This window comes from Microcoleus vaginatus FACHB-2002 (genome assembly GCF_040004035.1).
Classification (GTDB): Bacteria; Cyanobacteriota; Cyanobacteriia; order Cyanobacteriales; family Microcoleaceae; genus Microcoleus; species Microcoleus vaginatus_C.
On sequence record NZ_JAMPLN010000003.1, the window covers coordinates 1 to 115343 of the forward strand.

General features: G+C 47.2%; 76 protein-coding genes, 1 tRNA gene, 1 other RNA gene, 4 pseudogenes and 1 CRISPR repeat array (1 of these 83 running past the window's edge). Of the genes and pseudogenes, 39 read left to right on the forward strand and 43 right to left on the reverse strand.

Translation table 11 applies throughout. The features are described from left to right. Nucleotides 1-283 precede the first annotated feature (283 nt). A pseudogene (locus tag NDI35_RS03060) lies at nt 284-475 on the forward strand (transposase); the annotation flags it as partial. 20 nt (nt 476-495) lie between these two features. Here NDI35_RS03060 and NDI35_RS03065 read toward each other — a convergent pair. The 9 genes and pseudogenes from NDI35_RS03065 to NDI35_RS03105 form a co-directional block, all read right to left on the reverse strand. Next, a pseudogene (locus tag NDI35_RS03065) lies at nt 496-1714 on the reverse strand (ISAs1 family transposase). Nucleotides 1715-1958: 244 nt separating this feature from the next. Beyond that, nucleotides 1959-2288: pseudogene (locus tag NDI35_RS03070) on the reverse strand (transposase); the annotation flags it as partial. 153 nt (nt 2289-2441) lie between these two features. Continuing rightward, nucleotides 2442-4637 carry a sensor domain-containing diguanylate cyclase gene (locus NDI35_RS03075; protein ID WP_445311452.1) on the reverse strand — a complete coding sequence of 732 codons (2196 nt, stop codon included), beginning with the start codon at nt 4635-4637 and terminating at the stop codon, nt 2442-2444. Next, nucleotides 4634-5242 carry a hypothetical protein gene (locus NDI35_RS03080; protein WP_006634168.1) on the reverse strand — a complete coding sequence of 203 codons (609 nt, stop codon included), beginning with the start codon at nt 5240-5242 and terminating at the stop codon, nt 4634-4636. The genes NDI35_RS03075 and NDI35_RS03080 overlap by 4 nt, the downstream gene beginning before the upstream one ends. Further along, a complete protein-coding gene (locus NDI35_RS03085) occupies nt 5239-5616 on the reverse strand; it encodes a response regulator (protein ID WP_333039645.1) in 378 nt (125 codons plus the stop codon). Before NDI35_RS03085 ends, NDI35_RS03080 begins: the two co-directional genes overlap by 4 nt. Nucleotides 5617-5852: 236 nt before the next feature. Further along, nucleotides 5853-6383 (reverse strand): tetratricopeptide repeat protein, encoded by a 531-nt coding sequence (locus NDI35_RS03090; protein WP_445311453.1) that lies wholly within the window; start codon nt 6381-6383, stop codon nt 5853-5855. A 272-nt stretch (nt 6384-6655) separates the two neighbouring features. Then, complete coding sequence (gene rplT / locus NDI35_RS03095; RefSeq protein WP_190658174.1) at nt 6656-7012, reverse strand: 50S ribosomal protein L20; 357 nt, start codon at nt 7010-7012, stop codon at nt 6656-6658. Nucleotides 7013-7031: 19 nt separating this feature from the next. Further along, a complete protein-coding gene (gene rpmI / locus NDI35_RS03100; RefSeq protein ID WP_006634164.1) occupies nt 7032-7229 on the reverse strand; it encodes a 50S ribosomal protein L35 in 198 nt (65 codons plus the stop codon). A gap of 186 nt (nt 7230-7415) precedes the next feature. After that, nucleotides 7416-7838: a hypothetical protein gene (locus tag NDI35_RS03105; protein ID WP_445311454.1), complete on the reverse strand. Its 423-nt coding sequence runs from the start codon at nt 7836-7838 to the stop codon at nt 7416-7418. 417 nt (nt 7839-8255) lie between these two features. Here NDI35_RS03105 and NDI35_RS03110 point away from each other — a divergent pair, with 417 nt between their 5' ends. Further along, nucleotides 8256-8633 (forward strand): transposase, encoded by a 378-nt coding sequence (locus tag NDI35_RS03110; protein ID WP_445311455.1) that lies wholly within the window; start codon nt 8256-8258, stop codon nt 8631-8633. 46 nt (nt 8634-8679) lie between these two features. Beyond that, complete coding sequence (locus NDI35_RS03115) at nt 8680-9222, forward strand: transposase (RefSeq protein ID WP_445311456.1); 543 nt, start codon at nt 8680-8682, stop codon at nt 9220-9222. 407 nt (nt 9223-9629) lie between these two features. Here the strand turns inward: NDI35_RS03115 and NDI35_RS03120 are convergent, their stop codons facing one another. From NDI35_RS03120 to NDI35_RS03135, 4 genes are all read right to left on the reverse strand, one after another. Beyond that, nucleotides 9630-9980, reverse strand: a complete 351-nt coding sequence (locus NDI35_RS03120) for a hypothetical protein (RefSeq protein ID WP_445311457.1) — start codon at nt 9978-9980, stop codon at nt 9630-9632. 42 nt (nt 9981-10022) lie between these two features. Further along, nucleotides 10023-10301, reverse strand: a complete 279-nt coding sequence (locus tag NDI35_RS03125; RefSeq protein ID WP_445311458.1) for a hypothetical protein — start codon at nt 10299-10301, stop codon at nt 10023-10025. 439 nt (nt 10302-10740) lie between these two features. After that, nucleotides 10741-10928, reverse strand: a non-coding RNA gene (ssrS, locus tag NDI35_RS03130) — 6S RNA. 50 nt (nt 10929-10978) lie between these two features. Further along, on the reverse strand, nt 10979-12241 hold the full coding sequence (locus tag NDI35_RS03135) for a 5-(carboxyamino)imidazole ribonucleotide synthase (protein ID WP_445311648.1): 1263 nt from the start codon (nt 12239-12241) through the stop codon (nt 10979-10981). A gap of 338 nt (nt 12242-12579) precedes the next feature. Here NDI35_RS03135 and purD point away from each other — a divergent pair, with 338 nt between their 5' ends. Together purD and NDI35_RS03145 are read left to right on the forward strand one after the other, a co-directional pair. Beyond that, on the forward strand, nt 12580-13860 hold the full coding sequence (gene purD / locus NDI35_RS03140; RefSeq protein WP_445311459.1) for a phosphoribosylamine--glycine ligase: 1281 nt from the start codon (nt 12580-12582) through the stop codon (nt 13858-13860). A 170-nt stretch (nt 13861-14030) separates the two neighbouring features. Continuing rightward, nucleotides 14031-16196, forward strand: a complete 2166-nt coding sequence (locus NDI35_RS03145; protein WP_445311460.1) for an ATP-binding protein — start codon at nt 14031-14033, stop codon at nt 16194-16196. Nucleotides 16197-16316: 120 nt separating this feature from the next. Here NDI35_RS03145 and NDI35_RS03150 read toward each other — a convergent pair whose 3' ends face one another. Then, nucleotides 16317-17672 (reverse strand): O-antigen ligase family protein, encoded by a 1356-nt coding sequence (locus tag NDI35_RS03150; RefSeq protein WP_445311461.1) that lies wholly within the window; start codon nt 17670-17672, stop codon nt 16317-16319. A 34-nt stretch (nt 17673-17706) separates the two neighbouring features. Here NDI35_RS03150 and NDI35_RS03155 point away from each other — a divergent pair, with 34 nt between their 5' ends. Both NDI35_RS03155 and NDI35_RS03160 read left to right on the forward strand, forming a co-directional pair. Next, nucleotides 17707-19137 (forward strand): SLBB domain-containing protein, encoded by a 1431-nt coding sequence (locus tag NDI35_RS03155; protein WP_445311462.1) that lies wholly within the window; start codon nt 17707-17709, stop codon nt 19135-19137. Nucleotides 19138-19158: 21 nt separating this feature from the next. Next, nucleotides 19159-21390: a GumC family protein gene (locus tag NDI35_RS03160; protein ID WP_445311463.1), complete on the forward strand. Its 2232-nt coding sequence runs from the start codon at nt 19159-19161 to the stop codon at nt 21388-21390. A gap of 255 nt (nt 21391-21645) precedes the next feature. Here the strand turns inward: NDI35_RS03160 and NDI35_RS03165 are convergent, their stop codons facing one another. Next, nucleotides 21646-22545, reverse strand: coding sequence for a S1 RNA-binding domain-containing protein (locus tag NDI35_RS03165; protein ID WP_445311464.1), 900 nt, complete (start codon nt 22543-22545; stop codon nt 21646-21648). Between the two features lie 99 nt (nt 22546-22644). After that, nucleotides 22645-23391 carry a dienelactone hydrolase family protein gene (locus tag NDI35_RS03170; protein ID WP_445311465.1) on the reverse strand — a complete coding sequence of 249 codons (747 nt, stop codon included), beginning with the start codon at nt 23389-23391 and terminating at the stop codon, nt 22645-22647. 690 nt (nt 23392-24081) lie between these two features. Between NDI35_RS03170 and NDI35_RS29610 the strand changes: the two are divergent. Then, nucleotides 24082-24189: pseudogene (locus NDI35_RS29610) on the forward strand (CRISPR-associated endonuclease Cas2); the annotation flags it as partial. A 251-nt stretch (nt 24190-24440) separates the two neighbouring features. Beyond that, nucleotides 24441-27706: direct repeats of the CRISPR family, unit length 37 nt; unit sequence GCCGGAAAATACCTAAAACCCTATCAGGGATTGAAAC. 78 nt (nt 27707-27784) lie between these two features. Here NDI35_RS29610 and NDI35_RS03175 read toward each other — a convergent pair. Both NDI35_RS03175 and NDI35_RS03180 read right to left on the reverse strand, forming a co-directional pair. After that, nucleotides 27785-28987, reverse strand: a complete 1203-nt coding sequence (locus NDI35_RS03175; protein ID WP_445311466.1) for a glycosyltransferase family 4 protein — start codon at nt 28985-28987, stop codon at nt 27785-27787. A 108-nt stretch (nt 28988-29095) separates the two neighbouring features. Next, a complete protein-coding gene (locus NDI35_RS03180; RefSeq protein WP_445311467.1) occupies nt 29096-31417 on the reverse strand; it encodes an IMS domain-containing protein in 2322 nt (773 codons plus the stop codon). 458 nt (nt 31418-31875) lie between these two features. Between NDI35_RS03180 and pdhA the strand changes: the two genes are divergently transcribed. Together pdhA and NDI35_RS03190 are read left to right on the forward strand one after the other, a co-directional pair. After that, nucleotides 31876-32913, forward strand: coding sequence for a pyruvate dehydrogenase (acetyl-transferring) E1 component subunit alpha (pdhA, locus tag NDI35_RS03185; RefSeq protein ID WP_445311468.1), 1038 nt, complete (start codon nt 31876-31878; stop codon nt 32911-32913). A gap of 294 nt (nt 32914-33207) precedes the next feature. Then, nucleotides 33208-33591, forward strand: coding sequence for a retroviral-like aspartic protease family protein (locus tag NDI35_RS03190; protein WP_445311469.1), 384 nt, complete (start codon nt 33208-33210; stop codon nt 33589-33591). Between the two features lie 422 nt (nt 33592-34013). On the opposite strand, the gene NDI35_RS03195 is transcribed toward NDI35_RS03190, so the two are convergent. From NDI35_RS03195 to NDI35_RS03210, 4 genes are all read right to left on the reverse strand, one after another. Continuing rightward, on the reverse strand, nt 34014-35282 hold the full coding sequence (locus tag NDI35_RS03195) for an RNA-guided endonuclease InsQ/TnpB family protein (protein ID WP_445311470.1): 1269 nt from the start codon (nt 35280-35282) through the stop codon (nt 34014-34016). A 10-nt stretch (nt 35283-35292) separates the two neighbouring features. Further along, entirely contained in the window at nt 35293-35670 is a 378-nt protein-coding gene (tnpA, locus tag NDI35_RS03200; RefSeq protein WP_445311471.1) for an IS200/IS605 family transposase, read from the reverse strand. Between the two features lie 79 nt (nt 35671-35749). Continuing rightward, complete coding sequence (locus tag NDI35_RS03205) at nt 35750-37468, reverse strand: hybrid sensor histidine kinase/response regulator (protein ID WP_445311472.1); 1719 nt, start codon at nt 37466-37468, stop codon at nt 35750-35752. Nucleotides 37469-37485: 17 nt separating this feature from the next. After that, a complete protein-coding gene (locus NDI35_RS03210) occupies nt 37486-37824 on the reverse strand; it encodes a transposase (RefSeq protein WP_445311473.1) in 339 nt (112 codons plus the stop codon). 254 nt (nt 37825-38078) lie between these two features. Here NDI35_RS03210 and NDI35_RS03215 point away from each other — a divergent pair, with 254 nt between their 5' ends. Beyond that, nucleotides 38079-39125, forward strand: coding sequence for a M42 family metallopeptidase (locus tag NDI35_RS03215; RefSeq protein WP_445311474.1), 1047 nt, complete (start codon nt 38079-38081; stop codon nt 39123-39125). 87 nt (nt 39126-39212) lie between these two features. Further along, nucleotides 39213-39285, forward strand: a tRNA-Glu gene (locus NDI35_RS03220). Nucleotides 39286-39398: 113 nt separating this feature from the next. On the opposite strand, the gene NDI35_RS03225 is transcribed toward NDI35_RS03220, so the two are convergent. Next, nucleotides 39399-39890: a helix-turn-helix transcriptional regulator gene (locus NDI35_RS03225; protein ID WP_445311475.1), complete on the reverse strand. Its 492-nt coding sequence runs from the start codon at nt 39888-39890 to the stop codon at nt 39399-39401. 222 nt (nt 39891-40112) lie between these two features. Between NDI35_RS03225 and NDI35_RS03230 the strand changes: the two genes are divergently transcribed. Together NDI35_RS03230 and NDI35_RS03235 are read left to right on the forward strand one after the other, a co-directional pair. Next, complete coding sequence (locus NDI35_RS03230) at nt 40113-40967, forward strand: hypothetical protein (protein ID WP_445311476.1); 855 nt, start codon at nt 40113-40115, stop codon at nt 40965-40967. Between the two features lie 63 nt (nt 40968-41030). Beyond that, nucleotides 41031-42476, forward strand: a complete 1446-nt coding sequence (locus tag NDI35_RS03235) for a hypothetical protein (RefSeq protein WP_445311477.1) — start codon at nt 41031-41033, stop codon at nt 42474-42476. 93 nt (nt 42477-42569) lie between these two features. On the opposite strand, the gene NDI35_RS03240 is transcribed toward NDI35_RS03235, so the two are convergent. The 6 genes from NDI35_RS03240 to NDI35_RS03265 form a co-directional block, all read right to left on the reverse strand. After that, nucleotides 42570-43718, reverse strand: coding sequence for a glycoside hydrolase family 1 protein (locus NDI35_RS03240; protein WP_445311478.1), 1149 nt, complete (start codon nt 43716-43718; stop codon nt 42570-42572). Nucleotides 43719-43842: 124 nt separating this feature from the next. Next, on the reverse strand, nt 43843-45726 hold the full coding sequence (locus NDI35_RS03245; RefSeq protein WP_445311479.1) for a glycoside hydrolase family 2 protein: 1884 nt from the start codon (nt 45724-45726) through the stop codon (nt 43843-43845). A gap of 199 nt (nt 45727-45925) precedes the next feature. Then, nucleotides 45926-46282 carry an STAS domain-containing protein gene (locus tag NDI35_RS03250; protein WP_445311480.1) on the reverse strand — a complete coding sequence of 119 codons (357 nt, stop codon included), beginning with the start codon at nt 46280-46282 and terminating at the stop codon, nt 45926-45928. A 104-nt stretch (nt 46283-46386) separates the two neighbouring features. Beyond that, nucleotides 46387-47634 (reverse strand): UDP-galactopyranose mutase, encoded by a 1248-nt coding sequence (glf, locus tag NDI35_RS03255; protein ID WP_445311481.1) that lies wholly within the window; start codon nt 47632-47634, stop codon nt 46387-46389. Nucleotides 47635-47763: 129 nt separating this feature from the next. Beyond that, the gene (locus NDI35_RS03260; RefSeq protein ID WP_445311482.1) at nt 47764-49065 is read right to left on the reverse strand and encodes a glycosyltransferase family 1 protein; all 1302 of its coding nucleotides are present in this window, start codon (nt 49063-49065) and stop codon (nt 47764-47766) included. Nucleotides 49066-49904: 839 nt separating this feature from the next. Beyond that, nucleotides 49905-50939: an aldo/keto reductase gene (locus tag NDI35_RS03265; protein ID WP_445311483.1), complete on the reverse strand. Its 1035-nt coding sequence runs from the start codon at nt 50937-50939 to the stop codon at nt 49905-49907. Between the two features lie 421 nt (nt 50940-51360). Here NDI35_RS03265 and NDI35_RS03270 point away from each other — a divergent pair, with 421 nt between their 5' ends. Continuing rightward, nucleotides 51361-51762 carry a CO2 hydration-associated protein CupS gene (locus NDI35_RS03270; RefSeq protein ID WP_333067889.1) on the forward strand — a complete coding sequence of 134 codons (402 nt, stop codon included), beginning with the start codon at nt 51361-51363 and terminating at the stop codon, nt 51760-51762. A 572-nt stretch (nt 51763-52334) separates the two neighbouring features. Here NDI35_RS03270 and NDI35_RS03275 read toward each other — a convergent pair. Then, complete coding sequence (locus NDI35_RS03275) at nt 52335-52958, reverse strand: Uma2 family endonuclease (RefSeq protein WP_445311484.1); 624 nt, start codon at nt 52956-52958, stop codon at nt 52335-52337. A gap of 144 nt (nt 52959-53102) precedes the next feature. Here NDI35_RS03275 and NDI35_RS03280 point away from each other — a divergent pair, with 144 nt between their 5' ends. From NDI35_RS03280 to NDI35_RS03290, 3 genes are all read left to right on the forward strand, one after another. Beyond that, entirely contained in the window at nt 53103-53672 is a 570-nt protein-coding gene (locus NDI35_RS03280; protein ID WP_445311485.1) for an HD domain-containing protein, read from the forward strand. Nucleotides 53673-53722: 50 nt separating this feature from the next. Next, nucleotides 53723-54856, forward strand: coding sequence for an ABC transporter ATP-binding protein (locus tag NDI35_RS03285; RefSeq protein WP_445311486.1), 1134 nt, complete (start codon nt 53723-53725; stop codon nt 54854-54856). 347 nt (nt 54857-55203) lie between these two features. Continuing rightward, nucleotides 55204-55608, forward strand: a complete 405-nt coding sequence (locus NDI35_RS03290; protein WP_333212650.1) for a hypothetical protein — start codon at nt 55204-55206, stop codon at nt 55606-55608. 63 nt (nt 55609-55671) lie between these two features. On the opposite strand, the gene NDI35_RS03295 is transcribed toward NDI35_RS03290, so the two are convergent. From NDI35_RS03295 to rbfA, 3 genes are all read right to left on the reverse strand, one after another. Beyond that, nucleotides 55672-55905, reverse strand: a complete 234-nt coding sequence (locus NDI35_RS03295) for a DUF4327 family protein (protein WP_333035426.1) — start codon at nt 55903-55905, stop codon at nt 55672-55674. A 362-nt stretch (nt 55906-56267) separates the two neighbouring features. Then, on the reverse strand, nt 56268-57905 hold the full coding sequence (locus NDI35_RS03300) for a glycoside hydrolase family 3 protein (protein WP_445311487.1): 1638 nt from the start codon (nt 57903-57905) through the stop codon (nt 56268-56270). An 83-nt stretch (nt 57906-57988) separates the two neighbouring features. Continuing rightward, complete coding sequence (rbfA, locus tag NDI35_RS03305) at nt 57989-58432, reverse strand: 30S ribosome-binding factor RbfA (RefSeq protein ID WP_333067905.1); 444 nt, start codon at nt 58430-58432, stop codon at nt 57989-57991. A 197-nt stretch (nt 58433-58629) separates the two neighbouring features. Here rbfA and NDI35_RS03310 point away from each other — a divergent pair, with 197 nt between their 5' ends. Together NDI35_RS03310 and sipA are read left to right on the forward strand one after the other, a co-directional pair. Beyond that, a complete protein-coding gene (locus NDI35_RS03310) occupies nt 58630-58833 on the forward strand; it encodes a hypothetical protein (protein WP_445311488.1) in 204 nt (67 codons plus the stop codon). A 150-nt stretch (nt 58834-58983) separates the two neighbouring features. Then, nucleotides 58984-59223, forward strand: coding sequence for a regulatory protein SipA (sipA, locus tag NDI35_RS03315; protein WP_333067909.1), 240 nt, complete (start codon nt 58984-58986; stop codon nt 59221-59223). A gap of 234 nt (nt 59224-59457) precedes the next feature. Here the strand turns inward: sipA and NDI35_RS03320 are convergent, their stop codons facing one another. After that, the gene (locus NDI35_RS03320) at nt 59458-62820 is read right to left on the reverse strand and encodes an EAL domain-containing protein (RefSeq protein ID WP_445311489.1); all 3363 of its coding nucleotides are present in this window, start codon (nt 62818-62820) and stop codon (nt 59458-59460) included. A gap of 531 nt (nt 62821-63351) precedes the next feature. Here NDI35_RS03320 and NDI35_RS03325 point away from each other — a divergent pair. Beyond that, nucleotides 63352-63792: a pentapeptide repeat-containing protein gene (locus tag NDI35_RS03325; RefSeq protein ID WP_445311490.1), complete on the forward strand. Its 441-nt coding sequence runs from the start codon at nt 63352-63354 to the stop codon at nt 63790-63792. A gap of 152 nt (nt 63793-63944) precedes the next feature. Here NDI35_RS03325 and crtH read toward each other — a convergent pair whose 3' ends face one another. Both crtH and NDI35_RS03335 read right to left on the reverse strand, forming a co-directional pair. Beyond that, nucleotides 63945-65489 (reverse strand): carotenoid isomerase, encoded by a 1545-nt coding sequence (gene crtH, locus NDI35_RS03330; RefSeq protein WP_445311491.1) that lies wholly within the window; start codon nt 65487-65489, stop codon nt 63945-63947. Further along, complete coding sequence (locus NDI35_RS03335) at nt 65489-65746, reverse strand: hypothetical protein (RefSeq protein WP_445311492.1); 258 nt, start codon at nt 65744-65746, stop codon at nt 65489-65491. The genes crtH and NDI35_RS03335 overlap by 1 nt, the downstream gene beginning before the upstream one ends. A gap of 224 nt (nt 65747-65970) precedes the next feature. Here NDI35_RS03335 and upp point away from each other — a divergent pair, with 224 nt between their 5' ends. From upp to NDI35_RS03350, 3 genes are all read left to right on the forward strand, one after another. Then, nucleotides 65971-66621: a uracil phosphoribosyltransferase gene (gene upp, locus NDI35_RS03340; RefSeq protein ID WP_445311493.1), complete on the forward strand. Its 651-nt coding sequence runs from the start codon at nt 65971-65973 to the stop codon at nt 66619-66621. A gap of 283 nt (nt 66622-66904) precedes the next feature. Beyond that, nucleotides 66905-67372: a TMEM165/GDT1 family protein gene (locus tag NDI35_RS03345; protein ID WP_333436568.1), complete on the forward strand. Its 468-nt coding sequence runs from the start codon at nt 66905-66907 to the stop codon at nt 67370-67372. Between the two features lie 59 nt (nt 67373-67431). After that, nucleotides 67432-67725, forward strand: a complete 294-nt coding sequence (locus NDI35_RS03350; protein ID WP_190658036.1) for a TMEM165/GDT1 family protein — start codon at nt 67432-67434, stop codon at nt 67723-67725. 443 nt (nt 67726-68168) lie between these two features. Here NDI35_RS03350 and NDI35_RS03355 read toward each other — a convergent pair whose 3' ends face one another. After that, on the reverse strand, nt 68169-68675 hold the full coding sequence (locus tag NDI35_RS03355) for a hypothetical protein (RefSeq protein ID WP_445311494.1): 507 nt from the start codon (nt 68673-68675) through the stop codon (nt 68169-68171). A 322-nt stretch (nt 68676-68997) separates the two neighbouring features. On the opposite strand from NDI35_RS03355, the gene NDI35_RS03360 reads away from it, so the two are divergent. Continuing rightward, nucleotides 68998-70257 carry an MDR family MFS transporter gene (locus NDI35_RS03360; protein ID WP_445311495.1) on the forward strand — a complete coding sequence of 420 codons (1260 nt, stop codon included), beginning with the start codon at nt 68998-69000 and terminating at the stop codon, nt 70255-70257. A gap of 174 nt (nt 70258-70431) precedes the next feature. On the opposite strand, the gene hisIE is transcribed toward NDI35_RS03360, so the two are convergent. Further along, nucleotides 70432-71082 (reverse strand): bifunctional phosphoribosyl-AMP cyclohydrolase/phosphoribosyl-ATP diphosphatase HisIE, encoded by a 651-nt coding sequence (gene hisIE / locus NDI35_RS03365; RefSeq protein WP_333226552.1) that lies wholly within the window; start codon nt 71080-71082, stop codon nt 70432-70434. 326 nt (nt 71083-71408) lie between these two features. Here hisIE and hemL point away from each other — a divergent pair, with 326 nt between their 5' ends. Further along, nucleotides 71409-72707: a glutamate-1-semialdehyde 2,1-aminomutase gene (gene hemL / locus NDI35_RS03370; RefSeq protein WP_333059735.1), complete on the forward strand. Its 1299-nt coding sequence runs from the start codon at nt 71409-71411 to the stop codon at nt 72705-72707. A gap of 237 nt (nt 72708-72944) precedes the next feature. Here the strand turns inward: hemL and NDI35_RS03375 are convergent, their stop codons facing one another. Together NDI35_RS03375 and NDI35_RS03380 are read right to left on the reverse strand one after the other, a co-directional pair. Continuing rightward, nucleotides 72945-73346 carry an ExbD/TolR family protein gene (locus NDI35_RS03375; protein ID WP_445311496.1) on the reverse strand — a complete coding sequence of 134 codons (402 nt, stop codon included), beginning with the start codon at nt 73344-73346 and terminating at the stop codon, nt 72945-72947. After that, entirely contained in the window at nt 73330-73989 is a 660-nt protein-coding gene (locus NDI35_RS03380) for a MotA/TolQ/ExbB proton channel family protein (protein ID WP_445311497.1), read from the reverse strand. Before NDI35_RS03380 ends, NDI35_RS03375 begins: the two co-directional genes overlap by 17 nt. Nucleotides 73990-74753: 764 nt before the next feature. Here NDI35_RS03380 and NDI35_RS03385 point away from each other — a divergent pair. From NDI35_RS03385 to NDI35_RS03395, 3 genes are all read left to right on the forward strand, one after another. Continuing rightward, a complete protein-coding gene (locus tag NDI35_RS03385) occupies nt 74754-76346 on the forward strand; it encodes an energy transducer TonB (protein WP_445311498.1) in 1593 nt (530 codons plus the stop codon). A 102-nt stretch (nt 76347-76448) separates the two neighbouring features. Beyond that, nucleotides 76449-77522, forward strand: coding sequence for an MORN repeat-containing protein (locus NDI35_RS03390; RefSeq protein WP_445311499.1), 1074 nt, complete (start codon nt 76449-76451; stop codon nt 77520-77522). A 629-nt stretch (nt 77523-78151) separates the two neighbouring features. Next, the gene (locus NDI35_RS03395; RefSeq protein WP_445311500.1) at nt 78152-80239 is read left to right on the forward strand and encodes an acylase; all 2088 of its coding nucleotides are present in this window, start codon (nt 78152-78154) and stop codon (nt 80237-80239) included. A gap of 207 nt (nt 80240-80446) precedes the next feature. Here the strand turns inward: NDI35_RS03395 and NDI35_RS03400 are convergent, their stop codons facing one another. The 3 genes from NDI35_RS03400 to NDI35_RS03410 all read right to left on the reverse strand — a co-directional run bounded on the left by NDI35_RS03400 (nt 80447) and on the right by NDI35_RS03410 (nt 86045). Continuing rightward, complete coding sequence (locus tag NDI35_RS03400; RefSeq protein WP_445311501.1) at nt 80447-81709, reverse strand: MFS transporter; 1263 nt, start codon at nt 81707-81709, stop codon at nt 80447-80449. A gap of 90 nt (nt 81710-81799) precedes the next feature. After that, the gene (locus NDI35_RS03405) at nt 81800-82945 is read right to left on the reverse strand and encodes a PepSY-associated TM helix domain-containing protein (protein WP_445311502.1); all 1146 of its coding nucleotides are present in this window, start codon (nt 82943-82945) and stop codon (nt 81800-81802) included. A gap of 307 nt (nt 82946-83252) precedes the next feature. Next, nucleotides 83253-86045 carry a TonB-dependent receptor domain-containing protein gene (locus tag NDI35_RS03410; protein ID WP_445311503.1) on the reverse strand — a complete coding sequence of 931 codons (2793 nt, stop codon included), beginning with the start codon at nt 86043-86045 and terminating at the stop codon, nt 83253-83255. Nucleotides 86046-86061: 16 nt separating this feature from the next. Here NDI35_RS03410 and NDI35_RS03415 point away from each other — a divergent pair, with 16 nt between their 5' ends. From NDI35_RS03415 to NDI35_RS03460, 10 genes are all read left to right on the forward strand, one after another. Continuing rightward, on the forward strand, nt 86062-86346 hold the full coding sequence (locus NDI35_RS03415; protein WP_445311504.1) for a hypothetical protein: 285 nt from the start codon (nt 86062-86064) through the stop codon (nt 86344-86346). A gap of 239 nt (nt 86347-86585) precedes the next feature. Then, complete coding sequence (locus NDI35_RS03420; RefSeq protein ID WP_445311505.1) at nt 86586-86750, forward strand: hypothetical protein; 165 nt, start codon at nt 86586-86588, stop codon at nt 86748-86750. Nucleotides 86751-86843: 93 nt separating this feature from the next. After that, a complete protein-coding gene (locus NDI35_RS03425) occupies nt 86844-95459 on the forward strand; it encodes a non-ribosomal peptide synthetase (protein ID WP_445311506.1) in 8616 nt (2871 codons plus the stop codon). A gap of 101 nt (nt 95460-95560) precedes the next feature. Continuing rightward, nucleotides 95561-98935, forward strand: coding sequence for a non-ribosomal peptide synthetase (locus NDI35_RS03430; RefSeq protein WP_445311507.1), 3375 nt, complete (start codon nt 95561-95563; stop codon nt 98933-98935). A gap of 34 nt (nt 98936-98969) precedes the next feature. After that, the gene (locus tag NDI35_RS03435) at nt 98970-103712 is read left to right on the forward strand and encodes a non-ribosomal peptide synthetase (RefSeq protein WP_445311508.1); all 4743 of its coding nucleotides are present in this window, start codon (nt 98970-98972) and stop codon (nt 103710-103712) included. Between the two features lies 1 nt (nt 103713). Next, complete coding sequence (locus NDI35_RS03440) at nt 103714-106986, forward strand: non-ribosomal peptide synthetase (protein ID WP_445311509.1); 3273 nt, start codon at nt 103714-103716, stop codon at nt 106984-106986. A 98-nt stretch (nt 106987-107084) separates the two neighbouring features. Then, nucleotides 107085-108773 (forward strand): pyridoxal-dependent aspartate 1-decarboxylase PanP, encoded by a 1689-nt coding sequence (panP, locus tag NDI35_RS03445; RefSeq protein WP_445311510.1) that lies wholly within the window; start codon nt 107085-107087, stop codon nt 108771-108773. Beyond that, nucleotides 108763-110310 carry a condensation domain-containing protein gene (locus NDI35_RS03450; protein WP_445311511.1) on the forward strand — a complete coding sequence of 516 codons (1548 nt, stop codon included), beginning with the start codon at nt 108763-108765 and terminating at the stop codon, nt 110308-110310. The genes panP and NDI35_RS03450 overlap by 11 nt, the downstream gene beginning before the upstream one ends. A gap of 61 nt (nt 110311-110371) precedes the next feature. Continuing rightward, nucleotides 110372-111421, forward strand: coding sequence for a TauD/TfdA family dioxygenase (locus NDI35_RS03455; protein ID WP_445311512.1), 1050 nt, complete (start codon nt 110372-110374; stop codon nt 111419-111421). Between the two features lie 22 nt (nt 111422-111443). After that, nucleotides 111444-115343, forward strand: the 5' portion of a protein-coding gene (locus NDI35_RS03460; RefSeq protein WP_445311513.1) for a non-ribosomal peptide synthetase. 624 nt of this gene lie beyond the right edge of the window; the window shows 3900 of its 4524 coding nt (coding positions 1-3900); its start codon is at nt 111444-111446; its stop codon lies beyond the right edge, outside the window.

Below are 115343 nucleotides of genomic sequence, written 5' to 3' on the forward strand. Positions count from 1 at the left end.
AAATCAAAAAATTATGGGCGACATAAGAAGAACCAAGTAGGTATAATATTTGACATCTCTACCGAAACATAAACCTATTCATATTCACTCATTTATGTATTATACATCGCTGAGGTTATTAAATTTTTATTCCTTAAGTCTTTTTTGACCTGAATCCTTAAGTAGGGCTTGCTGAAGCAGTGAGAAAAGTAAACAGTGTAGGGGTTTTCCGACCAAAAAAGTAGTAAGGGTGCAAGAAAAACAGGTATAATGGCTCAAAACCCGTGCATCACCATTTGCGAGCGTGTACCGAAAAGCTGAGCTTACCTCAAGCCCCCCATCCGACTTTGAACTCCCCTTTGAAGGAAGATTGTCAGAAGATGACCGTTGGGTAAAAATGGCCCAACTAATTCCTTGGTCGGAATTTGAATCAGATTATGCGGAAAACTTTCCAACCGAAATGGGAGCACCCGCCAAATCATTTAGGATGGCATTAGCAGGGTAAGAGCATCTCAATCATGCTTGACAAAAGGACTTGAGAATTTGCATCATATAGTCATTGTTCATCGCAGCCCGTTTGATTTTTTGTCGTAGGCTACGCTGGAGAGTTGTTTCTTGGTTGACCGCATTAAGGGCAATCCGTCTTACCAGAGCGAAGTTCTGAGGACTGTTTAACGAGCGAATCCGGGATTTATCTTCATTAAAAGTCACATCTAAACTCCAATGAACTTGGTTTTCAATGCTCCAATGTTGACGAATAGCACGACCATTTAGCTGGGCGTCTACTGGTAAAGAACTTAGGTAAAACTGTACCTCGTGCGTAGTTTTGTTCCACAGATGACGAACTCTTTCGACGATAACAATAGTGCGCAAGCCTGCCCATTGCTCTTGCTTGTAAAGTCCTCCGACTTTGGCAACTGATACCGCCCAGACTTTTCGAGTTTCGAGGCGATGATGTCCCTTTTCGGTTCGGGAATCATAACTCATTTCAATCCCCATGAATTCCTGAGTTTTTGCAGTCTCAAACCAGTCTTTAACTTGATTGTAAAGAGTGGGATGATTGCTTTTTAGTGCCACGACATAATCGGCTTTTTTCTGACGAATCAGTCGGACTATTTCTGTTTGAGTCCCCATCGCATCAATGGTGATAATCGCCCCGGCAATGTCGAGTAGTTCTAGTAGGGCTGGAATTGCTGTGATTTCATTGGAATGGTCTTCAACTTTGACTTGCCCGAGTACCAAACGCTGTGCGCTCGCCCAAGCTGTCACTAAATGTAAGTTTTTTAAACCTTTCTCTCGATCGTAAGAACCTCGCAAACTTTTGCCATCTATGGGGATAATTTCTTGGAAGACTGAACCCATAATTTGTTGCAACCATTGCGATAACTTTTCCTCTAAAACTTTCGGGTCTAGCTTTTCAAACACAAGGGCGGAATGTATCATCGCTGGGGATGCCATTGGGTAACTCTAAAAATTCTTCTAACCATTGCTGCTTGCTGAGTCCATAATTTTCGATGTCTTCCCAGCCCTGAGCTCCTGCGATCGTAGCTAATATGGTAATGACCAGAATGTCTTTAAGTAAATGTTGTTTGGTTCGATCTACTCTCGGGTCTGGTATGTCATCAAAATAAGTTGATAAGCAAGCTTGTAAGTGTTGCAGGGAGAGCGGTTGAAACCTGTCGGGTTTCGCTAATGATTTTGGCTCATTTACAACACGATCGAATCCTTTCTCCATTGATTTTTCCTCACCATTCGTGACACAGATGAAGCAGTATTATAGAACCCCTTTGACCTCTTTGAGGCTGCGAGTCGATCGCCCGTTATCTCTCGATCGCCCGTTGTCTGTCCATCGCTCGTTGTCTGTCCATCGTCAAAATATCTCAAATGGGTTCAAAAGAACCGGTGTTCACAGGATGTTCCTTTATATCTTGCCCTTTTTGTCAAGTACAATTTATACCAAATTAGATGAGCTTACCCTGCAAAATTGATGAGTCGAATGGTGCTTGACTGCTATAGCTGGTCATGCCTATAAAGTATTGTAAGTATGGGTTTTCTCGGATTTGTTCTATTGTTTCACGATCGCTGGTTCCTAACTTTTCTTTAATAATTAATGCTCCCAATGCCATCCGAAAAGATTTCGCTGGAGCTCCCATATCTACGGAAAAGTTTTGAGCATATTCTGCTTCAAATGCTGACCACGGAATTAGTTTCGCCATGATTACCCAACGATTATCTTCTAACAATTGCCCCTCAAAAGGCAAGTCAAAGTTGGATGGCGGGTTTGGGGTTGGGTCAACTTTTCGGTACATTACGAAAGTGATGTTGTACTAGGCTTTGGACAGATTTTAGCTCATAAGCTTGCACACGCGGAGCATTCAAACCAGTCAAAGTCTTTCTCTGTCCAGGTTTTAGGCTTTTTCGGCAAGCCCTAACTACTCGGAATCTACAAATATGGCAATTCGTCAAGCGCTGGTGGGAGAGGGTAAGTTAGTATTTGGCAAAGAAAAATCTACAGGAAGTATCGAAGTGCCTGTGCAATTCGGCTTGCCAGCAGCAGGATCGGGCTGGTAAAGTTGGATACGATCGCGCCCAAGTCGTTTAGCTTGATACAGGGCTTGGTCGGCTGCGGCAATCAGAATTTCGGCTCCCGATTCAGATCCAGGAACAATACTCGCTACGCCCAGGCTGAGAGTGACGTACTCGCTCACCTGAGAACCAGCGTGCGGAAGCTGCAAAGCTGCGATTGTGAGCTGTATGTGTTCGGCTACGATCACTGCGCCTTGAATCGAGGTATTTGGCAAAATAACGGCGAATTCTTCGCCTCCGTAGCGAGCTACTAAATCGGCGGGGCGATTGACTGCATTGGCGATCGCCCCGGCGACTTGTCGCAAACATTCGTCTCCGCCTTGATGCCCGTAAGTATCGTTGTAACTTTTAAAAGAATCAATATCGCACAGAATTAGGGACATGGGCGTTTGTTCCCGGACTTGTCTGCGCCACTCCATTTCTAAATACTGATCGAACCGTCGGCGGTTTGCTAGCTGCGTGAGTGCGTCCGAAGTAGCCAAGCGCTCTAACTTGAGGTTGGCTGCTTGCAACTGCTGGTAGAGTTCTGCTTGCTTGATGGCGATCGCCAACTGGGTGGCAAGAGAAGACAGCAGCTCTACTTCCAACTGCATCCACTGCCGGGGACTGCACTGGTGGGCCATCAGCAGCCCCCACAAATCGTCTCCTTGCACTAAAGGCACTACCAAATAAGCTCTCACCGCGAATTGTGCGAGCAAGTCAATTTGATATTGCGGCAAATCCGCGGCTAAAACATCGCCGATCGGTCGGATCGATCGATGTTGGTACGCTTCGAGATAGAACTGGTCAAAACAGAAATTTTCCAGGGTTTCCCCCAACATCGGCTGGCAGTTGGGAGCTACAGATTCCACTGTCACCGCCCCCGTCGCCGGGCCAGCGCAGAGACTGCCGGTACAGGGGTTAAAGCGCACGATCATCACTCGATCGGCCTGAAGGAACTGACGCACTTCTGTCACTGTCGTGCGGAGTACTTCGCCCAAATCCAGAGACTGGCGGATGTGCTGAGTAATCGTCGCCATCAGCAGTTCTCGTTCGTTCTGCTGCCGCAGCGCCTCTTCTGCCCGCTTGTACTCAGTGATATCTTGAGCGGTGCCGAAAATTTGTTTGGGGCAGCCGTCGGCTGTGCGGGCGAAAACTTGGTCGCGGCAGCGAAACCAGCGCCATTCGCCCGATCGATGTTTGAGGCGATATTCCAACTCCAAAATATGCCCGTCTTGGGTCGAGGGAAATTTTTGTTGGTGGGCTTTGAGCCTCGGCAAATCTTCTGGGTACACCAAACTGGAATACAAAGCAGTTTGCATCTGTAAAATTTCTTGGGGAGTGTAGCCCAGCAATTTAGAAGCTTGACCGTTGACGTAGACGTTGCGCTGTTCGGTCAAATCGTAGATGTAGAGCAAATAAGGCGCCGCGTCCGCAATCTGCTGGATGAAATGCTGACTCGATCGCAATTCTTCTTCCACCCGCTGACGCACTTGCACTTCTTCCAAAGCTTGATCCCGCATTGTGCGGTAAGCTTGGATGCGATGGGTGAGGTCGGTCACGTCTTGAATCACCAGCAGCGCGTAGAACGATGGGGAATTGATGCCCGGCCATATTGATGACGAAACTGAGGGTGCAGATTCCCTAGACAAAAAAGCACTTCTTGGTGAGCCGACTCCGACAGTACCGTCTGATTCCAACTCAAGAGTATGGAGAACCCAGTCTCTAATCTCCTGTTCTTCTATGCCAGCCTCTAGGGCCGGCACAGCAGTCACAGTAGTTTGCTGAATTCGTTGCTGGCCGTCTTGCCAAGTTGCCGGAATCAGGTGTTTGTGAATTTGAGAAGAAAAAATTGTTGGCGGGCCTCCTGCAAAGATTTGCTTGAAGCGAGTGGCGTACTTTAACTGACTCAGGTGAGGAAAATGGGTTGTGATCTTTGTTCCCAATATTTGGCTGCGGGGAATTTTAGTCCACTCTTCCAGACAAGTGTTCCAAAACAGCACCACAAAATCATCTTGCAGCAAGCAGGCGCCGACTGGTACGCTGTCGAGAACCCCAAACTTTTCCTTAATACTTTTGCTCTCCTCAATCATAGACCCCCGGCAAGTTGATTGATAGCAGTCAACAAGGTGTCAAAGGAATTAACATTGAAAATAAGAATGATATCTCCTTCAATGTGAAGCCTTTCAATCATAAAACTGGTCTGGGCTAATAAAACAACTGTATCAGTAGCTAAACCGCCAGATATCAGCAAATTAGCAATCGTCCCTTCGCTATAAGTGGGAATTGAGTAGTTCAGGCGCTGCTGAAGTACGTTGCTGATTGCACCCATGACCCCATTAATTACAATATTTCCCACTTCACTCAGCGTACCAATTTTGACTGAATCGAGATCGTGAGTTCCCACTTCTTCCCCTGTAAGCATTGTCACCAGCAGGGCAGCGCTGTTGGTGGGAAAGACTAGCTGGGCAATGCCTCCAAAGGAGCCTGTGAATTTGAGCTGGACAGCGGCGATTTGCTCGCCGTTGAGGTGCTGCTCTAACTCTTCTTCCACGTCGATGGGAGTCAGGATTTGAAGGTAGGGGATTTGCAAGCGAATCGGGGAGTCGATCATGTCGTTCAAAACCCCTGCGGCTTGACCGATCCCGATATTGACGAGTTCCTGCAAAGCATCGAGCTGTCGAGTGCTTAATTTCATTGGGTGCTCTCCTCGCTGACACTGAGAGCTTTTTTGATCCACCCAATCAGTTCATCTGAGTTGGGCATTTTGTGAATGACTGCCAGGGCTCCGAGTTCCATGCACTCGGAGCGGGTGCTTGCTTGGATGTCTGCGGTAATTACGATCACTGGAATTTTATATCCTCGATCGCGCATAGCTTGCAGGACTTCCCGACCTTCCATTTCTGGCATCAGCAGATCTAAGAGCATACAGTTTGGGGTTTTAGTGCCGAGCTGTTCTAGAGCTTCTGGGCCGCTCGATGCTTCCCAAGTCTCGTATCCTTCTGCTCGGAGAATTTTGCAGATTACCCTGCGAGTCAACCACGAATCTTCGACAACGAGAATTGATGTCACTACGTTCTCCTCCTTCTATTGTTAGGACTGACCGGTATTGCAGGTACTGCTTTTATCTTGACATTAATTTAAAGTGCTGGGACGGTGTGCGATCGAGCTTGACTGGGAATTCCTGTTCTTAAAAACTAACGCATTAATGTGTTGGATAGTTTAGTATCTGGGACTATGTGAAGAAAAAACCCGGTTTCTGAATGAAACCAGGTTTGCGGGATCTCTATTGCTCCTAACATGGGCGCTCAATTATAGATTACCAAACGCTTCCGGAGAGACTCTACTCGCTGTTTAGCCGTGGTATTGTCTGGATCGCAGGCGAGAGCTTGTTCGTACATTTCCAAGGCTTGAGCTGTTAATTTCTTGCGCTCGTAGGCGTGACCCAGATTATTTAGAGATGTAACGTATTCTGGCTGTAATTTCAGGGCTTCTTTATAGTGGCGGATTGCGATGTCGTACTGTTCTTGGCCAAAGTGTGCAAAACCGAGGGCGTTGTAAATAACAGCTTGATTTTCTTCGCCTTCCAAGTCTTTGGCTTTAAGGGCTTTTTGAAACAGTACGATCGCCTGCGAGTAAAGCTTCTTATCTAGATATATACTTCCTAATTCGTAGTATTCCTGTGCTGTTCCTTTTTCTACTGTCAGCTTATTTTCTAAGCGTTCCAGAGACATTTCCAGCTTGCGAGTTTTAAGAATCTGGCGCACCACAAACCAGGATGTGCTGCCGAGTATAGCAAGCAGGACTGACAGGTAAACAATGAGCAAATTACTATCCATGTTTTTCTTAAAATTAGGTAGGTCTGTGGAAGGTTTTATTTATTTTAAGGCGATAGCAATCTCTGACATTTGCCTCTGCAACTGTATAAAAAACAAGGAAATAGCGACCGACAGGCCCGATCGCGATTTCTGAAAAAGCAAGAGTCCAGAAGTAAGAACAAAGAAGGAAAGTTGCTCTCAACCTCCTAAATTCATCAGGAGTTTTCCTTCTTTGGCAGATAGTTAAATCTTTCTTACTTCTGCTTTCTGCCTTCTGAAAATCAAGCGAACTTTCAGCCTCCGGCTCGATTAGCCATTTCCACGACTTTACCGAATGTTGCGGGGTCAATGATTGCCATTTGTGCCAGCATTTTGCGGTTGATTTCGATGTTGGCTTTTTTCATGTTGCCGATCAGTCTGCTGTAGCTCGTGCCGTGCTGGCGCGATGCAGCATTGATCCGAGCAATCCACAGGCGGCGGAAATCGCGTTTGCGTTTTTTGCGATCGCGATAACCGTTACGCAGGGCCTGCATCACCCGTTGGTTAGCTGTGCGGAACTGTTTCGACTGTGCGCCTCGGAAACCCTTGGCTAATTTGAGAATTTTTTTGCGGCGCGCTCTAGCGACATTACCGCGTTTTACCCGTGTCATCTTTAATTTCCGTTAAACTTTACAAGTATGGAAGCATTAACCGCACGTTAGCATCGTTGGTCTCGTCGATGACGACCAGCTTAGATAGACGGCTTTTGCGAGCTGAACTTTTGTGCTGTAGCAAGTGGCTTTTGTAAGCTTTACGGCGCACAATTTTACCGCTGCCGGTCGCTCTAAAGCGCTTTGCGGCTGCTTTGCGAGTTTTGAGTTTTGGCATGAACTGGTGTTATTTGGACACAAGCTTATACCGTATCACGTTTGTGGTACTTTCTGCAAGGGAGATTTGCGGCTTGGGGGCGGCGCTGTATTTGGGGCAATATACAGGATGGGCGATCGGGTAATCTTACGGTTGTTTGCAGTTAACATCTGGTATAGAATGTTATAGCAATACTCCGGACAGTTTTTAAGGAGCCAAAGTACCATAAGACAAGACTGAAGGAAGATTAGGGTGATTTAAAATCAAATCCCGGTCTAAATCTAACTTATCAATAAAGGTAAAAAGTAGATGCTTATTGAATTCCAGCCGTTTATAAGAGGCCATAGAAAATACAAACGACTTGGCAGATGAATGACAACTAGAGAGTTCATGTTTAGCTAAGTTTAAGGCAATAAGACTGGCATTAAAATGAAAATCAAGCCGTGGTAAATGACGAGCTTGACAATCAGACAATCCCGTAAATTGCTTGGGATCACGAAAAATAAATTCGCTCTGGAAGCGAGCCTGATAATATGCAAGAATTTGCTCAGGTGGTAGGTGAATATCAGGGCTAAACAATAAAGCATTTTTGATTTTGCCGTTGGCTTCAACCTCAGAGATACAAACCAAACAAATTGGGCAATTTAAACAACAACTCCACACAAGCAATGTGTATAAGGAAACTCCCGGTTTTAGGTTTTTAACAAAATTAAGACGACTCAAATCATGGCAGTCAACCTTACCATCATATTTACGTGGAGCTCCCAGTTTCTTTTGTTCACCTGTATAGAAATAGCGCAGGTTAGCATTGGAGTTTAGACTAAGCAGGTCAAAAAGTGCGATCGCTGTGAGACTAGGGAACAGTTCTCAAGAACGGCAAAGGTCGCTGGCGACCAGCTATCAGACTCAACCATAAGATAAATACCAGGGACCGTTGACGTTCTCCGAGACTTGCAACAAGAGAAAAAACTGTCTGCGATAGTTTCAACAGACAGCATCAGGGGAGAAGATTGAGAATTCAGCTAAAAAATCTCAAATCTACCTGCCATGAAGTTAGAACAATTACAGGAATTTCGTCAACTAGCTTATGAATGTCTCGGCAAAGCAAAAGATGCCACCTTTGAACTAGCGGATGCGGTAATGACAACCCGCCACATCTCATGTTTAGGAGATTTAGCCCTCAATCCCTTATTTCGGCGTCAGTGGTCGAGTGTCTATGAAGCACTACAAGACGGTAGACTAGATCGAGAAAAATTGATGCAACTATACATCCAGCAGATGTCAGAGGTAGAACGTCCAGTATTAGCGATCGATCATACGGCATGGTTAAGACCCCATGCACGTACCCTCAAAGAACGCACCTATGAACATCAACCCACAGCCTTACCCCACGGTATACCTGTCGGCATTGGTCGCCTGATCTAGTACGATTGCCTGGATACCTGAAAGTATTGGCAGTTGGGCGCTTCCCTTGAGACATGAACGTATCACGAGTTGGGACAACCCGATAGGTTTTGGCGCTCAACAATTGGCACAAGTATGTCAGTATCTTCAGAATAGACCGATCGCTCTATTTGATAGTGAGTATGGGTGTGCACCTCTGATCGAAGCCACCGCTGCGATCGCTGCTGATAAACTAATGCGTATTCGCTCCAATCGTTGCTTGTGGTCAGCACCCCCAGCCTATAGTGGTAGAGGCAGACCCAAAATTCACGATCAACAGTTTAGATTCAACGAGCCTCAAAGCTGGTGGAAACCAGAACAAACTCTGGAATCTATTGAACCCAAACTGGGAAAAATTCGGTTAAAAAAATGGGATAACTTGCATTTTAGAGGTAGTCCCAAACATCCAATGACCTTGATTTTACTCGAACGTTTAGAAACTGTAACGGGTCGATTAAATAGTCAACCTTTGTGGTTAGTGTGGGTTGGTATCCAAATGCAATCTCTGGGTGAAATTTGGCAACTGTATCTGCGCCGCGAGAACCCTCGAACATTGGTGTCGGTTAGCTAAACAAACCTTACATTGGACTGTGCCGAAGTTGAGTACAAAGCGAACAGTGCGAACGATGGAGTGATTTGATGCCTTTACTAACCTGGCAATTATGGTTAGCTAAAGATGTCGTCACAGAAATTCGTCTCCCCTGGCAAAAATCTCTACCTGAATTGACTCCTGGAAGGGTTGTACAATCAATGCTTCCACTTTTAATCAGGATTGGAAGTCCTGCTGTTGTTCCCAAACGGCGAGGAAATTCAGATGGATGGCAAACAGGAAAACCGCGTACTCGAAGATGTCGCTATCCTGTGGTCAAAAAGGGTAAAGGTCGGTTCCAAAAATCACCAAAATCGATTATTTAACCTGGTCAGATCTCTCTAAATTCACCACAATTTCTACTCAGCGTTAGCTGAGTAAATTTGTGCTTAGTCTAAACTCCAGTTAGCATCACTTCTTAACTTGCCAATAAAGTCTAAATTTAAGTCCCGCACAGCATCCCAGAATTGAGATCGATAGTAATAGCCATCAGCCAGCAAATAACGTACAGAAGTTGGGCAGTAACAACGAGTATTCTTTAGATGTTGTGCATAGTCATCAACTCTTGTGATGTCAGGCGTTGAGCTTTGAGGCTCCGGTTTTTTGCGAGATTTCTTAGACCAGCAATTCTTCGGATTTTGTGGCAGTTTTTTTACAGGCGTTATGGGAGGACGTGACGGAGTTTGTTGTACGCTTAAGCTATAAGATAAACGAGTCTCAATTTCGACAATAGAAATCACAGAAAATTCCAACCCCTGTTCCGATTTACCAGCTACACCATTCTAAAAGTAAGCTTTACCGTCAGTTTTTTTGCCACTTTTTCTTAAAAAAGAACAATCAATAACAGCAATGACTGTGTGTTCAGGATTTAAGGCTTTTTCTAGGAAATAGTGATTTAATTGTGGAAAGTTAAATGTTTTGAGAAAGTGACGACGATAAGTTTTTTCACTCAAACAACTATAACGACTGAGATTCGTGAAGTTGATTTTGCCATAGCTCAGTAAAATAGTTGAGAATAAAGTGATTAAAAACTTCTTTTGGGGTTGACTAATCCCTGGCATTTGTTGTAAGATGGATAGTAAGTATTCAGCTCTAAATATGAGTAATTAAAGATCGTTCTTGCATATCTGTACGATGCGTTTACCCTGCAGTCTTAACGAATTCGTGTTTTTGGTTTGCATAACGCTCGTTACATGGGTCTTACCAAAACTCGTCTACAACAACGTATTGTGACTGCTGCTGCGCTGAATCTGTCAAGAATGTGGGCAAGATGGCGCAACATTCTGATTGGCTTGACGAGTGTCTCTCGTTTTTCTACTCTTTTTATCTCTGGCTCATCGTAGTTCTTTTTTCTGATAATAAGATGTTTGGTTTCACCCTTTTTTAATTCGCCAACAGTCTCAACGAATCGCACCTAAACTCCCAGTATGAGTAAAGGCGTTTACTCAAAAAAAATAGGCTAGCCATATTTCACAGCGCCTATCTCAATCCAAATTTTAATGGCTCCCCGCAACGCCGTCTTACCTCAGCTTTTGACCTGGTATTTTACCAGGTGGGCACCGTTGGCTCGGACTTAAAGTTTCTGGGTACAAGCCCAGTTTACTGCTGTCCAAACATCTTGATTCCCGAGAGTTAAGAGTTATAGATCAAAAAAACATTATTGGCAGTCACCAACGTCGCAGTAGAACCTTTATTTAATATATACCAACTAACCAGATTTTGGCAAGCTTTGAGCAATTTAACTTGCATACCAGATAGATTCAACGGTTTGAGCGATCGCCAGTGCTTGCGATCGCCCCTGAGCCACCAAGTCCGCGTCGAGCACAACTGTAACGTGACCGAGTTTGCGGCCGGGACGCGATACTTTCTTACCATACCAATGTACAAAAGCACCGCTAATTTGTGCCAGTTGTTGTCTTTTTGCTAAATAATCGGACTCGGCCGACTCGTAGCCGAGCAAATTTACCATGACAGCGCCTGCACATTTCAAAGCCGAATTGCCTAAAGGTAGTTGACAAACTGCGCGCAAATGCTGTGCAAATTGTGAAGTTTCACAGGCATCGATGGTAAAATGTCCCGAGTTGTGGGTGCGGGGTGCAATTTCATTGACTAACAGCTTATTATCGGCGGTTAAAAATAATTCAATGCCGAATACGCCGACAGCTTCTAAGCTGTTGAGGAGAGTACGGGCGATCGCACAAGCTTCAGTTTTGACATCTAAACTAATATCAGCGGGCGCAATCACCAGATGACAAACCTGATTTTGCTGCTGAGTTTCCACTATCGGATAAATCGCAATTTCGCCATTTGCCGATCGAGCCGCAATCACTGCCAATTCGCGATCGAACGGCACAAACTCTTCCACTAGCAAAGGCTGACCTTGGAGTTTAGCACGAATTGACTCCAAACTCCCCCGCTCCTTAACAATAAAAGTACCTTGGCCGTCATAACCGTGGCGGCGAACTTTGACGACAAAGGGAAAGTCTATCGATCCAGCATCCGAGTCTCCTTCCATCTGCACGCTGTCGGAAACAGAAATTGCCGGAAAGTCGATCGCCACCTCCTTAAACAATTCTGGAGGCAAATCCGCGCTGCAATCCCATTCCCAAAACCTCGGAGTTGGCAAACCCAAACCTTGTAAATAACAGCGCTGAACGTACTTATCCAACAAAGGAGAAAGCGACGACAAACTCGGCTGAAATAACACACCTTGCTGTTCTAGCGGCCGCAAACCATCTAAATCCACAAACTCATTTTCAAAAGTAATAACATCGCATCCAGCCGCCAATTGAGCCGTAGCCAAAACATCATCAACAGCAGCCAAAACAACACCAGCAGCAACAGAAACTGCCGGGTCAGTAGCATGGGGAGTTTGCACTACCAATTCAATACCTAGCGCCCTAGCAGCATCCCCCATCATCGAAGCTAGCTGGCCGCCGCCCACAACGCCCACCCGCTTAAATTTGGCAGACGAACTCGCAGCGGTTTGATTTGATTTCATGTGAGTAAAATTCCGCAAAGTCAACCTGCCTATATTATCGCTATTTGTCCCCGGATGAATTACAGTAATTGCAGAGTTAAAAGTCAAAAAATAGTTTTAATTGCAGGATTAAATCGAGGCAGAACCTAGAAAAATTGAGCGCCTAAAGTTTTTAATTATTGCACGCTCCCAGCCAGTGAGAAACAGGCGTCGAAGCCCACTCCTCCAGAAAAGTGCCACATCTAGCAATTCCCTAGCGCCAAGCATGGCATAATTGACAGCACTGCAAAAAGCAGATAGACAGATGCCAACACTGAAAATCAGACATTCAGGAAACAAAATTTATAGGTGAGGATACTGTGAAAGTTTTAGTTGTGGGAAACGGAGGTCGCGAACACGCGATCGCAAAAAAACTGCTAGAATCTACGCGGATTAAACAAGTATTCTGCGTACCGGGCAACGGCGGCACAGCTACCACCCCAGGCTGTCAAAATCTGTCGCTCAACATCGACGACTTCCAAGGCATCGAACGCTTTGTGATGGTCAACAACATCGGATTAGTCATCGTCGGCCCCGAATTGCCCCTATCGCTAGGCATCGCCGACTATTTCCAACAGAAAAAACTCATGATTTTCGGGCCAACCAAAGCCGGTGCCCAAATTGAATCCAGCAAATCCTGGGCCAAAGAATTGATGCTCCAAGCAGGCATCCCCACACCCAAAGCTGCCGTATTTACAGACGCAGAAGCAGCCAAAGCATACGTTCTGGAACAAGGAACCCCAATAGTCATCAAAGCAGACGGACTCGCATCAGGCAAAGGAGTCACCGTTGCCACCACCGTCAAAATGGCTCACAGCGCCATCAACACCATTTTCCGAGGCGAATTCGGCACCGACAACATCCGAGTCGTCGTCGAAGAATTCTTAACAGGTCAAGAAGTCTCGATTCTCGCCCTTACCGACGGCATCACAGTGGAACCCTTGCTGCCGGCCCAAGACCACAAAGCTATCGGCGAAGGCGACCAGGGAGCCAACACCGGCGGTATGGGAGCCTACGCCCCAGCGCCCATTGTCACCCCGGAACTCATGGAAAGGATTCAAGAAGAAATTCTCGAACCCACCCTCGCAGCACTGCAAAAACGCAAAATCGACTACCGGGGCGTACTCTACGCTGGTTTAATGATTACCCCGGACGGAGAACCCAAAGTCTTAGAATTCAACTGCCGTTTCGGAGACCCCGAAACTCAAGCGGTTTTGTCACTGCTGGAAACTCCTTTAGAAGATTTGGTGCTCGCCTGCTGTCAGCAGCGTCTCGGTGAATATTCTATTCGCTGGAAGTCGGGGGCCTCTGTTTGCGTAGTCTTGGCTTCTGGGGGCTATCCTGGAAGTTATCAAAAAGGCAAAGTTATTACAGGTATCGAGGAAGCTGAAGCCAAAGGAGCAGAAGTGTTTCACGCCGGCACCCAGTTGAAGCAGCAGCAGTTGGTGAGTGACGGCGGCCGGGTTTTGGGCGTCACTGCGACGGGAGAAACTTTGGAACAAGCTATCTCCAAAGCTTATGCAGCAGTTGATTGTATCCAATTTGAAGGGGTTTACTGCCGTCGGGACATCGGTCGCCGAGCTCTGGGCGATAAAAATTAGGAATTGCGACCTCGGCCGCCATCCGAAAGCCAAGCAATCTCAATGTAGAAATGTAACAATGAAGTTTGGTATCTCTGGGGTGGCGGTAGCGGACAAGTCGCATCAGAAAATTCGATCGGGAGCCAACTGAATTGATCTTGCTTTTAATATTGAACTGGTGAACAGGTGAAATGCTGGCCATACTAAACAAAATCGGAGAAATTATTGCCCGCTGGTGGTCGGATTTTACCCTCCAGACCCGCCTGATGGCCGCTGCTACCCTCGTAGTGTCGTTAATTATGAGCGGTCTGACATTCTGGGCCGTCAATACTATCCAGCAAGACGCCCGACTTAACGATACTCGCTACGGCCGCGACCTCGGCCTGCTGTTGGCGGCAAATGTGGCGCCGCTGATTGCCAAAAACGATCGCTCCGAAGTCGCCCGCTTTTCCCGCCAATTTTACAGCAGCACTTCTAGCGTCCGCTATATGCTTTATGCAGACGAAGCGGGGGATATTTTCCTGGGGATACCCTTTTCGGAATCGGAGGTGGAGACTTCCCTGACACTGCGCCGCCAGATCAAACTTCCCGATAATTTTCTCGCCGATATTGAGGCGAGAAATTTAACTTCTTTGCCTTTGGTGCGGCAGCATTTGACGCCGGATGGAGAAGTTACCGATGTATTTGTGCCGTTAATTCATGAAGACAAATATTTGGGGGTTTTGGCGATCGGCATTAACCCAAATCCGGCAGCAGTTATCTCTTCCAATCTTACTAGGGATGTTACTTTAGCAGTATTTGTCACAATTTGGGTGATGGTAATTTTGGGAGCTGTATTTAATGCCCTGACAATTACTCAGCCGATCAAACAATTAGTCTTCGGGGTCAAAAACATTGCCAGCGGTAATTTTAAGCAGCGAGTTGACCTGCCTTTAGGGGGAGAATTGGGCGAGTTGATCGGCAGTTTTAATGAAATGGCCCAGAAACTCGAAAGTTATGAAGAACAAAATATTGAAGAGCTGACAGCGGAAAAAGCTAAGTTAGAAACTTTGGTTTCAACGATTGCTGATGGCGCGCTTTTATTAGACGCAAATTTGCAGGTGATTTTAGTTAATCCGACGGGAATGCGGATTTTTGGATGGGAAGGCAAAAAGGCGATCGGAATAAATGTTCTGAACATTTTGCCTTCGGAAGTGCAGCAGGAGTTGGCTAGACCTTTGCACGAAATAGCTGCTGGCGATCGCGAAGGCGGTGAATTTCGCATCTCGATGAGCGAACCACTTAACCGTACAATTCGGATTGTTTTAACTACTGTGATTCTGCACAAAGCGCCCGGTGCCGAACCGCTATGCAGAAGCTGTATCCGCCATGAGGAAGATACCTGTACCGAGCCACAACGCCCGGTAGCTGTAGAGTGTACTTTCTACGAGCAAACCTCCAAGCATCAAGGTTCCGGAAATTACCGAGAAAGTCTCAAAGGCATTGCAATGACAGTGCAGGACATTACTCGTGAAGTAGAACTCAATGAGGCTAAAAGCAATTTTATCAGCAATGTTTCTCACGAATTGAGAACACCTTTATTTAATATCAAATCTTTTATTGAGACTCTCCACGAGTACGGAGAAGACCTTCTAGAAAGCGAGCGCAGGGAATTCCTAGAAATTGCCAACCGAGAAACCGATCGACTAACTCGTTTAGTTAACGACGTGTTAGACTTATCGCGACTGGAATCCTGCCGAGTTTATCACTTGGAGGCTGTTGACCTCCCGCAAGCTGTGGAACAAACCCTGCGGACTTATCAGTTAAATGCTAAGGATAAAGGCATTGAATTAGAGCAAGAAGTTGACCCGTATTTGCCGCCTGCTTTAGGTCATTACGATTTGTTACTGCAAGTATTTGCAAATTTAGTAGGAAATGCCTTAAAATTTACTCAGTCAGGCGGCAAGGTGGCCATTCGAGCGTATTTGCTAGAGCCGGAGGCGCCAACCCACAAAGACGGTCAATCCGTCAACCAAAACTTGTCACCGGATGCCAAGCATTTTCCGGTAGTGCGGATCGAAATTTCTGATACGGGAATTGGCATAGATCCTGAAGACCAACAAGCAATATTCGATCGCTTTTTCCGGGTAGAAAACCGAGTACACACTTTAGAAGGAACCGGATTAGGTCTTTCTATTGTCAGAAACATTATTGACAAGCACCACACTAAAATTAATTTAGTTAGCGAAGTTAATGTGGGTACGACTTTCTGGTTCGACTTGGCAGTTTATCAGCCGCAACAAACAGTAGAGATGGAAAATTCTTGGCCAGTGGAAGTAACTCTGGAGAGTGAAACAATTGCAAGTCATATTAAGTGAACCCACTTAATTAAACGTAAAACGCGATCGGTGTTAAACCCCCGACTTCTTTAAGAAGTTGGGGATATTCCTATTCTGTTTAAAGATTCTTTTAATAGGCCTGACCAAAGGCTGACATCATCAGTGTGGCTCATCCTTAGCTGTCCTATCTAAGCTCAATTTTACCGATAAAACTACATACCAACACCAATAAGTACCAACCCCCAATAATCCCCCCTCTGTCAAATTAGTCATCAGCAGAAATGTTAATAAATACAAAGGCAAACCTGACTCTGGAAAACTTCCTTTAACTAGGTAATTTATCCCTCTAAATATATTATTTAAAAATGACAAAATAAACAACAAGAATCCGGTCCAACCAAGTTGGCAAAGTATATCAAGAAAACCATTGTGAGAGTGGGGTGGGACAAAACCAGTTTTAGCTACTATAATTCCGTAAGCGGGGTTTTCCACGCCACGCCAAGGCTGCCAAAATCCTTGCATTCCATAACCAAATATGGGATTATTTTGATTAACTCTATCAATAATTAAAGGCCAAAAATCGGTTCTACCAGTTAAAGTCATATCTTTTTGCAAGCCATCCACAATAATAGCCTCTAAATTATTTAACACCAAAATACTTATACCTATGCTACCGACTAAAAATAAGATAAAGCAGACAAAAGCCCATTTTACAGGTAATCTTTTTAAGAGTGCTAAATAACTCCACAAACTGATTAATACCACTGTCAAAATCCGACTAGCACCGCTACAACCTTTTTGCAATCCTAATAAAGATATTAAAATAATAAATAATGATAAGTATCGATATTTACGATCCTTAAAAGCATATAAAATCCATAAAGAAGCTGTATTAGCCATTTGAAAAGAAAAAGGGTTTTTATGACCTAAAACTCCTGTCCAACAACCGTCCGGTGCTGCATTTGTTTTCACAAGTAGCCATAAAGCTAATAAACCAGTTAGCCATCTCAATAATCCATAAATTTCTAACCAGCTATACACTTTTCCTACATAAATAGAAACCAGTGTTACTCCCCAAATAGCAAAAATAGCCTTAAAAGTAATTTCAGGAGTTTGTGACCACAAGCCCGATAAAGTCATTATCAATAAAAACAAACCTAAAAAAATGTCTCCTGCTATCCATTTAATGGACATAGAAACTGTTTTTTGGGTAGTTTTAGTTAATCGGGGAAAAAGCATTAATATCATAGCCCCATAAATGGCAATTTGACCAATCATTGTTGGGGGTGTAGTTTCTAAGTTGTAGAAAACGTTAGGATGGAGTTTGGGAAAGGGCATGGCCATGATCCCTGAACCACCAGTGATGGTAAAAAAAAGTATCCCCACAAAAATCTTTTCTAATCTGGCCCCCAATTTCGGATGGCGTGCGGCTAAAATATAAATAGTCACAAAGACGATAACTGCTAAACAAAAAAGCATCAACGCAAACATCGGCACCCTTAAAATATCTTTCATGGCTTTACCTCTATCATCAAATTTGTTACTAACTATGAAATGGCTTACCCTTCATGCTTTAAAACTGCCACTGCTGGCGCTGGTACTCACTCTCTCGTACCCTCAAACCAACCTCGCTCAGTCCCCAGGCCCCGCAACAATAATTAATACTGACTACTATCTAGGCGGTGGAGACAATATTAGAATTGATATCTACGATCTGCCCCAGCTTAGTGGGGAGTATCAAATTCCCGCTGGGGGAGCTATTCAAATCCCTATTATTGGTAGTGTTCCCCTTCAAGGATTAACTTTAGAACAGGCAGCCCAAGTTATCACTAGAGCTTATGGTCGCGTTGTAAAAAGACCTTTAGTTACCATCAGCTTACAAGCTGCCCGCCCGCTTAATATTTGGTTATCGGGTGAAGTAAGCCGTCCCGGCTCCTACTCATTACCCCTAGCTAATGGAGGTGGCAACAGACCATCTGTTCAGTTTCCCACTCTTCCTCAAGCTTTAGAAAAAGCTGGGGGTATTCGAGCTAGCGCTGATATCCGACGAGTAATTGTGCGGCGTCGGCTCACGGCTAACAGAGAAATAACTATCACTTATAATCTATGGGATTATTTACAAACTGGTCAGACCAGCCAAGATATCACGTTGCGAGATGGAGATCAAATCTTGGTTCCTCCTCAAGAAACAATTAATTTAGCAGAAACAAATCAACTTAGTGAATCTACTTTTTCTATACCACCAGAGCAACCCCGTACTGTCTCAGTATTCGGAGAGGTGAAGCGTCCCGGTAGATATGTAGCGATTGGTGGTGATACCCAAAATGGTGAAAGAACTAACGGACAGCCGACAATTATTCGTGCTCTACAACTAGCTGGTGGAATCACATCAATCGCGGATATTCGCCAAATCCAACTCCAACGTTATACTAGAAGTGGCAAACAACAAGTTAGAACTATTAACCTCTGGCAATATTTGCAAGAACAAGATACCTCTCAAGATACTATACTACAAGAAGGGGATATCATATTTGTGCCGACAGCGACGGCGATCGACCCAGGAGAAGTTTCTGTTCTAGCTACTGCTAGCTTTGCTCCGGGGACTGTGCAAGTGAGTGTTATCGGAGAAGTCAATACTCCGGGTGGGCTCAAATTACCTCCTAATACTACCTTAAATCAAGCAATTATGAGTGCGGGGGGTTTCAGGCTAAGTCGCGCTAACTCTAGATCCGTGGAACTGATCAGGCTGAATCCTAATGGAACTATATCGCGATCGGAAGTAGCAATTAATCTGAATCAAGGAATCGATGCTCAAACCAACCCACTTATTCAAGATAATGACATAATTATAGTGGGACGATCAAGGACTGCTACCTTGGTAGACACCATTACCACTGTTCTCACACCAGTTAATAATATTATTGGTGGAATTCTCGTTCCCACCCGACTAATAGAGCTACTCAGACTCTTAGGAAATTAGGAATTTCATAAAATTACCCTTATGGATAAAAAGCTGTTTTCTTCCCTAAAGGATGATCTTAATGGTCACTATCTGTCCGCAGCCTCCCGTAACTACGTAGCTACTACCCCAGAAGGAGATGACCAAGTCCTTGATATGGGATGGGTAGTAGCTGTGGTCAAACGTCGCCTTCTGGTGATGGCTATAGTAGCTGCCAGCCTCGGTACTTTGACTGGTACTTTCGTGATCAGGGCTGCCAAAAAATCTATTACTGAGTATGAAGGAAAATTTACAGTTTTAGCAGAACCGCTGACGACTGACGATCGGCTATCAAAGCTCTTAGTCCAAGCTCAAACTAACAGTATAGGCATCACAGACTTGAACAGAATTAAGTCATCAGCGGAAGAAGGTTCCTCGGTGGATTATCAAAGTTTAACGCGGGTTTTAAAAAGCCCCGAAGTGCTAATACCATTAGTTAATAAATTGCAACAAAGATATCCAAATTTTGACTATAAAAATCTTAACAACCGCTTGACTATCCAACGTGTTACTTTCTTGCGAGATGGGAAGCAGGGGGGTACTAAACTCCTAGATATTAGCTACCGTGATCGAGACCCCAAGCGCATCAAATATGTGCTGGAAGAAACTGCAACATATTACCGACAATATATGAGCAAAGAGCGCTTAAGAGTTAGCCAACAAAGTATTGATTTTATCACTAGACAAATATCACCCCTCCAACAGAAAGTAGATAACTTGCAGCAAGAATTACAAACCTTAAGAATTAAGTATAACTTTAATCAACCAGAATTACGCAGCCGCAGCCTATCAGATCAGCTAGATAGTGTAACTAATCGTCGCCTAGAAGTGCAAGTACAACTAGCAGAAAGTAGGCAGCAATATGAAAACTACAAAAAAAGATCTTTAAATGGCGATAATCGTTGGATTATTGATATTAGCCCGAAGTCTTATGAAAGTTTAATTGGCAAAATAACTGAAATAGAGTCGCAATTAGCTTTAAGCTCTACTCAATTTTATGAAAATAGCCTTCCCATTCAATCTTTGCGGGAAAAGCAGCAAAGTTTGCGTGATTTAATGAAAAGAGAAGCTGATACTGTTCTGTTGCAGATGCAATCACAACTAAAACAGTTGGAAGCTCGCGAGCGAGTGATAACTAATAGCCAAAATTTACTGCAAGCAAAAATCACTCAAATGCCCCAAGCTCAACGTCGCTATGATGACCTACAATTACAACTAGAACTAGCTAAAGATACTCTCAAGCTGTTCATGGAAAAACAAAAAACTTTACAAATAGATGCTGGTCAAATTTATGACTCTTGGCAAATTATATCTAAACCACAGTTAGTCACAAACGAAAATGGTGATCTCCACCCAGTAACAGAAAAACAAACCCGTCGCCACCTAGCGATCGCGATAGTTATTAGCACTTTACTAGGCATTGCTGTAGGTTTCCTAGTAGAAGTTTTAAATACTGTTTTCCATACTCCAGAAGAAATTAAATCAGCAACTAAACGCCCTCTTTTGGGAGTCATTCCGATCGCCAAAGCGATGAAAATTAAATCTCGTAGAGGTGAAAGGGTTCCCCCTAAAATCACTAGCATAACTTCAAATACTAACGGTGCAAGCTTAAAACGAATAATAGTTTCAAATTCCCAAGATTTTCCTGTAATCGAGGCATTTCACTACTTATACACAAATATTCAATTATTAAATGCTGAACACCCAGTAAGTTCTTTAACCATCACTTCGACTCTTAAAGGTGAGGGTAAGTCAACTGTAGCACTTTATTTAGCTAAAACTGCTTCTGCTGTGGGTAAACGAGTATTATTAGTAGATGCTAATATGCGTTCTCCTCAACTCCATACATACCTTGGTTTATCAAATCTGAAAGGTTTAAGTAATACTTTAAGTTCTGATTTAAGCTTAAATGAGGCTATTCAGCGATTACCAGATGATGAGAATCTTTTTGTCCTAACTTCCGGTACTCTTCCCCCTGATCCAATTAAATTACTTTCTTCTAAAAAGATGCACTATTTAATGGAACAATTCCTAGCTTTATTTGATTTAGTCATTTACGACACACCACCTTTAATGGGTTTAGCAGATGGTCATTTACTAGCCTCTCAAACTGATGGTACAGTGCTGATAGTAAAAATAGAAAAAACCGATCGCGGACTGGTAAACAAAGCTTTAGATCAACTAAATGTAGCCGATTTTAAAGTACTGGGAGTAGTAGCTAATGGGGTTAAATAACGAACGCTGAAATGGAGTTAGACCGCCAAAGGAAGAAGTAAGACAATTTTGGATTTTTGATGTTTGATTGACCAAAGGTATTCACTTACTAGATAAGGGTTTGGAGTTAGCCTATAGTTGGATTCTTTTGGGAAACTGGTATAAGAAGTCGATGTACAATGCAAAATAAGTAAATCAAGCTAATTAAACGTAAAACGATCGCGCTCTTAGATCCCCGACTTCTTTAAGAAGTCGGGGTGGTAATTATATCAAGACTTAAGAAAGAGTCTTTCGAGCACGTTCCGATCGCTCTTCTGCGGTATCCATAACATCCGCCATTTTATCCACCATTTCCCCTGGGTAATTTTCCAGTACCCGAGTAGAAAGCGAAATCCGGCCGCGACTTTCATCGAGGTCAACCACGATCGCTTTCAGGGGTTGACCGGGGGCAAACACCTTTCCAAGGTTATCAATATATTTTTGGCTAACTTGCTTGATGTGCAGCAAACCGCTAACTCCTTCCAAGTCCACAAACACGCCAAAAGGCTTGATGCTGCTGACTTTTCCTTCGACCAACTGACCAATTTGCAAATCTTTGAAGGCATTCGATTGAGTGGCCATCCGCTGGGAAAGGACGAGTTTTTCTCGATCGCGATCGACCTCCAAAAAATTAACGCTCAAAGATTGACCGATCAGCGATTCTAGGTTATCGCGATCGACTAAGTGCGATCGGGGAATAAAACCGCGCATTCCCTGAACATCTACAGTCACGCCGCCCTTATTTGCCCCAGAAACCCGCACCTGAAGAACTTTACCGGTTTCCTGCAATTCAACTAAATCTTCCCAAGCTTGCTGAATTTGTAACTGCCGCAGAGACAAGGTAACTTGGCCATCTGCATCTTGTTCGCGGATAATCAAAAAGTCCCGTTCCTCGTCCAGCGGAACCACTTCCGACAAATCCGTTACTGTTCTCAAAGCAGCCTCTTCGATCGGCAAAAAAGCCGAAGACTTGCCGCCGATATCAACATACGCGCCGTTTGAGTCGTACTCGAACACTTTGCCGCGCACTACTTGTCCCTTCTGGAACTCATAATTGTGCTGTTCGAGGGCTTTAGCAAAATCATCCATTGAAAAGGATGGTTTTGCGCTTTGAGAACCTGTAGATTTGGAATTCATGTCAGTTTAGTTGTCAGTTGTCAGTAATTTAGTTGCCAGTCGTCAGTAGAAAAAATTTTCCCACTCTCCCCATCTCCCTATCTCCCCATCTCCCACTCTCTAAGCTGGTTGAAGTTGCTGATGAAATAGCTGCTTCACCTGCACCCACGAGTCGGCTGCTGCCGTAGCGTCGTAACTGCCGCGGTGGTCGCAGAAGAAGCCGTGATCGGCATTGTAGCGGAAAATTTGGTGAGAAATACTGTGTTTTTGCAATTCTGCGGCGATTTGGTCAACTTGTTCTAAGGGAATGCTGGCGTCTTGAGTGCCAAAAAAGGCGTAGAGAGTGCCTTTAATGTCTGCTGTGCGGGCGATCGTGGGTGTGCCGCCACCGGGGGTTTGGGTGGCGATACCGGCGCCGTAGAACGACGCTGTAGCCTTGATTTCGGGCAAAGTAGCGGCGAGGTAGGCGACGTGTCCTCCAAAGCAGAAACCAATGCAGCCAAAACTTTCTGGTTTGACAGAAGGTAGAGTTTTCAGGTAATCGATGGTGGCTTGGATATCGCCCAGAAGTTCGGAAGCGGTGGTTTTTTCTTTGTATTCTCTGCCGATTTGGATGGCTTCGGGTGTGTAGCCGGTTTCAAAGCCGGGGGCTTGACGCTGGTAAATGGCTGGGGCGATCGCCACATATCCTTCTTTTGCTATTCTTTCAGTAACTTCGCGGATGTGCGAGTTGACGCCAAAGATTTCTTGAATCACGATAACTGCGGGAAATTGTCCTGGGGAGGTTGGCTGGGCTAGGTATGCAGCTATTTGCAAATCCCCGTTAGGAACTGTGATGTTTTTGGTGCTAATTTCGGCTTTTGTCATAGGTTGTTTTAAGGTAAATGCCACTCTACTGATTTTAAGTTAATTTGGGGAATTTTTAGGCTATTCGCCAATAATATTTTTCGGAACCGCGAAGCGTAAATACCGCAAATATGGCAGGTAAAAATTCGCTTATTGTTGAAAGTTGAGGTTTCGCTGAATAAGTTGGGGCTAATCAATCCTAGCAATTAATTTGGAATTCAATTTCGGTGAAATATAAGTTGTGGTCTGTGATTTTCTAAAGCATAGATTTTGATAACTCTACGACGGGGCAGCTTTTATATGGCTTTTTCGTGAGATTTTAGAGATAAGTGTCTAAGTCGTTAGCTGTTGAATATGAGCTAATTTTTTTTGATAGATCGGAGTTGTTTTTTAATCGCTTTGCTTTCTGGTTGGCGGAATCGTTTGAGGAGATTGATGCAGGCTAGGACTCAAGTCTAAGTTACGATCGCCACGCCGCACAAAGTCATGCAACCAGTTGAGGAGATTGATGCAGTCTAGGACTCAAGTCTAAGTTACGATCGCCACGCCGCACAAAGTCATGCAACCAGTTGAGGAGATTGATGCAGTCTAGGACTCAAGTCTAAGTTACGATCGCCACGCCGCACAAAGTCATGCAACCAGTTGAGGAGATTGATGCAGTCTAGGACTCAAGTCTAAGTTACGATCGCCACGCCGCACAAAGTCATCTAACCCAAGGAAGACAGTATTTGGTTTTTTCCGCTGTGCGCTTGCTGTCAGGGTAAGATCGAACGTATTGGTGGCGTAGAGTCCGTTGAGTGCACAATATTTTTTGCTTAGTTTGCGTCAATGGGTAGGTGTTAAAATCGGAGTATCAAATTTTTCGGCTCAAACTCATGTGCAGCAAGAGTTTGATGCCCCTAGTGTGAAAACAAGATAGACGCAAAGTCTGAAAGCTTTACAGGATAAGGTTTTGGAGTGAGTATGGAAACTCGGGTATTGACAAGCCGAAGGCTGGAATGGTACTTTTATTTTAGCTGGACGCAACTGCACCTTGAAAACCAAATACACTCTAGCTTCTGGAACGGGCGGCCGGAAAATACCTAAAACCCTATCAGGGATTGAAACTACAGCCGATCGCCCTGTCATGATTCAAAACCAGCCGGAAAATACCTAAAACCCTATCAGGGATTGAAACAAGATTAGACATTATTAATTAACCTACGTATCCTTGGCCGGAAAATACCTAAAACCCTATCAGGGATTGAAACTTGCTACTTTGGATTTGCGAAGGAGGGTTCTGACGCCGGAAAATACCTAAAACCCTATCAGGGATTGAAACACACACCACCGCAACCAATTTACACGCCACCACCGGCCGGAAAATACCTAAAACCCTATCAGGGATTGAAACATCGTAAGACATATTTTTACCTTCGTGAAAAAACGCCGGAAAATACCTAAAACCCTATCAGGGATTGAAACTGAGGAAAAATACAGCCAGGGCAGCGACGAAACCGTGCCGGAAAATACCTAAAACCCTATCAGGGATTGAAACTAGGGATATAGGTTTTCTCTATCTTAATATATATATTGCCGGAAAATACCTAAAACCCTATCAGGGATTGAAACCTTAACGAACTTTCCGAGAGCGGGTACGATGTCGAGCCGGAAAATACCTAAAACCCTATCAGGGATTGAAACCGATATGTGATACTATTAATTAGTAGTAACTAATGCCGGAAAATACCTAAAACCCTATCAGGGATTGAAACTGCGCCGCCTGTGGTTTGGGGCTTTGTCTCCTGCCGGAAAATACCTAAAACCCTATCAGGGATTGAAACGCCTTTTTGATAATGGGCGATCGCATCTGTAAGAGTGCCGGAAAATACCTAAAACCCTATCAGGGATTGAAACTGTGACAATACCCCTGTCTTTCTTTATGGGTGAGCCGGAAAATACCTAAAACCCTATCAGGGATTGAAACGTTTAATAGGGATTCCGCAAAAGGTATTGCCCCGGCCGGAAAATACCTAAAACCCTATCAGGGATTGAAACCCCGGCCTGTATCCTAACGTGACTGAGATTGATATAAAGCCGGAAAATACCTAAAACCCTATCAGGGATTGAAACAATTATTTGGCCATTAAATTTAATTAATTGACCGCCGGAAAATACCTAAAACCCTATCAGGGATTGAAACATCACAATGACTGATACCCAAGCAACTGATACTGCCGGAAAATACCTAAAACCCTATCAGGGATTGAAACCTAAGATCCAATTTGCTGGGAGGGTAATGAGTGATTCGCGCCGGAAAATACCTAAAACCCTATCAGGGATTGAAACATTCGTTTGTAAACCCCTCCATCATTGACAATAGCCGGAAAATACCTAAAACCCTATCAGGGATTGAAACTCAAAAGGCTCTTAACAGTCTCACGGCAAGCCTGCCGGAAAATACCTAAAACCCTATCAGGGATTGAAACCCAAACTTTCCGCGCCGCTTCCCGGTCAGCACTTGGCCGGAAAATACCTAAAACCCTATCAGGGATTGAAACCACAAAGCCCACAGGAAATACGAGGGGGCGGTGGCCACAAGCCGGAAAATACCTAAAACCCTATCAGGGATTGAAACAAATGAGTAATAGCCAAGTGATATCGTTTCGCGCTTCGCCGGAAAATACCTAAAACCCTATCAGGGATTGAAACTTTTTGCTAGAGGCAATTGCCTGTGGTTCGTTTAGCCGGAAAATACCTAAAACCCTATCAGGGATTGAAACAATCTGCTGGAGAGGCGATCGCCAACTCGCTCAAAAGCCGGAAAATACCTAAAACCCTATCAGGGATTGAAACGCGGGCGGAAGTTTGGGGTCACTACTGGGAACGGCCGGAAAATACCTAAAACCCTATCAGGGATTGAAACTAATCAACTCTTCCCTGTTTACCATTCAGTGTCAATCCGGAAAATACCTAAAACCCTATCAGGGATTGAAACACCAATTGCAACGGCATTGAAATTTACTTTCCCGCCGGAAAATACCTAAAACCCTATCAGGGATTGAAACACAAACTCTTGGTGGTAGCGGGGGCGGTAGCATTCAAGCCGGAAAATACCTAAAACCCTATCAGGGATTGAAACTCTTCGCAATAACAGAGATGTTAAAGCACATAGAGCCGGAAAATACCTAAAACCCTATCAGGGATTGAAACTGGTATTACGGACTACTCGAAGTTCCGTTCTGGTTGGCCGGAAAATACCTAAAACCCTATCAGGGATTGAAACCGTCGCCTTTTGGAAGCTTGCCCGATATTTCGGGACAGCCGGAAAATACCTAAAACCCTATCAGGGATTGAAACTTTTTTCAAATGGCAAACCAATCATATCACGCAAGCCGGAAAATACCTAAAACCCTATCAGGGATTGAAACTTTGAGAAATAAGTTACCTAAAACTATACTAATAATGCCGGAAAATACCTAAAACCCTATCAGGGATTGAAACTAGTGCTTTACAACACCCTCAGCCGCCTGGGCTATCAGGCCGGAAAATACCTAAAACCCTATCAGGGATTGAAACAGCTTCAGCTCCAGGTACCAGTGTCAAAGAGCCGAGCCGGAAAATACCTAAAACCCTATCAGGGATTGAAACTACGCTTGATTTTTGATTTGCAGAAAGAGAACCGCCGGAAAATACCTAAAACCCTATCAGGGATTGAAACTAAACGGTAGACATTGAGAGTTTAATATCTATTGCCGGAAAATACCTAAAACCCTATCAGGGATTGAAACTTGAGGGACTTTCGCGCAAAGATGGCAAAATACGCCGGAAAATACCTAAAACCCTATCAGGGATTGAAACCATTAAATAATCCATTGAAGTGTAGTGTATTCTGCCGGAAAATACCTAAAACCCTATCAGGGATTGAAACTGAAGCGTTAGAACTGAGAGCAAGCAAATCTCCAAGCCGGAAAATACCTAAAACCCTATCAGGGATTGAAACTTCCCATTGGGCGCCGGGAATTGGAGAAAAAGGCCGGAAAATACCTAAAACCCTATCAGGGATTGAAACAGAGACAAGTTCCGCCTCTTTGACATCATCGCAGCCGGAAAATACCTAAAACCCTATCAGGGATTGAAACATCGCTGAGGATGTCAATGGCGAGTTCGGCTTTAGGCCGGAAAATACCTAAAACCCTATCAGGGATTGAAACTAAGTCGTGCTTTTAAATAGCCTGAAACACTTGCGCCGGAAAATACCTAAAACCCTATCAGGGATTGAAACTTTTTTCTTATCACCGGGTAGCCTAGTTCGTTGCGGCCGGAAAATACCTAAAACCCTATCAGGGATTGAAACTATCTGGTCCGTATGAACCATTAACTATATAACGCCGGAAAATACCTATTTCCCCATCTAGAGCTTGAAACGTCCAAACTACAAAATTATTGGCTCAAAAATAGACTTCTCCTCTCTTTTTTTATCTCCTCCCATAACCTCAAGCAATTGATCGACTACACGCCTCCAAGTAAAATTTTCAGCCACAAAAGCCGGGCCCGCAACCCTAGCTTTCGCAGCCAATCCAGGCTGTTCGATCGCCCCTTGCATCAAATCAGTCAAATGTTCCCACTCAGGAGCTAAGATAAATAAGCTTTCCCCGTCACTCACCACAGCCGTAAATTTACTATCAATCCGCTGTGCAAAGTTCGATCGCGTAAAATCATCCGTAGGGCCGCCCGCAGTGCAAATAACCGGCAAACCGCAAGCTGCAGCTTCCAACACCGGCAGATTAAAACCTTCTGCCAAATAGGGAGAAACATAAGCATCTGCAGCTTGATAAAACTCAGCTATTTGAGCAAAAGATAGCTGGCTACCCGTATAAATTAATCTCGGTAAAACCCTCGCTCTTTCCGCATCGTTGAGCACAACTCGGCAGGCTTCAGCAATCTCGTCTCTCGACGGATAAAGCAGTTCTGAACCTTTTAAAACTAATCTCGCATCTGGATATTTGTCAACTACCGCAGCGAAGGCTTTTAATAAAGGGCGAATGCCTTTGCGATCCGTTTGCCCTCCGATGTTTAAAAATATAAAATAGTTTGACCAGCCGAAGCTTTCGCGCAGTGATTGACGCCGATCGCCCGCAGCAGGATAATAAATTTTAGGATCGACTCCCAAAGGTACAACAGCAATGCGATCGGCCTCAACTCCGCTGCGAATTAAGCCGGCTTTTGACCAAGCTGAAGGTGTAATAATTTTCGTTTCTGAGTTAACCGGGGTTTGGGCGATCGACTTAACACCCATCCCCTGCAATACTGTACTGGTAACAATTCCCCATTCTGTGGCTGCAAATACCCAAGTTTGAGCGCTGCGGGATGCCGAGAAGTCCCACGGGCAGTACATTCGCAAGGTAACATCGGCTGACTGATTTACCGCAGGGCTCTTAATGCTGCGAAGTAATGTTTCATTTGGGCGATCGAACAAACTAATTTTCGTCTCCCAAGCTGCGTCAATGTAGGGCATATCGCGGTGGAAAAGCTCAATTTGGCTTCGCGGGCAATCGAGCATTTCCAGCAGTTGAAATTGATTGGCTACGCAATAGGAATGATAAATAAAACGCCAGCCTTCAATAATAATCTGCAATTCAAAACTCCCGATTTTGGAATTAAAAATTTACCTAAAAAGCAGAAATTGGTAATTAGTAATTAGCCAGCAGAAATTACCCATTACCAATTACTAATTACCAATTCCTTACTTAATCACTTGCCAATCCATAATCCGCCACTGTCCCTCTTGACGGATCAAGTCGTAGCGCACCCGCAGGTTTTCGTTGCGGGAAGAAACGAGCTGAGATCGATCGAACACTTCGGCTTTTTCCGCGACTTGGGCTTCTACTTGAGCGCGATCGGGATTAGTCGGATTCGTCTTAACTCCATTAACTTGCAGCTTGTGTACGTAACGCTGGTGCGCGTTGTTTCGCTGTTGAGCTTCTGCCATCAATTGCCAGCGAGACAAAGCCGGTTCTGTCAGAACTTGCTTTAATTCTTCGACTGCGTGATTGGGGCCCAACGCCGCTGCTTTCGCCGACAGCCAGCTTTGAACTATTTGTCCGGCTGATGCCTCAGTGATTTCTCCCGACACTGCGCCTGTGGCGCTCGGCTCTGGGGTCGCGGCCAAGGCAGGGATTTCTACGGGCGGTTCTTCCAGGCGGACAAGGGCTTGCTCTCCTCGGAGGGGGCCGGATAGGGCTTGCATGGCGTTAGCCAACAGACTGAGTATTAACCACAGGAATAACAGGCTCAGGACACCTGCGACTATAAACAAAGCCAGCCTGTTTGGAGGCATGGACTTGACTTGGGCGGTAATTTCTGCTGCCTTGGTGCGCGCTCGATCGGCCAAATCGCCCTTGAGCCCCTTGCCACTTGCTCCGCTGCGCCCTGAATGTTGGCGTCTGCGTTGTTTGGAAGTCGATTCTGCCGGGTGTGGCACTGTCGCTATCGGGAGAGAGACGGCGGCAGCAGCGGCGCTGGGCGCGGCCACTGTTGCCTGGGATTTCGCGCCCGATCCTGCGGTGGAAGCCTCGCCTGGTACGGGGGTCAAGGTGACGGTGCTGGCTCCCTGCTTGGCTGTGGGTGGCTGTGCGGGTATGGCAGCGGGCGATCGGCCTGCGGTCGGTTGCAGTCGCCCTGGGGGCTTGCCGGAGCGGGGCTGCACGACGACCCATTCGTTGGCGGTTTCTGCGTCCTGTGGCAAAGCTTCTAGGTAAGCTTGTACTTTCGGGTCGGCAAAGTAGTCTTTCAAGGACACTGACTCGTTGGCCAAGTCGCGGAAGTGGGGAAACACTTCTTCTTGTAGCCAATGTTCGGCGTACAAGCACAGTCCGGGCAACAAGTCGGGTGAATCTTGGGAATGTTCGCGAATGAAGGCCAGGGGTTCTTTTTCCGAACTGAGTTCGAGGGATCTGCTGGCTTCTTCTGTCTGGCCCAGCAGCAGGGAACAGACAGCTTTTTCCAGGTGAACGTCTTGGCGGCGACCGAGCTGCATCAGCATCAGCTTTGCCCGACGGATCATTGATGGCTGTCTGGCAGCAAATCCTTGGGCTAACAGGGTGTAGACCGAGAGATAAGTGGCGACTGCGGAGGGGCGGCCGGCTTCTGCTTCAAATAGCGCCTGCTGCTCGCTGCTGGTTAGGTGTTTACGCATTTGCTGCACGAACCGGAGGAAGTCTTCTATTCCTAAACCCGATCGATCATCTCCCGAACCGTCGATACCGCCTCGTTCTTGAAGCATTTCTCGCAGGATTTCCAGTCCCCGGCGACGCTCGGCGACTTTTTCTTCGGGAAGTGATAATAGCTCTAAAATGTTGTACGGACGGAGTTTGTATATGTCGGCTTGCATTTCACCCCTCACGCTTGCAAATAGGCTTTCGCGCAGCAGCAATTCTTGACCTGCTTCTAATGATTTTGCGGCATTTTCGTACTGACCTTGCTGCCACTGTTCGCGACCGAGTTCTAGACAGGCAAGGCTGACGGTTAAAACTATATCTGGCCTCACGAGCTGAGGGTCGCCGAAACGACCTTCTGCGATCGCGATGCTGCCATTGTTAAGATACGGGCGACCCAGCTTCTGTACGAGTTCGTATTCCCCCAGTTCTTGCAGTATGAGCAGGGCTCCTACGAATTGGTTGTCATCGATTTCAATACTTGGTGTGTGGGGGTCGGGAGCAGCCTCTAAAGCCTTGGACTCTGCCGGAGCGGTTTCTCCTGCGTCTTGCAGGACTGTAGCCGTGCCTGCTGAGGTTTTTGACCTCTGGTGCTTGGCTTCCTGTGCGGCTTCCGACTCTCGATCGTATGTTTTGGCTAAAAAACTGGCATCGTAAGCTTTGCGCCCCTCTGAGTCTGACAGAACGGCGCAGGCTTCATCGAGCAGTTGTTTGCGGGCGACGATCGCAACTTCAGAATACTCCCTGCGCGGAAGCTGTAAAGTTCGATCGCGGTGAGCCTGCTGCAACTGTTCGGCAGTAGCTTGAATCGGTAGACCCAAAATCCGGTAGTAATCTAGTGGAATTAACATAAGTTAAAGAACTGTCCACTTCCCCAAAGCGCTAGCAACTGAATTAGCCTATCTTAAGTGACATACTCCCGCAAACCAAATCAAAAATTCTGGTGTTGGCTTCCAACCGCCCCATTCGCGGTATGTTGGACTTGCCGTAGATATACTCTAATTTTTTTCCCTCTACAGCGTTTTACAGTGAGGAAAATGCCTTGCCCCACTGCCCGTCAGCTAAAGGAGTGGTTTGACTCTTGAGCATTTTGGGGTTTGAGAGTAATGGAATTATATCATTCGTTGGCATGGGGTTTAGATGGGAGTTGGTTCTCCGAGTCCCGGCAATCCGCCCCGCCTGCCCTACTCATTTTAACAATTGGTGAACTGTTGCACAGAAAACGTTTGATCGTTTTCTGCTGCGGTTGTGTCCCATCTGGGTTTAAATTTAGATGTCTAGGAAGCCGATCGTCGGGTATTAATTATTTATGGTTCAGGAACGGACTTTACCAGTTTTTGACGCGCAAAGCGTAAACATTTCTCGGGATGAGGGCTTGATGCTCTACGAGGATATGGTCTTGGGGCGCTATTTTGAGGACAAGTGTGCTGAGATGTACTACCGGGGCAAAATGTTTGGTTTTGTCCACTTGTACAACGGTCAGGAAGCTGTGTCTACTGGCGTGATTCGATCGATGCGCCGGGATGACACTGATTACGTCAGCAGCACCTACCGCGATCACGTTCACGCTTTGAGCGCGGGCGTCCCGGCGCGGGAGGTAATGGCGGAGTTGTTCGGGAAGGAAACTGGTTGCTCGAAGGGCCGCGGCGGTTCGATGCACATGTTTTCGGCCGAACACCGATTGTTGGGAGGTTATGCTTTTGTGGCTGAGGGGATTCCTGTAGCTACGGGGGCGGCTTTTCAATCGAAGTACCGCCGCGAAGCTTTGGGGGATGAGAGTTCCGATGGGGTAACGGCTTGTTTTTTTGGCGATGGTGCTGCAAATAACGGGCAGTTTTTTGAATGTTTGAATATGGCGGCTTTGTGGAAGTTGCCGATTATTTATGTTGTGGAAAACAACAAATGGGCGATCGGGATGGCCCACGAGCGAGCTACTTCTGACCCACTGATTTACAAGAAGGCTCATGCTTTTGGCATGGCTGGTTTTGAGGTTGACGGGATGGATGTTTTGGCGGTGCGGGAAGTGGCGAAAGAAGCTATAGCGCGGGCGCGAGCCGGCGAGGGGCCGACTTTGATCGAGGCTTTGACTTATCGCTTTCGCGGCCATTCTTTGGCCGATCCTGATGAGTTGCGTTCTAAGGAAGAGAAGGAATATTGGTTCCCCCGCGATCCAATTAAGAAGTTGGCTGCTGATTTGATCGATCGAACTTTGGCAACTGCTGAAGAATTGAAAGAGATCGATAATAAAATTCAAGCAGTAATTGATGATGCAGTCGATTTTGCTGAGAAAAGCGCTGAACCCGATCCTAGCGAATTGTATCGGTTTATCTATGCTGAAGATGAGTAATCTTTAGAGATATTTTGCCTGCGGTTGCAGCCTACAGGTTAACACCTGTGGCTGCACTAATTCAAAACTAGAATCAAAGGTAGACTTTATAGACGAAAAGAGGCGATATGATAAATCGCGATCGCGATCTAACTCAATCCAGCAAAAATAAGGGTGCAGTTCGAGTCAAAGTCAAGCTAACGAATGCCATTGATGAAGGGAGCATCTCACTTTTGCAGCCAAGCTAGAAATTGGAGTTAGGAGCCAGGAGTCAGGAGTCAGGAGGAAAGAGGAAGAAGAAGTGTTTTTACAAATATGAGATGCTCCCTTGATGAAGCCTTAGTGAGTCGAGGAGTGCTAAATCCAAATCTGTTGCGCGTGTACGAAGCAAAAGCACTGATAGATAGTGGCGCAGTCAGAACTGCGTTACCTGCGGATGTAGTAGAGCAGCTCGGTTTAAGAATTCGGAGTCAGGAAATAGCAAAATATGCTGATGGCAGACAAGAAACAGTAGGATTGACTGAACCTGTTATCATTGAAATAGAAGGGCGCGAAACGATTGAGGCGGCAATGGTTTTAGGCGATATGGTGCTAATCGGCCAAACTGTGTTAGAAACTTTAGATTTGCTAGTAGATTGCAAAAATCAGCGTCTAATTCCCAATCCCGAAAATCCCGAAAAGCCTGTATTGAGAGTTTAATACTAAATCTAGCTTAAATACCTCCTTGATTTATTATGTTCGAGTGCCGATATCGGCATGATGGCAGCATTTTAAATCAGCACAAATTCAACGGTTTACGAAGGCTTTTAGTCGTAGAGCCATTCTTCAAACTCATCTTTACAGCGCCAAGCATCAAAACAGGTAAAAGGTTCCCAAAACCAACGCAAGACTTACAATAAAATTAGGCGTTGCTTAATCAGGGTATGAAAAAAATAAGTTGAAAATTCCCAAGCTTTGTGGATACTGGTCTCTATGACTGGCATATTTAGCCTTTCATACCGTAAATCAGCAACGCCTATTAAACTTTGTTAAATACTGAAGGCGGTTTCAACCGCTCCCGACTTATCCCCATGTCTAAAGCCAGGGGCTTGCGTCTCGTTCTTCGTTGATACTCCCCAGCCCTAAAGGGTCGGGGATTCTTGAAGAGTCCAGATACGAACTTTCAAAGGCGAAATCAAAACGCCTCTACTGAATTTTTTAAGGCATAACCCTAAAATTGCCGATACTTTTCGCAAAATATTTGCAGCTCCGTTACAGTCTGCATTGATTTTGCTTCCATCTTTTGGACGATACAATCCACGATTGATGCGCTTTCCAGATTCTTTCCACCCTTCAGTTTTTTCACCGAACTTAGGCAGCTCATCTGAATCTAGAAAACTCGCCTTACTTGTATAGCTTTCTTCGGTTTCAACAAATTGAATACCGTACTGTTCACAAAGTTGAGAAATCCTATCCTTCAATCGAGCGGTAGGAATTTGCACAAAGTTTTGATTCGTTTTGCTGCCAAGATTTATTGCTTGGCGCATCCCCTTGTTCCAGCCAAAAACGACCGTACCTATTTGGTTCTCAAGGCAATGATTCAATACTAATCTAGCTGCTTTGTTAACGGCCTCTCTGACCTGCCTGTTTCGCTTTTCTGTAATATGCACCAATCTCCTAGACCAAAAGCCTTGAGGTCTATGCTCTTTAATCGCTGCAACTCGCTTATTATACCATTGATTTAATGATTTTAGATGCCGTTTATCTACGATAAAACTTGTTCCCGCATTGGAAACACAAGTTAACCAATTATTCAACCCTGGATCGATACCCAGAGCTTTATCGACATCTAGTTCGACTACTACTGGCTGAAGTTGGTAGATCAACTCGACATAAAATTGTCTATTTCTTGGCAAAATGCGTATCTCTCTAATTGTTTTGTAGTCCAAGTTGGACGGCATTGGTAAATGAAATTCACCAAGGCCAAACCACAATTTAACTTTACTGCCTAATGGGAACCTCAATTGCCCATTCTTTAGCTTTACGTCTGCTTTTGGGAACGTCACGAGTTTTAGGCTGTTTTTGCGGTATTTCGGTAGTTTGGGGCGTTGCGTTACTGTACCACCCTTAATTCCTTTCAACAGTCCAATATACGACTTAAAAGACTCCGCAACACTGGTCAACGTTTGTTGAGCGACATGAGAATACAGTGCTTTGAAATGAAGATTTTCTTTGAATAATTTGTGCAAGTCATACTTGCTGGGAATTCTCCCGGTTTTAAAATACAACTGCCGAGAATAGTAAGTCCCGCAATTAGCTAGTTTGTTCGACTCTTCGCATACAAACTCTAGAACGCTTCTTAACTCTCGATTTGGACTAATTAAATTTTGCTGGCATCCATAACTAGACATTTTTTTGATTCTAAATGTACTGCTTGATTACTGAGAGAGGCGCACCGCCAACAGTCGCAATAAAGTAGCTATTTGTCCACAAGGTTGGTAATCGACTTTTTAGCCAAGGGAATTCTTGGCGAAGATACCGAGAAGAGCGCCCCTTCATATACCGAATCAGTCTGGTAATTCCCAACTGAGGATCGCACTCAACCAAAAGGTGAACGTGATCTGGCATTACTTCCATTTCGATTAATTCACTACCAAACTCAATCGCCGTCTCTAACAATATTTCTTTTAATCGAGTATCAACACCTTCAATTAAAACTTTTCGGCGATATTTCGGACACCACACAATATGGTATTTACACGAGTAAACAACATTTTTGTTTGATTTATCAAGAATCACCGCACATGAAAGGTCGGTGAGTATTTCAAAAGAAGCCCATTATTCTCAAACGCAACATTTGTTTTTGAACACCTGGATTTTAGCACCTGCTTGTACGTCCGGTGAGGCTGGCCACCACCGCCACTAACTCGGCAGCATCTACGGGTTTGGTCAAATGCATCTGAAAACCTGCTAATAGTGCCTGCTGACGATCGTCATTCCGGGCATAGGCCGTCAGGGCGATCGCGGGTAGCCTACCGCCCCGCTGCACTTCAAGTTGACGCAACTTGCGGATCAGGGAGTAGCCATCCTCATCCGGCATCCCAATATCGCTCACTAAAACATCGGGGCTGCGCTCGGTTGCGGTGTCGATAATGGTCAAGGCCTCCTTGACCGAAGCCACAGCCATGACATCAGCACCATACTTTTCGAGAATCGTGCTCAGCAACTCTAGCGCGTCAGCCTCGTCCTCTACCACTAAGATTTGTAAGCCTTCAAGGGTCGGCGAGACCGGAAACTTCCCAGTCGCCTCGACGAGCGAGTTTAATGGTTCTGGAGCGCTGGGTGGTAGATGGATAATCATCACGGGCAGTTTGACTGTAAAGGTCGTCCCCTGTCCTATCCCTGGACTCACTACCGTTACAGTCCCGCCATGTAATTCAACTAATTGACGCACAATGGCTAACCCTAAACCCAACCCCCCATAACTGCGAGTAGTCGTGCTGTCGTGCTGGCTGAAGCGATCGAAGACAAACGGTAGAAAGTCCGAGCTGATGCCTGTTCCAGTGTCGCTGACAGTAATTTCAACATGGGAATTAACCCGTTGCAAACAAATCTGGACTCGCCCGTCTTTAGGCGTAAATTTGAGGGCATTAGAAAGTAGATTCCACACAACTTGCTGCAACCTATCGGCATCACCCAAGAGCGGGCCAGCTTCAGAATCGAGCACGCTTTGCAGGCGAATTGACTTTGCCTCAGCCGCCAACTGTACAGACTCAATCGCCGATTCAATCACCGGCACGAGGTTGACAGGACGGACTCGAAGACGCAGTTTACCTGTGATGATGCGAGAAACATCGAGGATGTCTTCGATGAGCTGGGCTTGAGACTTTGCGTTTCGCTCGATCGTCTCCAAAGCCCGCGCCACCTTATCCTCACTCAGGTTTTTTTGCCGTAACATCGTTGACCACCCTAAGATCGCGTTGAGAGGAGTTCTGAGTTCATGAGAAAGAACCGAGAGAAACTCATCCTTGGCACGGTTAGCGGCCTCTGCCTCTGCCCGAATTATTTGTTCACGCCTCAATAATTCGTCTTTGGTGCGATTAGACGCTTCCAGTTGGGCAGTGCGTTCCTGCACCCGTTGCTCTAGCTCCACATTAATCGCCTGGATACGGCGGCGACTCTCTTCTAGTTCCTGGTTTGTAAGGGCAAGTTGAGCTGGACTGGGCGTATCGAGTGCCACTGGAATTAAGGGAATCAGTAAAAAGGTGAAGGTATACAAAGACCAAGCACCAGTGACCGCTTTGATCAGTCCTGAAACCCAATAAATAGGGTGCCAAAGTGTCACTATTCCCATCAGGTGCGTCATGCCACATAAGGCAAAGATAAAAAAGAAACCCACCAGCAGTATCACCGTGTGGGCAGGCAGATCCTTACGCTCATTCGTAAAGTAAACAATGGCAACCGCCACCGAGAAATAAGCGAGGGTAGTCAAGGCATCTGACGTTAAGTGCAGCCAGACTAACCCCGGTTTCCAGAGGTAGCAATGCCCGTGAGGAATGAAATTATTAGAAAAGAAGGTGCTCAAGAGGTCAGGCATATTAGTTTACGGCACTGTCAAGTTAATTTAGGGGGTGTCATCAATTCAACCAGATGACCGCAGCAGCCAGAAGAATCGCACGCCGGAAAGTTCACCGCCCTAGGGTGATAGCGCGTAGCGATTGCCTGATACTGCTTGAGCTTGGGGAAAAAGTTCTCAATCACATGACGGGCTTTGTACAATTGAGCATCGTAAGTTTCCAGGGTCTTGCAATTGCGGCGAGGTGAAATCACGGTGATCTTCCCCTCGGCATTGAGGCGGTCAATCACACGCTGATCTGGATCATAGCCCTTGTTAGCCAGCAGTGTATCCCCCACCAGTAACGGCTGCAGTTGGTTGCCTCCTACTCGCGTCACCAGTTTGTCGGGGGGTGAGGTGAAACCCCAACGGATTGCCTAACGCATCCACGCGCTCGCATAAATCTTGTTACTCAATCGCCCTTTGCTGCGTCCAATTGCTTCATTCCTAGGCTCCTCAAAAAGCTCAGCAGGAAGATGTTTCTTTCAAGTGGGAAAATGCCTGAATTAAAACTAAGTGTATCGCCGGGGAAATAGAGAGTAAATCTGCTTTAATATATGTCAAAATTCGCTCCTAAAAACGAAAATCAAAAATGTTAGAGTTCGATCGCCTGTTCCAAACAATCGAAGAATTAGTAATGCTGCACTCACCCAGCGGTGCGGAATCGGAAATTAACCAGCGGTTGATGGAAAAATTCGCCGCCCTGGGAGTGAATGCGATCGTCGATCGCGCGGACAATGCGATCGCCCTAATTAAGGGTCGCAATCCCGAAAAGTCGATCGCCATTACCGCCCACAAAGACGAAATTGGCGCCCTAGTTAAAACAATAGGCGAGAGTGGCCGCGTGGAAGTCCGCAGATTGGGCGGCGCATTTCCTTGGGTTTACGGCGAAGGCGTGGTGGATTTGCTCGGAGACAAGCAAACAATTAGCGGCATTCTCAGCTTCGGTTCCCGCCATGTTTCTCACGAATCTCCTCAGAAAGCTCAGCAGGAAGATGTTTCTTTAAAGTGGGAAAATGCCTGGATCGAAACTAAGTGTACCGCCGAGGAATTAGCCGAGGCCGGAATTCGACCGGGCACGCGGATGGTGGTGGGAAAGCACCGCAAGCGCCCGCTGCGGTTGAAAGATTGGATCGCGAGCTACACTCTGGACAACAAGGCTTCAGTGGCGATTTTGCTGGCTCTGGCGGAATGTTTGAAAGAGCCTGCGGTGAATGTTTATTTGGTAGCGTCGGCGAAGGAGGAGGTTGGGGCGATCGGAGCTTTGTATTTCACCCAGCGCCAGCCGTTGGACGCGCTGATCGCTTTGGAAATTTGCCCTCTGGCACGGGAATACCCGATTCGTGACAGCGAAAACCCGGTTTTGCTGGTTCAGGACGGCTACGGAGTCTACGATGAAGGATTGAATGCCCAATTGCGCGCAGCCGCCGCAGCATCGGGTGTAGAGTTGCAGTTGGCGGTAATTAGCGGTTTTGGAAGCGATGCTTCGATCGCCATGAAGTTCGGCCACGTAGCCCGCGCCGCTTGTTTGGCTTTCCCCACCCAGAACACCCACGGCTTTGAAATTGCTCATCTCGGGGCGATCGGCCATTGCGCCGCCATCCTCAAAGCCTACTGTGACGTGCTTTGGGATGACTAGAAAAAAAAGTTTCGCAAAGTAGTTGACAGATTGGGAAAGATTAGTTAAGGTAATAAAGGTGCGGAACACAAGCAAACGCAACGACGCGCCCCCATCGTCTAGAGGCCTAGGACACATCCCTTTCACGGATGCGACGGGGATTCGAATTCCCCTGGGGGTATTAAAAATTTAAGTCTGATATCAAAGTGATATCTAGTATGTGGGGTGGGCATTTTGCCCGCCCTTATTGCTATTCGGTTTAACATTAATCTGATACCTTCGATCGCACTTTCGTTAGTTGGCACCATTGCCATTGATATCGAAGTTTTCTATGATGGGAATTTCTGAAGGTGAGGATGCGACTATTCGCAGGTTTATATCAACTATGATTTGATTTTTATCAACAACTACATTGGCTTTTTTTATTAAGAATTTTATTGGTAAACAATCACCTGATTCAGGTTCGGCAGATGGCTGAGTTTTATATCCTGCGTCCTCCAGCCATTCACAAATCTTCCTCCAGTTTTCTACCTTTTCATCAGCTTTACCTACAAGATTTTTTACATATTGGTATAAAGTATTACAGAAATCTACGGCAATTCCCTTGGGGTTTTTACCGAGCCTTTCGGCAATTTCGGCGGGACTGTAGCCGCAGAGTAGACCCCGTAGATGTTGTTTCTCTGTGGGCGTGAGCCGCTTTCCCTTGGCGGATGCTAGGTCTGTGTAAAGAGTTTCTAAGTCCCAGTCGCGGGCAGCTTCGGAGAAGCGATCGTTAGAGGATGCCATTGCAGGGGATAGGTTTCTGGATTTTTTATAATCAAAGTCTAGCACAATTCCTAATGCTTATTAGTTTCTTTGTTAAAGGTGGTTAAGTTAGTATCAAGGAAAGCAGGATCGTGATTAATTTTACACCTGGAATCGGGGGAAGGCTCACTGCTTGCGCGGTAGAGTTATCTGCTGGACAGAGTTATCAACACAAACTCCTCATAATTAGGTATTTACCCGTAAATGTTTAACCACGAATACAAAAAAGAGGCACAAGAGAAACTGCGCCGTGCAGTAGAAAATTACCAAAGAGATTGTGAGTATTTACAAAATGCCGCTGGAAGTCTTTATCAAACGCGAGTTAATCGTGGGGTTGAGATTATCCAACTATGCGAAAAGTATATTAACACGTTGGCCAACTCGCCAAAAGAATTTAGCAAAGTTGTTACAAAACTGAAGTTTCAGCTCAAGGAAATTACTGGCAAAGATTGGGATCTAATTTATTCGGCTCATAACAGCAATGTAGCCGCAGCAGCAGGTGGTGCAGGAGTCATGGCTGGAGCAGGAGTTGCCTGTTTTGGGCCAGCAGCAGCAATGGCAATTGCCACAACTTTTGGAACAGCCTCAACAGGTACTGCGATTGCTTCTCTTTCCGGTGCAGCCGCCGTTAATGCTGCTTTAGCCTGGTTAGGAGGTGGCGCTCTTACTGTGGGTGGTGGCGGTATGGTGGCTGGAAATGCACTGCTGGCACTAGCAGGGCCGATTGGCTGGGGGATTGGTGGTGTAGCTTTGGCTGGTAGTGCTTTTTGGACAAGTAGCGAGAATGAGAAAATTGGGAACGAAGCCAACAACCGCGCTCTTGAAATTGAAGGTGACACAGCTAAAGTCAACATAACCAAGAAAGAAGTCAATCTTCTTGAGGGGGAAACTGTCAAACTAGCTAACTTGATTCAAAGTGAACTGCAATACTTCAAGCAGAATGCACCTTTGAATTACCTGAATTTTAGCCAAGCTCTCAAACAAAGGCTGGGGACTTTAATCAATTCCATTACTTCCCTGAGCGAGTCTATTAAAAAGACCGTAAACCTGACAATGTAATTATAATTTGGAGTGCAGCATTAGACTCTAGCAATTAGGGAGTAATGCTGCATTTTTTTAAACATGGAAAAAAGAGAAGATAGACATCTGACAACTCAATTCGTTGCTGCAATAGTAGCAGAGGAAAATCTGCGCCATGCAGAACAGCTTGCAACGGAACTCAGTAAACAAGACCGAGCTTTTTTTACAGCGGTCGGGGAGATTGATAAAGTTCGTGATTTTGTGGGTACTCCCGAAAACATTCTGGGAAACACAAGCACAAAACACGGTGAAATAGCTGAGCAAGTGGAAGTTGGTATTCGCAATGCAAAATCTCTTTTGAACTCCTCTGAAACTCGCGCTACTTTTGAAGGAGTGGGTAGAACAGCACCGGAAGATTATTTAATTGATGGTATTAAAGTACAGTCTAAATTTGTGAATGGGATTGGCAATAATTTAGACCACGTTCTCGACCACATGAAGAAATACGAAAGTTTTGGCAGAGATGGGTCATATTACCATATCCCTAAAAACCAATATGAAATTATTGATAAAATATTGAAAGGGCAACAAGTCGAGGGAATAACAAGTCGTACTGCTCAAAAAATACAAGAAAAAGCTCAAGAAATAGAGCAGATATCTGGTCGTCCTTTCAGTCAGACTGTTCAAGCTGGATCGTCTAACTATGAAGATGTGCAAATAGGCAAAGTTGACGATACGCTAGATCGCAGAGAGCATGAATTAAAGCAAGAAAACAAACAAATTAAGGATGGGATACGCTACGAAGCTAAACCTACTCTGGCTGATTTTGGTAACGTTGCTGTTAAAGGCGCGGTTATTGGTGGTAGTATTCGATTTGCTACTAAGCTTTACGCTAAGTATAAGCAAGGTAAAAACGTTTTTAAGGGTGAGTTAACCCCCGAAGACTGGCAAGAAATTGGAATTGATACGGCAAAAGGAGCTGCACTTAGTGGTATATCGGCAACAGCTATTTATGGGTTAACTAATTTTGCCCAAATGTCTGCACCTTTAGCTGGTGCTTTTGTTAGTGCTGGTATGGAAATTGCTAGCTTGGTCGGCAGTTTGAATCGAAGGGAAATTACTGCCGATCAATTCGTTGAATTAAGTTTATTTGCTTGTGCTGATTCAGCCATTGTTGCTGCTGGAGCTACTATCGGACAAGCTTTGATTCCGATTCCTGTTGTTGGCGCTATCATTGGTGCGATCGCGGGTCGAATCGTGACAGGTTTCTGTAAGCAGTTATTGGGAAAAGATACTCATATTGCTCGACAAGTGGAACAATATTATAAACAGTCCCTCGCTAAAATTGATCGCGCTTATAAGGCAGCCGTTGCTAATATTGTTGCTACCTATGAACGATTAGGTAACTTAGCGGAAGCAGCTTTTGAATCTAACTTAAACCTTGAATTGAGATTGCAAGCTAGTATCGAATTAGCTGAAGCTTATGGCGTTCCTGATTCCAAGATTATTCACAATGTAGATGAGCTTGACTATTTTATGCTGAGTTGAGCGAATGAAATATTAGGAAATCATCGGGAATTTTTAACGCAGATTTATTATAAGGTGCGCCCCAGCGCACCCTACAGAATTAGATCGCAGCTATCAATTCTGCGACTTCAGCAACGGTTCAATCTGCTGCCTTTGAAACTGCAATTCATCCGCCAAAGGCTGATAAATTTCCCGATCGCCCGATTCATTGCAATAATCCCACAAACCATTGTAACAGTGCCTGTCGTCGTCCCAACCCGGATGGTTGACAATCGGATACAAGCAGATTCCCTCTATCGGAACTCCTGCTTTCATCGCCGCCATTACCTCTGTGCACACATAATTAAACCAGACAGGTCTAAAATCGTCTTCAGTGCCTGTTTCAGCGATGAATAAGGGGCGGCGGTAACGCTCAAACACTTCTTGCAGCATTTCACGAAACGGGCGGTACAGCGGATCGGTGTATTTCATCGGCTCTTCATTGTGAATCCACTGATTGCGATCGTAATAATTCACCCCAATAATATCGAGATATTTTTCCTTACCGCCAAGTTCCGGGCGAAAACGTCCAGCCAACATATCCCAAGCTTGATATTGAGATAAGCGATAACCTTCCGCCGCGTCCCGATCCTCCGGTTTGTCAGGGTCAGCAATAATGTTAATTACGGGGTCGATTTGAACGATCCGAGTGCGGGGATTGACTTCCCAAACTGATTCTATCGCTGCGATCGAAGCTTTGATTAACTGGATTTTTAGTTCGTCTCCCCGCCCTTTTGCAAACGGATTGATGTAGGCGACATCGCCGCCGGCCCAAGCAATAAATGAAATTTCATTGACAGGTGTTACAAAAGGTGTTTGGTCGGTTTCCTCCGTCAGCACTTCCATAAAAGCGCCCACCATGTTTGCAAACCTGGACACAAATTCGGGACTGAAAATATCAATATCGTCGGGCCAGCCGTAGTGAAACAAATCCCAAATTACCTGCATTTTCATGTCGCGGGCGGCCCGGATGATTGGCAGGGAACTGGAAAAATCGTATTTTCCGGGTGTCTGTTCGATTAAGTGCCAGCGGAGGCCTTCGCGGACTGTGTAAATGCCTTGGTCCTGCAAGCGTTGGTAGTCGGCTGCTGCAAATTTATCGTGACCGGTGGCGGCTGTGACATCGAGGCGTTTTCCAGATTGCAACCTGTGGGTGGAACATTCAAATCCGCCCATGAAAAAACTTTGAAACATCAATCGGATGGGTAATGGGTAATGGGGCATTGGGCATAGGGCATTGGGCATTGGGAAAAGGGAAGAGGTTCATAAATGATTGAGACTTGCTATATCCAATAAATTGGAACTGCGGGCAATTACCAATTACCAATGCCCAATGCCCCATGCCCCATTAGCATTGAGTAATAGCTTGCGGCTGTGAACTTTCTTCGGGAATATCCCAGCCGAGAGTTGCCGCAGCGATCACCTCTAGGGGAAATTTGGGAGTGCGATCGGCATACAGCAAACCGTTAGCTTCTTGGTAAGTATCGGTTAACTGCGTGTAACAAAATCCGCTGAACATTTCCACTTGGTTTACCACCTTCAACAGCGCGCTGTAGCGCCTTTGCAGTTCCTGGGTGTCCGACGCGCGCACGTAGCCCCAAACCCTGTAAAAATCGGGGTTTTCGCGGCCAGCGCAGGCGATGCCGCCGAATTCTGTCAGCATCATCGGCTGTCCTTGGTGCGGGTGGCCGTCGAGGGTGAGGATACGCCCTCCCGGACGCCCGCGATCGAACAAATCCGCTAGCTGGACTTCGGGCCCGTAGCGCTTGGCTAGGGTGTGCGGGTTGTTGTCGTAGTCGTGAATCGCCAGGATGTCGGTATCGATGCTTTCCCAGCCGTCGTTACCGATGACGGGGCGAGTCGGATCGAGGGTTTTTGTCAAGAAATACAGCGCTTGCACGTAGTTGCGGTGGGCTGCAGCTTCGACTAAATTCGGAACTCCCCAAGATTCGTTGAACGGCACCCAGACTACGATACAGGGGTGGCTGGCGTCGCGGTCGATGACTTCTGTCCACTCCCGCGTCAGCCGTTGCACGGCTTTGGGAGTGAAGCGGTAGGCGCTGGGCATTTCTTCCCAAACTAAGAGCCCCAGCACGTCAGCCCAGTACAAAAATCGGGGGTCTTCGATTTTTTGGTGCTTACGGACGCCGTTGAAACCCATTGCTTTGACTAATTCGACATCGTGCCGCAAAGCTTCGTCGGAAGGGGCCGTCATCATGGTCTCGGGCCAGTAACCTTGGTCGAGCACCAGTCGCAAATAGTAGGGGCGGCCGTTTAGCATGAAGCGATCGCGCTGGATGCTGACCGTCCTCATGGCGGTATAAGATTTAACCTCGTCGAGTAGTTTGCCGTCGGCCCACAACTGCACTTGAGCGTTAATTAGCGTCGGCTTTTCGGGACTCCACAGCAATTCGTTGCGGTAGTCGTCAATACCAGGGTCGGAGAGGGCGATGCGGCGGTGGATTTCGCCGTTGAGGACTTCGTAGGTGTCGTTGACCAGCAGCAGACAGCCGATCGACAGTTTAACTTTAATTTGGATTCCGGACTGGCGATCGCCCGCGACAAAGGCTTCAAAACCGATTTCCCAGCGTTCAAACTGGGGAGTCCAGCGGATGCGCTCGATATAAGTGTGAGGTACCAATTCTACCCACACTGTCTGCCAAATGCCGGTCGTGCGCGGATACCAAATACTATGTGGCTCTATTTGCCAGTCTTGCTTGCCGCGGGGTTGCTCCAAACCTTGCGGGTCGTCCTGGGCCCAGACTGTCACCCGCTGCGGCCCGTTGAGGTTCAAAACTGCTGTAATGTCTGCGGTGAAAGGAGTGTGTCCGCCTTCGTGTTCGATGACAAACTGACCGTTCACCCAGACGCGGGCGCAATAGTCTACGGCCCCAAAGTGGAGGAGAACTCTGCCTTCTGTGTGGGGTACGTCAAATTCGCGTTCATACCAGCAGTTGGCGTGAAAATTCGTATCGCCGATCCCGCTTTTTGGCGATTCTGGAGCAAACGGCACTTCTATAGTGTGAGTCCACTCAGAAATATCGATCGGCTGCACACAACGTCCGCCGTCATCATAAGCAAATCTCCACTGACCATTGAGACAAATCCAGTTGCTCCGGCGCAGTTGGGGGCGCGGATAACCTGTTTTCCGTCCTTGAACTGTCACCTTACTATCAAGAGTTGCAGACTCTTCTATCTCGCAATTTTCTAGTTCTCTACCTAACCAACTCATCGGCACATCTACCCAAAGTTATATTTATAGGTTAGCTACAATTACCACCACTTTGACAAGTTTTTTGCTGATTAATTTGCAAAAGTTCTGCCAATTAAAACAGCCTCATCTGCAGGCTCTCTTGTGCTGAACTCATTAGTCAGAAGAAAGAAGAAAAAACCAGGAAGATTTTTCCTATCCCCCCTATCCCCCTATCCCTCTAGCTAGCAAGACTTGGCAAACCTCCTAACTGTTCAGTTAGCTCACTTGTGAGAGAAAATTCTTCTGCAAACGGCAAACAATGAAATATTTGCTGTAGTCCCGTGAGTTCAAATAGAATTCTAACTTGTTCGCTCATGGCAGAGATCAAAAGTATACATTGGCTGTCTCTAACTAATTTCACGATCGCCACTACAGCCATTAACTCGGAATTTTTCAGGAAATTTATCTTTGAGAAATCCAGCATAAGAATTTTGCCACCGTTTTCAATGAGGCGCTGTATTTCTTTCTGAAACTGAGCAAATTGAGAATTTTCCAAAACCTCATGAGACAAAACAATTTTAACTAGAACGTTCATTTTTACCTCAATGCTTGTTTGAATTATTAAATAACTTTTGATGAAAAGCGAGTAAGGTGCTCTCTCGGCACCTTACCTTTTTACCCGTAACTCGCAGCTTCTAGCTACTTGGTACCAGATTTGCCGTTGCCGTTGCCGTGGCTGTTGCCGTTGTTGACAGCAGCGACTTCTAGAGAAGCTGCGGCTGGGCGAGGGGCAACTTCATTCGAGGAGCTTACATTAGAGGGAGTACCGTTAACATTTTCTACCAATTCAATCACCGGCTTGGTAGTAATTTGTTTGTAAGTTGTCAGAGCTTGAGCGACCACTTGATCCATGTTGTAATACTTGTAAGTCGCCAGCCTTCCCACGAAAGAAACTCCCGGAGTTGCATCAGCCAAAGCCTTATATTTCTTGTAAACTTCGGCATTCTCGGGACGCGGAACCGGGTAGTAAGGGTCTCCCTCAGCTTGGGGGTATTCGTAGACAATGCTAGTTTTTTGATGCTCTTGTCCGGTGAGGTATTTAAACTCCGTGCAGCGAGTATATAAATGCTCGTTGGGGTAATTTACGACCGGGGCTTTCTGGTGTACGGGTACGTTCAGTGTTTCGTGCTTGAATTCCAAGGAACGGTAAGGAAGTTTCCCGTAGCAATAATTGAAATAGGTATCGACCGGCCCGGTGTAAATCATTTCTCCGTAAGGGATAAAACCCTCAATCTCGCGGTAGTCGGTATTCAGCATCACCTTGATGTTTGGGTGAGAAAGCATCTTTTCAAACATCCGAGTGTAGCCGTGCAGCGGCATTGCTTGATAGGTATCAGTGAAATAGCGATCGTCCCGGTTAGTGCGAGTGGGTACGCGCGCAATCACTGAGTTGTCGAGTTCCGACGGATCCATTCCCCACTGTTTGCGGGTGTAGTTGCGGAAGAATTTCTCGTAAAGTTCGCGGCCGACTTTGCTGACAACTACATCTTCGGAAGTGCGAATGTAATCCTTTGGTTCTGCTACTTTCGCGAAGAAATCTTCTACTTCAAATGAGGTGAGATTCAGTCCGTAAAGTTCGTTTACGGTGTTGAGATTGATCGGAATGGGCAGCAGTTGACCGTCAACGCTGGCTAGGACGCGGTGTTCGTAGGGCCGCCACTCGGTGAAGCGCGAAAGATACTCGAAAACGGGGCGCGAATTGGTGTGAAAAATGTGGGGGCCGTATTTGTGTACGAGGATGCCGTGGTCGTCGTAGTGATCGTATGCGTTGCCGCCGATGTGGTTGCGGGTATCAATTATCAGGACAGTTTTTCCGGCCTCATTTGCTAGTCTTTCGGCAATGACGCTACCTGCAAATCCGGCTCCGACGATTAAATAGTCAAACATTGAAACACCTCTGATTGTGGGTAAGGGTAAGGGTAAGGAATAATTGGTAATTGGACATACAGCGAGGAGTGTTGAGTTTTAAGTTTTGAATCCGTAAAGTGTAACTCTTTAACTTCAGCCTCAACCTTCCTAACTTAAAACTTTCATCCGACCTTCGGCTTTCTGCCTTTTATCGTCGATCGCACTTTCGATCAACCCCAGCATCTCGCCCCAGGTATTGTCCCAAGAATTGTCTGCTAAAAAGGCATCTACTTCACTCAGCCACTGGGTGCGAACGTCCGAACTTTCGCTGAGGATTTCTTGGGCACAAGCAACGAATTCTTCTGAATTGCTAGCAATCCGAACCAAGGCGTTTTCTCCGTAGGGCCGCACCACGTCGCGGATAGGAGTAGAAATCACAGGTTTGCCGGCAGCGAGGTATTCTGGAGTTTTCGTGGGACTAATAAACTTAGTCGATTCGTTAATCGCAAAAGGCAGCATGGCGATATCCCATCCGCCAAGATACGCTGGCAGTTCTTGATAAGATTTGCCGCCGAGATAGTGGATATTTGGGTGAGTTGGCAGAGTTGCCGGATCGATTTTCGCCACCGGGCCAATGATGACTAAATGCCAGTCCGGCCTTGCTTGGGCAATGCCCCCCAGCAGTTCGATATCCATGCGTTCGTCTATGACGCCATAAAATCCCAAACGCGGGTGAGGAATGTCTTTTTGATCCGCTGGTTCTTCTGAAAGATTCCTGGCTGTCGCAAAGTGTTCTTTTTCGATGCTGCTGGGGAAGGCGTGAATGTTTGGGTGCTGGTGCTGTTTGGCTTCGTAAAGGTTGTGTCCCCCGGTAAATACTACGCTGGCGCGCTTTAATAATTGGTTTTCATTGGCTTTTAAATCCGGGTGCGCGCCTTTGAATGCTGACAGTTCATCCATGCAGTCGTAGACTACAGCTAACGGCTTTAAGTGGTTTGTGAAACTGACAGCCATTGGTGTGTAATACCAGAGGATGTACTGGCTAATTTCTGCCGCTCGAAACAAATCATCTAGCATGGCTTGCTGAGCAGTTTGTGCTGTTGCTTCGCTGATTCCTTTGCTCAGGTGCGGTACTATTACCCAGACTCCGCTTTCGTGGATGCTGACATCAAGCCACCAATCTGTAGCTTCGCTCAAAATTGGTTCTTCTACAAAGAAGACGCGACGACTTTTCGCACAGCGACTCAAGAGATGTTGCGGACGCTGATAGACAAAATTCCACCGCAAATGAGACAGGCAAACTAAATCTGGTGCCTCTAAAGCATCAGCTTTTGATAAGTTGGCGCGCAATGCGGGCGAGGGAGCGAATTGAGAGGGGGATTTGGCTGGATCTATAGAGGTAAATCGGATCTCCCATGCTCGACTTTTATTGCTATACTTATTGTTTACTGAGTTTTCTGGGGGCGACATATTAGCCTCTGGAATTTGTCCATGAAAAATTGTCAGTTAAAATTGGTCAATAGGATATCTTTCTCAGCCTTGTCTTACTGAAACTCGCAAGCATAAATCTGAGAACTTTTATTGACGAGCAAGCGCCGCATTCAGTGAGCCAAACAAAGAAACTGTTTAGCTGCGGAAAAAACAGGCTTATCTGCTTTTTTCAGAATTGAAACTTAGAGATAAGTTAATATTGTTAGACTTGCTATTGTTGTTAAATGTAACCCACTTTTTCTACCCTAACTTCTATCTGAAGGATGACTTTTATCTCAGGAGACACCTAGCTTGCAGGCTGGGTTGAAAAGCCGTTAAAATGCCGATCGACCTTGTAAAATGACTCTTAACTGGCAGCTACGGGGTGAAAAAAGAGCGAGTTTTATTGCTTTATTTGAAGATGAGAGAAAATTTGCCATCAAGTTTATGTTGCTTTTTGATTTGACAAACCTTGCTTTTTTTTAACTCATCCGATCGCTAATTTGGTAAATTTGTATCCTAATATACCAAGTTGCGAGGGAGATTTCTGACTTCCGATAGATTAACAATTGACAGTTTATGCAGTGAGGTTAAACTCACCGAAGAGCACCTGTCTCAACAATACCAAAGAAACCAGGCAGCGGCAACGATAAACCTAAGATTTTGCGCGAGTATATGCCAAGAAACCAAGGTGATGACATTTGCGCTGTGGGCGTCCGTTTAGCCTCGCGCCCACAGCACAAATGTCAATCATCCCTCTAAAGGCGCGTTCACCGATATCTGCAATCAAACGCCAAATATCCACGTAAACCCGCCCAGACTAGAAGATAGCAGCAATTTTAAAGTCGGCGGTCAATTTTTGCCATTCCTCCTCCGAAGGCAAAATCTTGCACCGTCGAACTCTTTAAGAAATCGTGGGGAAAACCCAATTCAATTGCACTTACTTTGTCTAACTGCTGCATTTGCTCCGGGGTTAATTCAAACTCCAAACAAGCGAGATTTTCCTGAAGTTGCGAGAGTTTGCGCGAACCCACAATCGGAATAACTTTGACTGGCTGTTGGATCAGCCAATTTAGGGCTACTTGAGAAGCAGGTTTGCCAATTTCGGCTGCTATTTTGCTAACTTCGTCAGCAATTTTGAGGTCTCGTTCGTTAATTTTTCCAGATTCAGGTGAATTAAGCCGTTTAGCTTCGCTGGCGGTTTCTGAAGAGTTGTATTTTCCTGTCAGCAAGCCTGCTGCTAGGGGGCTCCAAGCTGTAATGCCAATATCAAAGGCTTTTGCCATAGGGATCAAGTCCCGTTCAGGAGTTCGCTCTTTTAAAGAATACTCGATTTGCAAGCCGATAAATGGTGTCCAACCCCGCAGATGGGCGATCGTATTTGCTTGAGAAATAATCCAAGCCGGCGTATCGGAAATGCCTATATAAAGAATTTTGCCGGCGCGCACCAAATCGTCAAAAGCGCGCATCACTTCTTCAACGGGTGTGGTAAAATCCCAAGCGTGCAGCCACAACAAATCTATATATTCAACTTGCAATCGCTTCAAGCTTGCTTCTACTGCTTGTACCATATTTTTGCGGTGGTTGCCGAAACCATTGATTTCGCCATTCTTCATGTTGAGGCTATACTTAGTGGCAACTACCCATTTTTCGCGATCGGCTGCGATGAACTCGCCGACATATTTTTCGCTAGTACCGTTGGTGTAGAGATTCGCGGTATCAATGAAATTGCCGCCCGCTTCTGCAAAGGCGTCGAACATTTTCCGGCTTTCGTCGTAGGAGCTCCCCCAACCCCACTCTTCCCCAAAAGTCATGGTTCCGAGGCAGATTTCGGAAACGCGAAGCCCGCTGTGACCTAGTAGTTTGTATCTCATGTCACCCTTCCCCTAGTTAATGGTTGTTAACAGTTTAGATCGGGATTTCCCAAACTGTTGCCATCAGTCGGGGTGGTTGGTTTTATGGCGCCTTAGCGCTGTGCTTAATGTTGAATGTTTTGCCAAGTCAATCAAAATGCGGTAGCAGGGTGATGCTGTCTCGCCCATGCCTTTAGTTTAAAAAGCGCCGCCGTGCGATCGTCTTACTAATGTATTTAGGATTACATCAATAAATTAAAATATAGTAAAAAAACCAAAAACATATCTACCTTTAGATAGGTATTTTATGAAATGAGTTAAATAAAAAATGTTATCTTAAATAATTCAGAAAACCAGACAGAACTAGAGAAAAAATTAATGTAGCTAAATTAACTTTTTAGCGTTATAGTGATTTATAGATTACAAAAACTAGGTGACTCACTTGGCTGATATCGTTGATACCGCCGTTTCGGCTGGATCTTTTACAACCCTAGTTGCTGCTGTCAAAGCTGCTGGTTTAGTAGATACTCTCAAAGGCGCTGGCCCCTTCACAGTTTTTGCGCCTACTGACGAAGCTTTTGCTAAGCTTCCCGCAGGTACTGTAGAAGCACTGCTTAAGGACATTCCTAAGCTCACAAAAATCTTGACTTATCATGTCGTTTCTGGCAAAGTTATGGCCGCTGATGTGGTCAAGCTGAAATCTGCCAAGACAGTTGAAGGTTCAGAAGTGAAAATTGATGCTTCCAATGGCGTCAAAATCAATGATTCTACCGTTACAACAGCCGATGTGGCTGCTGATAATGGCGTCATCCACATTATTGATTCAGTCTTGCTTCCTGCGTAAGCACAGACTTAGATAGCGTAATACTATCTTGAGGGCGGTGGCTGTTGTTAGCCACCGCCCTGTTTTAATTGATAGTTGAGATTTAAATATTTTACACAGCTCAATAATTAAAACTATCGCTTTTTTCTCACTCTAGACGGAGGAAAAGTGAAAATCAGGCTCATCTTCAATTACAGGAATGGCTCCTGGAAACCGATTCATAAGAGTAATTAAGCGATTGAAGCCCACAGAAAGCTCAGGAAGAAGAAATACTTTGAGCAAAAATTGCATTAGTTTAGAAGCCACTCTCATGTTGTACAATTAAACGTAGATTGGTCAGCAAATTTTTCCACCCCCTCTTTAAAATCCCGAAAAAAGTCTTTGACGTTGATTGGAAAAAGCGGAACTTTATATATCGAGCGCGATCGAGTGTATCAATACTTCTTTCGTTACCTGTAGTTTGAGCTCTCTCAAACTCGATTTAAACCCTGCCACATACTCATCAAACCAAGTCTTAATATGAAAATTTTTACCTTAAATTTAATTATTTAATTTAAATTTTAGAGTTTTAATAAATTAGTTAAACACATTCCTCAAGCCAACAATTCACTGACGGCTACGCTAAAACCTGCAAGCACACTTTGAGTGTTAACCACTTCATCCGCATTAAACAACCGCCAGCTTTGCCCTGCATTCACAAATACTAATCTCGTTTCAGGAAATAGCAACCAAACTTCTAAACATCCCGATTCCAAATATTCCTGAGCTTTCGCAAATAACTCTTCGCCACTATCTTCGGGGGAAGCAACTTCCGCTATCAAAGGAAAACTTTGGGAAAATGCTGTAAAATTGCCTGATTCTGGCAGCAGTTCAGGAGTAATATAAGCAACATCGGGACGGCGGCCCCGCTTGCTAGTGCGGCAAAGGATTTCTGTAAGCACTTCTCCTCCCTGTCCGCTGGAGTCTTTATAATTTCCCCAGAAACGGGCTAATTTAGATTGAGCTAGACTGTGCTTGAATGTGATTCCTGTTTTCTCCACTAAGTTGCCGTCAACCCATTCCATTCTATCAGCAGGTTTGACTAAAAAATCTTCAAGAGATATGACTTTTTTAGGCTCAGATTCGTGGGAAATTTCTGGTGTATTTTCTAATTGAGGATGTGATTCTAACTCTGAGTTTGGGTCGGCATTGGGGGGTATAATTATAGTAGCTGTCATGCTCGCAACCTCTGTTTAACTATTATAAGTTTACAAGCGATCGCTCTCGATCGCATTTAATGACATGATTGAAATTGGTAGATTTGGTCTTTTCAACTTAGCCCGACAATTTATATATCATAGCAATTCAGAAAGGTGACTTTCATGATTCTCTCAAACCGTTTTTCTGAAGCCCTCACCTATGCAGCCGAATTGCACGCTACCCAACTTCGCAAAGGTTCGGGCGTTCCCTACATTGCCCATTTGTTGGGCACGGCTAGTATAGCTTTAGAATACGGGGCAAATGAAGATGAGGCGATCGCAGCTTTGCTTCACGATGCGATCGAAGATCAAGGCGGCCCCACCACCCGCGAAGCCATCCGCCGTCGCTTTGGTGATAGCGTCACAGGGATTGTAGACGGCTGTACCGACAGTTACGAGACGCCGAAACCCCCTTGGCGTCAGCGAAAGCAAGCTTATATCGATCGCATTTCTACAGCTTCTGGCTCGGTCAGATTAGTCTCGGCTGCTGATAAACTTTATAATGTTCGATCGATCCTGAAAGATTACCGTCAATTAGGAGATACTGTTTGGGAACGCTTCAAAGGTGGCAAAGATGGTTCTCTCTGGTATTATCGTTCTTTAGTAGAAGCATTCCGCCAAGCTGAGTTAACGCCTATAGTTGAAGAATTAGACCGCACAGTTTTAGAATTGGAACAGTTTTCTGAAGGCTGAAGACTGAAGGTAAAAATCACTAATTATCAATTACCAATTACAGTCACACAATGGCAAATGTTCGCTTAGAAAATATTACCCGACGCTACCAAAACGTCACCGCGATCGAAAACATCAGCTTCAAAATCCCGGACGGGGAATTTTGGGTATTAGTCGGGCCATCCGGCTGCGGTAAATCCACAATTATGCGGACAATTGCAGGTTTAGAAACCGCAACTGCCGGCAATCTTTACATCGGAGATAATTTAGTTAACAACATTCCTGCTAGACAGCGGGATGTAGCAATGGTGTTTCAAAATTACGCGCTTTATCCGCACATGACTGTCGCAGAAAACTTGGCATTTGGATTGCGGATGCGGAATGTTGATCCGACTAAAATTCAAGAACGAGTCGAAACAGTGGCCCGATCGCTTTCGATCGACCATCTCCTCAAGCGTAAGCCCAAACAGCTATCAGGCGGACAGCAGCAGCGGGTAGCACTCGGAAGGGCGATCGCCCGCGAACCGAAAGTATTCCTTTTAGATGAACCGCTTTCTAACCTCGATGCTCAACTGCGAGACGACACTAGAGCCGAACTCAAACAACTGCATCAACGGCTGGGAATTACCACAATTTACGTCACTCACGACCAAGTGGAAGCGATGACTTTAGCTGATAAGATTGTCGTCTTAAATGGGGGAAAAATTCAACAAATAGGAGACCCGCAAAGCATTTATGCCAAACCAGCTAACCGCATGGTGGCCACATTTTTAGGCAATCCCGCCATGAACATTTTCCCTGTAATATATACTAACGAATCCTTTCAAGTTGGAAATCAATATTTACCCTGTCCGCCCTCGATTCAGAAAAAATTGCACGCGAGAGAAGGACAAGGGTTTGATTTGGGCATCCGTCCAGAAAATATAGAAATCTTTACGCCACAAACAGTAGAAGAAGATGATTTGAAAACCGATGTTTGGGCCTTAGAAAAAGTCCCTCTTGATGTAGAGGTAAAAGTAGTGGAACCTCTGGGGCGAGAAACTTTAATTCGGGCGAGTTTGCCGTTGTTGAGCGCTGACACTACTGTACAGTTACAAATACCTGCGAGTGTTCGCTTGCGATCGGGCGATCAACTAACGGTACAGCTTGACTTCGATCGACTATTTATATTTGACCCCTCCACCGGTGAAGCGCTGTATCCTTAACTGGATGGAACAGGACTTATGCACGGGGGGCCAGCAACCAGGTTTTTTTTAGTCACACTGCCTAAGTCCTGTTTAATCTGAAATATCAAATAGACTGAGCCTTCCAGTGGGAAAGTCTCGATTCGTAGTTACAAAAGTTTACACTTGACATTTATTAATTTCCGAAGTAATGATACGATTAGTATTGGCACAACGGCAAAACGTCCCCCAAAAGCTGATATTTCCTGACTCGGGGCGATCGCTACCCAGAAGGCAAGCATCTTCTCCCTAAGAAGCGGCTTTACGCCCCGACTTGGGAGCAACTAGCGAAGCAAAAACTCAAAAAAACGTTCTAGCGGCATTTTTAGATGAATCCCGACAACCTGCCTCAAATGCTGCAAACAGGATTTCACCTAACTTTAGGTGCAACTTCCTTTTTAATTGAGACATTGCAAGATCCCCTGAAGCGAGAAGAAAATCTTGACAAACTGAAGTCAGATTTTGGCCAGCTAGCCGATGAGCTGCTGGAAAAAGGAGAAATGACTGAGCGAGAAGCCCGGAATTTTGTAGATACTATTTTCTCTCAACCGGGCGATCGGGAGAATGCAGACAATGAATCTGTCTCGCCCAAGCAATCAGATGCAGCGACTGATGCTCCTCCCGATTCGGTTGTACAGCCTAACGTAAAGCTAGAGATTCAAGAATTAACTGCACACATGGCAGCGCTGAGGGCCGAGTTGGAAAATTTGCGCGCCGAAAATTCCCAGTATTAAAGAATCAAGAGTCTTTAACACAGCCGGAGTTTACTTGCCAACTTAATTTAAGAGAACCAAAATTTAGTCATTGTCCCATTTTTCAGAGCCTATCAGGTCGGCAATGCGATCGCGCAGCAAGAAGTCGCATTTTTCTAATTCGCACTCTACACAAGCCCATTCCCGGGGCGGAATGAACTGGCACAGGGTATAGATGGGCTGTTGGCGGCTGAGTACGCCTTCATGCACTAGCTGACGCGCTTCATCTTGGATCACATCTAAAGAGTATTGGATTTGGGGAATAGTGGAGTGAATCATAATGCGCCCTCAATGTTTTACTAAAAAATTTTATGGCCCTGGTAATAATATAGTCCAAACTTACGAATATGGAAGTTAAATTTTGTCCGTATCCAGCTATACAATTCACTGCCGTAAATAAAAATAAATTATACGAATCATCAGTAAGTGATGGGATCTGTCTTAGGATATTGATAAACAGCACATTTTCCTGACTAGGAAGCGGATCTGCTGGAAAGCTCAATTCAGAACTTAGGAACCCGCATCGGATTCCCGGTTTCTGGATGCTTTGCCACCAAAGGCAACATTTCTTGCGAGAAACCGGGTTGATGAATTTAAGTCCTGACGGAAACCGCAAAGGAAAGATTTAGGAGTCCGGCAACTCAAGCATTACCAGTTCCGTCAATGCCGAATAGCACTTCTAGAACGAGAGATTGCGCTGCCGGCATTTGCCCAAAACAAAATACATAAGGAATACTCGGAGGCAAGTGTGGCAAAAATTGCTCTAAAACGTAGGGACTGCCGTAAATTAACACAGCTTGCAGTTCTCCCGTTTTTAATAATTTCTTAAACCAATCTTGAGCTGCTTCGGTCAAACCAGCACTGCCTCGGAAGCAATTGCCGCGAATGAAAATTTGCAGCAGTGTCGGAGAAAAATGTTCTGCACCTGTATTATCAGCGATCGCCCCTGTGCGATCGTCAATCAGTTGCAATTCGTAACCAAACTGTTCAGGAAGGGCGATCGCCGGAGTGTGGTTGCCCAAAAACTCGCACCCCAAAACATCATCTACAACAATCAAATTCCGCAAACACTGGTTTTCTGGGGGTTTTGCAACCTGCAAAGGTAGATTGCCACCAAATTTCAAAGAATCTCGCAAAATATCGGTAGCAGTTGCCCTTGCCTGTGGGTTTGCCAGCAAACTTAAGTCGATCGACTCCAGGGATTGTAAATTCTTGCTCCCCCCCTTAGCAAGTTGGGGGGGGTCAGAAATCAACATACCCACCTTTATTTTCGCTTTCCAAATGCGGTTGACAGATGCCTTGATTTGTGATATAGAGAGCCGCCCTTGAGTGACAGCTTCGCAGACAGCGAGAATCGCCCCCTCCGGGTCAAGCGGCATCAGCAAAACATCAGCACCAGCCTCAGCAGCCAAAACAGCAGCTTCATTAGCGCCATACTTATTGGCGATCGCACCCATCACCAAAGCATCCGTCACAATCAAACCTTCAAATCCCAACTCTTCTCGCAGCTTCCCGATCAAAATTTTGCGAGAAAGAGTAGCAGGAAACTCCGCATCCCAAGCCGGAATCAGCAAGTGAGCACTCATCACAGCATCGACCCCAGCAGCCATCGCCTCAACAAAAGGAGGCAACTCAACCTCAGTCAATCTCGCTGGCGAATGTGGCAAAACCGGCAATTCCAAGTGAGAATCAACCGCCGTGTCGCCGTGGCCGGGAAAATGCTTAGCGGTGGTCAAAACGGGGTGTTCACCTGCGCCTCGAATAAAAGCAGCAGCTAATTTTCCGACAATTTCCGGTGTCTCGCCAAAAGCGCGGACATTAATCACAGGATTGTCGGGATTGTTGTTAACATCCACCACTGGTGCGAGAATCCAATTTAGACCAATCGCCCTAGCTTCGATCGCAGTGACAGCGCCCATTTGTTCAGCATATCGATCGGCTTTACCTGCCTCGTGTCGCGCCACTTCAGCAATCGCCATCGGCGGCCCGAACCAAGTCGCCCCCGCGAACCGCTGGCCGACACCTTCCTCAATATCAGCCGCCAGCAGTAGCGGAAACTTTGCCCAAGACTGCAATTGGTGCGATCGAACTGCCAACTCCGCAGCACTTCCCCCGACCAAAATCACCCCGCCGACCCCCAACTTTTCCAGATAATAGCGGAGTTTGCTAGCAGTTGGTTCCCATTCGGGATAGCGAATTTGGTGGTCGAACAAGCAGCCAGAAGCGCGCACCACGAACATCTGGGCCACCAGTTCTGGTAAGGAAAGATTGTCAATCATGGGAAATTAGGAATTGTTGACTGTTGACTGTGGACTGTTGACTGTGGACTGTTGACAGGAAAGCTGTTGACTAACTTCAGACACTAATCCTCGTCTGCTTCTAAATCATCATCATCATCATCATCATTTTCATTGCCCTCGGCCAATTCTTCGTCATCAAACATACCTGGTTTGCGATCTGCAGAAAGCTGATTCAGCAGTATCAGCATTTTATCGCCCCGTTCCAAAGAACGGTCTTCGAGAAAAATCACTTCCGGCGTCCGGCGCAGTTGCAATCGTTGGCCCAACTGACTGCGGACATAGCTAGTAGCAGATTTCAAACCCTCCATAGTTTCAGCCTTCGCCTCATCAGTACCGTAGATGCTGACAAAAATTTTTGTATGCTGAAGGTCTCCCGAAACAATTACATCGGTAACGCTAACCATACCGGCACCTACCCGGTCGTCCTTGATTCCATTCAGCAACATCAGGCTGACTTCCCGTTTAATCATTGAAGCTACACGCTCAATGCGACGACTTGTAGCCATAACACCTACTCCTCTACTTTCCTAATCAGCCATTTTCATCCCGATTGACAATTGTAGCGCGATCGGTCAGGGGTGTTACGGGCGATCGTCCGAGTTAGGGGTGAGATACAGCTTAGAGGAAAAAAATGTTTAATTGCCATAGGCGAATATATAGCTAATATAGAGATGTAGAGTGAGAGACAGCTTAGAGGAAAAAAATGTTTGATTGGATTGTCAAAACCGTAGCCGATGCTTCAGGGATAACTAACCAGCTAAAGATAGCTGAATGGGCAAGATTGAACAGGACTAACCCTTTTGATATGGGAGCCAAAAACTACCAAAGATGTATTCATGACTTAGGGTTAGGGGGAAAATATCATGAACTTGAATATAACGAAGATGGAAGCCTAAAATATCAATAATTTAGCCGTAATTCCCTTGATAACGATCCATGATTCCCCATTTTATTATCCATCCCTAATCAATCAATCAATCAATCAATCAATCAATTAAACAGAAACATTTCTTGTCAAAATTCCTTTATCGCTGTGTTTTTTTAGGAAATAAAACTCATGGAAAAAGAATTTACAATCGGTCAAAAAGTCAGAGTTGTGGCGATGCCGCCTTACGTCAAAACTGCCGAACCGATGCCGATGCTGCGGCCTGCGAATTTAATTGCCATCGGCGCTGAAGGCGTTGTGATCGATCGGCGTCCCGGCAATTATTGGGGAATTCGCTTTGAAAAAGGTGCTTTTCTGTTAGACAGTCAGTACATTGAAGCGGCGGAAACTAATGTAGAAGGTAATGGGTAATGGGTAATGGGGAATGGGAATAGGGAATTGATGTGATATCAAATTCGTTGGTATCAGAATTATTCCTCTCTGTCTTCTGGAGACTCAGCGCCCTCTACGTTCTCTGCATTTAAATCATTCCGAAACAACAGTAAACCCTATGATAAATTAACATTTCCCTTTTCCTTCTTCCCTCAACATCCCTCCCTTAAATCCGTTAAATCCCATTGCTGGCTCGTTGCCAAACTTCCTTCTTCAACAAGCCAGTTTAGCTTCAAAAGCCAAAGAATTAACAGGAAACTCCCCCAAAAATTCCTCTAAAAGAGGAGATGTGAAGTTACAAGGTTGAGGCTTTCCCAAATGATAACCTTGGGCGTAATCTACCCCAAGTTCATTTAGTTTATCCATAATTGTTTGATTTTCAACATACTCGGCAATAGTTTTAATTCCCATGACGTGAGCGATTTTGGTAATAGCTTCCACCATTGCGACATCAATAGGATTATCGACAATATGCTTAATAAAATTGCCGTCTATTTTGAGATAATCAACCGGCAAGCTTTTCAGGTAAGCAAAGGAAGACATCCCGCTGCCGAAGTCGTCCAAGGCAAACTGGCAGCCTAGTTCCTTGAGTTGCCAAATCAAGCTGGCTGCCTTACTGAGATTACCAATGGCAACGGTTTCGGTAATTTCAAAACAAATTATTTGCGGCGGTATTTGATGGATAGAAAACTGCTCCTGAATAAACTCGATAAACTTTTCTTCGTTGAGGCTGTCCCCAGAAAGGTTGATGGAATAAAGGTTGGGATATTTGCCCAATGACGATTGCAGATCAGAAAGAGAGCAAGCAGGGAAGGTAACTATTTTATCGCTGTCTAGCCCAGGGTTTTGGACTAATAAATTGGCCGTGAAAATTTTAGATAAATGGCTAAATAAAGTGCTAATTACCCAGCGGTCGATCGCGTGCATCAAGTTGTAGCGTTCGGCTGCCGGAATAAACGCCATCGGCGACACCAACTCACCAGTTTCCAACTGGAGGCGCAGGAGGATTTCGCAGTGGGTTCCGGTGGTTGGAGAGTTGAGCAAAGGTACGATCGGCTGAGAGTACAAGCAAAAGCGATTCTCTTCTAAAGCTTGATGAATTTGCACCACCCACTCGGTTTCGCCATGCTGTTTGATTAATTCTTGATCGCCGGCTTGATAAACCTGTACCCGGTTGCGACCTTTATTTTTAGCAGCGTAGCAAGCCATATCGACCGCGCTCAAAATCGCAGATGTCGAGGCTGTTTTGGGATTGATTGCTACCAAACCGATACTGACGCCGATCGAAAAAGTTTTATCCTGCCACGCAAAGCGGAATCGCTGAATGCTTCGCAGCAGCGATTCTGCAACATTCAATCCTCGTTCGACGGGACAATGGTACAGGAGTACGGCAAATTCATCGCCACCCAAACGCGCCAAAATATCGGTTTTGCGGATATTGCTTTTAAATAGCTGGCTGACTTGGCGCAGTAGTTCGTCCCCTGCCGCATGACCGCAGGTGTCGTTAACTATTTTGAAGCGATCGAGATCCAGGTAAAGCATCACGTGTTCTTGCCCGTAACCTTGAGCGCCGTGTAGGGCGTGCTCTAACTGGTACTCAAATTCCCGGCGGTTGACTAATTGCGTCAGGGGGTCATGAGTTGCCTGCCAGGTGAGTTGCCGCGCTTGAGTTCGCACTTGCGTGACATCTCGGAACACAACGACGGCCCCGACAATTTCGCCGCTGCTAGCGTGGATGGGGGCGACGCAGTGGTCGATCGCAAATTCGGTGTTGTTGCGGTCAATCAGCAAGCTGTTGTGTCCTTGGTCAACAATCCGACCTTCGCACAAAGCAATTTCGGCGATATTTTCGGTCGGCCGCCTGGTAGTTTCGTCAACTATTCTCAGAACGCTGGCGAGGGGCAAACCCTTAGCTTCCGGGGTAGACCAACCCGTGAGTTGTTCGGCAACTGGATTCAGGGTGGAAATGTAGCCGTCGGCGTCAGTAGTGATGACGCCATCGCCGATCGATTGTAGAGTAACCTGAGCGAGTTCTTTTTCTTCAAAAAATGCTTGTTCCATGCGCTTGCGATCGGTAATATCTCGCTGCACCGACACCCAGTGGGTAACGTTCCCGGAGGTGTCGGCAATGGGTACGCTGTTGAGTTCCACCCAATATGTTGAACCGTCTTTGCGGTAGTTAATCAATTCCAGGCGTAGGGCTTCTCGGCGAGAGAAAGTACGGCGAATTTTAGCGACTTGGGTGGGGTCGCTTTCTGGGCCGCGCAAGCAACTGGGCGTTTGTCCGATGATTTCTTCGGGTAGGTAGCCCGTCATTTGGGTAAAAGCTTCGTTGGCATAAATGATGGTGGGATCGGAGATATCGCTGTCTCCCGCATCCATAATCACGATTGCGTCGTTAGCGTTCACTACAGCAGATTCTAAAAGGTGGAGCCTGGCCTCGGCCCGCACGCGGGTAGCAATTTCGCTTTCTAGTCTGGCGTTAGTCAAGCTGAGGGATGCGATCGCTTTTTCCAATTCCCTAGTCCTTTCTGCCACTGAATCGTGCAAAACATCGATCGCCCCGGACATTTCCATCGGGTCAAGTACGCGCAGTATGTTGGTTTGAGTAACTATTCCCACGAGTTCTCCCTGTTCCCCCGTTACTACCAACCTGCGGACTAAACGCTGGTGCATTTCCTGATGAGCTACCCACAGCGAGTCTTCTTGCTTGAGGCTAAATAAGGGGGTACTCATCACAGTTTGGGCGATCGTTTTCGACAAATCTATATCTAAAGCTTGAAATTCGACAATATCCCGTTCTGTGACTATACCTACTGGAATTGGGAACGGTAAATCCCTCGATAATTCTGTTGATTCCGTAATTACTACGCAGCTAACGCGGTGCTGCGCCATCAACTCGGCTAAACTCCTAACTGACGCGGAGCGAGGTGCTTGAATGACTTGTGCGGTCATTACTTCTTTCACGCGGCGCATTTTTAAGAGATTTGCCGGTTTCAGCATGGCTTGGCGAATGCTTTCCGGGGTAATTACTCCTAAAAGTTGACCTTCACTATCCAATATTGGCAAATGCTTAGTTCTTCGTTGCCCCAGCAGAATTAGGGCGCTGAAAATGTCTTGACTCTCGGATTTTGTCAGAGTTGCTGCAGGCTGCCTCATTACTTCTGCGATGGTGACATCTTTTAAGTTTTTGCCCGAGGCAATCAAATCGACAAGATCCCTTTCGGTGAAGATTCCTTGCAATTGAGAATTTGGACTAGAGTGCGAGGATAATTTTTCTAGGTATTTTTCCACGACAAAGACGCAGATACCTGTCGCGTCTCTGAATGCACTTGATGTGGGGGAATTTGCGATGTCTGTTAGTGGCTGATAGATATCGGTTGGTGGAATGGCTGCGTTTAGAGAGCAACTTCCGCGCCGTTGACCCATCAGGGTAATTACTTCTGCTAGTGGGGTATCGGGCGCAACTGTCAAGGGGTAGCGGTCTATTACTTGAGCTAAGGTTGGCAGATACTTGGAGGAATCGTTTTTGAGCATATTTAATTGAGTTTTGCGATCGCGTGGACTCTGCGACATTCCAAAAAAGTGCTGCTTTCCAAGCACTAGGTGGATTTTTACGGCGCTGCTGAGACCTAATTAAAATTTATTGTTAAAAATGCAGCCGAGATTGGACTGGGGATCAAGCCAGTGACTGCTTTTCCTCTACCTATAAAGGTATAAGCTTATCTTTATTTTAAATTAATTTTTCAGTCTCGTGACACTTTTATTAAAAACAAAGTATTTTATGTAAACTTTTTGCGATAGGATCATCCCTAAAATCATCCCTCGTATTGCGAATTATCTCCATCTTCAGAAAGACACATCGGTTGGCTATATTAGCTAACCTAGAAAAGGTTACTACAAAAATGCACTTTATTAAGTTCGGCAGTGTTAAGTTTTGCGAAATTATGTTTTGCTAGCTTGTCGAGACCATCTATGCGTTGTTGAGGGCAATCGATATCACAGCCCATCTGTGAATTAGATCGCAACTTGCGAAAACAACGGTGGTAAGATTGTAGATATCAACACAAGAAGTTAAATACAGAGTCTGGTGAGGAAAAAAGGATTATGAAACGCAATCTATTAGCCGCTACTTTTTTAATTGCTCCCCTAGTGTGGGCAGGCCCGGCTCGCGCTGAAAATCCCGTTCACGTCCAACAGTTATTGTCAACTGGGCAATGTTTTAAGTGCGACTTGTCAGGAGCAGATTTAACGGGAGCTCATTTAATTGGTGCTGATTTGAGAGAAGCAAATTTACGAGGAGCAAACCTATCTTATGCCAACCTCGAAGGTGCTGACTTGACGGGTGCTAAGTTGACGAGTGCTAACTTAACCGCAGTTTTTCTGACTAATGCGAGTTTAAATGACGCAAACCTCGATCGGGCAGATCTGACCGCGGCCATAATTAACACCGCTGACGTATCCGGCGCATCAATGGAAGATATGACCATCACTGATGCGAAAATCTACAATACCCAAATTGGCGTCGGCGGCAGCTACGACCAGTAAACTCATTAAAAGAATGGAAAACACCAAATTTGAGGTTAAAAACCCGGTTTCTCCCCAGAAACCGGGTTTTTAGTATTTTTGTAGGCTGCCTCGGAGCCTTGCCTTTTATGTCGTATTTCAAGCAAACAATCTGACGCACCCTACCATTACCACTAAAAACCCAAATCAACCGCAATTCGGTGCGCGCAAGCAAACCCAGAAAACGCCACCGCATTTAAACCCTGTCCGGGAAACGTACTGTCGCCCACACAATACAAACCAGGCATAGAAGTTCGATTAAACGGCATTCCCAGCAAACCCATTAGCTTCTGTCGCGGAATCGGCCCGTAAGTTCCATCTTCGCGCCCCAAAAAGCGGCGGTGAGAACGCGCTGTCCCAACTTCCATATAATCCAAACCGACATCTAAACCGGGAAAAATCTTTTCTAATCTTTCAATAATTCTCCCCGCAGCCTCTTCCTTTTTCTCCTCGTATTCCTGCTGCGAAAGTCCTTCCCACTCTTCCATCCAACTCGAAGTAAAAGCGTGAACGATGTGATATCCTGCGGGAGCTAAATCCGGGTCGAGCACCGTCGGAATTGACACCAAAACAGTTCCCTCCGGCGCTTCCATTTTGTCCCAATCTTCTAACAAAATGTGGTGGCAGGCGCTACCCGCAGGGATTACGGCTGCTTCCACTCCCAAATGCAAACTCAAGAAACTGGGGGCTTTTTGATAGCGCTGCTGCCATTTCTTTTCGCTAGCGGGCATCTCTTCTGCCGAGAGCAATTTCTCAAAAGTATCCCACCGCGTGGCGTTAGAAACTATGCGCTTTGCCCGGTAAACTTCGCCGGTTGCTAGCTCGACTCCGACAGCACGGCCGTTTTCTGTAATAATTTTTTTCGCCTTAGCTTTGTATTGAATTTGCCCGCCGCATTTTTCTAATCCTTCTACTAATTTTTGGGCAATTTGACCGACTCCGCCTTTGGGATAATTTATGCCACCGTAATGTCTGTCGGAAAATACCATTCCGGCATTAATCATCGGCGTCAAGTCTGCAGGTACTACAGACCAGTAGTAGCATTCCATGTCGATAAATTTCAGCAAAGTAGGGTCTTTGATGTAGCGTCGCGCAATGTCGCCAGTATTTTGAGGCAGATATTTTACTAATCCCAAACAGGCTAAAGGATTCTGAAAAAAGACTCGGACTAGATATCCGGGTTCTTCTAGGGATAGCAATTCCATCCCGTTGAGGCAGTTAAAGACGTTCCAGCATTCGCCGTAAAATTTTTGGATTCCTTCGCGTTCGTGAGGGAACCTGTCTGTTAATTCTTGCAAGTATTTGTCATAAGGCTGGGGAACTTCAAGTTCCAAGCCGTCGGGTAAGTGATAGTGAAGCTGTACGGGGTCGGGAATAGTTTCTAGAGTGACGTTGACTGCTTTCAGGGCGCGGGTGAGGAGGTTGGTGGTGCCCCGCTGTCCGAAACCAAAAATCATGGAGGCGCCGACATCGAATCTGTAGCCTTCTCGATCGAAATATCCAGCGCTACCCCCCGGAATTGTATAGCTTTCTAGCACTAAAACTTTGGCTTTCTTCGCTGCTAGCTGGGTGGCTGTCACGAGTCCACCAATGCCGGAACCGATGACAATCACATCAAACTCTTGCTGTGTAGGGCGGGAGTTGGGAGAAAATAACTGGGATTGGGTAGGAGCTGACATTAGGTTAAAAATCTTAATATTTCTATGATTTTACAGTCGATCGCTCCCGAAGCAAGAAGTTCGGCAAGAGATTTGTAGCGGATGTAACGGATGTCAGGAAGACCGAATTTCGGCAATGCCCAATGCCCAATATCCAATCCCCAATGCCCTATTCCCGATGCCCGATGCCCCTGCTTCCCAAAAAAATGCGGGAACAGTCTACCATTGCCGACTGCCCCCGTCTGCCGATCCTTTGAGAGGAGAACACTAAAAATCACTATAGCCTTGTTGCTAATTTATGTCAATACTATTGGAAAAATATTTCAATAAGCTGATGGAGGTCGATCGGCGAATGGGTTATAACTCAATCTCTGGCTTGTATGCGCCCTCAAGGATGTGATAAGTTGCACAGAGCGATCGATCGCCCGTTGGGGAAGCCCTCGAAGAAGATCGACCGCACCGCATAACATCCCTCAAACCTAGCACTCTCCCCAATTTTCTAATGTCCCTGCAACTGCGCGTTTACGTTCCTCCACATCCGTTAATTAAACACTGGCTGGCTGTTGCCCGCGACGGCGCCACCCCCTCGGTACTTTTTCGTTCTGCGATGACAGAATTGGGAAGGTGGCTGGCTTACGAGGCGATTCGAGAATGGCTGCCGACAGTGGAAACCACAGTGCAGACCCCTTTGGGCGAATGTCCGGCGACTTTTATCAACCCGGAAGCTCCGTTAGTTGTGGTACCGATTTTGCGGGCGGGTTTGGCACTGCTCGAAGGAATTCAGACGGTTGTGCCGCTGGCTTCGGTTTACCACCTCGGTATGGCAAGAAATGAGGAGACGCTACAACCGACTTGTTATTTGAACAAATTGCCGGCGCAGTTTAACCCGGAAACGCGGGTGATAATTAGCGAGCCGATGCTGGCGACTGGCGGCACGATTATAGCGACTATGCAGGAATTGACGAAGCGGGGAATTGACCCAAGCTTGATTCGGATTATCTCTGTGGTGGCTGCTCCTCCGGCTTTGAAGAGGCTGAGTGCAGAGTACCCGAGTTTGATGATTTACACGGCAACGATCGACGAAATAGTCAACGAACAGGGCTTTATTGTACCTGGTTTGGGAGATGCGGGCGATCGAACTTACGGCACATGAAGCAAGTCAGTCAGTCAATTTTAGATTTTAGATTTTAGATTTTAGATTGACTCGACAGATAAGTCTGGGGGCTTGTAGGCGTCAGCCAATTTTAGATTTTAGATTGACTCGACCGATCGATCTGGGGGTTTGTATCCCTTTTTGGGTGCGGTGAGTGGTTCCAGGAATCAGTTGCTGAAATATCGGGGGAAAAAGATGACCCTGGTTTGGTAAAAGCAGGCACAGAGAGAGTTAGAATCAAAAGTACAAGTCAAAAATAAATAGCTTTTAGCACTCATTGCCCGTGAAACTTGATTCTGTTCCGCCAAGCTTGTCTGCTTCTGACTCAGTAAACCTCAATTATGATTTGCCACAACAGGTACAACTACAAATAAAAGAGGTTACTGAGATTTGTGCTGCTTTAACCCCGGAGCCCGCTGAACTCTCAGTGACTGTAAATCCCGATATTTGTCAGGAACAAAAGAAACTGAAGTCGAAGCACTGGGCAATTTTTGCTTCGACTTTTGCAACTATTTTTTTAGCTGAAATTGGAGACAAAACTCAGCTCGCAGTTTTGTTGATGACGGCTGAATCTCGAAATCCTTGGATCGTGTTTGCGGGTGCGGGTTCGGCTTTGATAGCAACCAGTTTGCTGGGGGTGTTGCTGGGAAGGTGGCTGGCTAGTCGGATTGCTCCGAGAACTTTGGAGAGAGCAGCCGGAGTGATTTTACTGGCGATTTCGGCGGTTTTGCTGTGGGAAGTGCTGGGTTAATTGTCTGCCTGTCGGTAACTCGTAGATTTCTACAATAGCTAACTAAGAACTAAAAAAACATGGACTGGCAACTTTTGGGAATCAGTTTTATTACAGTATTTTTGTCAGAATTGGGAGACAAAAGTCAATTAGCTGCGATCGCCTTGGGCAGCAGTTGTAACTCGCCGCGGGCTGTATTTTTCGGTACGGCGTCGGCGCTGCTGCTGGCGAGTTTAATCGGCGTGGCGATCGGCTTTAGCACGGCAGAGGTGTTGCCGGAACGACTGGTAAAGGGGCTCGCGGCGATCGGATTTGCGGTAATGGGCTTGCGCCTGCTGTGGCCAAAAGCAGATTTACCCGAAGCATCCGAGTAGGGCGTGGCGTCGGTCGATTTTAGACTTTAGATTTTAGATTTTAGATTTACTCCACAGATGAATCTGGGAGTTTGAACAAGAGTCTAAAATTTTGCTCTCTCCACAACAGGAGTCGTTCGCAAGTATCCGTTTTTGGGCGGGTGAGAAAACTTGCAAATATAGTTATCTCAAATTTGTTAGCATCGGAATTATTCCTATCTCTCTTCTCGACCTCTGCGTGAATTAGCGTCAATCCCTTGTCATCTGCGGTTAACATATTCTCTTTTTTTGACCGCAGATGAGGGCAGATAAACACAGATTCACGCAGATGAATACAGAAGGGCTGCAATTCAAGGCTCGTTTTCGATCGCTAAAATTTAAAAAATTAGCGGGGGGCGTGACTTCACGCCCCCCGCTGCTGGTTGAGTTTTTTTTCTGCACTCAACCTCTGAGTATTGTGTCTATTAAACTTGGTTTTGATAGCACCAGCCCAGCAACGTACCGGCGACAGCCAACTTCAGCGCTTCCAATGCAAAATAGCCTTGGTGCAGTAGATTCATCCCGGCGGGCACTTCTGCTGCGGAATCGAACAGATTTAGCTGAATTCCCAAGGCGCTCATTTGGGGTGTCAGGGCGTAGGTGTCAATCAGGGCGATCGCCAGAAGTACCAATGATAATAAGATTGCTGTGCGGCTGCGCTTGCCGAAGTCACCGACTAAATTGCTCAAAACCATCAAACCCGTTGCCACCAGGCCCGAACAGATTAACTCAACCCGGTTGAATCCCCAGAACATTAAATTTCCGGCCGTTGTAAACTCGGGAGATGTCATCATGCCAGATACGTACAGACTGGGCATAATTACTAGATCCAAAATCACGCTAACGCTGAGCCAAAAAATTAGGGCCACCATGACAATTGCTTGCCAGCGCGGTTTGATTGATTCCACTCTTGATGTTGTAATAGCTGTCATATAATTCGACCCTCTAAAATTTTCTTCTGCCTTTTCTAGAGTTTAACTAACTTTTTTCTAAAATTCTGTTAAGTATTTTTAAATTAATGGTAACTTTTGTGTAACATACCCTGAAGAATTGTTAAGCTCACTTATGCTTGTCATTACCTCCGTTAACTAATACTAATTCGGAAAAAGTACGGAATAAATTAATAATTACTAGCAGGAATTATGCACCGCGACTAAAGACATCTGTTGTTGACCCCGATTAAACACCGTAACGTATTTTTTTTATAAAAAATCCGGTTTCTGCGTTCAGAAATAACTCCTAATTTAACTGTATATGCCTAAATTTCAATTATCCTCTTGGTTGCCCCGTCTCCCCCCTCAAGTCTGGATTCTTGCCGCCGGCAGATTCCTCTCCCAAAGCGGCACCGGTTTTACTTTATTTTACGCGCCGATATTTTTTGTCGATGGCGTCGGTTTATCTGCTACTGCTGTTGGGATTGGTTTGGGTAGCGGTTCAGTTTCGGGAATATTCGGCAGAATTTTGGGCGGTTCTTTTTGTGATTCAAAATTTTGGGGAAGGCGGCGAACTTTACTGCTGGCGGCAGTTATTTCGGCGGCCGCTTCTTTTGTACTGGCGGCGACTAATGATTTCGTTGGCTTAATTGCGGGCAATTTACTGATGGGTTTTGGTGTGGGTTTGTATTGGCCTCCAACCGAGACGATGGTAGCGGATTTAACTGAGGGCGAACAGCGACAGGAGGCTTTTGCTTTGACGCGGCTTGCTGATAATTTGGGTTTGCAAGTTGGGATTATTTTGGGCGGTTTGTTGATTGCTGTAACGGGGAATTATCGATCGCTCTTTATTATTGATGGTATCTCGTTTTTAGTGCTGTTTGCGGTGGTGGCGATCGCGATCACCGAAACCTACAAACCAGCTAATCCAGCGGATAGAGGCAAAAAATTTCGGGAAAATGGCTGGATGGTGGCGCTGAGCGATCGAAGTCTTCTAGTTTATGCTTTAGTAAATACTCTGTTCACATTATATATTTCCCAAATCCAAACCACAATGCCGCTGTACTTTAGCAAGTTTGTCGCGGTGGGGACATCGGGCAAAGGCTTTTCAACAGGTACAATTACCGTTTTGTTTGCTTTTAGCACGTTTTTAACTGTGGCTTTGCAACTGCCGGTTGTTAAAGTTTTGAGACCATTTTCTTGTGCGAAAGCTTTGATGATTTCTGCGCTGCTATGGGGAATGGGATTTATCGCGATCGGCTTGACGGGAAGGGCTGCAACTGGCGATCTATTTTTAGCTGTTTTAGGCTTGAGCTTTTTGTCGCTGGCAACTGTTACTTATACGCCTTTTGCTTCGGCTTTGGTGGTGGATTTAGCGCCGGAGTCTTTGCGCGGCGTGTATTTGGCGGTTAGTTCTCAGTGTTGGGCGATCGGCTATTTAATCGGGCCGCCGCTAGGGGGTTTGGCTTTGGATAGAGGTAAATGGGCGGCGGATAATTTTTGGTTGGGTTTGGCTTTGAGTGTGGGCACGGCTATTTTTATATTACAAAAGCTCGATCGAATGTTGAAAAGTAGAATCTAATATTCCGTTGTTCGTTTAGGACTAAGACCAAAAAACCCGGTTTCTGCGTCAATATCTCTCGGTTCGATACCAAGCTTTTTCGGAGAAACCGGGTTTGTGACCCTGCGTGCGTCCAAGACTGTAGTTGTTAGCATTAACAGTCAACAGTCAACAGTTAACCGTCAACTAACTAATTTATTTTCGTCGATCGCCCAATTTGCGGTAAACTTCTCTCAAGTCAACTTGATGGTGAGCCAAAGCAACCAAAGCGTGATAAAATAAATCCGCAACTTCCCCAGCAATCCCCTCTTTGTCGTCATCTTTGCAAGCCATCACAACTTCCGCCGACTCTTCGCCAATTTTCTTGAGAATCTTGTTGTCGCCGCCCTCGAACAACTTGCAAGTATAAGAACTTTCGTTAGGATTGTCGCGGCGATCGCAAATTACCGCAAATAATTGAGATAACATATCCCCTGGCGGCGGTGAAATTTCCCCATCAACTTGGTGAAAACAACTTCTTTCTCCCGTGTGACAAGCAATATCTCCAACTTGTTCGACAGTGATTAGCAAAGCATCGCTATCGCAGTCGTAACGCAGCCCTTTGACATTTTGAACGTGTCCCGAAGTCGCCCCTTTGTTCCAAAATTCAGCGCGCGATCGACTCCAGAACCAGGTTTGCCCGGTAGAGAGCGTTTTTTGCAGGGACTCCCGATTCATCCAGGCCATCATTAACACCGTACCGTCCAAATAATCTTGGACGATCGCAGGCACTAAACCGCGATCGTCGTAACGAATCTTTTCAATTGGGATCGATCGGCTCAAACTCGATAAATCAGTAGTAGACATAATTTTATTTCAACTTGGTAAGATAGATTAACGCTTTCCTGTCGGAGATTTTTTTTTATTAACCGCAGAGAACGCAGAGGAGGGAGAGGAAGAGAGAAGATTGAGCAAGGGAGGGGTAAATTGTCAAGAACTCTTTTACAAAAAATTACACTTTAGGGCTATCGGTGCTAGTGCGACAAAGCCTAAAAAACCCAAGCTAGTATTGCTACTGATTGGTTTGTACCCTAAAATCTACTAGAATAGTTTCCTTGAATCGACCTAACCTTTATGTTGAACTGGCTATAAAATTATTCTACCAACAACAGACGTTCACTAAGGAGAAAACATTGGTTTCCACAACCTTGAAAACGACCAAATCAGAAGAAATTTTCGCTGCTGCCCAGAAGTTGATGCCAGGTGGCGTCAGTTCCCCCGTCCGCGCCTTCAAATCCGTAGGCGGACAGCCCATCGTCTTTGACAGGGTAAAAGGAGCCTACATTTGGGATGTTGACGAAAACCAATACATTGACTATGTAGGCACTTGGGGCCCAGCCATCTGTGGCCACGCCCACCCGGAAGTCATCAAAGCCTTGCACGAATCTTTAGAAAAAGGTACGAGTTTCGGCGCACCATCGCTGTTGGAAAACGTACTCGCCGAAATGGTCATCGATGCCGTTCCCAGCATTGAAATGGTGCGATTTGTCAACTCTGGCACCGAAGCCTGTATGGCCGTTTTGCGGCTGATGCGAGCTTTCACCGGACGCGATAAACTGATTAAATTTGAAGGCTGCTATCACGGGCACGCCGATATGTTCTTGGTAAAAGCCGGTTCCGGCGTCGCAACTCTGGGCCTTCCCGACTCTCCGGGCGTCCCGAAATCCACTACGGCCAATACCCTCAACGCTCCCTACAATGATTTAGAAGCAGTCAAAGCTTTATTTGCCGAAAATCCCGGCGAGATAGCAGGCGTAATTCTCGAACCAGTGGTGGGGAATGCCGGTTTTATTACCCCGGATGCAGGTTTCCTCGAAGGTTTGCGGGAAATTACTAAAGATAACGGTGCTTTGTTAGTTTTTGATGAAGTAATGACCGGTTTCCGCATCGCCTACGGCGGAGCTCAGGAAAGATTCGGTGTCACCCCGGATTTGACTACTTTGGGTAAAGTTATCGGTGGCGGTTTGCCGGTGGGAGCTTACGGGGGCAGGCGGGATATTATGGGGATGGTGGCTCCTGCTGGGCCGATGTATCAAGCGGGTACGCTTTCGGGAAATCCTTTGGCGATGACTGCTGGGATTAAGACTTTGGAATTGCTGCAAAAACCCGGCACTTACGAACAGTTGGATAAGATTACCAAAAAACTGTCCGACGGATTGCTAAAAATTGCTAAGGAAGCCGGACACGCGGTTTGGGGCGGGCAAATTAGCGGGATGTTTGGCTTGTTTTTTGCCGCTGGCCCGGTTCACAATTACGAGGATGCGAAGAAGTCGGATTTGACGAAGTTCAGCCGCTTTCACCGGGGAATGTTGGAGCACGGAATTTATCTTGCTCCTTCGCAGTTTGAGGCGGGATTTACTTCTTTGGCTCATACTGACGAAGATATCGATCGAACTTTGGCTGCAGCGCGTGAAGTAATGGCAAGTATTTAACGTGTGTAGTAAGGATGTTTGTCCTTAAAACTCAGGAATAAATAATTAAAGTCCTTGCTGTTTGTTGGCAGTAAGGACTTTAATTTTTAACTGCTTTATCAAATAAAGTCCTGAATCGTAGAGACTATTCTGGACTACCTTTTAATCAGGCTGACAGGCTTTTTTTAGTAAATTTTCACGGGGTAATTCCTGTTTAATGGTGTAAGGGAATTACAAATTAGTAATTATAGGAACTCTCTACTTTGCCGTAGCAATCCCTAACTTAGCTCCCTTAATTCGGCGTAATCGATCCATAACTTCCACAACATTTCCGTGATTGACGCTTTTATCCGCATTCAGCACAATTAATGAGTTCGGATTTGACCCCATTACCTGTCGCACTGTACTCTCAATCTGCTCTAAGTTGACTGACTTTTTATCAACCATTAATTTTCCCTGAGCGTCAATCGTGACGGTAATTTTAGCAGGCGAGTCCTGAACTTGAGAGGTTGATGCTTTCGGTAAATTTACGGGCAGACCTTCGGATTTGGATAAAGACAAAGAGGAAACAATGAAAAACGTCAATATGGCGAAGGTTACATCAATCAGTGGCACGATGTTAATCTGGGCAATACTCTCAGGTTCATCGGGTAGGCGCATAATTAGATTCTCTTGGTAGTTTTTCGTAGTGGTGACGGTACAATAGCTCTAGCTGGCCTGCGGCTTCCTGAATAAAAGCAATCTGCTGTAAGTAAAACCCGCGAAACATATTGGCAAATAAGAGTGTAAAGATTGCCACCACTAACCCCATTGCCGTAGAAACGAGGGCTTCGCTAATCCCCCCGGTAACGCCCGCGGCATTGGTGCCTGCTGCATCTCCCAGTTTGAGGGAGTCAAAGGTGGTAATTAAGCCCAAAACTGTTCCGAGCAACCCAAATAGCGGGGAGAGGGTGATAATGGTGTCAAATATTGTATTGAATCGCTTCAAAACGGGGATTTCTGCCTGAGCTGCACTCTCTAAGACCAAACGAAATTCTTCGATGTTGGGCGAGTCTAATTCTAATGCTTCCAAAAAAATTCTGGCTAACGGCAAATCAGCGTTTACTTGTAACTTTTTGATGGCGGAATCCGGGTTTTGACTGTAAAGTCTTAGCACTTCCCGGACGACCCGCCGCTGTCGCCGATTCACTTTAAACCAAAAGACAAGACGCTCTAAAATCAGTGCGACTGCTGCGATTGACGAGGCAAGCAGCGGCCAAGAAACAATGCCCCCAGCGCGAAAAATGTAAATGAAATTATCCATTAGTTTGTATTCTCGTTAGCTGTGTTGAGTGAGCGCAAGCTGCCTAATGGTGCAATTAGCCCGATCGAAGGCTGGTAGAGTTTCTGCGTCAAGTCGGCACAAGTGATTCAGGCTGCGAATTGTTTCACTCAAGCGCGATCGCGATCGCGATCGCACAAACGCACTACCTGTATGTGACTATCTTCGTCTGTACCCAAAATGCTCCTAATGTGATCCCGACCGAGATCGCGACAGATTGTTCTGCCAGTGCTTCTTTGCTAAATATTTGCGTTAGGACTTGACAATTATCTTCAATAATTTCAAAGATTCTCAACTAGGTTTCCACAAAATTTAGGGTTTGTCAAGTGATGATCCATCTTTTCACATAAGAATTGGCTATTAATTGCAAAAATAAAATTAGTTTTACTTATTAAGTAATTTTTATGAAAAGCTTGAGAATGTGGAAATTTGTTGGTATATTACCGGCTAGAGTATTGCAGTTAAGGCATTTTTGAATCTTGCCCTGCCAGAATCCGAACATTGACAGCACCCAGGAGAGCGACGTAGACGCCCCCAAAGGAAATGCTGATTGGTAGCGTCTAGTGGCTATCTCAAAATTAAATAATGAAAATTAATTGCAAGAGTCTTGAACAGGGTGACAGTGTTCTTATAGGATGGGTAGGTTCATCATTCATAGCAAGCTCAACAGGCTGTTGGTAGCTTGTTTCGGGTTAGGTCGGGGAGCCAGCGAGGATGTTGTCATCCATAAAGGAGATTGATAAGGCATGAGTTTTTCAAATATTTCGGCGACGCAAAGACAACAACAAGAAGAAGCTCTCAAAAAAGTTCTGGCGCTCAGTCTGTTAGGCTCAGCCTTCCTGCACGGTGTCGCGCTGCCGTTGAGCCTCAACTTGGTCAAACCTGCTGAATTTGCAGAGGAGCCCATTGAAGTTGTTGTGCTTGATGAACCCAAAGTAGAGGAAATCCAGCCAGAGCCGACTATTCCAGAAAAGGTATCTCCCCCGCCTGAGACTTTCAAACCAGAACCGCCACCAGAGCCAACTCCCCCAGAGGAGTCACCCGTAGCCGCAACGCCACCGCCGATTCCAGAGGAGCAGCCCGTAGCGGTAACGCCACCGCCGATTCCAGAGGAGCCACCGGTAGCGGTAACGCCACCGCCGATTCCAGAGGAGCCACCGGTAGCGGTAACGCCACCGCCGATTCCAGAGGAGCCACCGGTAGCGGTAACGCCACCACCAGAGATTAAGAAAGAGCTGCCATTAACGGAAACTTCGCCACCAACTCCTATCGAGCCTTCCCCCCCACCTCAACAGGATTTCAATTCCCCAGAAACTCCTCAAACCCCGATCGCCAAGGAACCCGAAACCCCCTCGCCCGATCCTCCAAAAATTGATAGCCCCAGCACAACGGCGAGCCAGGAACCCCCTCCCAGTGAACCACCCGTTACCGCCTCCCGCCCCAAGGGCGCTGCGAGTCTCCCAGACTTTACAAAAAATGGTGGAAATCCCAACTCCTCCGACAGCCCTGAAAAAAATAACCCGCTTTCGTCATCTGCTTCGGCGGGTAGCGGGGAACCTTCCTCCGAGCCATTAAATCCTTCTTCCGGGCCCATACAGCGATCGCCCACCGCTGGATCGCCAGTCACAGCTACTAGGCCAGGAGGCAGTGGCAATTCTGGAAATGCGATCGGGGATCTCACAAACCCCTCCTCCTCTGATAGCCCCGGAGGAAGTGCGTCGAACTCACCATCCGGTGCCAGCAAAAATGGCGACATACCTTCTGATGAGCCATTTGCGGCTGGTTCGGGGCGATCGCCCCGATCACCTGCTGCTGGGTCGCCAGTCACGGCCACCAGGCCAGGCGGCGGCAATTCTGGAAATGGGAGCGGAGGTTTAGGAAACCTCGCCTCCTCTGGTAGCCCGGGAGGTGGAACCCCTGGAGGCGGCAGCCCTGGAGGAAGTGCATCGAACTCATCACCCGGTGGAGGTGGAAATGGCGGCGGGGGTTCGTCAGGGCCATTTGGCAGCGGTTCCGGGCCAGTGCCAAAACCGACAAATCCAGGAAGAGGGGGGAGTCCTTCGCGTCCTCCCGGCGGGTCTCTGACCACTTGTATTAGTGGGTGCGGTAAACCTAACTATCCGAGCGCAGCCAGAGAAGAAGGGCGCGAAGGCCAAGTGGAACTCATTTGTGACATTGACCCCAGCGGTAAGACATCCAACATCAAGATATTGACTCCTAGCAAATACAACGACTTGAATCGCGCAGCGATGAAACAAGTACAAGAAAGGAAATATGCCCCATCCGAGAGTGGCATTCCAGGGGAAAGAATAGTCATTATCTTCCGGCTGACTGACTAGGGATTTTTTTGAGACTCTAGCAATTTGGCTGGGAATTCTCTAGCACCGTCCAAGGAATAGCAAAGTTAAAAGTTGAATTTTTTGTGAATTATGAATTTGGGAATGTCGTCAGCAATATTAAGTAAACTTCAGCGAGTTGGACTCGCTCTATTACTTGGTTCCAACTTGGGAATAGCTGTGTTGTTTGCCAACCCACACAGCGCAATGGCAGGAGTAATTACTTTACCCGATGGCGGACGTTGCGAGGGAGAATTGAGTGAGGGAAAACTCAGCGGCCCCGGCATTTGTCAATATGCCAACGGCGATCGCTACGAAGGCCAATTTCTCAACGGCCAACCTCACGGTAAAGGTATCTATACCTTTAAAGAAGAAGGTCGATACGAAGGAGAATTTGCCTTGGGTGAATTCAACGGTCAAGGTGTCCGCGAATTTGCTAACGGCAACCGCTACGAAGGTACTTTTAAAAATGGTGAGTTCGACGGTACAGGCACTTTTACCTCAACTAACGGCATTCGTTACGAAGGCTCTTTTACTAATGGTTCTCCCAGCGGTCGAGGGGCTTTTACCTTCAGTAATGGCACTCGTTGCGAAGGAGATATTAAAGAAGGAAAAGTTAACGGCAAAGGCGTCTGTCAATATGCTAATAAGAACCGCTACGAAGGAGAGTTGCTGAATAACTTGCCTCACGGGCAGGGAATTTATACTTTTGCTGAAGGAGGTCGTTATGAGGGGCAATTTAGTGAAGGGCAGTTTCACGGTAAAGGGGTTCGCGAATATCCGAACGGCAACCGCTATGAAGGAGAGTTTATGAAGGGCAACATTCAAGGTCAGGGGCTGTTTACTTTTAAAGAAGGGGGACGTTATCAAGGCCCGTTTGACAATGGAGAATTTAGTGGTGAAGGTGTCCGTGAGTTCGCCAATGGAGATAGCTATAAAGGCAATTTTGTCAAGGGTAAAATGAGCGGGAAAGGAGTTTACATTTTTGCGAATCGCGATCGCTGCGAAGGCGAATTTAGCGATGGTCAGTTCAACGGCAAAGGTACCTGCATTTACGCCAATGGCGATCGCTATCAAGGTGAATTCCTCAACGGCCAGAAACACGGGCAAGGTTCCTACATTTATGCAGATGGAACGAAAGTAGAAGGAAATTGGCAACAAGGTCAAATTAAAAAATAACCTTATAACCTATCTCGCCCTTCTTGTTTACCCCCCCTCCTCACTAATGACATTAATGCGCTTTACAGCCGACACACCGGCGTTTTATAGCGCTTTTCAAGTTGGTGAGCGTAGCGGAGGGCTTTTAATTTCACATCCGATTTACACAGGGTCTTTTTTCGGATTTTCTGGATGGCTCGAAGAGGTGTTATTTTTGGGATCATCTCATATTTGTAAAAACACTTCTTCTTCCTCCTTCCTTCTGATTCTTTCCTCCTGACTCCTGGCTCCTGGCTCCTAACTCCAATTTCTAGCTTGGCTGCAAAAGTGAGATGCTCCCTTATTCTTTTTACCGCAGATGGAGGCAGATAGACGTAGATAGGTTACGTTTTTGGGCATCGGATTTGGTAGAATTTTCTCCCTTGTTCTCCATAAAAAAGATTTAAATCCTCGGCGTTTTGTTCGTGCAGCTTGTTGAAAATGCTGTTATATCGTTTCCGGTTGCATCGGAATAATAAAATCGAGTCAACAGTTAACACTCAACCATTCAGTTTTTCGACCCGCCCGTCAACAGTCAACAGTCAACAATCATTCCAGTGCAACCGGAATTGATATTATGTCTCAGTTTAACCCTAGCCAATTAATTTCCAGTGTTTCTACAACTAAAAAAACAAGGCCGGCGGATTGTCTCGTTATTAATGAGTTTTATTTTAGTTTTACTTCTAAATAATGGGGTTCAATCCTCGCCTGAAATCGGCAATCAAATTCTTTGGGATACCTATGGAATTCCACATATTTATGGAGAGAATACTAAAAGCCTTTTCTACGCTTTTGGGTGGGCGCAGATGCAAAGTCACGGTAATCTGATTTTGCGTCTTTACGCACAAGCTCGCGGGCAAGCGGCCGAGTTTTGGGGCGAAGATTATCTGGAATCCGATCGCTGGGTGCAAACTATGGGAATTCCTAATCGCGCAAATGCGTGGTATGAATCACAAACTCCCATTTTTCGCAACTATCTCGATGCTTTTGTTGGCGGAATGAATGCCTATGCAAAAGAACACCTAGAGGCGCTCACCGAAGAATTAAAGGTAGCATTGCCCCTCAAACCGGTAGATGTATTGGCACACGCGCAACGTGTCATCAATTTTACTTTTATAGTCGAGCCAGAGCGCCTTGAAGATATCGCTGAAAATGATACCCCCAAAGGCTCTAATGGTTGGGCGATAGCTCCTTCCCGTTCTGAAAGCGGCAATGCCATGCTATTGGCAAATCCTCACCTTCCTTGGTCGGATTTATATTTATGGTACGAAGCGCAACTGATTGCCCCAGAAATTAATGCTTACGGAGCGACTCTCGTTGGATTTCCTGTATTAACGATCGCCTTTAATGACAACTTGGGATGGACTCATACTGTCAACACTCACGATGGCTGGGATGCCTATGAATTGCCCCTCGCTAACGATGGCTATCGCTTCGATGGCGAAGTCCGAAAATTTGACAGAGAAGAGAAGGTTTTAAAAGTCAAAGAAAAGAATGGGAATTTGCGATCGGAATCTCTAGTCGTGCGGCGTTCTGTTCACGGGCCGATTGTTACAGAAAAACAGGGCAAAGCGATCGCCCTGCGCGTTGTCGGACTCGAACAGTCCGGTGCTTTAGAGGAGTGGTGGGATATGGCGCGGGCAAGGAATTTCAATGAATTTGAGGCGGCTTTAAAGCGCTTGGAAATTCCTATGTTTACCGTCATGTATGCCGATCGTGAGGGGCATATCATGCACTTGTTTAACGGTCAAGTCCCCATACGCAAAAAAGGAGATTTTAAATACTGGTCAGGTACGATCGCAGGCAATACGTCAGAGACTTTGTGGAGCAAAAATCATCCCTATGCGGATTTGCCGCGCGTTGTCGATCCGCCCAGCGGTTGGTTGCAAAATACCAACGATCCGCCTTGGACGACGACGTTTCCCAGCGCGATCGCACCCGATAATTATCCCGCCTACATGGCACCGCGCGGCCCGATGGACTTGCGATCGCAGCGATCGGCAAAAATGCTGTTAGAAGATGAAAAAATCTCTTTCGAGGAATTGATGCAATACAAACATTCCACTCAGGTAGAACTCGCCGATCGCCTCCTGGATGATTTAATTCCCGCCGCACGGCAAGGCAGTGCTCAAGCGCGCCGCGCTGCGGAAGTTCTCGCCACTTGGGATCGCAAAGTCGATGCTGACAGTCGCGGTGCAGTGCTGTTTGCCTTTTGGAAAAAAGCGATGGATGCCGATAAGTTATTCGCTAAACCTTGGAGCGAAGATGCGCCGCTAACGACGCCAGACGGGTTGGCAAATCCTGCGGAGGCGGTGCGGGTGCTGGAAGCGACAGCAACCAAAGTTGAGGTAACTTATGGCGCGTTAGATGTGGCATGGGGGGAAGTCTTCCGATTGCCTGGGGAGGCGAATCTGCCTGCAAATGGAGCTGACGGTGCTTTGGGTGTATTTCGCTCAGTATGGTTCGCTCCTGGGAAAGACGATCGCTTTCAAGCGGTTGCGGGCGATTCTTTTGTCGCTGCGATTGAGTTCTCGAAGCCGGTCAAAGCGATGGCGCTAAACAGTTACGGCAACGCCAGTCAACCTGGTTCGCCCCACGCCGGCGATCAGTCGCAGCTCTTTGCTCGCAAGGAATTGCGCCCTGTATGGCGATCGCGATCGGAAATTGAAGCTCACCTGAGTTCGCGCCAAAAACTATAGCAGAAGGAAGTTCGGCAACGGATTTTGTAACGGATGTAACGGATGTAAAGGATAGAAGGAAGTTCGGCAACGAGCAATGTACCGGATGTAACGGATGTAAAGGATAGAAGGAAGTTCGGCAACGAGCAATGTACCGGATGTAACGGATGTCAGGAAGAGGGAAGAAGGAACAAGGAAGAAGTTAAAAGACCTCTTTCCGTTTCCCGTTTAGGCATCTCGCAGCAGTCGGCAAGCATACCCACTGACTGCAACGAGCAATAAGCCCAGCGAGGAGATAGCGTATAACAAAGCCATGCCAGCACCGGCACCTGTCCCGATAATTGGACCAAAAATAGCTGCTAAAAAACCTCCCGGTTGCATGGCGGGTTCAAAGACGCGATCGGCAAGGGGCCCTGCGATCAATAAACCGATCGCTGACGCCAATTGCACGATGACTGCTCTGGTAGCAAAAACGCGCCCCTGTACTTCGGGTGCGACTTTCGCCAGCCAGATTGCCTCGTTGGAACTGCCGAGGATGGGGAAATTGAAAGACGAACAAAATTGAGCGGGAATCCAGATGGAAAGCGCCTGACCAAAAGCAAAGACTATTTTACTCAAGCCCGCGCCTGCCATGCCGAACAGAAAGCCCCGGATTCGGCGTTTGGGGCCGCCCCAAATACTGACGATCGATGCTCCTAAAACACCGCCTGCGCCGGCGGCTGAAAGGATAGTACCGAGGATTCTGGCATTGTTGCCAGTGCGTGCCAGAATCATCGGTGAGTAGAGGGCCGCGCCGATGTCGTGAGCAAACCAGAATAGCGAAACGGACGCCAGCAAGGCAAGCAGGCTGGGACGCTCGACGATGTAGCGGAATCCGAAGCTGAGTTCTTGCAATAGGTGGAAGCGAGTCGGCTGGGGATTGGAGGCGATCGCGGGCTGGGGTATTTTGACAGATACTAGCGTGGCGATCGCTATTGTAAAAGTTGCCAGGTCGATCGTAAAAATCCCGCTCAACCCGATCGCAGAATAGAGAATCCCCGCCAGCGTCGGAGCAATAATACTCGCACCGTAACTTGCCAAAAAACTTAAACTGCTAGCGCGGCTGTAATGCTTTTCTGGCATCATTGTGGCGATGGCTGCTGAGTAAGCTAACTGCTGAATTTGGTCAAAAATTCCGTTAACCGCACCCGCTACATATATATGCCATATTTGCAGGTTTTGGCTGATATAAAGTAATAGGATAGCCAGCGTTAACAGAGCTGAAACCGTATCGCCGATCGCCATCAAAAATTTTCGATTACAGCGATCGACGAGAATGCCAGCAACCGGAGCGAGAAAGATGCGCGGCAATTGAATAAAAAAAATCAACAAAGCCAAAGCCGTCACTTGACTGGTGGACTCCCAAATCCAAATAGTCAGCGCAAACGCGGACATAGCGCTGCCAATCATCGAAGCTGCTTGTCCGAGCCAGAGTTGAATAAATTTTTGCATTAAATAAGCGATTGATAGGATTTAAAATTCAGAGAATCGGGGTTTTTAGGCAGGAGAATGACACCCGCATCAAACCGCACGCCGCTATCCTTAAAACCAAGGCCATTGCTGGCTCAGTGGAGATAATTCTTCATATTGCTGTCTCGCCTCCTTGCGGTAAAATTTCGCCAAATGCCGCTGCCGCCACATTAGTACGCCCGTAACAAACAGTAGCATCGCTGCTAATCCTGCGATCGCGTGTACAAGTCGCAAGTAAATTCCGCCATAGCTGCCAATATGTAGCGGATAAAGCGAGTTGAGAATTCGATTTGCTACAGAAGCTGAATTTACACTGTCAGCCTGCAATATTTTGCCACTATATTGGTCGAGATAAATGGTGCTAATCCCGTTTGGGTGCGGGTCATTGGGAAATTTTTTCCGTACCTTAAAAGTTTCTTCAGGTGTCAAAGGCAGAGAAATAAAAGTGGTTTTAGCTTCTGTCCAAACGGTATTAACTTGCTGTAATATTTCGTCAATGTTTTGCCTAGAACTGCTAGACTGGTGATTAGAAGTCAAGGCTAGCTGTGGCTTTTCATTCGTTAGCCAATACAAGGTCGATTCAACTGGCGTGTAAAAAATTATCGCTGTCCCTGTAGCAGAGATTAGTATGAGGAAAGCGACCGATACAATGCCAGAAACATTATGTAAATCAAATACAGTCCGCTGCCAGTGAGCTTGCCAATTAATAGAAAATCCGCGAGCCAAATTGCGCCAACCCGTCCACAATACCAAACCCGTAAAAGTTAGTCCTAGCATTACTAGACCACAAATACCGACAACAAGATGACCGAATTCTCCTCCCGCTAATTCCGCGTGTAACCTCAAAATAAAACCTGTAAAAGTTTGTTTTCCTAGGCGCGCGCCCGTAATTTCTCCGCTGTAAGGATTGACATAAACGCTAACTATTTCCTCACTCTTTGACAGCATCCAAACTTGGCAAACTTCCTTCGCTGACCGCGGCAGCAAGATACTAAGAGCTTGATTTTGCGGATAAGCTTTTTCGACAATTTGCAGGACATTTTCCAGCGGTATCTGTTCGGCTTGAGGAATGACTTGCAGGAGTTGGGGATTGAAGAACCGCTCGATTTCGGGACTGAAAACCAGCAAGCTACCCGTTAAAGCAATTACTGCTAGAAATATTCCTACCACCAACCCCAAATACAAGTGCAGTTTGAATGCGAGTTTGCGGAACTTCATCTCGAAATTTTCCTCGAAACCGTTATTTGTAGGGGTCGTGCCCCCGTGCCGACCCCTCCCCACCAAAGAAATTCTAAGTATTTCAGGGATTGCGGCAGCCACGGGGGGCAGCCCCTACAAGAGAATGAAACAGCCCTGCCTGAGCAAGGGGGTAGATTTGTAACCAGCAACTTGGGTCTCTAGAGGGAGAGCCACTCTTGTTATAATAATTTCCAGAAAAATACCTGATAGCAAGAGTTGGGCTGCCAGCGCTTTCCTCGCAAGCCCCTACTTTTGCCTCAGCATGAAATCCCCAGGCGATAAATAATTACCAGTTAAGACGGTAATTAACACTGAGAGTCAAACCTCTGCCTGCATAATTAGAGCTGTCCGCGCCAAATCCAGCGAAGTATTGGGAGATCACAGGAAAATATTGATTATTCAATAAATTCTCGACTTTGACTTGTAGCAGCCCAGAGCCAATTTTAACCGCGCTGACGTAATCCACAGTGAGATAGCTGCTAATCGGGCCGCCATCCGAGCCGTCTTTGAAGGCTTGATCGCGATTTCCAGAATATAAGAACTGTAACCGATTGTTCCATCCCGGCAAAGTTTCGTTTTGAACATAAGCTGTTAGCTTGAACGGTGGAATTCGGCTGCTATCGAGGGCAAGGGAACGGCCAGTGTCGTCGTCATATTCGCCTTGAATATAAGTAGCAGTCCCGCCGAGCGACCATGCTCGTGCAGGTTGCCAATCCACAGTCCCTTCTAAGCCGTAAATGCGTTCTGGGGCGCGGGTTAGTTGCAGGCGACCTGTGTTGCCAAGTGGTGTAAAATTCACTCCCAGATCGGAGGTATTGTAAAAAGCGGCAAGCGACATTTGCACGGATTGCCACCCTCCTCGAATGCCAATTTCGTAGTTGTTGACTTTTTGCGGTTGAGTTACTTCTAACGAAGATTCAATTCCGACAAAATTGTCGGGGGGTTCGCGGAGGATGCGGCCGAAATCTGGAACTGAGAAACCTTGAGAAAAGTTGCCAAATACGTTGAAGGTATCATTAATTTTATAGACAGCCCCTGTATTAAATAGGGTGGCGTTAAAATTGCGATCGCCTCCTTGGATCTGACGCTCATTAAAAGTGGTATAATCATTGACTTCTAACCCGATGCGCTCGTGACGTATCCCGCCACTTAGAATGACGATATCGTCAATATTCCATTCCATTTGACCGAAAAAGCCAAGGCTGTTGTAAGTGTAGGGAGGAACGAAAGGACGCGAGGAAATTTTCCGGTAAACCCGGCCGCCACTTGCGTCAAATCTCTCCGGGTCGTACAAGTCGAAACGCTGTCTGCTATCTTCAGTAATATAGTCAGAACCCCAAGTTAATCGAAGATTTTCGGCGCGGGATAAAGGAGTGGTGATCGCCAGTCTACCTCCTATTTGTTCGTTCTCGCCTCGCGAACCACCAACGCCGATAAAGGGACCAAAGAAATCCGACGTACGGAAATCCGAAGGAACGCTTGTATTGGAATTCGTCCGATAGTAGATTTGACTTTGAAGGCTGCTGCCAAAAAGGTTTTGGTTGGTGTAACTTAGGTTGACCTGTGTACTTTTATTTCCCGGTGTTGCCCCGTCGATATCCAAATTTCCGGTTCGGATACCGCGGGCTTTTTGCCGTCCTTCCTGGTCGTCAACGCTAAAGTCTGGAATCACATTGGGATCTTGGGTTTCCCGATAGTGATTGACTGTTAGTTGCAGCCGCTGTTGGGTGTCCAAATCTACCCCGACTTTGCCCATGACGTTGAAGAGGGTGCTGCTATCTCCGCCGAGTTCATAAAAGGGAATGCGATCGCCTTTGGCATCGTAAAAAGCTCCACTTCTAGAGAGCGAGACAGTGCCGGTCATATCGAAATTGCCACTTCGGCCAGAAATCGTCTGCTGAGCGTTAAAGCCTAGAGCATCATCTGTGTTTGTTAAAGCGCTACTGACGCCCACTTCAGTAACAGCAGTTAGCCTTTCCTCAGTTGGCCGACGAGTAATAATATTAATCACGCCACCTGTAGCTTGAGCGCCGTAGATTGCGGTAGACCCCCGCACTACTTCAACACGTTCGATCGCGCTGGGATCGATGTTTCTATAATCTCTGCCAAAAGATTGAAGATTAGTACCTTGTGGCACGCCGTCAATCAGAACGGAAACATCGCGACCCCGCAAAGTTTGTCCATAAGTGGCAGTCAATTGAGTCGGGGGCGCGAAACCGGGAACCTGCTTTGCCAGAGCTTCCCCGATATTTCTCGATTGCCCTACCTGCTGCTGAAGTTCTTCTGAGTCTACCACCGTTATAGAGCGCGGCACGTTCGTCACTCTTTCTGCGGTTCGCGTTGCAGTGACGACGATTTCAATCGGGTCTCTCCCCACCTGTGGCGTTCCGGGTGGCTGTGTCTGTGTTCCTGGTGGCTGCGCGGTCGGCGGTAAGGGTTCTCCCGGCGTTCCTGGTGGCTGCGCGGTCGGCGGTAAGGGTGATCCGGGCGTCCCTGGCGGCTGCGCTGTCGGCGGTAAGGGTGATCCGGGTATCCCTGGTGGCTGCGCTGTCGGTGGCAAAGGTTCTGCGGGTATCTCTACCTGCTGCCCTGTCGATGGCAAGGGTGCTGCGGGTGTCCCCGGCTGCTGTGTTGTAGGAGCCGGTGCAGGCGGGCGAGCAGTCATCTGCGAGGTGGGTTGTAAGCTGAGAATCAGACCCGCAGCATTAGGAATCACCCGTGCCACTGGTTGACCCCTCTCACCAATCACTTTGATTCGGATGCTGTTGTTATCTAAAGGAGTAACGGTGACAGAAGCAATTCCCGCAGCCGGTTTGTCTTGACGAAACTCATTTCCCCCCGGTAGTCGCAGTTGAGCGGTAATGGCATCAATTTGTAAAGTTTCGCCAAAGGTGGTGGTGAAGACTTGCAGGGGTCTTCCATCTTCAGTGTCTAGGATGATTTCAATGCCTTCTGACGTGGGGTTGAGGCGAACGCCCGTCACCTGCGCGATGTTGGAAGCGCACGCCGGCCCAGCGACTACCGCCGACACGACTCCTGCCAGCCCAAGGCTATTTAATAATTTCTGCGATCTCTTCATTACTCTTGAATCAACAATGAATGGAATTTCGGATATGTGGTTTGCGTTGCTTGCACAACATGATTTGTGGCAGCGTTGCTGCTCTTGTTTACCTCTTGAAACTGACCTGCGGAAGATACGACCTAGTTGTCGGGCGCACTTCGAGCCGATTCTCCCGTCGCTAGCAGCCTTTGTCTGGCAGGAAGCGCGTGAGGACGAACGCCTCAGTCCGGTGGCGCTCTGGACGATCGCGCACGGTGGGCACCTTCCTCGGTTAAAGGAAGTAGTCGCTGGACGCTTAATGAGAAAGTGCCTTAATTAGATAACACAGCAGTTACATCTGTCAAGAGTTAACTAATGAAAACTAATTGCATTTTAAGATAGGGGGTCAGACCCATCTAGCTAGTTGTGCACCACTTGCCTATTATGCTTGCTGTCAGGGCTAGACAAACGATCGCCTACAATGCTATGGCAAGAGTTAGAAAAGATTGTCATATAGGAAATGATAGGAGTCAACAAACTTGCAAAAGACTCTTGACAATAAATGTCATCTAACCTACTATGCTTAAAGTCGATAGCCGTAAAGCCCCCGAAGCTGATATCGAAGCTGACTCGGACTGCAATCGCCCCGGAGCCATTGCCGAACAGCCCGATCGACAACAAAACGTGAAAACAAGCGCTAATACCCGGATTGAAGACTCAAACGCGCTGATGGGAGACTCGTAACGCCCGACAACTGTTCACAAAAAGTCTATGTGAAAAGAATTTGGCGGAACTGGTTGGCGTACTGCAAACAAGATTTATAGGTAAAAAGAATCGATGAGTGACGCAAGCATTAAGGGAAACCAACTCACCGAAAGTTGTACCAATTTAGTAGAACTTCTAAAAAACAGAGCATTACACCAACCAGAGCAGAAATATACATTTCTGTTAGACGGAAAAACTGAAACCGCCAGTTTGACTTATCGAGAGTTAGACGCGATCGCCCGATCGCACGCCGTGCGACTTCAGACATTGGGACTCACTGGCGAACGAGCCTTACTGCTTTTCCCACCAGGATTGGACTATCTCGCCGCCTTTTTTGGATGTTTGTACGCCAAAGTGATCGCGGTTCCCCTCTATCCGCCGAAGCTGAAACGGAATTTAGCGAAAATTAGTGCGATCGCCAAAGACGCAGGAGCAACAGTTGCGATCGCTCCCGCGCGACACCTGGAAAATTTAGAGCAGCTATGCGATCAAGCGCCGGAACTCAAAGGGCTGCACTGGCTGACAGCAGAGGCGCTTGCCGATGACGGCGAAAAGTGGCAGCAGCCACCCATCCATCCCAACGAAGTGGCTTATCTTCAGTACACTTCCGGCTCAACCTCCACCCCCAAAGGCGTAATGGTGAGCCACGCAAACGTTTTGTACAACATCGAATACATTCACCGAGGCTTTGACCACGATTCCGAAAGCGTTGCCGTAACGTGGCTTCCCCCCTTTCATGACATGGGGTTAATTGACGGACTGCTCAAACCTTTGTATCTGGGAATTCCCTCTTACTTCATGCCGCCAGCAGCATTTATTCAGAACCCGATGTGCTGGTTGGAAGCGATTTCGCGCTACAAAGCTACCCACAGCGGCGGGCCAAATTTTGCTTACGACTTGTGTGCTAGCAAAATCAGCAAAATCTTGGGCGATGGCCAAAAAATGCTCGACTTGAGTAGTTGGCGCGTGGCCTATAACGGCGCAGAACCGATCCACAAAGAAACCCTAGAGCGATTTACCAAAGCTTTTGAACCCTGCGGTTTTCAGGCGGATGCCTTTTGTCCTGCTTACGGAATGGCAGAAACCACGCTAAAAATTGCCACGGTTCGCAGCGGGACAACACCGACTTTCTTGCCTGTTGACGCTGGGGCGCTGGAAAATAATCACATTGTAGAAGTTGTCGAAGGCGAGGGGGGCGCGAGAACTTTAGTCGGCTGCGGTTTCCCTGAATTTGGCACTAAAGTTGCGATCGTCAATCCCGAAACTCTGACGCAGTGCCAGCCGCAGGAAGTCGGAGAAATTTGGGTAGCTGGCGAAACAGTTGCGCGAGGCTATTGGAATCGCCCAGAAGAGACAGAAAAAACTTTTCAAGCATATCTTTCAGATACCAGCGAAGGGCCGTTTTTGCGAACAGGAGATTTAGGCTTTTTACGCGATCGAGAACTGTTTATTACAGGGCGACTCAAAGATTTGATTATCATCCGAGGTCGCAATCTTTACCCCCAAGATATAGAAAGAACAGCAGAGCGCAGCCATCCCAGTTTGCGGCAGGGGGCGATCGCGGCATTCTCGGTGGAAGTCGCAGGCGAAGAACAGCTCGTTATCGTCCAAGAATTACAATCTCGCAAAGCGCCGGATAATGCCGAGGAAATTATCAGCGCCATCCGAGCCCGCATTGCTCAAGAATATGAAGTGCAAGTTTATGGAGTAGTGCTGATTAAGCCCGGAAGCATTCCGAAAACGACCAGCGGTAAAATTCAACGTCGCGCCGCCTATGCTGACTTTCTAGCTGACAATTTGGAAGTAGTCGCCAGTAGCATTTTAGAGTTAGCTGATTCGATGGAAATCGACAATCAACTCACGCGAGAAATTTTGCTGAGAGCAGATTTAGAAGAACAGCAGCCGCTTCTTGAGGCTTACCTTTGGCAGCAGGTAAACCGCCGGGAAATGAATTCCCCGGCTAATAGCCAAAGTCGGCTAAAGGCGACGGAAGAGGAATCTTCAATCCACTTCAGTGCCAGCGGGAAAACACAAAATATTATCGATCGACCGCTCAGTAGCTTTGGACTAGATTCTTTAAGAATTTTTGAGTTAAAAAATCAAATAGAGAGTGACTTGGGCGTTACTGTATCGGTTGCCGATTTGTTTGAGGATAGGAGCATTGCTCGACTGGCAGTGCAAATTTTAGAGCAACTAACAGGAAATACCAAAGCAGCCGTCCTTGGACCAGTTTCTCGATCACACCATCTTCCCCTGTCTTTTGCCCAAGAGCGCTTGTGGTTCTTCGACCAATTGGAACCGGGAAACCCCTTCTATAACCTCTGCGGTGCGGTTCGGGTGACGGGGCAACTGAATGCAGAAGCACTCAGGCAAAGTATTGAGAAAATTATCGATCGGCACGAGGTTTTGAGAAGTGCGTTTACCGCTGTGGAAGGGCAACCGATACAGGTTGTCGCTGCTGCGGGCGATTGGACGCTGCCGCTGATAGATTTGAGCGATCGCTCCCTTTGCGATCGCCAGGCCCAGGTGCAAAGGCTATCGGCCCAAGAAGCGCGAGATCCCTTTGACTTGGGGCAAAGCTCTTTGCTGCGCGCCAAACTGCTGCGCCTCGACGAAACAGAGCACGTCTTACTTCTAACCGTGCATCATATTGTTTTTGATGGTTGGTCCCTGGGGGTATTTCTCCGGGAGTTGGCAGAATTTTATCAAGCTTTTTCTAGCAATCGTTTACCCTTGCTTTCCCCGCTGCCAATTCAATACGCCGACTTTGCGGCATGGCAGCGCCAGCAGTTGCAAGGAGAAATATTAGAGACGCAACTAAGTTACTGGAAGCAGCAGTTAAGCGGCAGCTTGCCGATTCTAAATTTACCAACAGACTTTCCTCGCCCCGCCGTTCAAACGTTCCAGGGTGCGAGACAAACTTGGGAGGTGCCCAAAGATTTGAGCTCGGCGCTGGCCGGATTGGGCCAGCAAGAAAAAGCCACCCTATTTATGACGTTGCTGGCAGCCTTCAAGACGCTGCTTTACCGCTACACGGGGCAGACAGATATTTTAGTGGGCTCTCCCATCGCCAGCCGCAATCTCCGCGAGATAGAAGCATTAATTGGATTTTTTGTCAATACTTTAGTGCTGCGGTCTGACTTAAATGGAAATCCGACTTTTCGAGAGTTGCTAAGGAGCGTGCGAGAAGTGGCATTAGGCGCTTACGCGCATCAAGATGTACCGATTGAGAAGCTGGTCGAGGAGTTGCAGCCAGAGCGAGATTTGAGCTACTCGCCACTGTTTCAAGTGGGGTTTGCCTTGCAAAACGGCTTGACGCAGACTATAGAATTGCCAGGGCTGACCTTAAATTCCCATGAAATTGATACCGGCACGGCTAATTTCGACTTGATGCTATTTTTGGAAGAAACCGATCGGGGGTTGACGGCGACGTGGGAGTACAGCACGAACCTGTTCCAACCCAGCACGATTGCGCGGATGCACGGGCATTTTCAGATTTTGCTCGAAGGAATTATCGCGAATGCCGATCGGCGCCTGGACGAGTTGCCATTGCTGAGCGATCGCGAACGGCATCAACTGTTGGTGGAGTGGAATAACACGCAAGTCGATTATCCAAAAGATTCTACAATTCACCAGATGTTTGAAGATCGGGCGCAGCAGACGCCGGATGCCGTTGCGGTGGTGTTTGAAAACCAACAGCTAACTTATAAGGAACTCAACCAAAAGGCGAATCAAGTCGCGCACTACCTGCAAAAACTCGGTGTAAAACCTGAAGTCCGCGTCGGAATTTATGTCGATCGCTCCCTAGAAATGGTGGTGGGATTGCTGGGAATTATTAAGGCTGGCGGCGCTTATGTTCCGCTCGATCCGGCGTATTCAAGTGAACGCTTGAGCTTCATGCTGGAGGATGCCCAGGTTCAAGTGCTGCTGGCGCAGTCGCATATATATGAGAAGATTCGCGATCGGGCGCCGAGTGAAGTTTTGCTTGATTCAGACTGGGAAAACATCGCGATCGAAAGCACAGAAAATTGTTTGAGCGATGTAACCTCCGATTGTCTCGCTTATGTAATCTATACGTCAGGTTCGACAGGGAAACCCAAGGGCGTTCAAGTCAACCATCGCAGCGCCGTTCATCTTTTTGCAGCCACTTACCCCTTATTTAATTTTAGCGAGGGCGACGCTTGGACTGTTTTTCACTCTTACGCTTTCGACTTCTCCGTATGGGAAATTTGGGGAGCACTTGTTCACGGCTGCAAGCTGGTTATCGTCCCTCTCGAAGTGACTCAATCGCCCTCGGCTTTTTACCAATTGCTGTGCTCGGAACGAGTTACAATTCTCAATCAAACTCCTTCAGCAATTCGGCAACTGATTGACGCTCAAAAAACAGCAGATCGCGAGCCAAAATGGAGTCTGCGCCTAATTATTTGCGGCGGAGAAGCTTTGCCTGCAGAACTCGCTTCTGAGTTGCTTGAGTGGAACCTCCCCCTTTGGAACTTTTACGGCCCCACAGAAGCCACTGTCTGGACAGCAATCCATCCGATAAAATCCGTTGCATCAAAGCGCGGTTCGATCCCGATTGGTCGCCCGCTTCCCAACACCCAGCTCTACATTCTGGACGCAAATTTGCAGCCGGTTCCCGTAGGCGTTTTGGGCCAACTGTATATCGGCGGCGCTGGCTTATCCAGAGGCTATTTGAACCTACCCGAACTAACTGCCGAAAAGTTTATTCCCAATCCCTTCAGTCAGGAAATCCAGGCGCGGTTGTACAAAACTGGAGATGTTGCCCGCTACCTGCCAGATGGAACGATTGAATTTGTAGGCCGCAGCGACAATCAAGTCAAAATTCGCGGTTTCCGAATTGAACTGGGCGAGATTGAAGCGGTACTGAGCCAGCATCCTGCAGTGCGGGAAAGTGTAGTGCTGCTTGGGGAGGATAATTCAGGCGAAAACCGCTTGGTGGCTTATATCGTTTCTAGCTCAGAATTCAGCTCAGAATTCAGCACTGAGCAGCCATCTTTAATTAGCAAAGTGCGTAGTTTTCTCAAAGAAAAGCTGCCACAATACATGATTCCTTCAGCCTTCGTGCTGCTAGAGGCTCTGCCTTTAACATCTAATGGAAAAATCGATCGCCGATCGCTCAGAGCGCTCGATGTAGAAAGATCCGAATTAAACGCAGCTTTTGCACCTCGCACTCGGGAAGAACAGTTACTCGCTGAAATTTGGAGTCAGGTTCTCGGCATCAAACAAATAGGAATTGGCGACAATTTCTTCGAGCTCGGAGGACATTCCCTGCTAGCAACGCAACTGATTGCTAAAGTTCGAGAAGCGTTTCAGGTAGAGTTGCCGCTGCGCAGTTTGTTTCAATCCCCGACGGTGGAAAGTTTGGCTGTAGCGATCGCCATTGCTAAAGCGCACCAGGCGATCGAACCCCGCGCCATTGTGCAACTGCCGGAAATCGTCCCCGATCCCCAAAATCGCTACAAACCATTTCCGCTCAACGAAATGCAGCAGGCGTACTGGATCGGGAGAAATAGCTTTTTTGAAATGGGAAATGTCGCCATTCACGGCTATGTAGAAATTGAAGGCGACGATATAGATTTAGAGCGGTTTAGCCTCGCGTGGCAGCGAGTGGTGGAACGCCACGATATGCTGCGCGCGATCGTCCATCCAGACGGGCAACAGCAAATTTTAGAAACAGTGCCAGCTTATGCAATTCCAGTATTAGATTTGCGCGGACAAAGCCCAGAGGCGGTGAATTCCCAACTCGAAGCAATTCGCGAATCCCTGTCTCACCAAGTGCTGCCGCTCGATCGCTGGCCACTTTTCGAGATTCGCGCCTCGCTTCTGAGCGATCGCCGCATCCGCTTGCACGTCAGCATTGACGCCTTGTGCATTGACGGTTGGAGCTATCAAATTCTCTTCCGAGATTTGGTGAAGTTTTACCGCAATCCCAACGCAGCGATCGCGCCTTTGCAACTGTCATTCCGCGACTACGTTTTAGCTGCGATCGCGCTCCAAGATTCCCCATTTTTCCAGCAATCTTTAGAGTATTGGAAAAATCGCCTCGCCACTCTGCCACCAGCGCCGGAACTCCCCTTAGCCAGGCATCCCAGCTCCCTGACACAGCCTCGCTTCAAGCGCTGGAGCGCTCAGCTAGAGCCGGAAACCTGGAAAAAACTTAAAGCCAGAGCCGCGCGATCGGCGCTTTCTCCGACAGGCGTTTTGCTGGCTGCTTATGCCGAAGTTCTGGGCCTGTGGAGCAAAAGCCCTCGGTTTACCCTCAACGTGCCGCGCTTCAACCGCCTTGTACTGCACCCGCAAGTCAACGACATTATCGGCGAGTTTGCCTCGTTTACTTTGCTGGAGGTAGACAACTCGCGCCGAGAAAGTTTTGAAGTTCGGGCAAAACGCCTGACTCAGCAGCTTTGGCACGATCTAGAGCACCAGTACGTCAGCGGCGTGCGCGTTTTGCGAGAATTGGCGCAACTGCTGGGAAGAACATCGGCGGCACCGATGCCAGTGGTATTCACGACTAATCCGCAGAATAACCCCGGACAAAGCGATTCTTCCATACTGGGCGCGATCGCAGAAATCGGAGAGGTTGTTTACGTCGTCGGTCAAACCCCCCAAGTTTGGATAGACAATCAGTACAGCGAAGCTGGCGGCACTCTATTCTTGAACTGGGATGTGGTGGAAGAACTCTTCCCCCAAGGGCTAATCGACGATATGTTTGATGCCTACTGCCGCCTGTTGCAGCGCCTCGCAAGCTCGGAGTCAGCTTGGCAAGAAGAGGCGCAGTTGCAGCAGCAAGCCGTCGGAAACGGCATCGAAGCACCCATTCCCGATGTATTGCTGCACGAGTTGTTTGCTCAGCAAGTAGCCCAGCGATCGCAGCAATCTGCTGTGATTACTTCAACGCGCACCCTCACCTACGAGGAACTATATCTGCGATCGAATCAAGTCGCTCACCGATTGCGGAAGCTGGGAGCTCGCCCCAACCAGTTGGTTGCCGTCGTCATGGAAAAAGGATGGGAGCAAATCGTCGCTGTGCTGGGTATTCTGGCATCCGGGGCAGCTTATTTGCCCGTAGATGCGGCGCTACCAAAAGAGCGGCTGTGGTATTTGCTGGAAAATGGCGAAGTTGAGATTGTTTTAACGCAATCTCAATTAAATCAGCGATGGGAATGGCCGGAAAATGTGCGGCGAATTTGTCTCGATACTGACGAATTGGCTGCCGAAAGCAGCGAAGCTTTGGAGTCGGTGCAGGGACCGGAAGATTTAGCCTATGTGATTTATACTTCCGGCTCAACTGGCTTGCCGAAAGGCGTGGCGATCGCGCACCGCGGTGCAGTCAATGCGATCGCTCAGACCAACCAAGTGTTTAATGTGACCGAGTGCGATCGCGCGATCGCAGTCACCGCACTGCACCACGATATGTCGGTTTACGATATCTTCGGCATCCTAGCAGTCGGGGGAGCGATCGTCATTCCCGATGCCGCACAACGGCTAGACCCCGATCACTGGACTCAATTGATGGTAAAAGAGCGCGTCACCATTTGGAACTCGGTTCCGCCGATGATGGAAATGCTGCTCGATTACGCTGGCGGACGTTCTGAGGTGTTGCCAGAGTGCTTGCGCTGGGCGTTTCTCGGCGGAGATTGGATACCGATAACGCTGCCTCAGAGGTTAAGTGCGATCGTCAAAGACTGTCGCGTTGTCAGTGTCGGCGGACCAACTGAAACCACTCTCTGGAACATCTGGTATCCGGTAGAAACTGTTGACCCTTCTTGGAAAAGCATTCCCTACGGATCGCCGATCGCTAATACACGCTATTACATTTTGAATGAAAGGCTCGAAGACTGTCCTGTCTGGGTTGCCGGCGAGATGTGCTGTGCCGGAGTTGGACTGACAAAAGGATACTGGCGGAATGAAGAAAAAACTCGCGCCAGTTGCCTCACGCACCCCGTCACGGGCGATCGCTTGTACCGAACGGGAGATTTAGGGCGCTTCCTCCCTGACGGCAACATCGAATTTTTAGGGCGAGAAGATTTCCGCCTGAAAATTCGAGGATTCCGCATCGAAGCAGGAGAAATTGAAGCTGCTTTGAACGAGCACCCAGCAGTCAAAGCATCCATTGTCACCGCCTTCGGAGAAAAGCACAGTCAAAAGCGCTTAGTAGCATATATCGTTCCACAACAAAACGCTGCCCCTGCGGTTGAAGAATTGCGCCAATTCCTGAGCGAAAAACTGCCCGATTATATGGTGCCTTCTGCATTTATAATTTTGGACGCGCTGCCGCTTTCGGAGAACGGCAAAGTTAACCGCAAGGCACTGCCTGAACCGGAGGCCGCGATTCAAAAAGAAAAGATTTTTGTCGCACCGCGCACCCCTATTGAGGCAATGTTAGCGAGAATTTGCTGTGAGGTTCTCGGCATCGAACAGTTAAGCATTACCGATAACTTTTTTGAACTAGGAGGAAATTCGCTCCTGGCAATTCAATTAGCAGCAAAGGTACGACAATCTTGTCAGATAGAATTGCCTTTGTGCGATATTTTTGCAGGACAATCGCTCGCCGTACTTGCAGAAAAGATTTCTGAAGCCAAAAACAAAAACGCAACAGTTGAAGAACCCGCGATCGCGCCCGTTTCGCGATCGGCGTACCGCATGAAACTGTCATCTTTGCGTTAAGCACAAATCAGTGATGAGTCATGGAATTGCAGCCAATAACTCATAACTAATCCCTAAATATCGGCTGCAATCCCAATTACCAACTACCAGTTACCAATCCAATGACGGTGCATTTTTCCGAAAAACCTCCCACAGATACTCGCGACTCTGCGAATGCTTCCGAAGAAGAAGTATTTGCATTTCCCACCTCTTTTGCCCAGCAAAGACTGTGGTTTATCGATCAATTTGAACCGGAAAACCCTTTTTACAACCTTCCGGCGGCTGTGTTACTAAAAGGCAGGCTAAATGTAGTAGTGCTAGAGCTAAGTTTCAAGGAAATTGTGCGCCGTCACGAAGCTTTGCGGACGACATTTGCCACTGTAGACGGTCAACCCGTGCAGGTGGTTGGTCAGAAATTTAATTTCGGGCTGCAAGTTTTAGACCTGCAACAATTGGCTGAAACTGAGCGAGAAGAAAAAGTAAAACAACTGGCAGCAGAAGAAGCTAGCAAACCTTTTGATTTAACCAAAGGGCCGCTGTTGCGAGCTAGTTTGCTACAGTTAGATGTTGAGGAATATGTCTTGCTGCTGACGCTACACCACATTATTTTTGATGGCTGGTCAATCGGAGTCTTTCTGCAAGAATTAGCAGCGCTTTACGAAGCGTTTTTGATGGCAAAACCATCCCCACTTCCCGAACTTTCCATACAGTACGCCGATTTTGCTATTTGGCAGCGGGAATGGCTTGCGGGCGATCGCTTGCAAACTCAACTTAACTACTGGAAAAAGCAGCTTAGTGGCGCTCCCCCCTTGCTGGAATTGCCAGCCGATCGCCCCCGCCCCCCGGTGCAAACCTATCGGGGCGCAAAAGAATCATTCCTCATCTCCAGAACGCTAACGGCAGCCCTCAAAAAGCTCAGCCGCCAGGAAAATGCCACCCTGTTTATGACGCTACTAGCAGCCTTTAAAACGTTGCTCTATCGCTATACAGGACAGGCAGATATCCCCGTTGGCTCTCCCATCGCCAACCGCAACCGAGCGGAAATTCAAGGGCTAATTGGGTTTTTTGTCAATAGTTTAGTATTGCGAACTGATTTGTCAGGTACTCCCACTTTTCGGCAGTTGCTCGCTCGCATTCGGGAGGTGAGTTTAGAAGCTTACGCTCACCAGGATTTGCCGTTTGAGAAACTGGTTGAAGAGTTGCAACCCGATCGAAATTTGAGCTACAATCCACTGTTCCAAGTTGCTTTTGTTTTGCAAACTCCACCTGTTGCAGCGGAATCAATAGCCGGACTCAATCTCACTCTGTTAGATGTTGAGAATCAGACAGCAAAAGTTGACTTAACGCTGTATTTAGAAGAAAAGCAGGAAGAAATTAGCGGTCAGTTTGAATACAGTACCGATTTATTTGATGCGGTAACTATTAGGCGGATGGCGGGGCATTTTCTCACGTTGCTGGAGGGCATAGCTGCCAACCCAGAGCGGCGGATTGAAGAGCTACCGTTGCTCGGGGAAAAAGAGCGGCATCAGTTGTTGATAGAGTGGAATGACACCCGCGCCGATTATTCGAGCGATCGCTGCATTCATCAATTATTTGAAGCGCAGGTCGATCGAACTCCCGATGGCATTGCCGTCGTATTTGAAGACCAAAAACTCACCTACCGCGAGCTGAATGAACGAGCCAACCAACTCGCGCATTACCTGCAAAAACTCGGCGTCAAGCCAGAAGTTTTGGTGGGAATTTATGTCGAGCGTTCCCTAGAAATGGTGGTCGGACTTCTTGCCATCCTCAAAGCTGGTGGCGCTTACGTTCCCCTCGACCCGGCCTATCCGCCAGAGCGCCTCGCCTTCATGCTAAAAGATGCGGCAATTCCAATTCTTTTAACTCAGAAACGGCTGTTAGAAACCCTGCCGGAAAACAGCGCCCACGTCGCCTGCTTGGATGCCGACTGGGAAGCCATATCGAGCAGTACCGAGCCAGCTGCTGGCTTACAAAATTCTGCCAATTTAGCCTATGTCATCTATACTTCAGGCTCAACAGGAAAACCCAAAGGGGTGCAAATTTCCCACGCTGCTGTCGTCAACTTTTTGAATTCTATGCGCCAGCAGCTCGCGATTGCAGACCGAGATATTTGGCTGGCAGTCACCTCCTTATCTTTTGACATTGCAGCCCTGGAGTTATTCCTGCCTATTACAACCGGTTCTCGCGTCGTTCTCGCCAGCCGAAAAGTGGTATCTGACGGACAAAAACTGTTAGAAACCTTAAATAATTCTGGCGCAACCATTATGCAAGCTACTCCAGCCAGTTGGAAAATGCTTTTAGCAGCGGGATGGCAGGGAAGCGAGGGATTAAAAATACTGTGCGGGGGAGAAGCTTTACCCCAACAGCTCGCCAATCTGTTGCAGTTGCGGGGCGCTTGCGTGTGGAATTTATACGGCCCGACAGAAACCACCATCTGGTCTACTCTCTATCAGGTTGACTGCAAAGATGAATCAGTTTCCATTGGTCGCCCTATTGCTAACACTCAAATTTACATTTTAGACCGCTATTTAATGCCGGTTCCCGTTGGTATTTTTGGCGAACTGCATATTGGGGGGGCTGGCTTATCCAGAGGCTACCTAAACCGACCGGAACTGACCGCAGAGAAGTTTATTCCTAACCCCTTTGCACAGGGGGGAATATATGCTTCATTTATCCTTCATTCTTCATCCTTCATTCTATCAGAACGCCTCTATAAAACTGGGGACTTGGCTCGCTATCTCCCCGACGGAAATATTGAATTTATGGGGCGCAGCGACCATCAAGTGAAAGTACGGGGTTATCGAATCGAGTTAGGAGAAATTGAGGAAACTCTCGGACAGCACCCCGCGGTGCAAGATGCGGCGGCGAGCGCGCGCGATGACGGTTCCGGTAACCAGCGCTTAGTCGCTTATGTAGTGCTTAACCAAGACAAACTTCCCAGCATCAGCAACCTGCGTGCCTACCTGCAAGAAAAGCTGCCGGAATACATGGTGCCGTCTGCATTTGTCATGCTGGAATCGCTGCCTCTAACTCCCAACGGAAAAATAGACCGCAAAGCTCTTCCCGCACCGGATGCCGCATTCCTTCAGAAAACCTTTGTCGCGCCTAACACCCCGGTTGAAAAAGTTCTCGCAGGCATCTGGGCTGAAATACTCGGAGTGGAAAAAATCGGCATTCACGACAACTTTTTTATCGATTTAGGAGGGCACTCCCTACTAGCAACGCAAATCATCTCAGCCGTGCGCGACACTTTCGGGGTAGATGTCCCCCTGCGCTCCTTCTTCGAGTCGCCTACCGCATCCGAGCAAGCCGCGGCCCTGGTGGAAAATCCCGCGCAGCGAGAGAACGTTGAAAATACCGCTCAATTGCTGCTTAGTCTTGCGGAACTTTCCGATGAAGAAGTAGAGCGAATGCTAGCCGAGAAAACTTCTGTCCCCGATCGGGAATTGGCGATCGCCTCTCCCTCTACTTATTAAGTCCAGCAGTCTAGTCAAAATTAATCAGGGTCAAATGAGCTATTTGAAACTATCTGCAAAAAAACGCGCATTGCTGGAAGTGATGCTACGAGAAAAGGGGGTAGAATCCTCAAGCGATCGCAGAATTCCTAGAAGGAAAGAAGGCGACTCGATCCCCTTGTCTTTCGCCCAGCAACGGCTGTGGTTTTTCGACCAGTTCGAGGCGGGAAAATCTTTCTACAATCTCCCAGGCGCTATCCGGCTCAAAGGCAAATTAAATGTCGCCGTGTTGGAGCAAACTTTCAACGAAATCCTCAACCGGCACGAAGCTTTGCGATCGACTTTTACAGAGGTTCAGGGACAGCCCGTTCAAGTCATTGCTCCCCCTGTTTCTCGCCTGCATCTGCCAGTAATAGACCTGCGAGAACTCCCCCAGAGCGATCGAGAGGCAGCCGTAAAGCAGCTATCTGCAAAGGAAGCGCAACAGCCCTTTGACTTGGAGCGAGGTCCCTTGCTGCGGACATCTTTGCTACAGCTTAGCGAAGAAGAATACGTCCTGCTGCTGACGATGCACCACATCGTTTCAGATGGCTGGTCGATAGGAGTGCTGGCGCGGGAACTGGCGGCAATTTACGAAGCCTTATCCGCCGGAAACCAACCGCAGCTTCCAGAGCTTCCCGTGCAGTATGCCGACTTTGCGATCTGGCAGCGCAACTGGCTCTGCGGCGAAGTGCTGCAAACTCAGCTTGCGTACTGGAAGCCACAGTTGGAGGGAGCGCCTCCCTTGCTGGAACTGCCAGCCGATCGACCCCGACCTCCAATTCAGACCTCAAACGGCGCAACCCAGTCGCTATTGCTGTCTCAGGAGCTGACAGCCGCCCTCAAAAACCTCAGCCAGCGGGAGGACGTTACCCTGTTTATGACGCTGCTGGCGGCATTTAAAGCGCTGCTCTACCGCTATACAGGGCGGACAGACTTGCTAGTCGGCTCGCCGATCGCCAACCGCAACCGCGCGGAAATTGAAGGACTCATTGGCGTATTTGTCAATACGCTGGTGTTGCGGACTGACGTTTCCGGCGATCCTACTTTTCGAGAATTGCTTCAACGCTTGCGCGAGGTGACTTTGGGAGCCTACGCGCACCAAGACTTGCCATTTGAGAAACTGGTTGAGGAACTGCAACCCGAGCGCAGTCTGAGTTATAACCCGGTATTTCAGGTTATGTTCCAGTTGCGGAACAACCCCATGCCGCCCTTGGAGCTGTCGGGATTGACTTTAAGTATGCTCGAGGTCGAAACGAATACGACGCAGTGTGATTTGAGCTTGGATTTAGAAGAAGTGGGGGAAAAGCTGCAAGCCTCAGTGCAATACAGCACGGATTTGTTCGATCGCGCCACCATTACCCGGATGCTCGGACACTTGCAAACCTTGTTGGAAGGTATCGCCGCTAATCCAGAGCAGCGCCTCTCCAGCTTGCCCCTGCTGACAGCAGCCGAAAAGCAGCAACTGCTGCAGTGGAATAACACCAATACGGGTTATTTGCCCAACCAGTGCCCGCAGGAGCTGTTTGAAAAACAGGTGGAGCAAACCCCCGACGCTCCGGCGGCAGTCTTTGACAACCAGCAGCTAACCTACCGACAGCTCAACGCCAAGGCAAACCAAATCGCGCATTACTTGCAAAAGCTGGGAGCAAGTCCAGAGGTGCTGGTGGGCGTTTGCGTCGATCGCTCCTTGGAGGCGATCGCGGCTTTTCTGGGCGTCCTCAAAGCAGGTGCAGCCTACCTGCCCCTAGACCCCGCTTACCCGCCGAAGCGCTTGGCTTATATGCTCGAAGACGCCCGGGCACCACTGCTGCTGACGCAACAACACCTGTTAAACAAGCTCCCCCCGCACTCCTGCACAGTCGTTTGTTTGGATGCAGACTGGGAGCAAGTTGCCCTGGAGAGCGAAAAAAATCCCTCTAACACAGCCACGCCTGAAAACCTCGCTTACGTTACCTACACCTCGGGTTCTACTGGACGCTCTAAAGGGGTGGCTGTCAATCGCAGCAGTCTGGTAAATGCCTATTTAGGCTGGGAAACCACTTATGGGCTTCGCTCTGGGGTAACATCTCACCTCCAGATGGCCAGCTTCTCATTCGACGTTTTTAGCGGTGACTTGATGCGATCGCTGTGTTCTGGCGGCAAACTGGTGCTGTGCGATCGCGAGAAGCTGCTCGCGCCGCAGGAACTCTACGAACTGATGCGGCAGCAAAAGATCGACTGTGCCGAATTCGTTCCCGCCGTCTTGAGGAACCTGATCCAGTACCTAGAAGAGAGCGGACAGCGGCTCGACTTTATGAAAATCGTCGTCTGCGGCTCAGACAGTTGGTATGCCTCGGAATATGAAAAATTCCGGCAATTTTGCGGCCCTGAAACTCGGTTGATTAACTCCTTTGGCATCACTGAAGCCACCATCGACAGTTGCTATTTTGAAAGCGCGACGGGAAATTTAGCGGGCGAGCAGTTAGTGCCCATCGGACGGCCCTTTCCCAACACCCAGCTTTACATCTTAGACGCTGTCTTGGGGCCCGTGCCGATCGGCGTTCCCGGAGAACTGCACGTCGGCGGTGCAGGCTTGGCGCGAGGCTATCTCAACCGACCCGAATTAACCGCTGAGAAATTCATTGCCAACCCCTTCTGCGAAGAAATTTCTGCTTTCGGGCCTTCAAATCGCCTTTACAAAACTGGGGATTTAGGTCGCTACTTGCCAGACGGCAATATCGAGCTAATTGGTCGCATTGACAATCAGGTGAAAATTCGTGGCTTCCGCATCGAGCTCGCAGAGATTGAGGCGGTACTCTCCCAGCATCCGGCAGTGCGGGAAAGTGCGGTTTTGGTGTCGGAAGAGGCGAACGCTCGCAAGCGTCTCGTTGCTTACGTCGTCCCCGACGCCCGAGAGCAAAATTCTTCACTGTCTTCTAGCGAGCTGCGCCAGTTCTTGCAAGAACGCTTGCCAGAGTATATGGTGCCGTCTGCCTTCGTCTTGCTGGAGAAACTGCCTCTAACGCCCAACGGCAAGCTCGATCGGGCTGCGCTGCCAGCGCCCGACTTGACGCGATCCGAATTGGAAGAGACTTTCGCGGCTCCTTGCAGCGGCATCGAGCAGCAGCTAGCCAGTATTTGGATGGAGGTTCTCGGAATCGAGCGAGTGGGCATACACGACAACTTTTTCGAGTTGGGCGGAGATTCGATTCTCAGCATTCAGATTGTCGCCAAAGCCAATCGAGCGGGGATTCAACTGACTCCCAAACTGCTATTCCAGCACCAGACGATCGCGTTTCTGGCAGCCGCTGCTGGCACTGTCGAGGCTGTGCGAGCCGAGCAAAAACCGGTGACGGGCGCGGTGCCGCTGACTCCCGTGCAGCAGTGGTTCTTTGAAGAAAATTTTGCCTGTGGGCACCACTGGAATCAAGCCGTGATGTTAGAAGTGCGGCAACCCCTCGAAGCAGTGCTGCTGGAGCGAGCGTTCGCGCAACTTCTGACGCACCACGACGCCCTGCGCCTGCGCTTTGCGCCCGCCGAATCTGGCTGGCAGCAGTTCAATGCCGAACCGGGGGGAGCCGTGCCGTTTGAAAAATTAGATTTATCTAATTTATTGACAAATGAGCAAAGTTGTGCAATTTTGTCCAAGGCTAATGAAGTACAGGCAAGTTTAAACCTGTCAGAAGGGCCGATCGCGCGCGCTGTTCTGTTCGATCTGGGGGCGCAGCAACCTTCGCGCCTGCTAATAGTTATCCACCACTTAGCTGTCGATGGCGTATCGTGGCGAATTTTGCTGGAAGACTTGCAGAATGCCTGCGAGCAGTTGAGCAGGGGTCTTGCAATCTCGCTGCCGCTGAAGACGACATCTTTCAAACAGTGGGCACAGCGGCTGGTTGAATACGCTCAGTCAGAAGCGTTGCACCAAGAATTCGATTACTGGCTGGCACACCTGCAAAAGCCGATTTCTCCCCTGCCAGTAGATTTCGCTGGGGGAAGCAATGCGGTAGCGCAGTCGCGCACCGTGTCGGTGGCGATCGCGGCTGAAGACACTAACGTCTTGCTGCACGAAGTTCCCAAAGTTTACCGAACCCAAATTAACGACGTGCTGCTGGCAGCGCTGGCGTGGGCGTTTGCCCAGTGGACCCGAGAGAAATCGCTGCTGGTTGATTTAGACGGGCACGGGCGGGAAGATATCTTCCCAGATGCAGACGTTTCGCGGACTGTGGGTTGGTTTACTTCCGTGTTTCCGGTACTGCTGTCGCTCGGCGAGGCTTCCACTCCCGCAGATGGCTTAAAGGCTGTCAAAGAACAGTTGCGCGCCATCCCGAATCGCGGTATGGGTTACGGGTTGCTGCGATATCTCGCTGGCGGCGAAATTTCCCAGAAACTGATCTCGCTCCCTCCAGCCGAGGTGAGTTTCAATTACTTCGGACAGTTCGACCAAGTTCTCCCTGAATCATCTTTATTTGCCCTGTCTGGGGAATCCGTCGGGCAGCCTTTTAGCCCCGAAGGAAACCGCAGCTATTTGATAGAAATTAACGGATTTGTTGCGGGCGGGCAGTTGCGAATGGATTGGACTTACAGCGAGGAAATCCACCGACTTTCTACGGTGGAGAATTTAGCGCAAAAATTTGCCGAAGCCCTGCGAGCGATCGCCCTGGCTTCCCAGGAACCCGAAGCAGTCGGCTGCACTCCCTCTGACTTTGCAGAATTCAAGTGGAGCCAGTGGACGCAAAACGACCTAGAAGACATTCTTTCAGCAATTGGAAAAGTTTGAAATGGGCAAAAGCAACGTTGAAGATTTTTACCCCCTCTCGCCCATGCAGCAGGGGATGCTCTTTCACACCCTCTACTCTCCCAACTCGGGAGTTTATTTCGAGCAATTAACTTGCACGCTTCGCAAACTGGCGAACGCGCAGGCATTCAAGCAGGCGTGGCAGCACGTGACCGATCGACATCCCATCTTGCGTACTTCCTTCGTCTGGGAAGGCCTCAAAGAACCCGTTCAAGTCGTGTACCGGCAAGTCCAACTGCCTTGGGAGGAGTGCGACTGGCAAGGGCTCGCGCCCGCAGCACAGCAACAGCAGCTAGAAACCTTTCTCAAAAGCGATCGCGAGCGGGGTTTCGATATGCGGCAACCGCCGTTGATGCGGATGACTCTGATCAAACTGGCAAAAGATACTTATTATTTCATCTGGAGCCACCACCACCTGCTGCTAGATGGCTGGTCTAACCCCGCCATCCTCACAGAAGTCTTTGATTTTTACCAAGCCGAACTCAACGGCGAGCAATTATCCTTGCCGCGCCCGCGCCCCTATCGCGACTACATTGTTTGGATACAGCAGCAGAATTTGTCTGAGGCTGAGTCGTTTTGGCGGCAGCGCCTCCAAGGCTTTACCGCACCCACGCCGATGCCAATTGAGCGGGGTTTTGGCGGCGCTGCGGGAGAAGAAAGCGATCGCGAGCAGCAAATCCTGCTCTCTGTAGCGACAACAGCAGCGCTGCGATCGTTAGCTCGGCAGCAGCAATTGACGCTGAACACTCTAGTGCAAGGAGCCTGGGGGCTGCTTCTGAGCCGCTACAGCGGCGAGGAAGACGTTATTTTTGGAACGGTTGTCTCCGGTCGTCCACCAGACTTGGCGGGAGTAGAATCGATGGTGGGGCTGTTCGTCAACACCCAGCCCGCGCGCGTCAAGATTCGCCCAAAAGACTCGCTGCTGTCTTGGCTCAAGCAGTTGCAGGATCGACAAATAGAGGCGCGGCAGTACGAATACAGCCCCTTGGTAGAGGTGCAGCGGTGGAGCGAAGTGCCGCGCGGGCTGCCTTTGTTTGACACGCTGGTAGTTTTTGAGAACTATCCCTTAGAGTCTTCTTTGCAGAAGCGGGTTCAAAACCTGGAAATAGAAAGCGTTCTTTCTTTTGAAAAGACGAACTATGCTCTAACGCTGACGGTGGTGCCGGGTGAGGAGTTGGCGCTCAAAATTGGTTACAGTAGCAACCGCTTTGAGGACAGTGCGATCGCACGAATGCTCGGACACCTGCAAACTTTACTGGAAGGAATGACTGCCAATCCTGAGCGGAAACTGTCAGAATTGCCCCTATTGAGCGCCGCCGAACGCCAGCAATTACTTGTCCAGTGGAACGACACCCAAGCGGATTACCCCAAAAATTCCTCAATTCACGAATTATTTGCAGCGCAAACAGAGCGAACCCCAGATGCAGTGGCTGCAATTTGCGAAAATGAACAATTGACTTACCGCGAATTGAATGCCAAAGCCAATCAAATCGCGCATTACCTGCAAACTCTAGGCGTAAAACCCGAAGTTTTGGTGGGAATTTGCTTAGAGCGATCGCTGTCGATGCTGGTGGCCATTTTGGGCATTTTAAAAGTCGGTGCCGCTTACGTTCCTCTCGATCCTGCTTATCCCCAAGAACGCCGATCCTTCATGCTGGCCGACGCAAAAGTTCCGGTGCTTTTGACTCAAAAAAACCTCCTAGAAACCCTCCCCGAACACAGTGCTAAAGTCGTCTGTATCGACGCCGAATGGCAGGAAATTTCCCGGCAGAGCGATCGCAACCCCGGTGTTAAAGTGGAAGCTGATAACCTCGCTTACGTCCTCTACACTTCCGGCTCGACAGGCACTCCCAAAGGGGTACTCGGCACCCACCGAGGCACAGTCAATCGCTGTTTTTGGAACCCCTACCCTTTTATCGAAGAAGATATTTGCTGTCAAAAAACGTCCTTAAATTTTGTCGATTCGGTTTGGGAAATCTTTGCTCCTTTGCTGCATGGGTTGCCCACTGTCATTATTCCCGATCGAGCCGTCAAAGATATTAACCAATTCCTTCAAACCTTATCAAAGCAAAATGTAACGCGACTGGTGCTGGTGCCTTCTTTGTTGCGCGCTATCTTAGATTCCTTCCCTGATTTAGACAGGCGTTTGCCTCAATTAAAATATTGGATTTGCAGCGGAGAAACTCTGCCGCTGGAACTTTGCCAGCAATTTCGAGAGCAGATGCCCCAGCGGGTATTAATCAATCTTTATGGCTCTTCTGAAGTAGCTGCAGACGTGACGTGGTACGATGCAACTAACTGTGTGGAGAAAGTTCCAATCGGTCGCCCGATCGCCAACACGCAAATTTATCTGCTCGATCGCAATTTGCAACCCGTTCCGATAGGAATTCCCGGCGAGATTTACGTCGGTGGCGATGGATTGGCAAAGGGCTACTTAAACCGCCCCGAATTAACCTCGGAAAAATTCATTTCTAACCCGTTTGGGCAACAAAAATTAGATTTTGTCGGTAATTCTCATCAAAAAGTTTTGTTCAAAACAGGCGATATCGGTTGTTACCTGCCGGATGGTAATGGTAATATAGAATTTCTGGGCCGTGGCGATTCCCAAGTAAAAATTCGCGGTTTCCGCATCGAACTCGGAGAAATAGAGGCAGCACTTTCTCAACATTCTTCTGTGTCCACCGCTGCTGTTTTGCTTCAGGAAAATGCACCGGGCAGTCAACGCCTAGTCGCTTACCTAGTTCCTAACTCAGGGTTTACAGATCAGCACCCAGAACTTATTTCCGAACTGCGTTCATTCTTGAAGCACAAACTCCCCGATTACATGGTGCCTTCAGCTTTTGTGCTATTAGATGCGCTGCCATTAACGCCCAACGGAAAAATTGACCGCCTCGCCTTATCTCAAAGGTGCGATTACATTTCTGATGAAACAGCCTTCACTGAGCCACAAACGCCCACAGAGGAAGAAATTGCTGAAATTTGGACTGCTCTTTTAGGGCTAGAAAAAGTAGGAACTAACCAAAACTTTTTTGACCTCGGCGGTCACTCTCTGATGGCAACACAGTTAATATCGCGAGTGCGATCGTGCTTTGGGATAGAGTTAGCGCTGTGCGATTTTTTTGCCGCTCCCACAATTCAGAATTTAGCTGAAATGGTCGAGGAAGAAATTCTGGCAAACGCTGATTCTAACCAGATAGATGAATTGCTCGACCTCTTAGAAAAAGAGGAAGCACAAACTGTGATGCTGACTGAGTAAAGAGCGCGTTTCTAAAAAAGCATAAAAAGCCCTATCCCCTTAAAGCTTTGATTGGGGATAGGAAAGCCAAAAAGCCCATTAAAAAGGATGGATTCGGGATGAGTAAACTAACAGTCAAAGCCAAAGATTCTCAAGATGTAATGGAGCAATTAAAAGCCTCTGTTACCCCACTTGAAGAAAAGTTAATGGAGCTATTCAGTGCCTCAGAAAAGTCATTTTTGGCCGAGGAAGCAATGGAGGAGCGAATTTCTGGCCTTGTTCAAGACTTTTTGTACGCAAAAACCGCTAGTACAGATATTGACTTAGAGTTAATTATTCAGGAGTTTAGGGAAAACAAAATTCCCGCCCTTCCTACAGATGTTGGGAATTATATCGATGATTTGACCCAAACCCTCGTTGCTCATTCCATTCACACATCTTCCCCGCGATATATCGGTCACATGACGAGCGCACTTCCCTATTTTGTGCGCCCGATCGCGAAGCTTGTAACCGCGATGAATCAAAATTTAGTCAAGATGGAAACTGCCAAAGTTTTAAGCCCCTGCGAGCGCCAGACTTTGGCAATGATGCACCGATTAATTTACGATTTTTCTGAGGATTTTTATAACCAGCACATTCAAAAAAATGACAGCACGCTCGGTATCATGGTAACGGGCGGCACCCTGGCTAATATAACAGCCCTGTGGTGCGCTCGCAACGCTTCTTTAGGGCCCAAAAATAACTTTGGTGGCATTGAAAAAGAAGGCTTGTACGCAGCTTTAGAGTTTTACGGCTACAAGGGAATGGTGATAATCGGATCGAGTTTGATGCACTATTCTTTTGAAAAAGCTGCCGGTTTATTAGGTATTGGCGATCGCAATCTCCTAAAAATCCCCACCGATTCCAATCACCGCATGGATTTGGCAGCGCTGCGCCAAACTGTAGCCGAATGTCGCGATCGCAATCTGCACATTCTGGCAATTATCGGTATTGCAGGCAGCACCGATTCGGGAAGTATCGATCCGCTTCCAGAAATAGCCGCGATCGCGCAAGAAGCAAACGCTCACTTTCACGTCGATGCCGCTTGGGGCGGTCCTGTGCTTTTTTCCGAACGTCACCGGCACAAATTCGCAGGCATTGAACTAGCAGATTCCGTCACCATAGATGGACACAAACAAATGTATTTGCCAATGGGAATCGGTCTGGTTTTATTCCGCAATCCCCAAACTGCCAAAGTTATTGAAAAAAACGCGCCCTACACGGTGCGAAAAGACTCGATCGATCTAGGCAAGCGCTCTCTCGAAGGCTCTCGACCAGGTGCGAGTTTGTTCTTGCAAGCCGCGTTGAATATCATCGGCCATCAAGGCTATGAGTTTTTGATAGATGCAGGCATCCATAAAACGCAGCACTTGGCTAATTTAATTCGGGAAAATCCAGCATTTGAATTGCTGCTAGAACCAGAAATTAATATTCTTTTATACCGCTACATTCCAGAAACATTCTGGGAAAAAGCAGCCAAAAAACAACTAACCGAAGCAGACAACCACTTCATTAATCAATTTAACGAGCGCCTTCAGGAGGCGCAGCGGCGAGCCGGTCACACCTTCGTATCGCGAACAACCGTGCAAAACACCTGTTATGGCAAAACCATTCCCATTGTTGCTTTTCGAGTCGTCCTTGCCAACCCCCTCACCACTGAAGCAGATATCAATTTTGTTTTAAACGACCAGCTAAAAATAGCAGCAAAGCTTTCCTTAACTATCACAAACAGCGACCACTGCGAGGAAGTGAATCATCATGTCTACTAATCGTTCAGAACGACTGAAAAACCTCTCGCCCCAAAAGCGAGCGCTCCTCCTCAAAGCCTTGGGCAAAAAGGCAGTACAGGCTGAGCAATCTCAGCGTATTCCCAGGCGATCGCAGCAAAATTCTGCTCCCCTTTCTTTTGCCCAGCAACGGCTGTGGTTTCTCGATCGATTGTCTCCCGAAAACCCTGCCTACAACCTTCCTGCTGCTGTGCGTTTGCAAGGGCAATTGAATTTGTCAGCACTGCAACAAACACTCAATGAAATTGTCAGGCGTCACGAAGTTTTACGGACTGCTTTTGCAGAAGTGGACGGGGAACCTGTTCAACTGATTTCTCCTTCCTTGGATTTCGCTTTGTCGGTGGTAAACTTGCAACATTTACCAGAAACTGAGCAGCAAGCTGAAATTGAGCAGCGTACTCTTGAAGAAGCCCAACGCCCCTTTGACTTAACGCGATCGCCCTTATTGCGTAGCACTTTGCTGCAACTTGGTTCGGCAGAATATGTGTTGCTGCTGACGATACACCACATTATTTCTGATGGTTGGTCTATGGGCGTGTTGGTGCGAGAAGTAGCCGCACTTTATGAAGCTTTTTCCACTGACCAACCCTCCCCGCTGCCTGAACTTCCTGTGCAGTATGCCGACTTCGCCAGTTGGCAGCGCCAGCATTTCCAGGGAGAGAAATTAGAGAAACAGCTCGCTTATTGGAAACAGCAATTGGGTGGCACTTTAGCTGTGCTGTCAACAGATAAGCAGCGCTCTCCCGTGCAAACTTTCCGAGGGTCGCAGCAATCTTTTGTGATTTCTGCTTCTTTAACTGAAAGGCTAAAAACCCTCAGCCAGCAACAAGATGTCACCCTATTTATGACGTTGTTGGCAGCGTTTCAATCCTTGCTATATTGCCACATAAAGCAGGAAAACCTCGCTATTGGCTCTCCTATTGCCAACCGGAACCTGCTTGAATTAGAAGAACTAATTGGATTTTTTGTCAATACTTTAGTGCTGCGAATTGACACCGCAGGTAATCCAACTTTCCGCGAACTACTCGGTCGAACACGCGAGGTAGCGTTAGCAGCTTACGCTCACCCCGATGTTCCTTTTGAAAAGCTCGTTGTGGAATTGCAGCCAGAGCGAAATCTCAGCTATAACCCGCTTTTTCAAGTCTGGTTTGTTCTCCAAAATGCGCCCATGCCACCCCTGAAATTAGGCGATTTGACTTTGAGCGTTCTAGAATTCGATGTCGGTATGTCGAGACACGACTTAAGCCTCACTCTCTGGGAGATTTCAGAAGGAATCCAAGGCTTATTTGAGTACAAAATAGACTTATTTGAGGCTACGACTGTTGCCCGAATTGTGAGAGGTTGGCAAACTGTTCTCAACCAAGTTGTTGCCCAGCCAGATATCAGGCTCGACGACTTGGCAGAAATTCTTGTTGAAGCAGAAAGGCAGCACCAAATCGAGCAGGAAAAACAAATTCAGATTTCGGGAATTCAAAAATTAAAAATGGCTAAACGCCAAGTTATGAAAAGTTTAAACTGATGGCTCAATCTCTCAGATTTTTTCGGAAAAAAGGGAGAAAATTTTCACCCAACCAAACACTATGACAAATACAGAAACAAAGAATCTTAATTCCCAAAAGTTAGGAGCAGTTAGGCGCAAAGCCGTCAGCCTGTCCTCAGAGGAATTAGTCAAAACCGCCTACCTCCAGCCCGAAAACCTTCTACCTCTAGTTGTTCAGCCAACAGTAGAAAAACTAAATCTTGCGGGTTGGGCACAGAACAATCGCTCATCAATTGAAACGCAGTTATGGAAGCATGGAGGAATACTTTTTCGAGGCTTTGAAGTCGGAGGGGTGAATGGTTTCGAGCAGTTTATTCAAACTATTGCGGGCGAATTGTTGGAATATTCTTTTCGCTCAACTCCCCGTAGCCAAGTGAGCGGAAATATCTACACTTCCACCGAGTATCCTGCCGAGCAATTCATCCCACTGCACAATGAAATGGCTTATTCTCGGAATTGGCCGCTGAAAATCGCTTTTTTCTGCGTCAAGAAAGCCGAACAGGGAGGAGAAACCCCGATCGCTAACAGCCGCAAAGTGTTTGAAAGCCTGGATTCAAAGATTAGAGAAAAGTTTGCCAAAAAAAAGGTTATGTATGTGCGAAATTACGGCGGTGGCGTAGATTTACCCTGGCAAAATGTCTTTAATACTGATAGCAAAATAGAGGTAGAAGAGTATTGCCAAAAAGCTGGAATTGAGTTAGAATGGAAAAGTGACGATTGCTTGAGAACTCGCCAAATATGTCAAGCTGTCGCCCAGCACCCAAAAACGCAGGAAATGGTGTGGTTTAATCAAGCTCACCTCTTCCACATTTCCAATCTCGATCCCGTCGTTCGCAAAGAGCTTTTAACTTCTTTTAAACAGGAAGATTTACCCCGCAATGCTTATTACGGCGATGGCTCGCCCATTGAAGATTTTATATTAGACGAAATTCGTCGCTGCTATCAGCAAGCAACAACTGTTTTCCTTTGGGAAGAAGGAGATGTCTTGCTGCTAGATAATATGCTAGCCGCGCACGGACGTACCCCATTCTCTGGTTCGCGTCGAGTTGTTGTCGGGATGGCAGAACCGTTTAGCTGTCAAGACATTTAGACCCATGAAAGGAACAGTAGATATGCAAAAGGAAACAATCGAAGGGTTTAGACTTTCTCCACAGCAACGGCACTTGTGGGGGTTACAGCAAAATAATCCTAAACAGATCTATCGCGTTCGAGGTGCAATTTTAATTACAGGAAACCTCGATCGAGAAATTCTTAAAAGTGCGCTGCAAAATGTCGTGAATCGGCACGAAATCCTGCGGACTAGCTTTCACTGCTTGCCTGGGATGACACTACCCCTGCAAGCGATCGCCTGCACTGGTGAAGTTCCTATGTCGGAATACAATCTGAGTGGTTTGTCTCCCGAAGAACAAGACGCTAAAATTGAAGCGCTTTTTCAGGAACTAAACCTGCTTCCTTTTGATTTTGAGCGCGGCCCACTTTGGCATATCTCTTTAGTCACTCTCGCCCAAGACAAGCACCTATTGCTGGCGAACTTCTCTGCCTTAATTGCAGATAGTGCCACCCTGAAAAATTTCACCAGCGAACTCAGTCTTTCATACTCAGCCTGCGCGTGCGGGGAAGAGTTTTCTGATGAGTCAATGCAATATGCCGATATTGCTGAGTGGCAAAATGAGCTACTCGAATCAGAAGAAACGGCAAGCGGCCAAGAATACTGGCGAAAGCTGAACATTGAAGCTTTCGATTTATTAACGCTTCCTTGGGAAAAGAAGAATCGAGAAGCGGAATTTCAGCCACAAGTAGAAAGGGTGGAAATTCGGGGTGATTTGTTGAACAGCCTGGAAGCGATCGCCCAAAAACACCAAAGCGATATTTCTGCTTTCCTGCTGACTTGCTGGCAAATTCTGATTGGGCGGCTTACCAGACAGCCCAACCCGATCGTCGGCGTAGCGATTGACGGCAGAAAATATGAAGAATTAGAACACTCTCTGGGACTGCTGTGCAAATACTTACCCCTACGATGCCCAGTGCAAGACGAGTTAAATTTCTTACAAGTGAGGAAGCAAGTTGAGCTTAATCTCAAAGATATTCACACTTGGCAAGAATATTTCACCTGGGAAGAAACTCTAGAATCCGATAAAAGTAACGCTTTTTTGCCCATCTGCTTTGAGTACGAAACAAAGCCAGAGAAATATGGCGAGTCTGGCGTTTCATTTTTCCTCGATCGGCAAGATGCCTGCCTAGAGCCATTTAAACTTAAACTTTCCTGCCTTTCACGAGGCAATTGCCTAACCGCCGAATTTCACTACGATTCCGCTTTATTTGAAGCTGAAGATGTCAAGCGCTTGTCAGAACACTTCCAGGCTGTGTTAGAAAGTGCCTTAAAAAATCCACAAATACCCATCAGTCAATTAAATATACTCAGCGATCGCGATCGCCACCAGCTTCTCGTCGAGTTCAACCAAACCCAGAAATATTACCCGACAGACAAATGCGTTCACCAGCTTTTTGAAGAACAAGCCGATCGCAGCCCAGACAGCATTGCCGTCGTCTTTGAAAACCAAACAATCACCTACCGAGAACTCAACGATCGCGCCAATCAACTCGCCCATCACCTGCAAAAACAGGGAGTTGAGCCAGAGTCAATTGTCGGAATTTGCACGCATCGCTCCTTAGAAACAATCGTAGGAATGCTGGGCGTACTCAAAGCCGGTGGCGCCTATTTACCGATCGATCCAACGACCCCAATAGAGCGCAAAGCGCTAATGCTAGAAGACGCTCAGGTGAAGGTTTTGATCGTAGAACAGCGGCTCATCGAAAGCTTGCCGAAAACTCAGGTAAATATTGTTTGCATCGATACAGACATTCCCACTGTTTCTGCCGCTTACACGCCTCGCGCCTCTTCTGACAATTTAGCTTACGTCATCTATACTTCTGGTTCCAGTGGCACGCCCAAAGGAGTCGCGATCGAACACCGGCAACTGCTCAATTACCTGTACGCTATTGAGGAAAGATTAAACCTGCCATCAGGTGCCAGTTTTGCCACCGTTTCTACCTTCGCCGCAGACTTGGGCAATACAGCGATTTTCCCTTCTTTATGTTTCGGTGGATGCCTCCATATAGTATCCCAGGAGCGCGCAACCGATCCAGAAGCACTGGCCCAATATTTCCGCCGCCATTCTATCGATTGCCTCAAGATTGTTCCCTCGCACCTTGCTGCTCTTTTAACTTCTTCTGTCGCCGAGTCTATTTTGCCACGAAGACGGCTAATTTTAGGCGGTGAAGCTGCAAGCTGGGAATTGATTGAAAAGGTTCGTAAAATCAATCCAGATTGCCTTATTTTCAATCACTACGGGCCAACAGAAGCGACGGTGGGCGTACTAACCTATCAAGTGTATGGCGAAGAATTGAAAGGAATTTCCGAGACAGTTCCACTCGGCAGACCTATAGTAAATACCCAGATTTATCTACTCGATTCCCATTTGCAGCCAGTGCCAGTAGGCGTACCTGGGGAACTGCACATCGGCGGCAGCAGTCTGGCGCGGGGCTATCTCAACCGCCCCGAATTAACCGCAGAAAAATTTATTCCCCATCCATTTGAGGCGCAGGCACATCTTTATAAAACTGGGGATTTGGCTCGTTATTTGCCAGACGGAAACATCGAATTCATCGGGCGAATTGACAATCAAGTAAAAATCCGGGGCTTCCGCATTGAATTGGGAGAAATTGAGGCAGCCTTAGGGCAGCATCCAGATATCGCGCAGGCTGTAGTGGTGGCGCGGGAAGATGCGCCGGGAGAAAAGCGCCTCGTGGCTTCTTTTGTTTCTAATCAGAAACAAGCGCCAAGCAGCAGCGAAATTCGCCGTTTTTTAGCGACAAAATTGCCTGATTACATGGTGCCTTGGGCTTTTGTAACGCTCAAAAGTTTGCCTTTAACTCCTAACGGAAAGATCGATCGGCGATCGCTCCCAGAACCCGACAGTGCCAGAGCGAAATTAGAAGGAACTTTCGCAGAACCTCGCACGCCTGCCGAGGAAACGATCGCCCAGATTTGGGGGCAAATGCTAGAGGTCGAAAAAGTAGGAATTTATGATAACTTTTTCGAGTTAGGCGGAGATTCTATATCAAGCATTCGCATCGTCGCCAAAATCAATCAATCCGGCTTGCGCGTAACGCCTAAACAACTGTTTGAGTGTCCCACTGTGGCGGCTCTTGCAGCCGTTGCAGACCAGATTGAGACGACTGAAAAACTGCTGCCTATTCTCCCAAGACAGCAGGAATTTTTAGAAGAAAAAATTTCCGGGAAATGCCAGAGCTTTTTATTTAAAACCGACTCGGACATCGCTCCTGAACTATGGCAGCAAGCGGTGCAACAATTGCTCGATCGCCACGACATTCTTCGCCTGCGATTTCTCCATACAGAATCGGGTTGGCAGCAAATGTACGGTAGTTTAGATGAAATTCAAACAGAACCTTTCTCATACATCGATTTATCGGCGTTGCCAGTTAGGGAACGAGAAACGGCTTTAGAAACCGCTGCGGCCGAGTTGAAAGAAAGTTTGAATCCAGCCGAGGGAATTCTCTGGCGAGTGGCTTTGTTTAACCAGGGAAACTATCGGCCCAATAGCCTGCTATTAACGATTCACGAACTAGCGGCAGATAGAGTTTCCTGGAAAATTTTGCTAGAGGAACTTTCGGCGGCGATCGCGCAGCTAAGTCAGGGGCAATCGGTAGAATTACCGCCCGCAACAGCAACTTTTAAACGGTGGTCAGAATTTCTGCAAGAGTACGCCAAATCGCCACAAATTCAGCAAGAGCGAGATTACTGGCTCGCTGCGCGTCAAGAAGTCTCGAAACTGCCCGTTGATTCTCCAAGCAACGATCGGGCAAACCCTGTATTAGTTTCGCTTGATGTTGAAGAAACTCGCAGTTTACTGCAAAAAGTTCCAGCAGCTTATGGAACCCAAACGAGCGAAGTATTGCTGACTGCATTGGTGCAAACTTTTAATCAATGG

Bases quoted from the DNA above. Each gene is read 5' to 3' on its own strand.
- NDI35_RS03075 (WP_445311452.1), bottom strand. From the start codon at position 4,637: ATGATTGAGGAGAGCAAAAGTATTAAGGAAAAGTTTGGGGTTCTCGAC.
- NDI35_RS03080 (WP_006634168.1), bottom strand. From the start codon at position 5,242: ATGAAATTAAGCACTCGACAGCTCGATGCTTTGCAGGAACTCGTCAAT.
- NDI35_RS03090 (WP_445311453.1), bottom strand. From the start codon at position 6,383: ATGGATAGTAATTTGCTCATTGTTTACCTGTCAGTCCTGCTTGCTATA.
- rplT (WP_190658174.1), bottom strand. From the start codon at position 7,012: ATGACACGGGTAAAACGCGGTAATGTCGCTAGAGCGCGCCGCAAAAAA.
- rpmI (WP_006634164.1), bottom strand. From the start codon at position 7,229: ATGCCAAAACTCAAAACTCGCAAAGCAGCCGCAAAGCGCTTTAGAGCG.
- NDI35_RS03110 (WP_445311455.1), top strand. From the start codon at position 8,256: ATGAAGTTAGAACAATTACAGGAATTTCGTCAACTAGCTTATGAATGT.
- NDI35_RS03125 (WP_445311458.1), bottom strand. From the start codon at position 10,301: ATGCCAGGGATTAGTCAACCCCAAAAGAAGTTTTTAATCACTTTATTC.
- NDI35_RS03135 (WP_445311648.1), bottom strand. From the start codon at position 12,241: ATGAAATCAAATCAAACCGCTGCGAGTTCGTCTGCCAAATTTAAGCGG.
- NDI35_RS03145 (WP_445311460.1), top strand. From the start codon at position 14,031: ATGCTGGCCATACTAAACAAAATCGGAGAAATTATTGCCCGCTGGTGG.
- NDI35_RS03150 (WP_445311461.1), bottom strand. From the start codon at position 17,672: ATGAAAGATATTTTAAGGGTGCCGATGTTTGCGTTGATGCTTTTTTGT.
- NDI35_RS03155 (WP_445311462.1), top strand. From the start codon at position 17,707: ATGAAATGGCTTACCCTTCATGCTTTAAAACTGCCACTGCTGGCGCTG.
- NDI35_RS03160 (WP_445311463.1), top strand. From the start codon at position 19,159: ATGGATAAAAAGCTGTTTTCTTCCCTAAAGGATGATCTTAATGGTCAC.
- NDI35_RS03165 (WP_445311464.1), bottom strand. From the start codon at position 22,545: ATGAATTCCAAATCTACAGGTTCTCAAAGCGCAAAACCATCCTTTTCA.
- NDI35_RS03170 (WP_445311465.1), bottom strand. From the start codon at position 23,391: ATGACAAAAGCCGAAATTAGCACCAAAAACATCACAGTTCCTAACGGG.
- NDI35_RS03180 (WP_445311467.1), bottom strand. From the start codon at position 31,417: ATGTTAATTCCACTAGATTACTACCGGATTTTGGGTCTACCGATTCAA.
- pdhA (WP_445311468.1), top strand. From the start codon at position 31,876: ATGGTTCAGGAACGGACTTTACCAGTTTTTGACGCGCAAAGCGTAAAC.
- NDI35_RS03190 (WP_445311469.1), top strand. From the start codon at position 33,208: ATGAGATGCTCCCTTGATGAAGCCTTAGTGAGTCGAGGAGTGCTAAAT.
- NDI35_RS03195 (WP_445311470.1), bottom strand. From the start codon at position 35,282: ATGTCTAGTTATGGATGCCAGCAAAATTTAATTAGTCCAAATCGAGAG.
- NDI35_RS03205 (WP_445311472.1), bottom strand. From the start codon at position 37,468: ATGCCTGACCTCTTGAGCACCTTCTTTTCTAATAATTTCATTCCTCAC.
- NDI35_RS03215 (WP_445311474.1), top strand. From the start codon at position 38,079: ATGTTAGAGTTCGATCGCCTGTTCCAAACAATCGAAGAATTAGTAATG.
- NDI35_RS03225 (WP_445311475.1), bottom strand. From the start codon at position 39,890: ATGGCATCCTCTAACGATCGCTTCTCCGAAGCTGCCCGCGACTGGGAC.
- NDI35_RS03230 (WP_445311476.1), top strand. From the start codon at position 40,113: ATGTTTAACCACGAATACAAAAAAGAGGCACAAGAGAAACTGCGCCGT.
- NDI35_RS03235 (WP_445311477.1), top strand. From the start codon at position 41,031: ATGGAAAAAAGAGAAGATAGACATCTGACAACTCAATTCGTTGCTGCA.
- NDI35_RS03240 (WP_445311478.1), bottom strand. From the start codon at position 43,718: ATGCCCCATTACCCATTACCCATCCGATTGATGTTTCAAAGTTTTTTC.
- NDI35_RS03245 (WP_445311479.1), bottom strand. From the start codon at position 45,726: ATGAGTTGGTTAGGTAGAGAACTAGAAAATTGCGAGATAGAAGAGTCT.
- NDI35_RS03250 (WP_445311480.1), bottom strand. From the start codon at position 46,282: ATGAACGTTCTAGTTAAAATTGTTTTGTCTCATGAGGTTTTGGAAAAT.
- glf (WP_445311481.1), bottom strand. From the start codon at position 47,634: ATGTTTGACTATTTAATCGTCGGAGCCGGATTTGCAGGTAGCGTCATT.
- NDI35_RS03260 (WP_445311482.1), bottom strand. From the start codon at position 49,065: ATGTCGCCCCCAGAAAACTCAGTAAACAATAAGTATAGCAATAAAAGT.
- NDI35_RS03265 (WP_445311483.1), bottom strand. From the start codon at position 50,939: ATGAGATACAAACTACTAGGTCACAGCGGGCTTCGCGTTTCCGAAATC.
- NDI35_RS03275 (WP_445311484.1), bottom strand. From the start codon at position 52,958: ATGACAGCTACTATAATTATACCCCCCAATGCCGACCCAAACTCAGAG.
- NDI35_RS03280 (WP_445311485.1), top strand. From the start codon at position 53,103: ATGATTCTCTCAAACCGTTTTTCTGAAGCCCTCACCTATGCAGCCGAA.
- NDI35_RS03285 (WP_445311486.1), top strand. From the start codon at position 53,723: ATGGCAAATGTTCGCTTAGAAAATATTACCCGACGCTACCAAAACGTC.
- NDI35_RS03290 (WP_333212650.1), top strand. From the start codon at position 55,204: ATGAATCCCGACAACCTGCCTCAAATGCTGCAAACAGGATTTCACCTA.
- NDI35_RS03295 (WP_333035426.1), bottom strand. From the start codon at position 55,905: ATGATTCACTCCACTATTCCCCAAATCCAATACTCTTTAGATGTGATC.
- NDI35_RS03300 (WP_445311487.1), bottom strand. From the start codon at position 57,905: ATGATTGACAATCTTTCCTTACCAGAACTGGTGGCCCAGATGTTCGTG.
- rbfA (WP_333067905.1), bottom strand. From the start codon at position 58,432: ATGGCTACAAGTCGTCGCATTGAGCGTGTAGCTTCAATGATTAAACGG.
- NDI35_RS03310 (WP_445311488.1), top strand. From the start codon at position 58,630: ATGTTTGATTGGATTGTCAAAACCGTAGCCGATGCTTCAGGGATAACT.
- sipA (WP_333067909.1), top strand. From the start codon at position 58,984: ATGGAAAAAGAATTTACAATCGGTCAAAAAGTCAGAGTTGTGGCGATG.
- NDI35_RS03320 (WP_445311489.1), bottom strand. From the start codon at position 62,820: ATGTCGCAGAGTCCACGCGATCGCAAAACTCAATTAAATATGCTCAAA.
- NDI35_RS03325 (WP_445311490.1), top strand. From the start codon at position 63,352: ATGAAACGCAATCTATTAGCCGCTACTTTTTTAATTGCTCCCCTAGTG.
- crtH (WP_445311491.1), bottom strand. From the start codon at position 65,489: ATGTCAGCTCCTACCCAATCCCAGTTATTTTCTCCCAACTCCCGCCCT.
- upp (WP_445311493.1), top strand. From the start codon at position 65,971: ATGTCCCTGCAACTGCGCGTTTACGTTCCTCCACATCCGTTAATTAAA.
- NDI35_RS03350 (WP_190658036.1), top strand. From the start codon at position 67,432: ATGGACTGGCAACTTTTGGGAATCAGTTTTATTACAGTATTTTTGTCA.
- NDI35_RS03355 (WP_445311494.1), bottom strand. From the start codon at position 68,675: ATGACAGCTATTACAACATCAAGAGTGGAATCAATCAAACCGCGCTGG.
- NDI35_RS03360 (WP_445311495.1), top strand. From the start codon at position 68,998: ATGCCTAAATTTCAATTATCCTCTTGGTTGCCCCGTCTCCCCCCTCAA.
- hisIE (WP_333226552.1), bottom strand. From the start codon at position 71,082: ATGTCTACTACTGATTTATCGAGTTTGAGCCGATCGATCCCAATTGAA.
- NDI35_RS03375 (WP_445311496.1), bottom strand. From the start codon at position 73,346: ATGCGCCTACCCGATGAACCTGAGAGTATTGCCCAGATTAACATCGTG.
- NDI35_RS03380 (WP_445311497.1), bottom strand. From the start codon at position 73,989: ATGGATAATTTCATTTACATTTTTCGCGCTGGGGGCATTGTTTCTTGG.
- NDI35_RS03385 (WP_445311498.1), top strand. From the start codon at position 74,754: ATGAGTTTTTCAAATATTTCGGCGACGCAAAGACAACAACAAGAAGAA.
- NDI35_RS03390 (WP_445311499.1), top strand. From the start codon at position 76,449: ATGTCGTCAGCAATATTAAGTAAACTTCAGCGAGTTGGACTCGCTCTA.
- NDI35_RS03400 (WP_445311501.1), bottom strand. From the start codon at position 81,709: ATGCAAAAATTTATTCAACTCTGGCTCGGACAAGCAGCTTCGATGATT.
- NDI35_RS03405 (WP_445311502.1), bottom strand. From the start codon at position 82,945: ATGAAGTTCCGCAAACTCGCATTCAAACTGCACTTGTATTTGGGGTTG.
- NDI35_RS03410 (WP_445311503.1), bottom strand. From the start codon at position 86,045: ATGAAGAGATCGCAGAAATTATTAAATAGCCTTGGGCTGGCAGGAGTC.
- NDI35_RS03415 (WP_445311504.1), top strand. From the start codon at position 86,062: ATGAATGGAATTTCGGATATGTGGTTTGCGTTGCTTGCACAACATGAT.
- NDI35_RS03420 (WP_445311505.1), top strand. From the start codon at position 86,586: ATGCTTAAAGTCGATAGCCGTAAAGCCCCCGAAGCTGATATCGAAGCT.
- NDI35_RS03425 (WP_445311506.1), top strand. From the start codon at position 86,844: ATGAGTGACGCAAGCATTAAGGGAAACCAACTCACCGAAAGTTGTACC.
- NDI35_RS03430 (WP_445311507.1), top strand. From the start codon at position 95,561: ATGACGGTGCATTTTTCCGAAAAACCTCCCACAGATACTCGCGACTCT.
- NDI35_RS03435 (WP_445311508.1), top strand. From the start codon at position 98,970: ATGAGCTATTTGAAACTATCTGCAAAAAAACGCGCATTGCTGGAAGTG.
- NDI35_RS03440 (WP_445311509.1), top strand. From the start codon at position 103,714: ATGGGCAAAAGCAACGTTGAAGATTTTTACCCCCTCTCGCCCATGCAG.
- panP (WP_445311510.1), top strand. From the start codon at position 107,085: ATGAGTAAACTAACAGTCAAAGCCAAAGATTCTCAAGATGTAATGGAG.
- NDI35_RS03450 (WP_445311511.1), top strand. From the start codon at position 108,763: ATGTCTACTAATCGTTCAGAACGACTGAAAAACCTCTCGCCCCAAAAG.
- NDI35_RS03455 (WP_445311512.1), top strand. From the start codon at position 110,372: ATGACAAATACAGAAACAAAGAATCTTAATTCCCAAAAGTTAGGAGCA.